Annotated in this window: 89 protein-coding genes and 2 pseudogenes; 24 read left to right on the top strand and 67 right to left on the bottom strand. The window is 58.3% G+C overall.

Going from position 1 to position 95,774, the window contains the following annotated elements; all coding sequences use genetic code 11:
- The coding region (locus OA90_RS22910) for an integrase core domain-containing protein (protein WP_199823811.1) at positions 1 to 396 on the top strand (396 nt) is incomplete at its 5' end.
- A 298-nt stretch (positions 397 to 694) separates the two neighbouring features.
- On the opposite strand, the gene OA90_RS22905 is transcribed toward OA90_RS22910, so the two are convergent.
- The 6 genes from OA90_RS22905 to tpiA all read right to left on the bottom strand — a co-directional run bounded on the left by OA90_RS22905 (position 695) and on the right by tpiA (position 9,068).
- Positions 695 to 3,844 carry a multidrug efflux RND transporter permease subunit gene (locus OA90_RS22905; RefSeq protein ID WP_068418114.1) on the bottom strand — a complete coding sequence of 1,050 codons (3,150 nt, stop codon included), beginning with the start codon at positions 3,842 to 3,844 and terminating at the stop codon, positions 695 to 697.
- Positions 3,845 to 5,008, bottom strand: a complete 1,164-nt coding sequence (locus OA90_RS22900; protein ID WP_068418111.1) for an efflux RND transporter periplasmic adaptor subunit — start codon at positions 5,006 to 5,008, stop codon at positions 3,845 to 3,847.
- Positions 5,009 to 5,201: 193 nt separating this feature from the next.
- The gene (locus tag OA90_RS22895) at positions 5,202 to 6,026 is read right to left on the bottom strand and encodes a VOC family protein (RefSeq protein WP_068418108.1); all 825 of its coding nucleotides are present in this window, start codon (positions 6,024 to 6,026) and stop codon (positions 5,202 to 5,204) included.
- Between the two features lie 32 nt (positions 6,027 to 6,058).
- Positions 6,059 to 7,687: a CTP synthase gene (locus tag OA90_RS22890; RefSeq protein ID WP_068418105.1), complete on the bottom strand. Its 1,629-nt coding sequence runs from the start codon at positions 7,685 to 7,687 to the stop codon at positions 6,059 to 6,061.
- 132 nt (positions 7,688 to 7,819) lie between these two features.
- Positions 7,820 to 8,200 (bottom strand): preprotein translocase subunit SecG, encoded by a 381-nt coding sequence (gene secG, locus OA90_RS22885; protein ID WP_068418103.1) that lies wholly within the window; start codon positions 8,198 to 8,200, stop codon positions 7,820 to 7,822.
- Between the two features lie 109 nt (positions 8,201 to 8,309).
- A complete protein-coding gene (gene tpiA, locus OA90_RS22880) occupies positions 8,310 to 9,068 on the bottom strand; it encodes a triose-phosphate isomerase (RefSeq protein ID WP_068418101.1) in 759 nt (252 codons plus the stop codon).
- 245 nt (positions 9,069 to 9,313) lie between these two features.
- On the opposite strand from tpiA, the gene OA90_RS22875 reads away from it, so the two are divergent.
- The 5 genes from OA90_RS22875 to glp are packed head-to-tail and all read left to right on the top strand — an operon-like array spanning position 9,314 to position 14,785.
- Positions 9,314 to 11,206, top strand: coding sequence for a peptidylprolyl isomerase (locus tag OA90_RS22875; RefSeq protein WP_068418098.1), 1,893 nt, complete (start codon positions 9,314 to 9,316; stop codon positions 11,204 to 11,206).
- 24 nt (positions 11,207 to 11,230) lie between these two features.
- Positions 11,231 to 12,244: an anthranilate phosphoribosyltransferase gene (trpD, locus tag OA90_RS22870; RefSeq protein WP_068418095.1), complete on the top strand. Its 1,014-nt coding sequence runs from the start codon at positions 11,231 to 11,233 to the stop codon at positions 12,242 to 12,244.
- Positions 12,245 to 12,248: 4 nt separating this feature from the next.
- Positions 12,249 to 13,061, top strand: coding sequence for an indole-3-glycerol phosphate synthase TrpC (gene trpC / locus OA90_RS22865; RefSeq protein ID WP_068418091.1), 813 nt, complete (start codon positions 12,249 to 12,251; stop codon positions 13,059 to 13,061).
- A 6-nt stretch (positions 13,062 to 13,067) separates the two neighbouring features.
- Positions 13,068 to 13,580, top strand: a complete 513-nt coding sequence (gene moaC, locus OA90_RS22860) for a cyclic pyranopterin monophosphate synthase MoaC (RefSeq protein WP_068418089.1) — start codon at positions 13,068 to 13,070, stop codon at positions 13,578 to 13,580.
- Positions 13,580 to 14,785, top strand: coding sequence for a gephyrin-like molybdotransferase Glp (glp, locus tag OA90_RS22855; RefSeq protein WP_068418085.1), 1,206 nt, complete (start codon positions 13,580 to 13,582; stop codon positions 14,783 to 14,785). Before moaC ends, glp begins: the two co-directional genes overlap by 1 nt.
- 70 nt (positions 14,786 to 14,855) lie before the next feature.
- Here the strand turns inward: glp and OA90_RS22850 are convergent, their stop codons facing one another.
- From OA90_RS22850 to OA90_RS22800, 11 genes are all read right to left on the bottom strand, one after another.
- Positions 14,856 to 15,656, bottom strand: coding sequence for a xanthine dehydrogenase family protein subunit M (locus OA90_RS22850; protein ID WP_068418079.1), 801 nt, complete (start codon positions 15,654 to 15,656; stop codon positions 14,856 to 14,858).
- 148 nt (positions 15,657 to 15,804) lie between these two features.
- Complete coding sequence (locus OA90_RS22845) at positions 15,805 to 18,165, bottom strand: xanthine dehydrogenase family protein molybdopterin-binding subunit (protein ID WP_068418076.1); 2,361 nt, start codon at positions 18,163 to 18,165, stop codon at positions 15,805 to 15,807.
- Between the two features lie 215 nt (positions 18,166 to 18,380).
- Positions 18,381 to 18,872: a (2Fe-2S)-binding protein gene (locus tag OA90_RS22840; RefSeq protein WP_068418074.1), complete on the bottom strand. Its 492-nt coding sequence runs from the start codon at positions 18,870 to 18,872 to the stop codon at positions 18,381 to 18,383.
- A 130-nt stretch (positions 18,873 to 19,002) separates the two neighbouring features.
- Positions 19,003 to 19,680 (bottom strand): carbon monoxide dehydrogenase subunit G, encoded by a 678-nt coding sequence (locus OA90_RS22835; protein ID WP_068418071.1) that lies wholly within the window; start codon positions 19,678 to 19,680, stop codon positions 19,003 to 19,005.
- Between the two features lie 228 nt (positions 19,681 to 19,908).
- Entirely contained in the window at positions 19,909 to 22,119 is a 2,211-nt protein-coding gene (locus tag OA90_RS22830) for an EAL domain-containing protein (RefSeq protein ID WP_208986260.1), read from the bottom strand.
- A 37-nt stretch (positions 22,120 to 22,156) separates the two neighbouring features.
- Complete coding sequence (locus tag OA90_RS22825; RefSeq protein ID WP_208986259.1) at positions 22,157 to 23,767, bottom strand: HAMP domain-containing sensor histidine kinase; 1,611 nt, start codon at positions 23,765 to 23,767, stop codon at positions 22,157 to 22,159.
- Between the two features lie 407 nt (positions 23,768 to 24,174).
- The gene (locus OA90_RS22820) at positions 24,175 to 24,978 is read right to left on the bottom strand and encodes a response regulator transcription factor (protein WP_068418065.1); all 804 of its coding nucleotides are present in this window, start codon (positions 24,976 to 24,978) and stop codon (positions 24,175 to 24,177) included.
- 299 nt (positions 24,979 to 25,277) lie between these two features.
- A complete protein-coding gene (locus OA90_RS22815) occupies positions 25,278 to 26,624 on the bottom strand; it encodes a FliI/YscN family ATPase (protein WP_068418063.1) in 1,347 nt (448 codons plus the stop codon).
- Positions 26,593 to 27,393, bottom strand: a complete 801-nt coding sequence (locus OA90_RS22810; protein WP_068418060.1) for a hypothetical protein — start codon at positions 27,391 to 27,393, stop codon at positions 26,593 to 26,595. The genes OA90_RS22815 and OA90_RS22810 overlap by 32 nt, the downstream gene beginning before the upstream one ends.
- Positions 27,390 to 28,121: a flagellar basal-body rod protein FlgF gene (gene flgF, locus OA90_RS22805; protein ID WP_068418058.1), complete on the bottom strand. Its 732-nt coding sequence runs from the start codon at positions 28,119 to 28,121 to the stop codon at positions 27,390 to 27,392. The genes OA90_RS22810 and flgF overlap by 4 nt, the downstream gene beginning before the upstream one ends.
- Positions 28,122 to 28,124: 3 nt before the next feature.
- Positions 28,125 to 28,913: a DUF1217 domain-containing protein gene (locus OA90_RS22800; RefSeq protein ID WP_068418056.1), complete on the bottom strand. Its 789-nt coding sequence runs from the start codon at positions 28,911 to 28,913 to the stop codon at positions 28,125 to 28,127.
- A gap of 185 nt (positions 28,914 to 29,098) precedes the next feature.
- Here OA90_RS22800 and motA point away from each other — a divergent pair, with 185 nt between their 5' ends.
- The 7 genes from motA (at position 29,099) to OA90_RS22765 (ending at position 34,822) form a co-directional block, all read left to right on the top strand.
- Positions 29,099 to 29,992 carry a flagellar motor stator protein MotA gene (motA, locus tag OA90_RS22795; RefSeq protein WP_068418053.1) on the top strand — a complete coding sequence of 298 codons (894 nt, stop codon included), beginning with the start codon at positions 29,099 to 29,101 and terminating at the stop codon, positions 29,990 to 29,992.
- A gap of 3 nt (positions 29,993 to 29,995) precedes the next feature.
- Positions 29,996 to 30,955, top strand: a complete 960-nt coding sequence (locus OA90_RS22790; protein WP_068418050.1) for a FliM/FliN family flagellar motor switch protein — start codon at positions 29,996 to 29,998, stop codon at positions 30,953 to 30,955.
- Entirely contained in the window at positions 30,936 to 31,511 is a 576-nt protein-coding gene (locus OA90_RS22785) for a hypothetical protein (protein ID WP_068418043.1), read from the top strand. Before OA90_RS22790 ends, OA90_RS22785 begins: the two co-directional genes overlap by 20 nt.
- A complete protein-coding gene (gene fliN, locus OA90_RS22780) occupies positions 31,511 to 31,903 on the top strand; it encodes a flagellar motor switch protein FliN (RefSeq protein ID WP_068418041.1) in 393 nt (130 codons plus the stop codon). Before OA90_RS22785 ends, fliN begins: the two co-directional genes overlap by 1 nt.
- Before the next feature lie 51 nt (positions 31,904 to 31,954).
- Entirely contained in the window at positions 31,955 to 33,022 is a 1,068-nt protein-coding gene (locus OA90_RS22775; protein ID WP_068418037.1) for a flagellar motor switch protein FliG, read from the top strand.
- A gap of 51 nt (positions 33,023 to 33,073) precedes the next feature.
- Positions 33,074 to 34,150 carry a flagellar biosynthesis protein FlhB gene (flhB, locus tag OA90_RS22770; RefSeq protein WP_068418034.1) on the top strand — a complete coding sequence of 359 codons (1,077 nt, stop codon included), beginning with the start codon at positions 33,074 to 33,076 and terminating at the stop codon, positions 34,148 to 34,150.
- Positions 34,151 to 34,375: 225 nt separating this feature from the next.
- Positions 34,376 to 34,822: a hypothetical protein gene (locus OA90_RS22765; RefSeq protein WP_068418029.1), complete on the top strand. Its 447-nt coding sequence runs from the start codon at positions 34,376 to 34,378 to the stop codon at positions 34,820 to 34,822.
- A gap of 289 nt (positions 34,823 to 35,111) precedes the next feature.
- Here the strand turns inward: OA90_RS22765 and OA90_RS22760 are convergent, their stop codons facing one another.
- Positions 35,112 to 36,272 (bottom strand): serine hydrolase domain-containing protein, encoded by a 1,161-nt coding sequence (locus OA90_RS22760; RefSeq protein ID WP_082837220.1) that lies wholly within the window; start codon positions 36,270 to 36,272, stop codon positions 35,112 to 35,114.
- A 443-nt stretch (positions 36,273 to 36,715) separates the two neighbouring features.
- Here OA90_RS22760 and OA90_RS22755 point away from each other — a divergent pair, with 443 nt between their 5' ends.
- Positions 36,716 to 36,973, top strand: a complete 258-nt coding sequence (locus OA90_RS22755) for a hypothetical protein (protein WP_068418022.1) — start codon at positions 36,716 to 36,718, stop codon at positions 36,971 to 36,973.
- 124 nt (positions 36,974 to 37,097) lie between these two features.
- Here OA90_RS22755 and OA90_RS22750 read toward each other — a convergent pair whose 3' ends face one another.
- From OA90_RS22750 to OA90_RS29345, 31 genes are all read right to left on the bottom strand, one after another.
- Positions 37,098 to 37,556, bottom strand: a complete 459-nt coding sequence (locus OA90_RS22750; RefSeq protein WP_082837219.1) for a hypothetical protein — start codon at positions 37,554 to 37,556, stop codon at positions 37,098 to 37,100.
- Positions 37,553 to 37,951: a hypothetical protein gene (locus OA90_RS22745; protein WP_068418019.1), complete on the bottom strand. Its 399-nt coding sequence runs from the start codon at positions 37,949 to 37,951 to the stop codon at positions 37,553 to 37,555. The genes OA90_RS22750 and OA90_RS22745 overlap by 4 nt, the downstream gene beginning before the upstream one ends.
- On the bottom strand, positions 37,951 to 38,376 hold the full coding sequence (locus OA90_RS22740) for a rod-binding protein (protein ID WP_068418016.1): 426 nt from the start codon (positions 38,374 to 38,376) through the stop codon (positions 37,951 to 37,953). The genes OA90_RS22745 and OA90_RS22740 overlap by 1 nt, the downstream gene beginning before the upstream one ends.
- A 150-nt stretch (positions 38,377 to 38,526) precedes the next feature.
- Positions 38,527 to 38,907: a flagellar biosynthesis protein R gene (locus OA90_RS22735; protein ID WP_068418012.1), complete on the bottom strand. Its 381-nt coding sequence runs from the start codon at positions 38,905 to 38,907 to the stop codon at positions 38,527 to 38,529.
- A 4-nt stretch (positions 38,908 to 38,911) separates the two neighbouring features.
- On the bottom strand, positions 38,912 to 39,688 hold the full coding sequence (gene fliR / locus OA90_RS22730; protein WP_082837218.1) for a flagellar biosynthesis protein FliR: 777 nt from the start codon (positions 39,686 to 39,688) through the stop codon (positions 38,912 to 38,914).
- Positions 39,685 to 41,775 (bottom strand): flagellar biosynthesis protein FlhA, encoded by a 2,091-nt coding sequence (gene flhA / locus OA90_RS22725; RefSeq protein WP_068418009.1) that lies wholly within the window; start codon positions 41,773 to 41,775, stop codon positions 39,685 to 39,687. Before flhA ends, fliR begins: the two co-directional genes overlap by 4 nt.
- Before the next feature lie 216 nt (positions 41,776 to 41,991).
- Entirely contained in the window at positions 41,992 to 42,258 is a 267-nt protein-coding gene (gene fliQ, locus OA90_RS22720; protein WP_068418006.1) for a flagellar biosynthesis protein FliQ, read from the bottom strand.
- Positions 42,259 to 42,274: 16 nt separating this feature from the next.
- On the bottom strand, positions 42,275 to 42,676 hold the full coding sequence (gene flgD, locus OA90_RS22715) for a flagellar hook assembly protein FlgD (protein WP_068418001.1): 402 nt from the start codon (positions 42,674 to 42,676) through the stop codon (positions 42,275 to 42,277).
- A gap of 12 nt (positions 42,677 to 42,688) precedes the next feature.
- The gene (flbT, locus tag OA90_RS22710) at positions 42,689 to 43,159 is read right to left on the bottom strand and encodes a flagellar biosynthesis repressor FlbT (protein WP_068417998.1); all 471 of its coding nucleotides are present in this window, start codon (positions 43,157 to 43,159) and stop codon (positions 42,689 to 42,691) included.
- A gap of 4 nt (positions 43,160 to 43,163) precedes the next feature.
- Entirely contained in the window at positions 43,164 to 43,514 is a 351-nt protein-coding gene (gene flaF, locus OA90_RS22705) for a flagellar biosynthesis regulator FlaF (RefSeq protein ID WP_068417997.1), read from the bottom strand.
- A 51-nt stretch (positions 43,515 to 43,565) separates the two neighbouring features.
- Positions 43,566 to 44,612, bottom strand: coding sequence for a flagellar hook-associated family protein (locus tag OA90_RS22700; protein WP_068417992.1), 1,047 nt, complete (start codon positions 44,610 to 44,612; stop codon positions 43,566 to 43,568).
- 4 nt (positions 44,613 to 44,616) lie between these two features.
- On the bottom strand, positions 44,617 to 46,104 hold the full coding sequence (gene flgK, locus OA90_RS22695) for a flagellar hook-associated protein FlgK (RefSeq protein ID WP_068417989.1): 1,488 nt from the start codon (positions 46,102 to 46,104) through the stop codon (positions 44,617 to 44,619).
- 43 nt (positions 46,105 to 46,147) lie between these two features.
- Positions 46,148 to 47,437 (bottom strand): flagellar hook protein FlgE, encoded by a 1,290-nt coding sequence (locus OA90_RS22690; protein ID WP_068417987.1) that lies wholly within the window; start codon positions 47,435 to 47,437, stop codon positions 46,148 to 46,150.
- 169 nt (positions 47,438 to 47,606) lie between these two features.
- Positions 47,607 to 48,077: a transglycosylase SLT domain-containing protein gene (locus tag OA90_RS22685; RefSeq protein ID WP_082837223.1), complete on the bottom strand. Its 471-nt coding sequence runs from the start codon at positions 48,075 to 48,077 to the stop codon at positions 47,607 to 47,609.
- Between the two features lie 61 nt (positions 48,078 to 48,138).
- Complete coding sequence (locus tag OA90_RS22680; RefSeq protein ID WP_068417983.1) at positions 48,139 to 49,473, bottom strand: flagellar hook-length control protein FliK; 1,335 nt, start codon at positions 49,471 to 49,473, stop codon at positions 48,139 to 48,141.
- Positions 49,470 to 50,693 (bottom strand): chemotaxis protein, encoded by a 1,224-nt coding sequence (locus OA90_RS22675; protein WP_199823810.1) that lies wholly within the window; start codon positions 50,691 to 50,693, stop codon positions 49,470 to 49,472. Before OA90_RS22675 ends, OA90_RS22680 begins: the two co-directional genes overlap by 4 nt.
- Positions 50,690 to 52,192 (bottom strand): MotB family protein, encoded by a 1,503-nt coding sequence (locus tag OA90_RS22670; protein ID WP_068417980.1) that lies wholly within the window; start codon positions 52,190 to 52,192, stop codon positions 50,690 to 50,692. Before OA90_RS22670 ends, OA90_RS22675 begins: the two co-directional genes overlap by 4 nt.
- A complete protein-coding gene (locus tag OA90_RS22665) occupies positions 52,192 to 52,830 on the bottom strand; it encodes a hypothetical protein (protein ID WP_068417978.1) in 639 nt (212 codons plus the stop codon). Before OA90_RS22665 ends, OA90_RS22670 begins: the two co-directional genes overlap by 1 nt.
- Entirely contained in the window at positions 52,830 to 54,476 is a 1,647-nt protein-coding gene (gene fliF / locus OA90_RS22660; protein ID WP_068417974.1) for a flagellar basal-body MS-ring/collar protein FliF, read from the bottom strand. The genes OA90_RS22665 and fliF overlap by 1 nt, the downstream gene beginning before the upstream one ends.
- Positions 54,477 to 54,618: 142 nt before the next feature.
- Positions 54,619 to 55,539, bottom strand: coding sequence for a flagellin (locus OA90_RS22655; RefSeq protein ID WP_068417971.1), 921 nt, complete (start codon positions 55,537 to 55,539; stop codon positions 54,619 to 54,621).
- Between the two features lie 313 nt (positions 55,540 to 55,852).
- Positions 55,853 to 56,593, bottom strand: coding sequence for a flagellar type III secretion system pore protein FliP (gene fliP / locus OA90_RS22650; RefSeq protein WP_068418132.1), 741 nt, complete (start codon positions 56,591 to 56,593; stop codon positions 55,853 to 55,855).
- The gene (locus tag OA90_RS22645; protein WP_082837217.1) at positions 56,593 to 57,093 is read right to left on the bottom strand and encodes a flagellar basal body-associated FliL family protein; all 501 of its coding nucleotides are present in this window, start codon (positions 57,091 to 57,093) and stop codon (positions 56,593 to 56,595) included. Before OA90_RS22645 ends, fliP begins: the two co-directional genes overlap by 1 nt.
- A gap of 31 nt (positions 57,094 to 57,124) precedes the next feature.
- Complete coding sequence (flgH, locus tag OA90_RS22640; RefSeq protein ID WP_068417968.1) at positions 57,125 to 57,829, bottom strand: flagellar basal body L-ring protein FlgH; 705 nt, start codon at positions 57,827 to 57,829, stop codon at positions 57,125 to 57,127.
- The gene (locus OA90_RS22635; protein ID WP_068417963.1) at positions 57,829 to 58,365 is read right to left on the bottom strand and encodes a MotE family protein; all 537 of its coding nucleotides are present in this window, start codon (positions 58,363 to 58,365) and stop codon (positions 57,829 to 57,831) included. Before OA90_RS22635 ends, flgH begins: the two co-directional genes overlap by 1 nt.
- 138 nt (positions 58,366 to 58,503) lie before the next feature.
- The gene (gene flgI / locus OA90_RS22630) at positions 58,504 to 59,601 is read right to left on the bottom strand and encodes a flagellar basal body P-ring protein FlgI (protein WP_068417960.1); all 1,098 of its coding nucleotides are present in this window, start codon (positions 59,599 to 59,601) and stop codon (positions 58,504 to 58,506) included.
- Between the two features lie 3 nt (positions 59,602 to 59,604).
- A complete protein-coding gene (gene flgA, locus OA90_RS22625; RefSeq protein WP_082837222.1) occupies positions 59,605 to 60,057 on the bottom strand; it encodes a flagellar basal body P-ring formation chaperone FlgA in 453 nt (150 codons plus the stop codon).
- Between the two features lie 123 nt (positions 60,058 to 60,180).
- Complete coding sequence (gene flgG / locus OA90_RS22620) at positions 60,181 to 60,969, bottom strand: flagellar basal-body rod protein FlgG (RefSeq protein ID WP_068417949.1); 789 nt, start codon at positions 60,967 to 60,969, stop codon at positions 60,181 to 60,183.
- A gap of 53 nt (positions 60,970 to 61,022) precedes the next feature.
- A complete protein-coding gene (locus OA90_RS22615; RefSeq protein WP_068417941.1) occupies positions 61,023 to 61,361 on the bottom strand; it encodes a flagellar hook-basal body complex protein FliE in 339 nt (112 codons plus the stop codon).
- A gap of 2 nt (positions 61,362 to 61,363) precedes the next feature.
- Positions 61,364 to 61,780, bottom strand: a complete 417-nt coding sequence (gene flgC / locus OA90_RS22610; RefSeq protein WP_068417937.1) for a flagellar basal body rod protein FlgC — start codon at positions 61,778 to 61,780, stop codon at positions 61,364 to 61,366.
- An 11-nt stretch (positions 61,781 to 61,791) separates the two neighbouring features.
- Positions 61,792 to 62,172 (bottom strand): flagellar basal body rod protein FlgB, encoded by a 381-nt coding sequence (flgB, locus tag OA90_RS22605; protein ID WP_068417934.1) that lies wholly within the window; start codon positions 62,170 to 62,172, stop codon positions 61,792 to 61,794.
- 562 nt (positions 62,173 to 62,734) lie between these two features.
- Positions 62,735 to 62,965 carry a hypothetical protein gene (locus tag OA90_RS29345; RefSeq protein ID WP_208986257.1) on the bottom strand — a complete coding sequence of 77 codons (231 nt, stop codon included), beginning with the start codon at positions 62,963 to 62,965 and terminating at the stop codon, positions 62,735 to 62,737.
- 72 nt (positions 62,966 to 63,037) lie between these two features.
- Between OA90_RS29345 and OA90_RS29340 the strand changes: the two genes are divergently transcribed.
- From OA90_RS29340 to OA90_RS22590, 3 genes are all read left to right on the top strand, one after another.
- Positions 63,038 to 63,262 carry a hypothetical protein gene (locus OA90_RS29340; RefSeq protein WP_208986256.1) on the top strand — a complete coding sequence of 75 codons (225 nt, stop codon included), beginning with the start codon at positions 63,038 to 63,040 and terminating at the stop codon, positions 63,260 to 63,262.
- Between the two features lie 225 nt (positions 63,263 to 63,487).
- On the top strand, positions 63,488 to 64,201 hold the full coding sequence (locus OA90_RS22595; protein ID WP_068418129.1) for a DNA helicase: 714 nt from the start codon (positions 63,488 to 63,490) through the stop codon (positions 64,199 to 64,201).
- A 284-nt stretch (positions 64,202 to 64,485) separates the two neighbouring features.
- Entirely contained in the window at positions 64,486 to 65,634 is a 1,149-nt protein-coding gene (locus tag OA90_RS22590) for a fumarylacetoacetate hydrolase family protein (protein WP_156510603.1), read from the top strand.
- A gap of 62 nt (positions 65,635 to 65,696) precedes the next feature.
- Here the strand turns inward: OA90_RS22590 and fumC are convergent, their stop codons facing one another.
- Positions 65,697 to 67,082 (bottom strand): class II fumarate hydratase, encoded by a 1,386-nt coding sequence (gene fumC / locus OA90_RS22585; protein WP_068417928.1) that lies wholly within the window; start codon positions 67,080 to 67,082, stop codon positions 65,697 to 65,699.
- A gap of 22 nt (positions 67,083 to 67,104) precedes the next feature.
- Entirely contained in the window at positions 67,105 to 67,914 is an 810-nt protein-coding gene (locus tag OA90_RS22580) for an alpha/beta hydrolase (RefSeq protein ID WP_082837216.1), read from the bottom strand.
- 425 nt (positions 67,915 to 68,339) lie between these two features.
- Between OA90_RS22580 and lexA the strand changes: the two genes are divergently transcribed.
- The gene (gene lexA, locus OA90_RS22575; RefSeq protein WP_068417925.1) at positions 68,340 to 69,050 is read left to right on the top strand and encodes a transcriptional repressor LexA; all 711 of its coding nucleotides are present in this window, start codon (positions 68,340 to 68,342) and stop codon (positions 69,048 to 69,050) included.
- A gap of 47 nt (positions 69,051 to 69,097) precedes the next feature.
- On the opposite strand, the gene OA90_RS22570 is transcribed toward lexA, so the two are convergent.
- The gene (locus OA90_RS22570) at positions 69,098 to 71,509 is read right to left on the bottom strand and encodes a ComEC/Rec2 family competence protein (protein ID WP_068417923.1); all 2,412 of its coding nucleotides are present in this window, start codon (positions 71,507 to 71,509) and stop codon (positions 69,098 to 69,100) included.
- A gap of 151 nt (positions 71,510 to 71,660) precedes the next feature.
- Here OA90_RS22570 and gltX point away from each other — a divergent pair, with 151 nt between their 5' ends.
- The gene (gltX, locus tag OA90_RS22565) at positions 71,661 to 73,085 is read left to right on the top strand and encodes a glutamate--tRNA ligase (protein ID WP_068417921.1); all 1,425 of its coding nucleotides are present in this window, start codon (positions 71,661 to 71,663) and stop codon (positions 73,083 to 73,085) included.
- Between the two features lie 239 nt (positions 73,086 to 73,324).
- Positions 73,325 to 74,617 (top strand): citrate synthase, encoded by a 1,293-nt coding sequence (gene gltA / locus OA90_RS22560; protein WP_068417918.1) that lies wholly within the window; start codon positions 73,325 to 73,327, stop codon positions 74,615 to 74,617.
- 254 nt (positions 74,618 to 74,871) lie between these two features.
- Here gltA and lpxB read toward each other — a convergent pair whose 3' ends face one another.
- From lpxB to OA90_RS28685, 15 genes are all read right to left on the bottom strand, one after another.
- Positions 74,872 to 76,059: a lipid-A-disaccharide synthase gene (lpxB, locus tag OA90_RS22555; RefSeq protein ID WP_068417917.1), complete on the bottom strand. Its 1,188-nt coding sequence runs from the start codon at positions 76,057 to 76,059 to the stop codon at positions 74,872 to 74,874.
- The gene (lpxI, locus tag OA90_RS22550; RefSeq protein WP_068418116.1) at positions 76,056 to 76,940 is read right to left on the bottom strand and encodes a UDP-2,3-diacylglucosamine diphosphatase LpxI; all 885 of its coding nucleotides are present in this window, start codon (positions 76,938 to 76,940) and stop codon (positions 76,056 to 76,058) included. The genes lpxB and lpxI overlap by 4 nt, the downstream gene beginning before the upstream one ends.
- Positions 76,941 to 76,944: 4 nt before the next feature.
- The gene (gene lpxA / locus OA90_RS22545; RefSeq protein WP_068417915.1) at positions 76,945 to 77,742 is read right to left on the bottom strand and encodes an acyl-ACP--UDP-N-acetylglucosamine O-acyltransferase; all 798 of its coding nucleotides are present in this window, start codon (positions 77,740 to 77,742) and stop codon (positions 76,945 to 76,947) included.
- Between the two features lie 6 nt (positions 77,743 to 77,748).
- Positions 77,749 to 78,213, bottom strand: coding sequence for a 3-hydroxyacyl-ACP dehydratase FabZ (gene fabZ / locus OA90_RS22540; protein ID WP_068417912.1), 465 nt, complete (start codon positions 78,211 to 78,213; stop codon positions 77,749 to 77,751).
- 51 nt (positions 78,214 to 78,264) lie between these two features.
- Positions 78,265 to 79,302 carry a UDP-3-O-(3-hydroxymyristoyl)glucosamine N-acyltransferase gene (gene lpxD, locus OA90_RS22535; protein ID WP_068417909.1) on the bottom strand — a complete coding sequence of 346 codons (1,038 nt, stop codon included), beginning with the start codon at positions 79,300 to 79,302 and terminating at the stop codon, positions 78,265 to 78,267.
- Between the two features lie 79 nt (positions 79,303 to 79,381).
- Positions 79,382 to 81,763, bottom strand: a complete 2,382-nt coding sequence (gene bamA / locus OA90_RS22530) for an outer membrane protein assembly factor BamA (protein ID WP_068417905.1) — start codon at positions 81,761 to 81,763, stop codon at positions 79,382 to 79,384.
- 200 nt (positions 81,764 to 81,963) lie between these two features.
- Positions 81,964 to 83,106 carry an RIP metalloprotease RseP gene (gene rseP / locus OA90_RS22525; protein ID WP_068417902.1) on the bottom strand — a complete coding sequence of 381 codons (1,143 nt, stop codon included), beginning with the start codon at positions 83,104 to 83,106 and terminating at the stop codon, positions 81,964 to 81,966.
- Positions 83,107 to 83,218: 112 nt separating this feature from the next.
- A complete protein-coding gene (locus OA90_RS22520) occupies positions 83,219 to 84,418 on the bottom strand; it encodes a 1-deoxy-D-xylulose-5-phosphate reductoisomerase (protein WP_068417899.1) in 1,200 nt (399 codons plus the stop codon).
- Positions 84,419 to 84,434: 16 nt separating this feature from the next.
- Positions 84,435 to 85,325: a phosphatidate cytidylyltransferase gene (locus OA90_RS22515; RefSeq protein WP_068417895.1), complete on the bottom strand. Its 891-nt coding sequence runs from the start codon at positions 85,323 to 85,325 to the stop codon at positions 84,435 to 84,437.
- 15 nt (positions 85,326 to 85,340) lie between these two features.
- Positions 85,341 to 86,108: an isoprenyl transferase gene (locus OA90_RS22510; protein WP_068417892.1), complete on the bottom strand. Its 768-nt coding sequence runs from the start codon at positions 86,106 to 86,108 to the stop codon at positions 85,341 to 85,343.
- 31 nt (positions 86,109 to 86,139) lie between these two features.
- A complete protein-coding gene (gene frr, locus OA90_RS22505) occupies positions 86,140 to 86,703 on the bottom strand; it encodes a ribosome recycling factor (protein ID WP_068417889.1) in 564 nt (187 codons plus the stop codon).
- Positions 86,704 to 86,979: 276 nt separating this feature from the next.
- Entirely contained in the window at positions 86,980 to 87,699 is a 720-nt protein-coding gene (gene pyrH / locus OA90_RS22500) for a UMP kinase (protein ID WP_068417886.1), read from the bottom strand.
- A 175-nt stretch (positions 87,700 to 87,874) separates the two neighbouring features.
- Positions 87,875 to 88,792, bottom strand: coding sequence for a translation elongation factor Ts (gene tsf / locus OA90_RS22495; protein ID WP_068417882.1), 918 nt, complete (start codon positions 88,790 to 88,792; stop codon positions 87,875 to 87,877).
- 145 nt (positions 88,793 to 88,937) lie between these two features.
- A complete protein-coding gene (rpsB, locus tag OA90_RS22490) occupies positions 88,938 to 89,813 on the bottom strand; it encodes a 30S ribosomal protein S2 (protein WP_068417878.1) in 876 nt (291 codons plus the stop codon).
- Positions 89,814 to 90,032: 219 nt separating this feature from the next.
- Complete coding sequence (locus OA90_RS28685; protein WP_156510602.1) at positions 90,033 to 90,179, bottom strand: hypothetical protein; 147 nt, start codon at positions 90,177 to 90,179, stop codon at positions 90,033 to 90,035.
- On the opposite strand from OA90_RS28685, the gene OA90_RS22480 reads away from it, so the two are divergent.
- The 4 genes and pseudogenes from OA90_RS22480 to OA90_RS28680 all read left to right on the top strand — a co-directional run.
- Complete coding sequence (locus tag OA90_RS22480) at positions 90,178 to 90,654, top strand: GNAT family N-acetyltransferase (protein WP_068417872.1); 477 nt, start codon at positions 90,178 to 90,180, stop codon at positions 90,652 to 90,654. The two genes, OA90_RS28685 and OA90_RS22480, sit on opposite strands and share 2 nt — an antisense overlap.
- Positions 90,655 to 90,784: 130 nt before the next feature.
- A pseudogene (locus OA90_RS22475) lies at positions 90,785 to 91,661 on the top strand (IS5 family transposase).
- A gap of 148 nt (positions 91,662 to 91,809) precedes the next feature.
- Positions 91,810 to 95,250, top strand: a complete 3,441-nt coding sequence (locus OA90_RS22470) for a hypothetical protein (RefSeq protein ID WP_068417868.1) — start codon at positions 91,810 to 91,812, stop codon at positions 95,248 to 95,250.
- A gap of 313 nt (positions 95,251 to 95,563) precedes the next feature.
- Positions 95,564 to 95,774: pseudogene (locus OA90_RS28680) on the top strand (IS630 family transposase); the annotation flags it as partial.

Below are 95,774 nucleotides of genomic sequence, written 5' to 3'. Positions count from 1 at the left end.
CTGGCGCTGGTCGCTGATACCTCTTTATCCGGCCTGCGGGTCACCCGTGAACTCGATGCGCTCATTCGTCTGCGCGGCAAACCGGTCACCGTGGTTTCTGACAACGGGACCGAGCCGACCAGTATGGCCGTTCTCAAATGGTGTCAGGAGACCAGCGTCGACTGGCATTACATCCAGCCAGGAAAGCCGGTGCAGAACGGATTTGTCGAGAGCCTCAACGGCAGCTTCAGGGACGAGTGCCTCAACGAGACGCTGTTTTCGTCACTCGCCGAGGCCAGACGCCAAATCACCGCATGGAAAGAAGACGACAACATCAACAGACCCCATTCATCCCTGGGCAATCTCACACCCAGTGAATTCGCAAAGAAAATGACATTGCAAAAGCAGGCCGCATGAGGTCAAAAACCAACCATCGGACTCCGCGCTAACGCGGAAGAGACTTGGGTCTCAGGTCACACGTCATAATCTTGAATTCCCAACCGGCGCGACGCATGTCGCTGAACACTTACGCAGTGGGAAGCCGCCTGCCTGATTGAGCCCCGTCAGAATTTCCCCTGGTTCAGACCTCTCCAAAACGGGCAGCAGCGCTGCCTCCACGCAGGCAGAATGCCCTGCCCGCGCGGCGCCTCGATTGGGTAATCACGAAGGTTCACGTCGCCGTATAACCGGCCCGAACCAGGATAGCACCGGCCAATCAGGCGGCCGGAGCCTCCTGTTTCTTCACCGGTTGCCCGCCCAACCAGCCTTTGACCGTTTCACGGATGGTTTGCAGGCATACATACAGGATCGGGATCAGAAGAACCCCGATCGATGAGGCGAACAGCATTCCGCCGAAGACCGCGAAGCCGATGGCTTTCTGGCTGGCTGCGCCGGCGCTTGAGGCCGTCATGAGTGGCACGACCCCGAGCAGGAACGACAGCGCCGTCATCATGACGGCCCGGAAACGCAGATGCGCCGCTTCCACACCGGCCTCCAGGATCGACTTGCCACTGTCCCTTTGCTCCATCGCGAACTCGACAATCAGGATCGCGTTTTTCGCGCCCATTCCGACCAGCATGATCATCCCGATCTGCGTATAGAGATTGACGTCGCCTCCCGTCACGAACACGGCCACGAGCGCCCCAAGTATTGCAAAGGATACAGACATCAGGATCGCCACCGGCATTGTCCAGCTCTCATACTGCGCCACCAGAAACAGATAGGTGAACAGGATGGAGAGCATCAGAATGAAGATCACGATCTGCCCGGACCCGAGTTGCTGAGCGGCCGTGCCCGTCCATTCATAGGAATATCCGGACGGAAGTGCCTGACTTGCCGCAGCCTCGACTTCGTTGATCACGACACCGGTGGATGCCCCCGGTCCGGGATCGGCCATCACCGCCGCGGAACGGAACATGTTGTAGCGGGTCAGGATCTGCGGTCCCAGAATGGTCTCTGTGGTCACGATACTTCGCATCGGAACCATGGTGCCATCAGTTGTACGAACATACAGACGATCGATGTCCTCAACCCTGTCGCGGTATTCACCCTCCGCCTGGATCATCACCCGGTAGACGCGCCCGAAAATATTGAAATCGTTGATATAATAAGATCCAAGATAGGACTGCAACGTTATGAAGACATCCGCGATATCGATGCTGAGCGTCTTTGCCTTCTGCCGGTCCAGATCGATGAAAATCTGTGGCACATTGGCCCGGAATGTTGAGTAGGCCCGCGCGATCTCAGGGCTCTGGTTCGCCGAATAGACCATCGACCCGACAGCCGAGGCGAGGTCCTGAGGCGTCCCGCCTCCAGTCTGCTGCAGCATCATCTGAACGCCGCCTGTTGTTCCAAGTCCCGGAATGGGCGGTGGATTGAAGGCAATAATACTCGCCCCCGGAATGGTCGAGAACTCTGCCCAGAACTTGCCGAGAATGGCGTCGATGCGCAGGTCCGGCGCCTGCCGCTGATCCCAACCGGTCATCGTGGCGATCACCAGCGCCACATTCGAGGACGAAGCCCCGTTGAGGATCGAGTAACCGTTGACGACGACCACATTAGCGACGCCGGCCGTGTTCTCGACCAGATCGACAATACGATCCGTGACCTGTTCGGTCCGCCCCAGAGCCGCGCCGTCCGGCAACTGGACATCGACCATGAGATACCCCTGGTCCTCCGACGGCAGGAAGCCTTGTGGCAGCGAGCCGCCAAGTGTGAGGATCAGCGCCACGACCCCGGCCACGACCACGAGACCGATGAAGGCTATCTTCACAAGCCGCCGGATAACGGCGGTGTAGCCGTTTCTGACCGAGGTAATGCCCTTGTCGAAAACGCCCATGATACCGCGCGGGGGTCCGGAGCGGGCCCTCAGGATCAGGCCGCACAGCGCCGGAGAGAGCGTCAGCGCATTGATGGAGGAAATCACCACGGAGACCGAAATGGTCACTGCGAACTGCGAGTACAGCCGCCCTGTAATGCCCGGCATGAAGATCGTCGGGACAAAAACGGCGAGAAGCACCAGGGTCGTCGCGATCACCGGACTGGTAATCTGCCCCATGGCCTTGGCCGTCGCTTCCTTTGGCGGAAGCCCTTCTTCGGCAATGATGCGTTCCACATTTTCGACGACAATGATCGCATCGTCGACCACGATCCCGATCGCCAGCACCAGCGCGAACAGCGATATGGTGTTCAGCGACATACCCAACGCCAGGAGAACGGCGAACGTCCCTATCAGGGAAACGGGAATTGCAATCGACGGAATGATGGTCGCACGCCAGTTGCCGAGAAAGACGAACACCACTGTGACGACCAGCATGAAGGTCAGGAACAGGGTGGTAATCACATCGTCAAGCGATTGCTGAACGAAGTCCGTCGTGTTGAACGGTACGCCATATTCCATATCCGACGGAAAGTTCTTCGACAGGCTTTCCATTTGCGCCAGAACGGCTGTTGAAACCTGAATGGCGTTCGCACCCGGCGCCTGATAAACGGCGAGAACTGTCGCCGGCTTGCCGTTGAATTCACCCGAGGTGCTGTAATCCTGCGCACCGAGTTCCACACGGGCAATATCGCCAATGGTAACGACAGCGCCGTCTTCGCCGGTCCTCAGGATAATCTGTTCGAATTCCTCGACCGTCGACAGCCGCCCCTCGGCGGTGACCGTATACTGGAACTGCTGACCGTCAGGCACCGGTGGCGCACCGATCTGACCGGCCGCGACTTGAATGTTCTGGTCCTGAACCGCCGCGATAAAATCACTCGGCGTCATGCCGAGACTGGTCAGCTTGTCGGGATCAAGCCAGATGCGCATGCCATAGGCTAAGTCCGTCATCACATCCGCGCGGCCAACGCCGGGAACCCGGGCAAGTGTGTCCTTCAGATTGATGGATGCATAATTCGACAGAAAAACCGGATCGAAAGTCCCGTTGGGCGAATAGAGCGTCACCACCAGCAGCATGTTGGTGCTGGACTTCTGAACCGTCACCCCCTGCGCCGTCACATCGCTTGGCAACTGGCTGGTAGCCTGGCTGACCCGGTTCTGCACGTTGACTGTTGCGATATCGGGATCGGTACCGACCGCGAAAGTGACGTTGAGCGAATAGGTGCCGCTGGCGGAGCTCGTCGACTGCATGTAGATCATGTCGTCGACGCCGTTCACCTGTCCCTCGATCGGCGCGGCAACGGTGTCTTCCAGGACTTCGGCGCTCGCACCGGTATAGGTCGCGGTTACATTTACGACCGGCGGTGTAATGTTAGGAAACTGTTCTACCGGAAGCGACAGATATCCCAGCACACCGGCAATTGTGATCACAATGGAAATGACCAGCGCGAACTTCGGCCGGTAGATAAAAAAGCTTGAAAACATCTAGCTTTTCTCCGCCGGTTTGGACGCAAGAACAGGGTCGACAACGACGCCCGGCCGCACTTTCTGAAGGCCTTCGACGATCACTTCATCGCCTTCTTTCAAACCCTTCGTCACGACGAAATTTGTCTCGATTTGCTGAGCCAGGTCGACATACCTCTGTTCGACTTTCTTGTCGGACGTAATTGCCAGCGCGAATGCACCCTGCTGGTCGCGCTGAATGGCGGACTGAGGCACGACCAGAGCGGTCTCCGTTTCGGGCGCTTCAAGGATGACGGTGACATAGGTTCCCGCAAGCAGGCGCCTGTCCTTGTTTTCGAACTGACCGCGGAATGAAATCGTGCCGGTTGTCGCATCCACCTCGTTGTTGATGAAGACGATCTTGCCTTTTTCTCCGTAGGTCGCGCCGTTCGGCAGGACCAGGCTGATCGCCGGGGATGTTTCCGGAGAAATATCCGCCGGATTGATCCCGTGGGTTTTGACGGCATTGAGATATTCGGCCTCACTGACCGAAAAATTCACGTAGACCGGTGCAAGACTGACCAGCGTGGCGAGCGACTCCGTGCTTGGCCCGACCACTTCTCCGACGCTGTAGGTGGTTTTTCCGAGCTGGCCTGCGAAGGGGGCGGAAATATCGGTGTAGCCGAGGTCCAACTCGGCCTGCTGCAGCCCGGACTGGGCAGCTTCGACCGTCGCATCGGACTGCTGCATCTGCGCCAGGGTCGCTTCATAGGCAGCTTCGGAAATATGTCCTTTTTCCAAAAGGTCCTTGTCGCGCTTTTCGTTGGCGGATTTGAGGGCCGCATCGGCCTTGGCACTTGCCAGATCCGCCTTTGACTTCATCACTGCGGCTTCATACTGCGCCTTTTCGATGGTGAAGATCAGCTCGTCCTTCTTCACCATGGATCCGTCTGCAACCGCTTTTTCTTCCAGAAAGCCGCTGACCCGGGCGACCAGGTTCACCTGATCCACCGCCGCGATCTGTCCGACAAATTTGGCACTCTGCCTTATTTGTTGTTTGGCGACCTTCGCCACCGTGACTGCCGGAGGCGGAGCGGCCGGCCCTGCCGCCTGTTTGGAGTCATCGGAACATCCTGCAAGCAATGCGGAAGCAAGCGCCGCCAATGCAAAGGAACGCGTGGGAATAGGAAAGTTCAAAAACGGCATTCGTTAAACTCCGCAGACCGAACCCTGTGGCTCAGGCAATCGCATCGGTATGTACGACCGGAAATCACTATAAGAGGGCAGATTGATTCAACAAGACAATTTTAGCGGCCAGGCACTCCCGTACCCGATAAATTCCGTTGCGTTTTCAATCCGCTTTTCCGGTAGAAATAAAATCGGACGTGTTCGGCCGTTCTCATTCAGGCGGGGAAAGAATCAGCGACAGGCCGAAGAGCTTGCTCGCCGGAATTATCTTTGATTCTTCAAGACCGGCGCAAGAGACTTCAAGCGCTGCGATTTGAGGCAGACCGCCTTGCACAGCGCCTGCCACCTCCTCGCCCCAAAGATCGCGATAGGCTCGGGGTGTCAGAACCGATATCTTTCCGCGTGGCGTGATCAGCTCAAGCCCCAGGCTGGTGGCGCGCATTTCCCGCTGTCCGGTCATACCGCCAAGAAACTCATGATGATCGGAAGGGTCTTCCGCCAGGAGGTAAACCGCCTTGACGCTTTGCGCGCCGTTTCCGTGGTTCTGGAACGCCGGTTTCCAGAAATTTTCCGGAAATCTGTTGCGGCAGGTAAAATAGCCGATCCCGGGCGCAAGGGGATCGCGCAGGAAAGTCAGATCGAATCCAACCTGGGTGGTGGACCCGTCAGCAAGATTAGCTGTCCGCTCAAAGGAAAACGGCTCAAAAACCTGCAGCCCGGCATTGACGAAATCATCACGATCCCGGCCCGGATCCCGGCTTTCCAGAACCAGCATGCTGGCCCCTTCCCGCTCAAGGAGAAAATCCCGGTTGAAGGCACCGAAGGAAAACGCCTCGCCTTCCGCTTCCCGGATCAACCCCGGATCGGCAACGCTGAGAACCTCGATGAAAAACCCGTCCAGCTGAATCAGACGGTTGGCTGTTCCCCAGGCATGCCGGTTCACAGGTGTCATGGTGAAGCCGAGCGCCGTATAGGCCTGAAAGGCGGCGTCGAGATCCCTCACCGCGACGACCAGATGATCAAGCCCGCGCATCATACGCTCTCCCATGCCCTGTTGACGAAATCCCGTCAGACCAGACGGCTTTGATGAACCGCGGCACCGATGAACGACGCAAACAGGGGATGCGGTTCAAACGGCCGGGATTTCAGTTCAGGATGGTACTGAACCCCGATGAACCATGGATGGTCCTCGATTTCGACCGTTTCCGGCAATACGCCGTCCGGAGATGTGCCGGCAAAGATAAGCCCGCAGTTCTCCAGTGTTTCCCGGTAGCCAATATTGACTTCGTAGCGGTGGCGGTGACGTTCCGAGATGCTGGTACCGCCGTATATTTCAGCGATTTTCGAACCGGCCGTCAGGCTCGCTGGGTAGGCGCCGAGACGCATCGTGCCGCCGAGATCGCCTTCCGAATCCCGGACCTCCTTGTAATTGCCCTTTGTCCACTCGGTCATCAGGCCGACCACCGGTTCCTTTGCAGGCCCGAATTCCGTGGAATTGGCATCCTTGATGCCGGCGAGGCTGCGCGCAGCTTCCAGAACCGCCATCTGCATGCCGAAGCAAATGCCGAAATAGGGAATATCGCGGGTGCGTGCGTAATGCGCCGCGGCGATCTTGCCTTCCGCGCCGCGCTCGCCGAAACCACCGGGAACAAGAATTCCGTGAACACCTTCAAGATAGGGTCCCGGATCCTGCTTCTCGAACGTCTCCGATTCGATCCACTCGATATCCACCTTGACCCTGTTCGCGATACCGCCATGCACCAGGGCTTCGATCAGGGACTTGTAGGCATCCTTGAGAACCGTGTATTTGCCGACGATAGCGATCTTGACCTCGCCTTCCGGATTGGCAACCGCCTCGGAAATGCCTTCCCAACGATCCAGAACAGGCGCTGGAGCGCCTTTCAGGCCGAACGCGGCCAGCACTTCGTCGTCGAGGCCTTCCTTGTGATAGGCGATCGGCACGTCGTAAATGGATTTGACGTCGTACGCCGGAATCACGGCGCCTTCACGCACGTTGCAGAACAGCGACAGCTTACGCTTTTCAGTTTCCGGAATCGGTCGGTCGCAGCGGATCATGAGAATATCGGGCTGGATTCCGATCGATCGCAACTCCTTGACCGAGTGCTGGGTCGGCTTGGTCTTCATTTCCCCGGCACTTGGAATGTAGGGCATCAGCGTCAGATGAACGTAGACCACATCGCCGCGCGGCAGATCGTTGCCGAGCTGCCGGATCGCCTCGAAGAACGGCAGTCCCTCAATGTCGCCCACCGTTCCACCAATTTCAACAAGGACGAAGTCATAGTCCTCATTGCCGGTCAGGACAAAATTCTTGATCGCATCGGTAACATGAGGAATGACCTGAACGGTCCCGCCGAGATAGTCCCCACGGCGTTCCTTGGCGATGATGTCCTGATAAATCCGGCCGGTGGTGATGTTGTCCTGCTGGTTCGCGGGACGGCCCGTGAAGCGTTCGTAGTGGCCGAGGTCAAGGTCGGTTTCCGCCCCGTCGTCGGTCACGAAACATTCGCCGTGCTGATACGGGCTCATGGTGCCCGGATCGATGTTGAGATAAGGGTCGAGCTTACGCAGCCGGACCTTGTATCCGCGAGCCTGAAGCAATGCGCCGAGTGCTGCGGAAGCAAGACCTTTTCCAAGCGAGGAAACCACGCCGCCAGTGATGAAAATATATCGCGCCATGGACCAATACCATATTCGTGCCGAGGGCACTTTGGCCACTCGGGAGTTACGTTCTTAACACATAAAAATGCCCTGCGTGTTCAACCGCAGGGCATATGTCAGGCGAAGTGCCGAAGAGCCGCGGCGGCAAGACTACTGGGCTGCCGGGACCTGTGGACCGGAAGGCTGGCTCTGCTGCTTCAGAGAATCGAGGATACCGCCTGCACCGTCTGTACCGCTACCACCGTCGGTGGTTACCGGTGCTCCGGTTGTCGCGGCCGGAGTCGCATCCAGAATGGACGCAGGGCTGTCCTGATTCTTGGCTATCAGGCTGAGGGCCATGGACGTCACGAAGAACACGGCAGCCAGAACCGCCGTGGCCCGGGTGAGAATGTTCGCCGTGCCGCGGCTCGATACAAGGCCGCCGCCGCCCCCGCCGATGCCAAGAGCACCGCCTTCGGAACGCTGCAGGAGGACAACAAGCACCAGGGCCAACACGACCATAAGGTGGATAACGATGACTACGGTTTCCATCGAACGCCATTCTGTATTGAATTCAAGATTTGCGGCCTTCTACACCAGACAACCACAGCTTTCCACCCTTCAAATGCGCCTTCGTCGCAGAAGCTTCAAGAACCATGCTTCAGGAATAGGCTGAAAGGATTCCCAGAAAGGCCTCAGCGGTGAGGCTGGCGCCCCCCACAAGAGCACCGTTGACATTGGCAACCGCCATGAGTTCCCCGGCATTGCCGGGCTTCACCGAACCGCCATACAGAAGTCGCATCGCCTCGCCGGCACCTGAGAATCTGGTCACGAGATTGTTCCGCATGGCCTTGTGCATATCCTCCACATCGCCTGCGGTCGGCGTCAGGCCGGTTCCGATGGCCCAGACAGGCTCATAGGCCACAACGGTATTCTCAGCGGTCGCACCGTCGGGAACAGAGCCGTTCAACTGACGCTCGACGACGCCAACGGCCTGCCCTGCCTTTCGCTCCGCCTCGGTTTCCCCCACGCAAATGATTGCTGTCAGCCCCGCCCGCCAAGCCGCCTGAGCCTTGGCGCAGACATCGGCATCCTTTTCGCCGTGATCCGCACGTCGCTCCGAATGGCCGACGATGACAGCCGTTGCCCCTGCGTCTTTCAACATCTCGGCGGAAATATCGCCGGTGTGCGCTCCGGATTGCCCGGCGTGGCAATCCTGGCCGCCAAGTCCAATCGTTCCGCCCGACGAACTTTCCGCAAGAACGGCGATCAGCGTCGCCGGCGGGCAGATCATCGTGTCAACGGATTCGGCCAGATCGTCCGTCAGTCCGGCTCTCATCTTGTAGAATTCCGCCAGGTTCGATTTCAGGCCGTTCATCTTCCAGTTTCCAGCCACCAGCGGTTTGATCTTCGCACTCATATTCCACATCCTTCGACGGCCTGTTGCTTGGTTGCCGACTTTAGAGCAGAAGCGCCGAAGCGATGCAATCTGCCTGTCGCGGCGAATTCACCTTGAGGCCCTTGCGATAGCGCTCAAAGTTTGTGTCCGGGCCGCCTTGCGGCTAGGCCGTCACGTCATTATGATCCGCCCGCTCCGGCCTCGGCCGAAGCAAAACCCAGACCGGAAGTCCGGCTGATGGAAAAACAAGATTTACGGGAGACGTCATGCTTGACGCGCTGCGCAAGGGCGCTGGCACCTGGTTTGCCAAACTTTTTATCGCTCTGCTAATTTTCAGCTTCGCCGTCTGGGGAATCAGCGGTTTTCTGGGGAACGTGAACCAGGACACCGTGGCCAAGGTCGGCAATGCGGATATCTCCCTTTTCGATTTCGACCGGACCTACCGCCAGGACCTCAACAGGCTCGGCCAGCAATTCGGCCGGCCGCTGACACCTGTCGAAGGCGCTTCGCTGGGGGTGCCGCAACAGTCTCTCGGCAAGTTGATCGCCGAAGCCGCCATGAACGACGCTGCCCGGAACCTGAAACTCGGCGTTTCCGACGAGCGGCTTGCAACTATCATTCAGTCCGATCCGGCCTTCCAGGGACCTGGTGGCCGCTACGACCGCAGCCGCCTGCAGCAGGTGCTTCAGGCCAACGGCTTCCGTGAGGACGAATATGTGCTCCAACGCCGGGCCATCGCCGAAAGAAGCCAGCTTGCCGAGGGCCTGGCTGGTGGCATGAAGGCTCCCGTCATCTATCTGGAAGTTCTCGATGCCTATCAGCGCGAGACCCGCGACGCCGAATATCTCCTCGTCACCGCGGATTTCATTGGCGAGATCGCGGATCCGGCCGATGGCGTTCTGAGCACCTATTTCGAGGAGAACAAGGATACGTTCCGCGCGCCGGAGTTTCGCGAGATCAAGTTCGTCGCCTTGACGCCGGAGACGGTTGCCCGTCCGGCGGATGTTCGCGACGAGGATGCACGCACCGAATACGAATTGCGGAGTGAGGACTTCTCTCAGCCGGAACGCCGCAAAGTGCGCCAGATGACGTTCTCCTCGCAGGAAGCTGCCGAAGAAGCCGCCGCGGAGCTGGAAGCCGGCAAGACCTTCGACGAGTTGATGAGCGATCGCAACCTCAGCGGCAACGATGTTTCTCTCGGGGTGATGTCAAAGACCGACTTCCTTGACGAGACCCTCGGGGAAGCCGCGTTTTCACTTGCCGAAGGCGCGACGAGCGCGCCGGTGGAAGGCCGTTTTTCGACCGTTATCCTGAATGTGGAGGAAGTCCTGCCGGAAAGCACTCAGCCATTCGAGGAGGTTAAATCGGGGATCGTTCAGGATCTTGCCAGGGAACAGGCGGAACGGGAAATTCTCGATCTCCTCGACGAGGTGGAGGATGCCCGTGCCGGTGGCGCGCTTCTGGACGAAATCGGCGACCGTTTTTCGCTGAACGTCGAGGCTCCCGAAGCTTTCGACGCCTCCGGCAAGTCCATGAATGGCGGGGATGTTGAATTGCCCGACGCCGAAGGCCTGATTGCCGGTGCCTTCGACAGCGATGTCGGAATTGAAAACGATATTGTCCCGCTCGGCGACAGAGGGTTTCTCTGGTACGAGGTTTCCAAGGTGATCCCGTCCCGCGACCGGACCCTCGAAGAAGTCAGGGAAGACGTGATTGCCGCATGGAAAGAGGATGAGCTCGCCAAGCGGCTCTCCGATACCGCATCCGATCTGCTTGCAAAAGCGGAAAGCGGAACACCGCTTCAGGCTCTCGCCGAAGAAACCGGGCTGGAGCTGAAAACGGCGACAAGCCTGACGCGCAACGCCCCCTCCGGAGACTTGGGCCAGGCAGCGATTTCCGCTGTCTTCGGCGGCCCTGTCGGGACGAGCGCGGCAACAGCGTCGGCAGATGATGTGGGACAGCTTGTGCTGAAGGTTACCGGTAAAACGGCCGCCGAATTCAATGCCTCGTCACCTGAAGTCACGGCGCTTGGCCAGCAGATGTCCCAGCAGATACAGGATTCAGTGCTTGGCCAGTTCATAACCGATCGGGAAAACAAGGCAGGTGTCGAGATCAACAATGCGGCGATTTCCCAGGTTATCGGGTTGAACCAGAACTGATTTCACGACAAGCGGATTGATGACATGACCACGTTCAAAGACTTCCTTGCCAAGGTCGCCGATGGCCATGCATTGAACCCGCAGGACGCCCGGGAAGCCTTTGAAATCATCCTGTCGGGCGCCGCCACGCCTTCTCAGTTGGGCGGCTTCCTGATGGCCTTGCGGGTCCGCGGTGAAAGCATCGCCGAGGTTACCGGTGCGGTCGCCACCATGCGCGCCAAGATGCTCCCGGTGCAGGCGCCTGCCGACGCCATTGATATTGTCGGGACCGGTGGCGACAATTCCGGCACCTACAACATCTCGACCTGCACGGCGATCGTCGTCGCCGCATGCGGCGTACCGGTCGCCAAACACGGCAACCGCTCGCTGTCCTCAAAGTCCGGTGCTGCGGAAGCCCTGGCCGAACTGGGGGTCAATATCGACATCCCGCCGGACACGATCTCCCAGTGCATTCACAAGACTGGCATCGGCTTCATGTTTGCGCCGCTTCATCACGCGGCAATGAAGCATGTCGGGCCGACACGTGTGGAACTTGGCACCCGGACCATCTTCAACTTGCTCGGACCGCTTTCCAATCCGGCCAGTGTCAAACGCCAGATGGTCGGTGTTTTCGACCGTAAGTGGGTGGAACCGATTGCCCGGTCGCTTCTTGATCTCGGGTCCGAAAAAGCATGGGTCGTTCACGGGTCCGACGGAATGGATGAAATCACCACCACAGGCCCGACGTTCGTGAGCGCGCTGGAAGACGGAGCTGTGAGATCCTTCGAGATTTCCCCGGAACAGGCCGGTCTGCCACTTGCAAGGCTGGAAGATCTGAAAGGCGGACTTCCGGCGGAAAACGCGACCGCCTTGAGGGGCGTTCTGGCAGGGGCTGAAAGCGCCTACCGGGACATTGTGCTCTTCAATGCCGCCGCCTCGCTGATGGTTGCCGACAAGGCGGACAACCTGAAGGACGGTGTCGACATGGCAGCCTCAGCAATAGACAATGGCTCGGCGGCCGACACACTGGAAAAACTGGTCGCAGTCTCGAACGGATAGGCAAATGTCTGATATCCTGCAGAAAATTGAAGCCTATAAGCGCGAGGAAATCGCCGCAGCCAAGTCCCGGGTCTCCCTGGAAGACCTCAAGGCGCGTATTTCCGGCCTTCCTTCGACGCGCGGCTTTGCAAAGGCGATTGAGGCAAAGCATGCCGAAGGCGGTTTTGCCCTGATCGCCGAAATCAAAAAGGCCAGCCCTTCAAAAGGGTTGATCCGGGAAGACTTTGACCCGCCATCGCTCGCCAAGGCTTACGAGGCAGGCGGCGCCGCCTGCCTGTCGGTCCTGACGGACACGCCCTCATTCCAGGGGAAACCCGAATTCCTGGCGGCTGCCCGCGACGCGGTCTCCCTTCCGGCACTGCGCAAGGATTTTCTCTACGACATCTATCAGGTCTACGAGGCCCGTGCCTGGGGTGCAGACTGCATTCTGATCATTCTCGCAGCTGTTGACGATGCGACTGCCAGCGCCCTGGAAGAGACCGCGTTCGACCTTGGAATGGACGTTCTTCTGGAGGTTCACGACGCTTCGGAACTGGAGCGTGCATCAAGGCTCTCCTCCCGGCTCATGGGCATCAACAACCGCAATCTGAAGACCTTCGAAACCAGGTTGGAAACAAGTGAGGAACTTGCGCCCCTGGTTTCCGCCGACAGGATAGTGATCGGCGAATCCGGCCTCTTCACGCCGGCAGACCTTGAGCGCATGAACAAGGTCGGTATTTCCACGTTCCTGATCGGCGAAAGCCTGATGCGGCAGGAAGATGTAGCTGCTGCGACGACAGCCTTGCTGGCGCGCCCCATGCTCTCCAGAACGGGCTAGGCGCAAATGGCCGGTGAGGATCCGACACTCACGCATCTGGACGAAACCGGTGCAGCCAACATGGTGGATGTCTCTGAAAAGAACGTCACGCACCGCATGGCAGTTGCCCGTGGTTCGGTCACCATGCGCCGGGAGACCCTGGACCTGGTCCGTAGCGGCAATGCCAGGAAGGGCGACGTGATCGGAACCGCCCGTATCGCCGGCATACTGGCCGCCAAGAAGACCCACGACCTGATCCCGCTCTGTCATCCTCTCATGCTGTCGAAGGTCACGGTCGATTTTGAAATCGACGAGGCCCTGCCCGGGCTGATCGTGACAGCCACCACGAAGGTTAGCGGCCAGACGGGTGTGGAGATGGAAGCCCTCACGGCCTGCTCCCTCGCCTGTCTCACCATCTACGACATGGCAAAGGCCGTAGATCGCGGCATGGTGATCGGTGACATCCGGCTGGTGGAAAAGGCCGGTGGCAAAAGCGGGCACTGGACCCTCGACAAAGACGGCAGTGAAGGCGGAACCTGATGAGCCTGATGCCGGTCGCCGAGGCGCTTGAGAGACTTCTGGCCGGTGTGTCTCCACTGGGGAGGGAAACCGTGCCTCTGGAGCTGGCAAACAACCGGTTTCTTGCCGAATCTCTCAGATCGACGCGCACCCAGCCCCCCTTTTCCGCCTCGGCAATGGACGGTTATGCAATCCGCCATCAGGACCTTGCCGGTGAACGGCCGCAATTGCGGGTCATAGGCGAAGCCCCTGCGGGTCATGGGTTTGCTGGCAGTGTCGAGCCGGGTCAGGCGGTACGCCTCTTCACCGGCGCGCCGGTTCCAACCGGTGCGGACACGATTCTCATTCAGGAAAATGCAGAGCGCTCCGGCGATAGGATCACCGTTCTGGAGCCTCCTTCGATGGGCGCCTTTGTCCGCCCTGCCGGGCTGGATTTTTCAAGCGGTGACGTCCTGCTCGCACCGCCTCTCAAATTGGCTTACAGGCATCTGGCCCTTGCCGCGGCCATGAACCATGCAGAGCTCCCGGTTATCCGCAAGCCAAAGGTCGCCATTCTTGCGACCGGAGACGAACTGGTTCCACCGGGCACGGAACCCGGTCCCGATCAGATCATCGCCTCGAACCATATCGGGATTGCCGCGCTTGTGGCCGATTGCGGCGGACAACCTCTGTATCTTGGCATATCGCCCGACGATCCGGTCAAGCTTGCCACGCACATCCGCACAGCCATCACCGAGGAAGCCGATATTCTCGTAACGCTCGGCGGTGCGTCCGTCGGCGATCACGACATCGTTCAGGAGGTGCTGGAGAAGGAAGGCATGGACCTTTCCTTCTGGCGTATCGCCATGCGCCCCGGCAAACCATTGATGGCGGGCCACCTCGGTAAAACCAGGATTCTCGGGCTTCCCGGCAATCCGGTTTCCAGCCTGGTCTGCGGTCTTCTGTTCCTGAAGCCGCTCGTGATGGCAATGCTTGGGCACACGCCGCAAGATACGACTCCAACACAGGCTGTACTGGGTGGGGATCTGCCGGAAAACGACCGGCGGCAGGATTATGTGCGCGCCGGACTATCGCAAGACGCGGACGGTCATCTGACCGCTACACCGTTTTCCCGGCAGGACAGCTCCATGCTCGGCCTTCTGGCAAAATCCGGCGCACTCATCATCCGCCCACCGCATGCACCTGCTCAGAAAGCCGGAACACCGGTGTCGGTTCTGATGCTCTGATCAGCAAGGCATGCAAAAAAACCCGGCCGCAAAGCAGCCGGGTTCAATTCTCGAAACACTATCCGGTCCTTCAGCCCGCGGCTGCAACAGCCCGTTTTGCCATGACGGTCACCAGATTTGCCCGGTAGTGAGCAGATCCGTGAACATCATGCAGCATCCCGCCGGAATCAACGCTGATCCCCGCTACGGCGTCAGGAGACCAGTTGGCAGCCAGCGCGGCTTCCATGTCTTCAGCCCGGAAGACCCCGGATTGTCCTGCCCCCGTGACCGCAACACGCACGGAACCGTCGCCATGCCGGGCAACAAACACGCCAGCCATCGCATAGCGGGACGCAGGATTGGGGTACTTGGCATAAGCCGTCTTCTCGGCAACCGGGAAGGATACAGAGACCACGACTTCATCGTCATCGAGTGCCGTGTCGAACATTCCAGTGAAGAAGTCTTCCGCGGAAAGCGTCCGTTTACTGGTTGTCACGCTCGCGCCCAACCCGACAAGAGCAGCCGGATAGTCGGCGGCCGGGTCGTTATTGGCAATCGAGCCACCGATTGTTCCCATGTGGCGGACAGCCGGATCCCCGATGCCTCCGGCAAGGGTGGCAAGTCCCGGAAGCCTGGATTTGATCACAGCTGAAGCCGCGACTTCCGCATGTGCGGTCGCCGCACCAATGACGATCTGGCCCCCCTCTTCCCGAATGCCTTTCATGTCGGCAATTTTCGTGACATCTACCAGATCTGACGGAGCGGCCAGGCGCTGTTTCATGGTCGGCAGCAATGTCTGCCCTCCGCCCAGAAATTTTCCGTCCTCTGACTCGGCAATCATTCGGGCTGCGTCGGCAGCCGATCCGGCACGGTGATAGGTCGTTTCATACATAATATGTCTCCCATATGGATGGGTTCAGGTTTGATAAAAGTGCTCCGGAAACCACCGGCGGCCGATGGCCTTCCCCTGACAGGGAAGTCAAGATCCGCACTTCGGGCGGATCCTCCATGGCCTTGTGATCCTCCATGGCCTGCCTCATTTATTCGGCCGCCTGCTTCATTGAAGACTGGTACAACGCCCAGACTTTTTCGGGCTTTGCCGGCATTGTCAGGTCATTGTTGCCGATTGCATCCGTGATCGCGTTGATGATGGCCGGTGGCGAGCCGATGGCACCGGCTTCGCCGCAGCCCTTGATACCGAGCGGATTGCCCGGACACAGGGTTTCATGGGTGGACAGGTTGAAACTGGGTACATCATCGGCACGCGGCATGGCGTAGTCCATGTAGGTCGCGGTCAGAAGCTGACCGTTCTCTCCATAGGTGACGCTTTCCAAGAGCGCCTGTCCGATCCCCTGGGTTAATCCGCCGTGTACCTGGCCTTCCACGATCATCGGATTGATGATCTTGCCGAAATCGTCCGCGGCGACGAAGTTGACGATTTCAGTCTTGCCGGTTTCCGGGTCGATCTCGACTTCACAGACGTAGGTCCCTGCCGGGAATGTGAAATTTGTCGGGTCGTAGAAAGCCCCTTCCTTCAGACCCGGCTCCATGCCTTCCGGCAAATTATGTGCCGTATAGGCGGCGAGCGCCACTTCGGTGAAGGAGAGCTTTTTGTCCGTTCCGGCGACTTTCAGCTCACCGCCTTCGATTTGAATATCGCCTTCCGCGGCTTCCATGAGATGCGCGGCGATCTTTTTCGCTTTCGCCTCGACCTTGTCGAGCGCCTTGACAATCGCGGACATTCCAACCGCTCCGGAGCGGGAACCATAAGTGCCCATTCCGAATTGCACCTTGTCCGTATCGCCATGAACGATGGAAACGGAGTCGGAATCGAGGCCGAACCGTTCACAGATCAATTGCGAGAACGTGGTTTCATGACCCTGGCCGTGGCTGTGGGACCCGGTGAGGATCTCGATCGTTCCGACCGGGTTCACACGCACCTCGGCGGATTCCCAAAGTCCGACCCCAGCCCCCAAAGAACCGACAGCTGCGGACGGCGCTATGCCACAAGCCTCGATGTAGCAGGAGATGCCGATGCCCCGAAGTTTTCCGCGCGATGCTGCTTCCGCCTTGCGGGCGGCAAATCCGTCATAATCGGCGGCGCTCATCGCGGCATCCAGCGTCGCGTCATAGTCTCCGGCATCATAGCACATGATAACCGGCGTCTGATGCGGGAAGGATCTGACGAAATTCCGGCGGCGGAATTCAGCCGGTGAAAGACCGACTTCACGCGCGGCCGTTTCCATCATCCGTTCAATGAGGAAGGTCGCTTCCGGCCGCCCCGCTCCGCGATAGGCATCCACCGGCGTCGTATTGGTATAGACCGCCTTCACATTGGCGTGGATCGCTGGAATGTTGTACTGGCCGGAGAGGAGTGTCGCGTAGAGATATGTCGGCACAGAAGACGAGAACAACGACATATAGGCGCCGAGATTGGCGACGGTCTTCACTCGCAAACCGATGATCTTGTTATCGGAATCGAGCGCCAGTTCCGCTTCTGACTGATGATCCCGGCCATGGGCGTCCGTCAGGAAGGCTTCGGTTCGGTCACAAGCCCATTTGACCGGCCGGTTGACGCGCTTGGATGCCCAGAGGCAGACCATTTCTTCCGGATAGATATAAATCTTGGCGCCAAACCCGCCCCCGACATCGGGTGCAATCACACGCAGCTTGTGCTCCGGCGCGATATTGTAGAACGCCGACAGCACCAGCCGGGCGACATGCGGGTTCTGCGAAGTGGTATAGAGCGTGAAGTGCTCCTCGGCGGAATTATAGTCCGCCAGGGCAGCGCGCGGTTCCATCGGATTGGGAACCACGCGGTTGTTCTCGATATTCATCCGCGTGACGTGAGCCGCATTCTCGAATGCGGCATTGACCGCTGCCTCATCGCCGATTTCCCAGTCGAAAATCAGGTTGCCTTCGGCTTCGGGATGAATTTGCGGGGCATCCGGCCCCAATGCGGCAACCGCATTGGTGACCGATGGCAGTTCTTCATAATCGACAACCACCGCATCGGCTGCATCGCGAGCCTGCGCAAGCGTGTCGGCAACAACAACCGCAACAGCCTGGCCGACATGGCGGACGACTTCCGGCTCAAGCGCGCGCCAGCCGCCCATTTTCATCGGCGAACCATCCTTGGAATGGATCATCCAGCCGCAGATGATATTGCCGATTCCGTCGCCAACCAGCTGGTCGCCGGTCAGCACCGCATCCACACCCGGCATCACTGAAGCGGCGCCTGTGTCGATGCTCTTGATCCTTGCATGAGCGTGCGGCGAGCGCACGAAGGCCGCATACCCCATTCCCGGAGCGACTATGTCGTCCGTGTAGCGGCCCTTTCCGGTGATAAAGCGCTTGTCCTCTTTGCGCAGGGCGCGTGCCCCGATCCCCTCAACTGCCATCGATCTCTCTCCCAAAAAATGCTCCGGTACCGCCCCTTCCGGAAGGTCTCCTCAAACCGGTCTTGCCGGCAATCGCCGCAACCGGTTTCCGTCTGTCTCAAGACCCGGCGGACAGCCCTCAATTGCCAAATTCCTCCCGGCAACGGATCAGGCTGAACGGTCTTGTTGTCTCGGCGCAGAAAGGTCCGCGCGTCGAAGTCAGGAGTGCAGACTGACTATTCAGCAGCCTGGGCCATGCCGGCCATCTGGTCGGAAGCGGCTTTGATCGCCTTGACGATGTTGTGGTAGCCGGTGCAGCGGCAGATATTGCCTTCCAGCTCGTGACGAATGGTCTTCTCGTCCAGGTTTCCCGGGCCGTGGCGGTTGATCATGTCCAGAGCGCTCAGGATCATCCCGGACGTGCAGAAACCGCATTGAAGTCCATGATGCTCTCGAAAGGCGGCCTGGATCGGATGCAAAGTGCCGTTGTTGGCCAGTCCCTCGATGGTCAGGACTTCGGAGCCATCCGCCTGCGCGGCCAGAAGTGTACAGGACTTGACGGCCTTGCCGTCCACATGAACCACACAGGCACCGCATTGCGAGGTGTCGCAACCGACATGCGTGCCGGTCAGCTCACGAACTTCGCGGATGAACGAAACAAGCAGCGTCCGGTCTTCGACATCCGCCGAAACCGCCTTGCCGTTCAATACCATCGATACTTTCGACATGAATATCTCTCCCTCATGAAACTCTTCGAGCCTTGGCTCAACAGTACCCGGCTTGCCACCGTGTTCTTTTTCAGTGAACTCTGGCGATACGGAAACCGCCAGACCTCAATTCAGGATTGAACAGCTTTGCTCAAGTGGCAAGAGCCAGGATCACGATGACAGCCGCCAGAAGCGCCAACCCCCAGACAACCGGTCCTCCGAGAACATTCCTGCCTGCAGCCGCTTCCAGATTCTCCTCTGCCTGATGCAGCTTCTCTTCAACGGCGTGCTCGGCGTCCTCGAGCGCGTGGACGACACCACCCGTTGTTTCTTCAAGCGCGATCCTTTTGGCCTCTTCGGCCACGCCCGGATCAAGCTGATCGTCTGTTGTCCCGCCAACCCTCGCGGAAAATTTGCCGAAAAACTCTTCCGCCATCTTCTTCGCGGTGGAATCGATCAACCGGCTACCGAGTTGGGCAAGTTTGCCGCCGACCTGCGCCTTGGCCTTATACGTCAGAAGGGTCCCGTCGCCGTCCTCGGTCAGCTTGACGTCCGCAGAACCCTTGGCAAATCCGGCTACGCCTCCCTTGCCTTCTCCGACGATCGTATAGCCTTCGGGAGCATTGATGTTCTCGAAAGTCACCGCCCCCTTGAACTTGGCCTTGACCGGACCGATCTTCGTGGTCACCGCAGCGGTCATTTCTGTTTCGGAAGTTTTTTCAAGGCTCTCACACCCGGGTATGCAGGCCTTCAGGATCTCCGGATCGTTCAGAGCTTCCCAGACGGTTTCCCTTTTGGCCGGTATCCGGTGGGATCCGTTCATATCCATGTATACTCTCCCCATCTCGCACTTTGGCGAATATTGGCAATGACTCGGCTGAAGCTCAACGCAAAAAGACGTTCAGCGCCGTTGCCTTGATCCCATGAGAGCGTGTTTTGTATAAAATTTCAATCGGTTATCTGCCCGGAATTTATGCATCGCCCGCACACGCACGCACAAGCTGCCTTCAGGGCATCATTTGTCGGCAGCAAGCTTGGTGAAACCGGCGACCGGTTGCTATCTGACAACCAGCCCGGACACGGCGTCTTTCTGGAGAAAGGCAACGAGATCGTTGCTGCTCAAGGGCTTTGAATAGAAAAAACCCTGAAGATAATCACACTTCAGTTCCTGGATGAGCTTGCGTTGACCATCCGTTTCAACGCCTTCAGCCGTGACGCTCAAATCCAGAGCCTGGGCAACCGCAACGATGGATTTTACCACCGCCAGCGCATCTGGATCCTGGTCCATGTTCATGATGAAACTGCGATCGATCTTGATACCATCGACAGGAAGTTTGCGCAGATAGCTCAGGGACGAGTACCCGGTACCGAAATCGTCGATGACGACCTTCGCACCCTTGTTGCGCAACCATGTCAGCAGGGAAAGCGTGACCTGATCGTTGTTCAGGAACAAACCTTCCGTCACCTCGAAGACAAGACGCGTGAAGGGCAAGCCGGCGGCCGAGGCAGAATCTTCGATGTCCTTGTAGATCCTGTTCGCCTGGACCTGCTGGGGAGACAGGTTCACATTCAACCGGGTTTGATCCGAAACGGTTGGAATTTCGCTGAATTCGGCAAAGGCGGATTTGAACATCCAGGAGCCGATTTCGGACATCAGCCCACTGGTTTCAGCAGCTTCGATCATGCGGCCGGTGTTGAGGAAGGTGCCTGAGGGGGTGCGGAACCGCATCAGCGCCTCGAATGAAGCGATAGTGTTATCGCGTGCCTGCATGATCGGCTGGTAATGCACGGTGAATTCGGTCTTGTCCCGTCCCCCGGTCAGCAGCGAAGCAAGGCGAAGACGTTCGAACGCAGCTTCCTGCATCAGGGGATGAAAGACCGCATGATTGGTAAGGCCTTTTTGCCGGACATCGTTCAACGCGATCGAGGCGTGGCTCACAAGTTGCTCGGCCTCCTGATCCTCACCGTCGCCCACAGCGGCGAATCCGAGCCGCATCCTCAGGGTAATCTGGGTATCGTCCAGCGCAATCGGCTCATGGAAGGCATCTTCCACCCGCTCGACAACATCCTGTATCCGGTTGTCCTTGCCATCCTTCAGAAGGATCAGAAATTCGTCTTTTTCCTTGCGCGCGATCGACAGCGCATCGGGAAACGTCTGCGCCAGCCTGTGACCGGTTTTTTTCAGGACGGCTCCGGCTTTTTCATCGCCGATACCGTCAACGATCACCCGGAACCTTTGAATGTCCAGATGCACGACAAGAAGAGACGCATGTTTGGCGGCGTGGCGCTGAAAGGTTTCGATGAACCCGGAGAATGTCGACAGGCCCGTTGTCCGGTCAACATAGGCCAGGTTCCGGATATGCTCCAGTAGGCCGGTCTTCTCGTAACCGAGCGCCACGTTGGCGACAAAAAGCTGAACAACTTCCGAGCCGACAAGGTTTTCCAGTTCCGCCTCCGGCATGGCCAGAAAAAGCGCTCCGGTCATGCCGTTGCGCGTCACCAGCGGAAGGGCAACCCCGCGGTGCGATGAACTGGATGACATGATTTCGATACACTCATGCACCGAAGTCCTGATGGCGGCATCACCCAGCATGTCGATAGGAAGATCGGTCTTGTCGGCAAAATCGCCCATCGCAGCGAGGATCCTGACATTGGACTTGTCGATGATCCCATAATCGGGAAGAGCGTCCAGCCCGCACAGGAAACAACCGATGGGTTCACCGATCAATTGCGTGATTTCTGTCAGAACCGCCGCAGCAAAATCGCTCAGGGCGTTCTTTTCCACGATAGCGGCAAAATGCGCATTCAACTGCTTGAGCTTTTGCCGGTTGGTTTCAAGCGACATGACCAGCTTGTACCCGCGCAAAGCCGTAACGATCGCGGTGATCAGCTTGGTACGCGAGAGTTCCGCCTTTTCGGCATAGCCGTCGATATCGAATTTCATGATCACGTCGGTCTGCGGCGCGTAGCCCGGCTGGCCTGTCCGCAGGATCAGACGCGTGAACTCGTTCTGAAGTTCGGAGCGGATCCAGCTGACCAGACCGAGGCCGGCAGTGTCGCTTTCCATGACCACGTCAACAAGCGCAACTGCGATATCCTCCTCTTCGGAGAAAATCCTGCGGGCGTCCTCGGCGGAAAGAGCATGAAGAAGTTCGAACGGCCGGTCTTCGAAGACGCAACCGGACACCGCGATCCTTGTCACCTCGTGAACATCGGGATCATCATCGACAATCAGAATTTTCCATGGAGACTTTCTGTTCTTTTCCACCCTGGGGTCCGCGGGCGCAAGAAAATCCATCACCATTTTATTGAACCCTTTTTCTTATTGGTGTCCGAGCTTTCTGCGGGGCTCTGGCGGGAAATTCAATTGTAAATTCTGTACCCGATCCCACTTCCGAGTTAACCGAAATGGTTCCGTTCAGACCTTCCGTCACAAGTTGGTAGCAGATCGCCATTCCCAGGCCCGACCCGCCCTTGCCGAACTTCGTCGTGAAAAACGGTTCGAATACCTTCTTCAGGTTTTTCTCCGGAATTCCGACACCGTAATCCTTGCATTTGAAGATTACGTTTTTTTCAGGTTCTCCGACCTCAACGTTCTGCGTTGAGGAAATGATTTGCGAGGACAACCTTATCCGGCCCCGGTCGAGGCCTTCATATCCGTGTTTGATGGCGTTTTCGACGAAATTGGAAACGAGTTGGCTGACCGCGCCCGGATAGCTGTCGATGACTTCGTCCGCATCCAGATCGAGTTCGATCTCGAAAGAGGTTTTTCTGATGGTCGGTTGAAGGGTCGCCAGCGTTTCGCGAATGATATGGTCGAAGTTGAACGGTCTTTTTTTCTCGCTCTGGCGGTCAACGGCAACCTGTCTGAAATTCCCGACAAGCTCCCGCGCCCTGCCAAGCGTCTTTTCAATGATGTTGGCTGTGTCGCTGATCCGCCCGACCTCGGTTTCCAGCGCTTCCTTGCTCAGGCTCTGCCGGTCAAGTTCCATGCGCAGATATCCGGTCGAATCCTTGATCGTCGTCGCCGCCATAAGGGCATTGCCGAGAGGCGTGTTCAATTCGTGTGAAACACCGGCGACCAGCGCACCGAGAGCCGCCAGGTTATCGGCCTGGATCAGCTCCTCCTGAACCAGCTTGAGCTGCTCCGTCCTGTGAGCGACCAGCTCTTCAAGGTTGGTCTGGTACTCCTGGATCTTCTTCAGATCCAGATGACGGCGCTGAACCATCGACTGCAGGCTTTCCGCAAGAATGCCGATTTCGTCGGCGCGCTCGGGCATCAGTTGGGCTCTCGGAGGATCCTCGATCAAGCGGGGTGTCGACAGGTAGTCGACGATTGCCGACAGAGGCCGGCCGATCAACCGTCGAAACACCGTCCGGATGACAACCGCCAGAAGTGAAAGATAGACAATGATGGCTGATACGATGAAGCCGACCGTTGAAACGATTTCATTGGAGATCGTATTCCGGTCGATCAGAATGAAGACCTGACCTATGGCATCCTTCTGCAGGATCGTACTGGGAGAATTCAGGGTGTAGCTCAGGGCCTCGGCTTGCCGGGAGGCAGACGCCGGCACGCCGAAGTTACCTGTATCGGGGGTCTCGACCCACACTCTCTCGACCACTTCGAGGCTTTCAAGACCCCGAATAAGCTGCAGGGTTGCATCCGCGTTCACCGTCCATATCGCCCGCTCGAATGGCCGCTTGGTCGCCTGAAAGAAAGCCTCAGTGACACGGATCGCACGCTCATGCGCGGCATCCCAGGTGATTTTGGTGAGGATGCCGACGAAAATGATGCCGAGAATTGCGAAAAGGCCAAGGGTATAAAGAATAAACGTGCGGGACAGGCTCGCCCGACCCTTTTCCTTGGGAGTATATGGCAACGCCGCACTGCCGCTCAAACTCAAGATGACCACCTTGATGTTGTCCTTCCGATAAGGGAAGACACAATACAAAACAATTCCGCTTTGATGCGCTTACCTCGCGAAGGAGGATAAGATCAGGGCAAGAGGTCCGGCAGGAAGCACCGATACGCGAATCAAGATCGCGGTACCATCACCCTTGAGTCCTTTCAGCATATCACGTTCGGTTCAGCAGAATTGAACACGGCTCCAGTCTCTCGACATATTTTCTGGTAGGTTTTCTAAATTTTCCACGAAAATCAATTGTAATTTAAACCACCCTTGCCGCAGAAATCGGGGGAATTCAGCTTCGCAACAAGCCGATACGATCACGGTCGGTTCTCCCTCATGAAAAAGTATCCGGCACTATTTCATGCCGGTCCCCCAATCATGTCGAACGACTTCGGCTGGCCAGGATCCTCCTACGCACCGACCACTGAAAGATAAGGTGTCTTGACGAGTTTGTTGTCCGCCGGCTTTTCACTCGCACATGCAGGGACTTGCGATGCCTGAACGGGCCTGCGGGTGTCGCCGACCTTCGGCTTGTTTGCCGAACCGTCTTTCAGCATGTAGCCGATGTAACGGGTGGATTCGATAGCGTCATATCCGAGTTTCTTCCGGAGTTTTTTCCGCAATTTCGATATATGGCTCTCGACCACGCACTCATCCACGCCATCGTTCATGACGCCGTAAACCGCGTTGAAAATCTGTGTTTTCGTTACGCGGCGCCCCTTGTTCTTCACAAGATATTCCAGAATGCGGCGTTCGCGGCGCGGTAGTTCCATCATCTCTCCGCCAACCAGAGGATCCCGGCCGTCGAAGAACACTTCGATCGCCCCTGTCCCAGCAGAGCTGTTGCGGGCGGTAATCCGGCGCCGGAATGCACCGACCCTGGCGATGATCTCCCGCACATGCACGGGTTTTCTGAGAACATCATCCATTCCCGCCGAAAACAGCTCCAGAGTATTCTCGAGGCTTGCCGCATCCTGCAGAGCAACGATCTGCGCTTCAGGACAGCGGCTTCGGATTGCTGTCACAAAACCGGTGCGCTCCTCGCTTTCGCCGAGCAATATCGCATCAACGGAAGACAAGTCCTGAGCGCTGGTGATTTCCATCCAGTCCAGAATTTCCGATGGGTGAAGTTCCAGCGAAGCGTATCCTTCGCGCTCAAAGGCTGAAGCATAGCCTGCGGTCACGATCTCTCGCGCGTCTACGATGATAAACATATTAGCCCCTTGGATTTACCAGTATCCAATGGGTAAATTTACTGACCCAGAAGGTCAACGCCTCTTCCCTTTTTCGGAAAGTATTTCAAGAAGTATAGTGGATTATTGTTATATATCCACAGATCAATATAAATCAAAGGTCAATAGTATTGTGAATAAAGTAATATATAATTTATTTAAAATCGTAACCACCGATAACATTCGGCGATTTCTATGAAGTTATTTGATTTTGTATATAGGAAACCGGCTACGCGTCAAAGCGCATTTTTTTATTCAGCGTCAATAAGCAAACAAAGAGTTTACGCGTCTGCAGAAAGTGCCTGAGCAAGTTCGGCAAACGGATCAGACGGCAGAACCTGATCGGCCCGCTGGCGCATCGCTTCGTAGATCTTGGGAACGAGACGGCAGGCTTTTTCAAGCTGCTCGTCACCCGCGCTCTGGAAGCCGCCCATCATGCGCAGATCCTTCGTGTCCTCGTACTGCGAGATCAGTCCCTTGATCCTGTGGATCAGTTCCTGCTGCTCCGGGGTCCAGGCCCGCGTCGCCAGCCTGGAGGTGGATTTCAGGACATTCACAGGCGGATAACGCCCTGCCTCCGCGATTTGCCGATCCAGGACGATATGACCATCGAGCAGACCACGGATGGTATCGGAGACAGGATCATTGTGATCGTCTCCATCCACCAGCACCGAAAAGATACCGGTGATGGACCCCTCGCCGCAGCTTCCGGGCCCCGCCCGTTCAATGAGGCGCGCCAGATCCGCGAACACGCTGGGTGGATAGCCACGGGCGACCGGCGGTTCACCTGCAGCAAGCGCGACATCGCGGGCCGCGTGTGCGAAACGGGTCGCCGAATCCAGAATGAGCAGAACCTTGTGGCCGTGACTGCGATAGAATTCCGCGACACTCATCGCGGTCTTGGGAGCAAGCCGGCGCTGCATCGCGCTTTCGTCGCCTGTCGAGGCGACAACAACAGAAGTGGCCAGCGTCTCGCCGAGACTGTCTTCAATGAATTCCCGCACTTCGCGGCCGCGTTCACCCACGAGGCAAACGACCACGGTGTCGAACTCGCCGAAGCCGGCCAGCATGCCGAGCAACGTGGATTTGCCTACACCGGACCCGGCGAAAACCCCGAGACGCTGCCCGACGCAAAGCGGCGTGAACAGATCGATAACCCTTACGCCCGTCTTGACGCCGTCGGAAATCTTGGCGCGGTTCATGGCCGGTGGGGGAGCACGGTCCAGCAGAAAAGCCTCAACGCCGTGGGTCAACGGGCCCGCCCCGTCGATGGGATCTCCCAATGCGTTGATAATGCGTCCGCGCCAGCTCATGTCCGGATGAATCGCAAGGCCCCCGGTTACGGAGGCAACACTGCCGATGCCGATATCCGTGACCCGCTCGAGTGGTTTGACCACGACGTCCTTCTGGTCCAGCCGGATGATTTCGCCCTGCCGAAGACCCGAACGCCCCTCGAACTGGACAAGGTCACCCAGGCAGACGATGCGCGACAGGCCCGATACCCGGATGGCTTCGGAGGACACCTGCGTCACGCGTCCGCTGAGTTTCACCGGACCGATTTCGGTCTCCAGTGATGTCAGCGACGCGTAAACCTGGTCAAGAGCGTTCAGATGCGGTGCGTTGGGCATGGCGTTCCTGCAGGGCCTTTAATACATCCAGAGGAAGATGGTTGGCTTTATGCGTCGCAAGACGTCCAAGCCCCTGTTCGTCCGGAAGGTCGGGTTTCCGCCGGTCCGCGGCAGGCGCGCCATCCACATAGGCGACCGAGGACGCTCCTGTCCCGGCCGTGGTATTCCCCTCGCCTGTGCCACCAGAAGGATTTTCCTTCTGCAACACGCTGGCCAGAACGAGTGGTGGGTTGATTGTCTCCGCAGTGGAGGCGACTTTCTGGCCGAGGACATTGTCATTCCCGGCCCCTTGCGGACTGTCGGCGCCACCTGGCGCCGTGTCCGGCGTCAGGTCCGGCTTGCGTGCCGGCACCGGGATGTTACCCGCGTCGGAAGTTTTCGTGACACCGGGCATCTGAGGGGGCCCGGACACCTGAGTGTCAGCCGGCTTGTTTTCTTCACCGGAACCGCTCACCCGATCTCCGGCGGCGCTATAGGCGAGCATCGCACCCAGTCCGATGGGACCGCCAAGAGCAAATCCGTAAAACGCGTTTCCAGCCTTGCGTGCGTCGTCGGAAATCCGGTCATTGGTCACCGAGCGGTAGAGTTCCGCAATCCCCGGAATGTGCTGCAACGGGTTGATGACATCAAGGAAGTCCCCGAAATTGAAGCTGCCGACCGCCTGATTGGCGGTCGTCACAGGCCGGCGAGCTGTCATGTGTGCTTCCGGTCGTCCTGTTTGCATCTCCGGCGCTTTGGCGATTGCCGCGGTCACGTCAACCGCGCTCATGAGCTCGCTCCCAGTTCGCGGATCGCCTTCTGCTGGCTTTCATTACTCATGTCGATCATCTTCGTCGCGCCTTCGAAAGCCCGGGAAATCATGATCATCTTGGTCATCTCGCGAACCGGATTGATATTCGCGCCTTCAACAAATCCCTGGCGAATGCCGTGCTGGTCAAAAAACAGGACCGGTGTGGCCGGGATATCCGGGATCACCGCCGAATTGTCCTTTCGCGTCAGCTTCGCGTCCTCCGGAATGAGGAAAAGGCCGACCTGCCCTACGATGCCGATATCACCTTGCGAGATTTCTCCCGATTGCGTTATCAGCGGCGGACCGGCTTCCGGGTCCACTGCGATTGGCTGCCCTCCGGTTCCCAGTATCGCCTGGCCGGTCAGCGTTTGAAGCGTTCCGTCCTGCGTGATTTTCAATCGACCGTCCCTGGTATAGGAAACCGTGCCGTTCGCGTCCCTGATCGCGAACCAGCCCTCCCCCTCGATCGCCATGTCGAGCGGATTGTCCGTCTTGTTCAGGCTGCCGATCTGACGCGAGATGTATTTCTCGCCGCCGGTCGAAAAACTCACCTTGTTCTGCCCGGCCTCGGAGACCAACTCCGCGAATTTGACCTCATCCGCCCGGTAACCCGCCGTGTTCATATTGGCGACATTCCGGGCGACGGTATCCAGACGATTGGACAGGGCGACCTGCGCCGAAAGCGCGACATAGAGAGCGGATTGCATGGATCAAAAGCCTCCAAGGCGAAATTTCTGAATACTGGCGAGAAGGTCTTCACCCATCTGAACGATACCGTTGCTGCTCCCCAGGATTGTCAGAGCCGGAGACTGGCTGGTCTGGGAACCGTTCGAAAGATCATAGAGTGCGGAAAACCGCGTCAGAAAATCAGACAGATAGGCGGGATCGCCGAACTGGTCGAACTCCAGCCGTTCCTCCAGAAAAGCTGCCTGTTTGTCGATGTCACCCATCGCAAATTCCTGCGGCAAGCCAAGCGCGGTATAGACCGTTTCAGCCAGAGCCGGATCGGCAAGAACATCGTATGCGTTGGTGATTTCCGGAGCCTTGCGCTCAAAATACAGGGCAAGACGAACTCCCTGGTTCTGTTCGCCTTCGCGAACTTCCAGCGTCTGGCGGTAGTATTTGTCGACGATCCCGTCCTGGGTTCTGGAAAAGGACGTGGTCGTCGATCCGTAACGCTCGAAGTTGAAGGTTTCGGCGAATTCCTTGTATCTCGTATCCACGAGCTTGTTGGCGAAGGAATCGGTATCGGAGACCCCCTCCTCCAGTACCTTTCGCATGAAGGCCTTTGCATAGGTCATGTCTTCAAGACCCATCGCCTTCATCGCATAGTTATAGATACGGTCATCCGCCAGGAAATCGTCAATGGACTTAATGTTCCGGATGTTTTCCCGATAGTACTCGGTCTGGCGTTCAACCGTCGGATCCGCTTCGACGCTCTTCAGTGAACGTTCCATGTTCGATCTGACGAGTTGCACCTGGGTCAGCGTGTTGATCATGTCCTCATCCCTCCTGGCGGGCAAAAGAATTTGAGGAACTTTCACGCAGCGAGCTTACGCCAGGCTGACCGCTGCCCGGACATACGGATATCGGCCAAAACACCGACGCGTCAGCTTCGGGCAAGTCTCGCCTCCTAGCGTTCTCCCAACACATTCGATTTCCTCACCAGTTCGGGAGCTATTAGGTGACTATTCTTATTGGCCTGTTCATTGCGGGTGCGTCCCTTATCGGTGGATTTGCCGCACTCGGCGGTAAAGTCTCCGTCCTTTGGCAACCCTGGGAGCTCCTCATCATTCTGGGTGTTGCCGTTGGTGCATTCGTCGTCGCCAACCCGATGAAAACCATTCGGGGCACGGTGTTCGCGGTGTCCGACGCGCTGCGAAACGCCGTCCCCAACAAGCGCGAGTATCTGGACGTGCTGGCATTGCTCTACGGGCTGATGCGCGAGCTGCGCGCCAAGGGACGCAATCAGGTCGAACCGCACATCGAAGACCCGAACACATCACAGATCTTTCAGAAATATCCGACAGTTCTGCGCAACGCCAACCTGACGACCTTCATCTGCGACTATTTCCGGCTGATCATCGTCGGCAATGCCCGCGCCCATGAGATCGAGGCACTTATGGACGAGGAGCTGCAGACAATCCACCGCGACCAGATGAAGCCGTTCCACGCCATGAGCAGCGTCGCCGACGCCTTGCCGGCAATCGGGATCATCGCGGCCGTACTTGGCGTTATCAAGGCAATGGGCGCGATCGACCAGTCGCCTCAATTGCTCGGCAGCCTGATCGGCGCCGCGCTGGTGGGGACATTCGTCGGGATCTTCTTTTCCTATTCTCTCTTCGGCCCGCTGGCTGTGAAAATCAAGAGCGTGCGGGAATCGCGGCTGCGGACCTACATCGTCGTCAAGCAGACACTGCTCGCCTTCATGAACGGCGCCGATCCCCAGATCGCCCTGGAACATGGCCGCAAGACCATCTCCGACCACGACCGCCCAACCATCGACGAAGTTGAAAACGAGACCATGAGCGCGGGGTCCGGTGGCGACAACGTCCAGGACCTGCAGGGAGCGGCATAAGCCATGATTGAGGCAGCTACAGCAAATTCCGGCGGTTCCAGCTCCGAACGCGCCATGATCGCAGACCGCCTGCTCGATGCGGCAGGGATCTCCGTCGACCGCCTGCCAATGCTTCCGGTGGTGTTCGACCGAATGGCCCGCTTGATGGCGGACGCCATGCGGCAGAAGTCCCCCTCACCTTCCTATATCTCGGTGAGCTACGTCGAAAACAACCGCATTGGCGACATTCTGGACGAATTCGAGTCCAACGCGCTGGTGGCCGTGCTTTATTCCCCCGAATGGGACGCCCGCGTTCTTGTCGGTTTCGACCGTGATTTCATTTTTACGCTGGTGGATGTGCTCTTCGGCGCTGACGGCACCGAACCGCCAATAGATGACGAGCGTCCTTTCTCAAACATCGAAACGCGCATCGCGCGCACCATGTTCGAGGTGGCCTCGAAAGCCCTGGCTGAATCCTTCGCGCCGATAGCCGAAACAACGCTCAGAATCGAGCGGGTGGAAAGCCGCATGGACTTCGCGGTCGTGGGCCGCCGCAACAATCCGGCCGTGGTCGCGCGACTTCTGCAGCAGGCAATCGGACGTGGCGGCGAAGTGTTTGTGGTCATGCCGCATTCCACCCTCAATCCGTTGCGCCAGCGCCTCTCCCAGGTCCTTTCAGGTGAAATGTCGGGGCGTGACAAGCAGTGGACGCAGCACTTTCACAATGAAATCCAGCGCACCGAAGTCAGGCTGGAGGCCATTCTGGAAGAACGCGAAATGTCGCTCGGTGAACTGTCGGCACTGCAGGTTGGCCAGACCATCGAGCTTCAGGCAACGGCACGGAGCCCGGTTACACTTTCCTGCAACGACCAGCCGATCTTCACCTGTCAGCTCGGACAGTTGGATGGGTCCTACACGCTGCAGGTCGATGAACTCATTCATGAGGAAGAAAAGGATCTTTTCGATGATCTCCGCAATCGTTGATGGCGTCCTCCTGATCGCGCTGGTCGCGACGACGGTCCGGATGCTGGCAATGCAGCGCGAGCTGCGGCGCCTGGGAACTTATCACGCGGATTACAAGCGCATTTTCGACCAGACCGTCCTGGCTCTGGACGGGATCGAGGTCTCCATCCAGGAGATCAACGTCAAGAGCGCGCAGATCCTCAATGCACTCGGCAACCGCATGGACGATGCGCGCGAGCTCATCGCCGAAATAGATGGACTGACCCGGGAAGCCAAACGCCAGCAAACGGTTTTGCGGGCGGAACTGAAAGAACTTTCCAAGGCAACCGCCCTGTTCGAGACGTCCAACCGGCTGTCTCCATCCAAGGGCGACCTGGAGATCTTCGCGGATTCGGACGGACCGGCTGCCGCTCTGCAGCACGCGGGTGTGTTGACCGGCGGCAGAGCCCAGAAGGAACCGGCATCGATTCACCGTGGCGAAGCACCGAAGCAGGTCCCGGCACGCATTCACCGGATCGACAACCCGACCGGAAGCCCGTTCCGCACCGTTTCCATGAACCAGAAGGATAAAATGTAATGTCCGACACTGTTATTGATCATGTTTCCGCGGATGCGGACATAAAGACGAAGCCGGCCGACGCGGCAAGTTTCGCCAAGGTCGAAGCGCCGTCCAAGGACAGCAATCCAGGAACCATAGGGGACGACAAGAATCTGGACACGATCCTGGGTATTCCGGTGAACATTCAGGTCGTTCTGGGTTCTGCGACGATGCTGGTCTCAAACCTTCTGAAACTTGGCCGCGGTGCGGTCATCCCGCTCAATCACCGTGTTGGCGAGCCGATCGATATCGTCGTCAACGGCCGCGTGATTGCCCGCGGCGAGGTGGTCGTCGTCGAAGACGACAATTCCCGTTTCGGCGTCTCGTTGACGGAAATCATCAGCGCGCAGAACGGCGGTCTGGACATCTGATCCAGAAACCAACCGGTCCGTAGCCCCAGGTCTCCTCAGGAACATGTGACAATGTCGAGCACTGCCAATGCCGCCGCCGCGGCTCAATCCGCGAGTTTCTCCCAGCCTCCTGCTCCGCCCGTACGCCGTCTGAACGGCGTGCAGCGGGTGGCTGCGCTTCTCCTGTCGCTAGGTAAAACCAGTTCCCAGAAGCTGCTGCAGCATTTCGACCAGGAAGAAATCCGCATGATCACCGTTTCCGCGGCGCAGCTGGGAACGGTGGCCTCGGAAGAACTCGATCTGCTGGCCGAGGAGTTCATCGAACAGTTTTCCCACGGCACAACGCTCTACGGCTCCGCCAATGAAGTTGAAAAGATGCTCGAGGGCATCCTTCCGGACGATCAGCTCTCGGACATCATGTCGGATGTTCTCGGCAATTCGAACCGCTCCATCTGGGACCGGCTGACCACGGTTTCCGAAACCGTGTTTGCAAATTATCTCCTCAAGGAACATCCGCAGACCGCAGCGCTGATCCTGACAAAGATAAAACCCGCTGCGGCGGCCAAGGTTCTGGGCCAGGTCAACGGCGAGACGCGCAACCAGCTTGTCCGCAGAATGCTGTCCATCAAGGCGGTTGTTCCGGAAATCATGCGCGACGTGGAAAAGACCATGCACGAGGATTTCATGCTCAACCTGTCCGGAACCCTGGAGGCAGATTCCCATGCCCGCATGGCGGACATCCTGAACAAGATGGACCGCGAGCACATGGAAGACGCGCTGGACAATCTCAATGTCGTCAAACCGAAGACAGCGGAACTTCTCAAGGGCCTGCTCTTCACCTTCGACGACATCACCAACCTCAATGCCCGAACCCGGATGGCGATATTCGATCAGATCCCAACCGACCGGATCGTTCTCGCGCTGAAGGGAACCAACGCGCAGTTCCGCGAAGTCATCCTTTCGTCGCTGACATCCCGCGCACGGCGTATCGCGGAGCACGAACTCGCCGCCGGGGAACCCGCAGCGCAGCGCGACGTTCTCGATGCCCGCAGCGCGATCACAAACCTTGCGCTGGAAATGGCCGGCAGGGGCGAAATAGAGCTGAACCCGAAACAGGACGACGGCGCATTTTTCGCCTGACCGCTCCCGGACCGGAAACGCGGAACAGCGGGCCAGGAGACGATTGGCTGAATGTCGGAAGAGACAGACAAGGATTCAAAAACAGAAGAACCGACCGAGAAGAAGGTTCGGGATGCAATCGAAAAAGGCAACACTCCGGTTTCAAGAGAAGCGCCGGTCCTTGCGACTTTCATTGCCGCCCTGCTGATCGGAGGTTTCGTAGTGACATCGGGAGCCCGTCAGCTTGTCGTAAAGCTGACCCATCTCCTGGATATTTCGGGAGGTGTGAGACTTGGAAACAGCGCGGACGCATTGCTGCTCTCTCATGCGGTTTCAATCGAAACCGCCGTGTTTCTCGCTCCGGTCATTGCGCTGTTGTCTGTCGCAGGTCTCGCATCGGCATTTCTTCAGAACAGCCCGAGCATCGTCTTTCACCGGATCAAGCCGGATTTGTCGAAACTTTCGCCTTCGAAAGGCTGGAATCGGATTTTCGGTGCACAGGGCCTTGTTGAATTTCTCAAGGCGGTTTTCAAGTTCACCACGGTCAGTGCCATCGTGTTTCGCCAGTTCCGGGCAAATGAAGTGGAACTGATCAACGCCATGTTTACCGACCCCAGCGCGTTGCCGGAAACGATCCTGCAGATTTCCATGCGGCTGATCGCCGGCGTATGCGTCGTGACAATCCTGCTGGTGACCGTCGATGTCCTTTGGTCGCGCTCGCACTGGCGCAAGAACCTGCGCATGAGCAAGCAGGAAATCAAGGATGAGCACAAGCAGGCGGAAGGCGACCCGATCGTCAAGGCCCGCCAGCGTTCGCTGGCGCGAGACAGGGCCCGCAACCGCATGATGTCCGCCGTCCCGCAGGCAACCATGGTTATTGCCAACCCGACCCATTATGCCGTTGCGCTGCGCTATGACGGTGACCAGAACCCGGCACCGATTGTGATTGCCAAGGGTCAGGACCTGATTGCTCTGAAGATCCGCGAAATCGCGGAAAGCAACAACATACCCGTGATCGAAGACGTACAACTTGCGCGATCTCTATATGCGGCGACAGAAATCGAACAAATGATACCTCCAGAATTCTATAGAGCGGTTGCAGAAATTATCTGTTATGTGTACTCACGCCAAACAAGAACTGCAGTATAGAACAAGTCGTAGTCAGGGTTAGCCCATCTGAGCGGAAAAACCTCATTATGGCTGGAGCAAGAAGGCGCTTTATTTTGCGTTTATCTGTGAAGCAAGCCGGGTCGAAAGACCCTGTCTTGAACGTATCGGCGCGCGACGCGCACCAGAAACTCCAAATGCGCAAGGACCTTGAACACGCGACCCGGACTGTGCCTGGTTCGTCCAATCGTATTGAAGGCGCCGATCATGCAAGACCTGCCTGAAGGCAACGGGAACATGTCAACCGGCCTTGCCAGCGACCGGCTACGCCAGGAAGCGATCGCTTCGGCCCTGACCGATTTCATCGAAGACCTGAAGCTCGTCGATGTGATCGATTTCGTCGCCTATATCCGCACCGACCAGCACGGCAACATTGAGGAACTGATCAAGTCCGCGGCCGAGCTGTATTTCAAGGAAGGCTCCTTGCGTTATTCCATGGCCGCCCAGGTGGACGTCGAATGGGAAACAACGCCGAAGATCTCGCTTGACCTGGAATTCTTCAACAAAGGCGCGTGGATCTATTTCACCTTGGTCCTGGCCTGGCCGGACAATGCCGTCAACGTTTCCTACGTCGAGGTCCCCGACGCCGCGGGCGACAAGGTCAAGGAAACGGAGTTGCTACTCGAAGCCTTGAAGGATGCAAGGCTGAAGTAGGGCCTTTACGGAATCAGCGTCAGTCGGCTCCGGCGTTGAGAATTTTATGGCATTTGCCGCTCTTCCGATCGCCAAAGACATTCTGATCGCAGTCATTTTGCATCGCGTTACGAAGCATTGTGTAAATTATCACGATCTATTGCCGCGCCGGCGCCCCTGCCGATCCGTCAGCCCCCGGATGAGGCCCTTGGCCCTACCCTGTTCTTCGCTCGCACCATGAAAAAGGCCCGCAGCGAAGCACTGCCGGCCGAAAGCGTGCCGGCGTCTGGTCAAGGGTACGGGCCAAAGCCTATTGGGCGGCCTTTTCCTCCACAGCCTTCTTGTAGATGCCGATCAGCATTGGCGTCATCATTTCTTCCCCGCCCGGCGGCTGGCTGTTGGTGGCCCCCGTCACCATCACGTCAAGTTCCGGCGAATAGATGAAGGCCGCCCGATAGCCCAGCGTCATGCCGAGGTAGAAATACACCGGCTCCATCCCGGGCCCCGTTACCCGCATCAAGCCCAGCGTGAAGGCGCGCGGATCCTCCTGCGTCACGTCGTCGATGATCTTCCCGGTCTTCAGAGATATAGGCGTCACCAGTTCCGTCAGTTGCTTCTCAGGCAGCACCTTGCCGGCAAAGACCGCCCTGATCCACTTGGCCAGGTCCTCCGGGGTGCCGACGATCCCGCCGGCAGGTCCCGCCCAGCTAACAGAATCCGCTTTTGTATCGCGGCCGATAATCGGTACGAGTTGGCCGACCTCGCAGTCGGGATCGTAGAGCGTGCAGTCGGGGTTGTTGAAATACCCCGAGATCATCCGCGACAGCACGTCCTCGCCATAGGAATAGGGTTCATAATAGGTATCGGTCAGGCCCGCCGGCTTGAAGAGTTTCTCCTCCAGCGCCTCCTTGTAGGACATGCCCGAGGCCTTTTCGGCGATCATTCCCGCCAGGATGTAATTGGTGTTCGAATAGAAGAACCCGTCCTCGGCCGGCAAGTTCACCGTTTCGCTTGGATAGGCCATGGCAATCAGCTCGGGCAATGTAAAATCGCGCTCCGGCGTGTTCACGAAAGCCTCGTTCATTTCCGTCGTCTCGGAGTAGGTCGGCAGCCCGCTGTTCATATGCAGCAACTGCTGGATCGTAACATCGGCCCATGCCGGGTACTCGGGCAACCAGTCGCCTACGGTGTCGTGGATGTCGACCTTGCCCTCGGCCTCCAGCGCCAGGATCAGCGCGCTGGTGAATCCCTTGGTGTTGCTGCCGATCTGGAACAATGTCGCGGCATCCACCAGCGCGGCGCTGTCCTTGCCCATGGTGCCCGCATAGGCGCGGTACTCCGGCCCGTCCGCGCCCAAGCTGACATAAGCCGAATGCCGGTCACGCTTTCGGGCCCGCTGCGCTCTGCGAGGAAGGTATCGAGCCCGCTTTGCAAATCCGCCTGCAGATCGGCCATCGCGGCCGTTGCCCATAGTGCACAGGCCACGGACGCCAATGCACCGACGCTGGTCCGTGAAATGAAAAGCTGTCTCATAAATCGCACTCAATTACCCTCTTCTAGAAATTTCTTTGATCCGACATTCCCAAAGCTGGCTGCCACCTGATGTCAACATTGCCTGATAGGGCAACCAGATAAAGTGCTTCGCTCTCCAAGGGTCGTCAGCGGTCACCGGGCCGCCCGAATCTGGCCTGACCGGTCTGAATGCATCGCTCAGTCCCGCAGCCTGCCGCAAACCAAGTTAGCATACGCCGGCACATCGGCATAACCAGATGCCGATATGGTAAATTGATCCAGGCAGGAAGGATTCCTGAGACGGAACCCCTCCGAAAGGGTACTCGATTTGTCGTCTTCGGAATCCTGTCGAACACAACCACGTCCGGGACGTCATTGTCCCCAACCACGGAGCCGGCACGTATGAAAAAGATCCAGATACCCGAGGAACCGACACACATGGTGACGGCGATTGTCGTCTATGCCGGGATCGCCAAGCGGCTGCATCTGGAGCTCTCAAACCATGCAGGCGGCACTGGCGCGGATCTTGAGGCCATCAAGGCCGACCTGATCAACGAGGCCAAGAGGGCGGTGCCGCACGGTGATTTCGCCCGAGACGAAATGGGTGTCTACAACACGATTTTCCAGGCAATAGAAACGATCTTCACCCCTGAAGCATGACCCCGGCGCTTGATGCTCAGAGATGCGCCGGCGTCTCCATATCTCTTTCAGGAAAAGCGCATACCCGAATCTGGACGCCGTTTGCCCGTCAGGAAAGACGTACAGGCAAAGACTGTTGGTCCCGTCAGTTGCTGACGATGTCTTCCTGGTCGAAATAGTTCAGTTCTTCCACCAGAACGTCGCGGATCACCGAGCTGCCCAGCCGGGCATTGGTTTTCTGTTTCAGATCTTCGGTAAACGCGTCCAGATCGTAGCGTTCCAGATTTCTGAAATCGAGCCGGCTGTCCGAATAAAGGACGCGGAAAGCCTCGTCGACAAGGAATGGATGGGGTGGCACCGGAAGGCGGCGCAGGACTTCGGCATCGGCGGTAAAGACCAGCTTGGCGACAACATAGCCCTGCAAGGCACCTTCGAACAGAATCGGGACGTTGACAGGCTTGACCGTTTCATAGTCGAGACCCACGAAGGTCGCTTCGCCGTTCACATCGACCCTCTTCTGGGAGGCGATATATTGCGCGGTCGCATATCCCGACACCAGCAAGCTGGCCGCCATCCAGATGCCGGCAATCAGGATTTTCATCATCGCGCGGGCTCCGGAAACGGAGCCTGATAGGTGCCGTCGGAGTCAAAATCGATCATCGTCCGGGACATCATCTGCACCACTTCGGATACGGCATTCATATGCAGCCTCAAGAGACCGACATTCTCGTGCAGCACATCCTGGAACTCGCACAGATCGGCTTTCAACTCCCCGGAGAAGGTTTCCGGCGAGACCGCGGAACGGGCCCGCAGGAGTTCCAGAAGCGCCTGGCTCTTGGAATATTCGAAGCGCTTGAGATCGGCGGTCGGATCGTCACGCAGCGCCCGGGTTTCATCACGCACGGCATTGATCGCGCGCTTGACGGCGATGATCAGCGGCGCCGAATGCGCCGGATTGGCAACCTGTTCCTGAAGAGCAATTTCCTGGCCGGCGTCCATTATGCTTTTACTCCGTGGTCAAGCGTGGTTGAGATCATGTCCGCGATGCCCACTCCGCCGCTGGCGGCGAGCTGATTGGCGACCTGTTCGGCAAGCATCGATTTCCAGATGTCTCCGGTCGCGCCCTCACCGAAGACGGCATCTGAGTCTTCAGGCAGCATCGTTTCCACAAACTGGCTGAGGATCATTGCCTCGAATTTCTCGGCCGGCGACTTGTTCGCGCCGGAAGTGTTTGTCGCCTCGGGGCTGTAGCGGTTGAACGCCGTCGTCGTACTGGCTGAAGCATCGGCATAGGCCAGTTGGAAATCGGCTCCCGATCCCGAGACCGCTATGGATTTCAAGCGGCTGGTGGCGGCTTGAAGACTGACCGGATCCGCGGCCTTGGCGACATCCATGATCAGGTCGGACGGGGGGGAAATCGCCATGGGACAGCTCCTTGGTCAAAACTGGTTGCAAACAAGGCCCACAAGGTGGCGGACCAGGCAAGCAGGGAAGCTTGTTTCGGGCCTTGTTTGCAGTTTCCTTTCTAGCTGTCGCAGCTTGCGGGAGGCTTGCGTCCCGAACTTCCGGAACTTTCAGCCAAACCGGCGCTCCAGAAGATCCATCAGATCGCGCTCTTCCTCTGCCCGCAGCTCTTCACCACGCATTTTCGCCAGCCGCTCGGCCATCAGCTTCAGCATCATCCGTTGGCGGTCGAACTCGGAATTCACCCTTGAACGGGCTTCGCTGAGCCGTGCCATTTCCTCGATAATCCGCCGCAGGCGCTCCGCCGCATTGGCGATGAAGCGGTCATGCTGGGCCAGATCGCCATTGGAGAGCGCCAGCAGAATGCGCCTTTCCTTCTCGGAGAGCTGGTAGACCTGGGCGTCGAGTTTCTGCAGGAGCCATGAGGAAAACAGAAAGATCTGCTTCTGCATCCGGAACAGGCGTTCGATTTCGTGGCTGTTTCGCGCCATCGTCCTATCCTATCTGAAGCCATGTGAAATACCCGTCCAGGAAGATCATGATCGCTTCCGCAATGACGAGGTAGAGGAAGTAGAGCCCGCCTGCGATGACAAACGGCATGGAGATGAAGTAGACCGGGATCTGCGGGGTGAGCTTGTTGACCAGACCCACCGCCAGGTTGACCACCACCGCATAGACCACGAATGGGCTGCAGATGCGCAAAGCCAGCACGAAGGTCCGCGCAAGCTGATCGGCGAACTGTTCCAGACTCGAGACAGCCGTCAGGGGCACCCCCGCTGGAATGGCCTCGTAGGATGCAACAAGACCGCGCAGGATTTCCCAGTGCTGATTGGTGATGAAAACCATCGCCGTTGCGGTCACCGTGAAAAGGTTCGCGACCGGTGGCAGGGCATCGACACCCTCGATCGGCAGTCCTGGCATGTTGGACAGGCCGATTGCCATGGATACCAGCGTCGTCAGGGTTTCCAGCGCCGCAATGAATGCCCGGCCGAGAAAACCGATAAAAGCCCCGGTGAGAAGTTCCGCGCCGATGAACCTGGCAACGGTCGCCAGTTTCTCATCCGGCAAGGCCGCCTGAACCGCAGGGACCAGCAGAGGTGACAGCGCAAGCGAAATCGCCAGCGCGACAAACAACCGTACCCGGACCGGTATGCGGTTGCTGCCGAAACCGGGAATGATCATCAGGCAGGCGCCGATCCGGCAGAACAGCAGGAAGACGGCCAGCAGACCCGAGGCGTTGAATGTGCCGAACAACAGCCCGCCGGCAATCACGAGACACTTCCAAGGGCTGAGACGTCCACACCGCGGGCAATCTCAAGGTGGGACAGAACCGGCAGCGTCGGGAACATCCGTTCCACGATCATGCGCACATAGGGACGTGCATCGGGAGCCGCCACGATGGCGAAGCGATTGCCGCCCTTCATGTGTTTCTTGACCGCTTCGGACATCTGGTTTCCAAAATCCTCAACCAGTTGCGGTTCGATGTCGAACTCGGTCACATCGCCTTTCGCATCACGTCTCAAGGCGTTGTGGAATGCCAGGTCCCAGCGGTTGCCGAGACGCAGAACATTCAGCGGCCCGCCTTCGGCCAGATCGCCGCAGATCTGCTGGGCAATGCGCATGCGAACATGCTCCACGACCTGCTCCGAACGACGCACATGCGGAACGATTTCGGCGACCGCTTCCAGAATGAGGTTCAGGTTGCGGATCGAGACCCGCTCCGCCAGCAGCAGCTTGAGGACCGCCTGCAGGCCCGAGAAGGACGTATGCGCCGGACAGATGTCGTCCAGTAGCTTCTGGTATTCGGGATCGAGCCGGTTGAACAGAACCCGCATGTCCTTGTAGGACAGCAGCTGCGGCAGGTTGTTGCGGATCACCTCACTCAGGTGAGTGAGAATGACGGTCATGTTTTCCGCCGGCGTCAGGCCACGGCGTTTGAGCTCGTCCTTGTAGGCCGGCGGCACCCAGAAGGCTGGCATTCCGAAGGCGGGTTCCCTGGTGGCATCCGCCGGAACCGGCAGTGTCTCGTCCGTATTCGGAATGACCAGCAATTCGCCCACCTTGAGATGCTGCGAGGCGACGATCGTGCCGTGGATCTTGATCTGATAGCTTTTCGGATCCAGCGTCAGACTGTCGGTAACGCGAATATCGGGCACCACGAAACCGTATTGTTCCGCGAATTTGCGCCGCATTTTGGCGACCCGGCGCGAAAGCTCGCCGTGCTTGGTCAGGAGTTCGGCCGAAAGCTGCTTTCCCAGGACCAGCTCGACTTCGGAGGATTTAAGGGTCTCCTTGACGGAGTCCTTTTCCTCAAGTCTTGCCTCTTCGTCGGCGGCGGTCTTGGTGTCCGCCTCGACCTTCTTCTTCGCCGCCAGACGCTTGGGGATAGTGTATCCGACGAAACCCATCAGGGCCGCCAGCAGCATGAACGGCAGCATGGGAAGCCCGGGCATGATCGCAAAGACCGCCATCAGGATCGCCGCAACGAACAGGGCACGCGGATAGCCGCCAAGCTGGCCGAGAACCGCCTTGTCCGTCGAGCCTCTGGTTCCCCCTTTGGAAACCAGCAGGCCTGCTGCCAGAGACACGATCAGAGCCGGTATCTGGGAGACCAGACCGTCCCCGACGGAGAGTTTGGTAAAGACGTCAGCCGCGTTCGAGACATTCATGTCATAGCGGGTCACCCCGATGACGATGCCGCCAAGCACGTTGACCGCCGTAATGATCAGCCCGGCAATGGCGTCGCCGCGCACGAATTTCGAGGCACCGTCCATCGCACCGAAAAAGGAGCTTTCCTCTTCAAGCTCCTTGCGCCGGTGCTGGGCCTCCTTGTCATCGATCAGCCCGGCCGAAAGATCCGCGTCAATCGCCATCTGCTTGCCGGGAATCGCGTCCAGGGTAAAGCGCGCGCCGACTTCAGCGATACGCGTCGCGCCCTTGGTGATCACCATGAAGTTTACGATCACCAGGATCGAGAACACGATCAGCCCGATAACGAAATCTCCGCTCATCACGAATTGCGAAAACCCGTGGATCACATAACCGGCCGCATCCAGTCCCTCATGCCCCTTGGCGAGAATGACCCGGGTCGTGGCGATATTCAGCGACAGCCTCAGCAAGGTGGCGATCAGCAGGATTGTCGGGAAGGATGAAAAATCCAGCGGTCGCTGAATCCACAGCGCCACCATCAGGATGAGCACGGAAAGCGCAATCGACATGGCAAGACCGAAATCGATCAGGAATGTCGGGATCGGCAGAAAAAGAACCACGAGAATGACGATGATGCCAAGCGCGAAACCCACGTCTCGGCGGCTTTCAGGCGGTGCATCGGCAATCGGGGAAACGGAGGTGTCTGTCATTCCTGCCCTCGCAGACGTGTTGAAGACCCGCAAGGTCGCCGCTCAAGCTTGCGCGAAGCTTTTAAAGCGTCCGGCATTTCGATATTCGCGGGTGAATGCAGGTTGCGCCGGACTGAAAAACAACAACGGTTGGCAACGCTCAGGAGCGCGACTGCGCCGCCCTGCCCACAGTGAAGCAGAGACGGCGCAGTCGCGCGGAGCATCCGGCAGGACGTTTTAAAAGCCGGTCTCGATCCGATCGTAGATCAGTGTGGTCAACGTATAGATCTGACCGCCGATGAACGGTCCGGCAATGACGATCATCACCAGGATCGCAACGATTTTGGGAATGAACGTCAGGGTGATTTCCTGCACCTGGGTAAGCGCCTGCATCAGGGCGATCCCGATACCCACGACCATCGCCGGCACAATCGCCGGCGCCGAGCCGATCAGGATCGTCCAGATGGCCGTCCTGACGATGTCCAGTGCATCAACTTCATTCATGATTGGTCTTGCCCGCTCAAGATACCGTGACGCCCGGGCCAAGCAGAACGCCCTTGCCGTTATCGAGTGCCAGAAGCGTCCCGTCCGAATAGATCTCCACCCGTTCCACGACACCCGTCGTGCCGCTCGGATCGGTGACCGTTCTGCCGATCAGGTCATCCACCTGTCCGAAGGACATGTTCATCAGCATGGTCTCAAGTTTGGCGTTGGTCTGGATTGCCTGTTCGACCTGGCTGAAGCTTGCGAGCTGCGATAGCTGTTCGGAAGCATCCATCGGGTTCGTCGGATCCTGGTTCTGCATCTGTGCCATCATCAGCTGCAGGAATGTATCGTAGTCGACGGTCAGCTGTTGCTGGGCGCTTGAAGCAGCTCCCGCAGCCTGGTTTTGTGCCGCGCCGACACCTTCTACACTGGTCATGCTGTTTCTCCTTTAAACGACGGCCAGTAGCGGGCCTTGGCGATATTTGTTTCCGGCAGAAGCCGAAGGCACCGACCTTGCGGACTGCACTTCGTTGCGTTTTTCGGCGACCATCAGGCTCGCCTCGACGGGATAAAGGCCCCGAACAATCTTCATCGCCTCGAACCAGCGTTCGGACCCGGCGAGGGTCTCCACCTCATTCAACTGGTCCAGAACCTCTTTCGACGAAAAGGCTCCCCTCACCGACGTGAGCACCAGATGAAACATGTCTTGCACGGCGGGTGCCGAGGCCGGATCCATGATCACGGTCTGCAGAATGAAATAGAGTTGCCGCAAAGGCGTTGTTGCCTCTTCGGGCTGCAGGATGTGCGCTTCCAGCAGAAACACCGCGTCGTTCAGCAGTTCGATGCTTGTCTTGCGTTCGGCCCGGATCACCGCACCGTTGAGGAACAGGCGTTCGCCCGCTTTCAATCCGATTTTCATGAGGTTAACCGTCCAGACTGTCGCGGATGATGGAGTTGATTTGAATGATGTCGGCGAAGTCCTCCTGCTGCCACTGGCGCAGGGCCTCCGCTTCCTTCAGGACCCAGATTCCGATGGAAATGAGATTCGCCCGCGTTTCGACAGGCAGCTCGTTGCCGTCGTCGGCGAGTTGTTCCATGAAATAGCTCCACAGGCGCCGGGTATAGAACAGCGCCTCCACGGCTTCCGGCGAGCGGATTCCCAGTTCGCTGGCGTTGTTCAGCTTTTCGATGACGATCGTCATCGCCTCATGTTCGTTCAACCGTTGATCGCCGCAGAGATCATCCATGACCTCAGCATAGGACAAGTTGTACATGGGCCCTCTCCAGGTTCGTATTTACTATCGATGTCAGACACTTGGACATGATCAGATGTAGTTGAGTATGCTGAGGCCCTGCATGCGGGCGGTGACAGCATAGGTCGTCTCCAACTGGGTCAGCGCAGTGTTCAGGCGAACCGACGTTTCCTCCGGATTCACATTTTCCAGATCATTGATGCGGCTGTTCAGGATATCTGTCTGGACTTGCAGCCGGTCGCTCGCCAGATTGACCTGCTCCTGCACGTTGCCGAGTTTCCCCATCGCGCTGGTCACACCGGCGATACCGTTACCGAGCTTTTCAATTGCCTTGTTCAACACCTGCTTGTAGGTGCCCTGATCCAGATTCTCGTTGCCGAGATCCGCCATCAGCGTGTAGGCCTGCGCCAGATCCCGGAAGGCCTGTTCGTTGGCGCTCACGGAGCTGTTGACTGTCTCGCTGGCCGAGATCCGGCTGACAGTGACGCTGTCTGAAGCACCCGACCAGTCCGTCCCCCAGGCAGGATCCTGGAACAAAGCGTCAAAGGCCCCGTTCAGATAGGCGTCCATTGCCGCTGGAGTGATGGCTGAAACAGCAGGGTCAGACTGCGTGATCCCGAATTCGGCGAAAAAGGCTGCGTCAGCGGCCAGTTTGTTCGGCGATGCGGGGTCGAGATAGTCAGCGACAGGCTCCTGATCGGAATTGATCCCGGCAAACACGAAGTTGCCGTTCAACTGTGTGTTCAACCGCGACACCAGCAGTTCCATGCTGCCCTGGGCGTCTGACTGGACGATCTCAGCACTGCCGCCATCTTCGCGCAGTGCTATGAGCGTGCTCAGAAAACCTTGAGCATCGCCGAGCATGTCGCTCATCGCCGCCTGGCTGACATCCAGCCGCGACGCCGTCAGCGCATTGGTATCGACGATGCCGTTCAGAAAATGGAATTCCGCCCGCAGGGAGACGCTTTCGCCGGTCCGCGACCCGAGATCCAGACCGACGTCGAACTTGCGCCCGGACGACATTTCAATACTGAGCTTGTTGACCAGATTCGCCTGACTCATGAGTTGCTGGCGTGAGGAGTTTGCGAATGAAATCGTGGAGATATGGGTGGTTTTCATGACGTTACCTCGCTGCGGCCAAGAGATCTTCGAACATTGCGTCGACGGCTGAAATGAGCCGCGTCGCTGCCGAATAGGAGCGTTCGATGTCAAGCAACAGCGTCATTTCCTCGTCGATGTTGACGCCGGTCTTGTTGTCCAGATTTTCCGCCGTGCGGCCGAGAATCACTGCCTGCACTTCAACATTGCTGGTCATGGTCTTGCGGCCGCTTTCAAGCCAGCTGACGGACGATGCCGCAAATCCGCTCAAGCTGTCTGACGGGTCGAGCTCGACGCCGCCGTCAAAGACCCTGTCCTGGTCGAATGCGGAAACCAGTTCCTGAAGGCGATCGGAAAATCCGGCCGCGCCTGAAGGGTTGTAATTGTAGTCGGGATCTGCCGGATTGGAGATACCGCCGTCCCGGATTCTGTCGAGGCTGCCGCCGAGATCGGGATCCGCATTGGCGTTGACCTCGATCTGTGCCGCCAACCCGGTAACCAGTGTACTTGTCGCCGGCACGGCAGGTGCGCCCGCCCAGGTGAACAGGCCGGCCTGATCCGGCCCGCCGCCGCTCTGATCGCTTTCGGCGAAGGCTTCGATCAGGCCGCGGGCAACTTCGTCGAGCTGGTTCTGGTAGGTCACGGCGACATCGTCGCGAAGTTCCGCCAACCCGTGCAAACGCCCGGAACTGATCGGCATCATCGCACCCGGGCCAGCCACCGGAACACCATCGATGAACACTGCATTGCCGACAGTCGTCGCATCGTAAACCAGTGTTGGCTCGAACCTCACCTCACGCGCGCTGGTCTCAAACAGGGTCACACCGCTGTCTGTGTAAACGACGACATCGCCATCGGCGCGATCGAGTGTCGTGATGCCGATTTCCTCCGACAGCGCCAGAAGGATCTGATCGCGGCTGTCAAGGGCATCGGTCACATCGGCACCGGACTGGGTGCCCTTCACGATGACCGTGTTCAGATCCTCCAACTGACCGAGGAGATTGTTGATCTGCCGGACCGAGCCCGCCATATCGGTGTCCGCATTCGCGCGCACCTCCTGTACGAGAGCGGAACCGGACTGCAGGGTGGAGGCCATATCCTTGGCGGATTGCAGAACGTCCTGGGCCAGAATGGTGTTGTTCGGATCAGACGCGAAATTCTGCAGGGAAAGCTGCAGATCCCCCAGCATCGCAGCCGGAGACATCTCAAGCTGAGTGTCGTTTATCGTCTCGGACATTCTGGTCAGGCCGTTCAGGATGGCGTCCTGGGAACTGCCGACGGACGTCGACGAAAGAAGAGACGAATACAGAGCACTGTCCGTCACCCGGACGATACCGTCTACACGCACACCGCCGGACTGGCCGTTCGAGCTGTAGATCTGGCTCAGTACCACGGATTTACGGGAGAACCCTGGATCTTGTGCGCCCGCGATATTTCGGGAGATGACCGCGGATTCTGACTGGCGGGCTGCCAGTGCGGACTGGGCAACCTGCAATGCGACGGACAGGCTCATGACAACAACTTTCCGGTTAACAGGCCAATAGACCTACTGGGGTTTATCGGGCCAGATTCACGAGTTCCTGCAGCAGATCGGAACCTGCCTTGAACACCTGGGAATTGGCTGTGTACGTGCGCTGGGATTCGATCATCGAAGTCAGCTCGCTCGCCAGATCCACGTTCGAGCTTTCCAGCGCGCCCACTTCAAGATCGCCCATCCCGGCCTCTCCCGGGAAACCGACACGCACTTCACCGGACTCGAAGGACGGCCGGTAGATGTTGCCGCTCAAGGGATCGAGTTTGTCCGGGCTCGGGACATCCGCCAACGGGATCTTGTAGAGCGCCCGGCGGTCGCCGTTCTCGTAAACCGCGAAAAGCGTACCGTCGTCCGAGAATTCGACACCCTCGACGGAGCTCGGTGCATTGCCGTCCGTATCGACGGTCGTGACCTCGAAATCGGAATTCAGATAGGTTGAGTCGGCCAGATCGATATCGAAAGTGCCGCCGTTTGGCACCGCGACGTTGATCGTGGTGGCACTGGCCCCCGCAAGATCGCCCGTTGTGGTGTCGAAGTTCAGGGTCTCTGTGTTCAGCGGCGGGTTGGCATAGGGAAATCCACCGTCTGTGGAATCCGCCGAGTCGAATACCGAAACTTCCCAGTCAGACGTCGGAGGACCGTCGCTTGTCTTGGAATAATAGAGATCCAGCTTCACCTCGTTGCCGAGGTTGTCGTAGACGATTAGCGACGTCTTATGGGAATAATCGACCGTCGCCGCCGACGCAAAGTCGACGGAGGGAAGGTTGGCACCGGCCACGATCGTCGCATCCTCGGATACGTTCGTGTAGAGCGTCGCCCTGCTCGTCGGCGTCGATTCAAGTTTGTTCTGCGAGATATTGATCGGCTCCAGGCCGCCGAGACCGTTGGCCACCAGCGCCGGGTCCGAACCGTCGGCAATCGGATACCCCTGCAGATAGTAACCCGCCGTGTTGACGAGATACCCTTCCCCGTCCGGCACGAAGGATCCGGCGCGGGTCAGCGCCTGCTGCGAGGCCCCGTCTGTTCCGGTGGAGACAATGAAAAATCCGTTGCCGCTGACGGCAAGGTCGAGACTGGATGTCGTATAGGACCGCGCGCCCTGATCCGTTATGGCGTATTTGGTATGCGCCTGAACGCCCCCGGAGTTATAGGTCCCGGACCCTTGCGAAAGCACCAGGGAGGAAAACTCCGTCATCGCCCGCTTGTAGCCGGTGGTGCTGGAATTGGCGATATTGTCGGCAACCGTGCCGAGTTTGCTAGATTGCGCATTCATGCCTGAAACGCCTGTGCGCATTACTCCGAAAAGGCCCATGACAGGTCTCCTGTTTCCAGATCAACTGGACACAGTGAAGCCCACATAACTTGCGCGAAGCTGTTGTTCGAAAATATTTATTCTTTATATTCAGATACTTAATTATATAAAATTTTATCTTTTGAAATAAAAAAACGCATTGGCACCCGAAGATGCCAATGGTGACCGTTCAAGCGTTGCAGAACTGCCTGGAGTTTTTGGTCCAGTGACCGAATCCGGAAGCAACCATGTTTCTGATCACCGTACAGACATAGCGCTTTTGTGCCGGATCATTGTTCGGGCCGGCATGATATCTGGCAACAGCCATCGTCCAGGACCCCTGCCTGCTTCTCAGGTCTTTCAGGAAACGGGCGGCATATTGCACATTGGCGCGCGGTTCGAGCATGTGATCGACCGACCGGAACTTCTTTCCGTGATAATGATGATTGATCTGCATGCAGCCGATATCGATCAGCTTCTTGCCATGCTTGCGCGCCTTGAGAAAGTCCTGCCTGGCGGCCCGCCGGCTGGGCGGGAAGACAGATTTCCCCTCTATGTTCAGGGCGAAGGGATAGAGAGAGTTGCGTCGCCCGGTTTCGGTCAAGCCCACGGCATAGAGCACGCCGAGCGGCACCCGGTATTTTTGCGCCGCGGCAATCATTTCCCGTTCGCAGACGTTTTGTACCTCGCCGGCTGCCGGAAGGCTGGCCGTCAGCACGCCGCTAAAGATAGATGCCGTCAGAAAGGCTGATGTCAGAAGCGTTTTCACGACCTGCCCCCTCAGTTGTTTCGATCACATTGGCCTCGTTGGCCTGATATGAACCCTCGGGATCGTTTCGACCCGACCGGTTGTTCTGCTGTTCGGATCCGCCGCCATTGAAAGACTCGGCCTGACCGTCACCGGAACCGTTTTGTCCTGTTGCCGACTGGCTGTTCGCGGAAGCTCCGGTGTGCATCGCCGGACGGTCGTCGGCGGCCTGAACGGTAATCGCATCCGCCTTGACGCCGGTCACTCGCAGCATCTGATCGAGCAACTGCCTGTCCTGCTTCAGCAGCTCGGCGGTTTGCGCCTTGCTGGCAACCATAGTCACCTCGACCGAGTCGCCGACCATCCGGAGAGAGACCTTCACGCTGCCCAGTTCATGCGGCGTAAGCTGGATATCCAGGGTTTTGAGGACCGGCCCTTCCGCCCTCGCGGACAGACCCGCCTGCTGCGCCCCGGGTCCTGAAGGCAAATCCTTCATTGCGGAAACAATCTGGTTTCCAACCTGCTGTACGGGCGACAGCCGCATATTGGGCGCGAAATGGGTTTCCTGACGCAATATCTTGACAGTGCCCGCCGCTTCTTCCGGCAACATCGACCGTCCAGCGGACCTTCCGGACGCCGCGTCCGAAACACGTTCAGGTTCGACACCGAACTGCGAAAACAGCGAGGTCGACCCGGTCTTTGCACCGCCCTCGGCCTCAAGTCCCGATCCGGGTTTTCCATGTGCTCCCGCGAAAGGCTGGCGCAGCCGCCCACCCTGATCCTGAGCCCCGGGAACGGCGGTCTGCCGATTTTGATCTGCCGGGATGGCGATTACTGTAGTGATCGGCAAGGCAGTCGATGCTTGCGATGCAGGCTGGCCTGAACCTTCCGGATCTGACGGCACCAGATCACCGCCGGTCTGCGATCCTGTGCCGTCACCACCATTTGCGGGAGTTGACAGGATCTTCTGGGAAACCTGCCGCAGGGCGTCGGCAAGATTGCTTGTCGTGAAGGAGATGAAACCGGGTTTTCTGGCCGTTTCACCGTCCGGCTTTGCGTCACTTTCCGCCCGCGGCTCAGCGGATTCTTCCGGCGCGCCCCCCTTGCCGTCCTCCGCCTGGCCGCCTGGCTTTCCTGATTGCCTGCCACCGCCGGCACCAACCGCATCGCCCTTTTTCATGCCCTGCATGAGCGAGTGAAATTCTGTCGCCGTTTCCTGCGCGGATTGACCGCCATCGGCGGCACGGCCGTCCGCCGACTTTCCGGACTGTGGTGCGGACGGTGCATAGGCTTGCGTATTCAGGCTCATTTTTCTTCTCCCATGGCTGCGAGAGACTTCTCGGTGCGGCGCAAGAGCCGCTCCGCCAGATTCATATCCGGCGTGACCCAGGACCGGTCCTCGGGATCGGCGATATTGCTCGCCACGTTGAATTCTCCGATCACATTTTCCGGCGGTTCAGGGAAATGGCGCACGGAATTGAGCACCGTGTAGACCCCATCGAGGAGTGCAAGGTCTTCATAGGAAAGCGCACTCTTGTCGACCGACCACAGCAGATCCCTGTTTTCCGAGATCATCTCCGGCTCGAGCCGTGTCGCCGCCGAATAGATCTTGAGGATCTCTCTCTCCCTTGTGCCTTCGACGGCCAGTATCAGGGCTTCTTCTGTCGATTTGCGCGCTACATTCAAATGCCCGGCAAGCAGCGCCGAACGGGCAAGCCGCATGTAAAGGCCGCGCCTGGAGTCGGCGTCAAACTCGTGCAGAATGGGCACGATCAGCGCGAACTTGTCCTCACTCTTGACAAAGCCGAGCGTGTCGATCGCCAGTGCAAAGCGCCTGCGGAAATCGCCGGCATAGATCGAGTTGCTGAACCGGCGCAGATAGCGGGTGCTCAGGACCCGGAAATGGTCGACATCGCCCATGATGCCGGCAACGAAGACTTCCCGCCGAAGCGCCGCCTCCTCCACCAGGGTGCCGGGCATCAGCAGACTGGCGACCTGCAGCAGTTCCATCGCCCGTGCCGGATCGCTTCGGATGTAAGACGCGGCCTTGACCAGCGCCACATGCCCGCCGAGACCGGAGGGAAGATCGAGCGGATCGATGTCGGCAAGAAGATCCTGCATCTCCTCCTCGCGCCCCTCGATATAGGCCAGGGAAGCTTCCATCAGCTTCCTGTCGATCAAAGGGGCCGGCTCAAGCGCCAGAAGATATCGCATGACATCAGGGTGCCCGCCGCTGAGGAGGTGGATGACCGCCGCCCGCGCATTGCGGGGGTCCTGCCAAACTGCCGGCGGCATCTGGACGAACGTCACGTCCATCCTGGCAAGAAGCGACCTTTGAGCAACCGTTGCGTGGCTGTTGCCCTGGGCGACCTGCTCCTGAAGGGATTGCAGCGACCTGACGAGCTCATAGGGAAGAGGCCCGCCACCGGCGTTCTGCGAACGCGCCATGACAGTCGATCCGGCAACGAGCAGGATGGTCATGAAAACTCGGAAAAGCGCTGTTGTCTGCTGCTGCGTGAGGCCCATCATTCAACTCCCTCCAGAAGATAGATCTCAACCCGGCGGTTTGCCGCCGCGAAGGGATCTTCCGGATCTTTCAGATGACGGTCGGCATAGCCTTCAACCCGGTCGAAGCGATCCTTGGACACACCGCCGCGCGTAAGCATGTAAAGCGCCATGTGAGCCCTCGAGGATGACAACCGCCAATTGTCGTAGGACTTGCTGCGGAAAGGTCTGGCATCTGTGTGGCCTTTGATGACGATCTGCCCGGGCATCTCCGAAATAACCTTGCCGATCCGTTCCAGCAGTTTTACCAGCTCCGGGCGGGGTTCAGCGGAGCCTATGGCGAACATGCCGAAGTTCTGATCGTCCGTCAGACTGATCAAAGCCCCCTCGCCTTCGCGTACAATGGTGATCTGACCGGCGGTCTCCTCAAGGACGGTACCTTTCGTCTCTTCAAGGATCCGTGTCAGACGTGCGACAAGGATTTCTGCTCTCGACAGGCCATCGACAATCACATCGGAGGCTTCCAGATCAATGACCTCGATCCCGGTATCCACATCCTGCGTACCGGTACTGACCTGAGCCACCGCCCGTGAAGCATTGTGGAGCGACAGCCCCGTCACATGGGCGACAACCGGGTCCATTTTCTTGAAAGGATCTGCGTGAGGCCCCTCACCCAGTTCGGCGAAGACATCCGGTCCGCTTCCAGAGGTGTGCTGCAGATCGCCGCTCCGGGCAGCGGCATCCGCCAATGGTCCGCTCAACGGCTCTCCCGGCAAATCCTCGTCGGACGTTGCCCCCAGTTGAACTTCAGCCGGTCCCGCTCCTTTGGCGTCGCTCTGGCCCTTTTCTTCCTTACGGGCATGCGCGCGCAACAAAGGATCGGTGCCGTCAATGCCCCGTCCGGGGCGGAATTGCCAATAGAGCGGATCGAATGGATCGCGGTATGCCTGTCCACCCTGCACTCCCTCATGCTTTTCCAGGCCGGAGCCTATGCCCAGAGGGTTCGCTTCGAGCGTATCCAAAACGCGGATCTTTTCGGACAGCGTATCCAGAACAGCATAAGGATCGGAAAACAGGATCGATTCCGAATGGATCTGGGTGAACTGGCCGCTGGCGGTGTTCCCCCCCTGCTCCGGCAGCTCTTCCATTTCCAAGATCTTGTGACCGGATTTTTCCCCGTCGCCGAAATTCGCGTCCTGATCGACAGGTTCTTCCGAGCCGCCAAGCTTGCCGCTGAAGGGTTTAGTTCCGTCGTTGCTGGTGTCACCATCGACCTGCGGATCGTTCAAACCCTTGCGGTTCGGCGCGGTCGACGCGAGTTTGACCGGATTGAAATACTGCGCGACACCCTTGCGCACGCTGTCATCCGTGACATTGATCAGCCACATCACCAGGAAGAACGCCATCAAGGCGGTCATGAAATCCGCATAGGCAATCTTCCAGACGCCATGAATATGGGTCTCTTCGTCCCAGTTGTTCTTGCGTCGGACAATGACAATTTCGCTCGGGAGACCATCCAGCATCAGTCCGACTCCTTCCGCAATTGCTCAAGTTGTCCAAGCCATTGCTCCAAACGGGTTTCAATCGTGGTCTCGTCGAACAACGCAACGAGTTCCACCTGGTCGGCGATCTGGATTTCGATCCGCTCGCGAAGATCCGGCAAGAGCTCCATGACCTGTTCGGTCAACCTGCCTGGACCACGAAGAAGGATCAGCTTGCCGTCGGTTTCCAGTGTCAATTGCCGCAAATGGGCCGCGAAGGCCGTCACAAGCTGCTCGGTGATGCTTTCGTTCAAAAACGGCTGAAGCAGTTTGGTGAGAGAGTAGGCAATCCGTTGCTCCATCACGTCGAGAAAGCCTTCGATCGCCGCGCTGACATTGGCGGACTCCCGCATGTCGAACCGCACTTGCTCGTCTTCCAGCGCCTTTGTGTAGCCCTCACGCTCAGTCTCCAGAAGCGTTTCGAAATGTGTCCGCATCCGCGCTTCACCCTCGGCCAGGCCGCGCTGATATTCGGCTTCGCGGCGCTCCTCCTCGCTGAGCTCGGGAAAGCTCTCGTCCTCGGGCTCGAGCACGTCAACCAATGCCGGATCATATGCGCCGAAGGACTTGAATTTCGGCACGGTGATAACCGGAATGTGGGTAGCTGCGGATATCGACATTAAATTCGCTCCGATTCATAGAGCCACTGGCGCAGGATCGCGGCGGATTGTTCCTCGTTGAACTCAAGCAGCGATTCCAGTTTCCTGAGAGCGGACTGATTGCGTTTGCTGTTCAGATCCTGGATCAGGTCGGAATGATCCGGAGGCACGAGAAACGCCTGTTCGCCTTCCGCGTCCTCGAACTGTCCATCGACGCCTTCCTGGGCCATGCCCAGTTCAGCCATTTCAACCTGCGGACCGGAAATCTGCGGTACGAGGGCGGAGACGGCCGGGCGCAGTCCGAACCAGATCACAAGCATGGACACGGTCAAGATGGCCAGGGCGTTGATGATGTTGCCGGATTGGCGCAACAGGTATTCCGTGATGCTGATCGGCGGTATCGGCTCCAAGGCCTGCCCGCCATCCACGAAATCCACCACGGCGACTTTCACATTGTCTCCGCGGGTCGCTTCAATTCCTGCGGAGGAAGCCACGAGGCCCTCGATTTCAAGCAACTGTTCGGCGATCTGGGATTCTGTCGGCTCGCCACCGAGCGACTGTACAATCCGGGACCTGTCGACAAGGACGGCAATCGATAAACGATCAACGCGATAGCCGTCCTGGGAGGTCTCAATCCGCTTGGAGGAAATCTCGTAGTTGACCGTTTCCTCCCGGCGTTCGTTTTCTTCGGTTGATTTCTCACCGTTTTCAGCCGCGACATTTTCCTCCGGCAGGTTCTGCTCGACGGTCGTCGGCGAACTGACACTGGAGTTCTGTGCGTTCTCGTTTTCCCGGACGGTTCTGATCGATCGTTCGGTGCGCGAGTCAGGATCGAAGATGGTCTCGGCGATCAACTTGCGATCGGTGTTCAACTCGGCGGCGACACTGACCTGAAAATTGTCCAGGCCGAGATACGGCGCCAGCGTCTTGCGGATGTTCTCCTGTATCCGGTTGCTGACCGCAGTCTCGAGACTTGCCATCTGCCCGGCGGAGGCCTTGGCAGGATCGCTGCCCGCCGCCAGAATGCCTCCGGTCGTATCCAGCACGGTGACCTTGTTCGCCTCCATGCCCGGAACACCGGCGGCAACCAGATGACGGATAGCATCGGCTGTGCGGACATCGTCAGGAACATCGGAACGGATCACGACAGATGCGGATGGTGGCTGATGGTCACGGCGAAAGGAGCCTTTTGCCGGCAGAACGATATGAACGCGCGCCGCCCGGATCCCCGTCATGAGTTGAATGGTCCGTGCGAGCTCCCCTTCCAGGGCGCGCACCCTCGTGACTTCCTGCATGAAGGACGTCAAGCCGAGGGACCCCAGCTCATCGAACAGTTCATAGCCGGAATTTGCGCCTCGAGGGAGACCTTTTTCCGCAAGCAGCATGCGGGCCTTGGCGGTCTGCGCGTGAGAGACCATGACCGAGTCACCGTCCGACGTAATATCGAAGGCTATGCCGGCGTCCCTTAGTGCCGAGCCGATACGGGTGACATCCTCACCCTCGAGCCCGGTATAAAGCACTGTCTGTTCCGGCCGGCTCAGGTAATAGGCGCCAGCCCCGACGGTTGCGATTGTAGCGAGTCCGATAAGGGCGAGCGCGACCAGTCTGCGCAGCCCCAGTTCCATCAGATTTGCCCAGAGTTTTTCAGCTTGTTCGCGGCCCGGCATGCAGAACCCCTTGATGCACGTTCTTGTCTGTTCGCACCACTATGAGAAATGGAGCTTGTGCGAGCCTGTCATGAGCGGCGGCGCACAAAAAAAGACCGCGCCCCGAAGGGCGCGGTCCTCTTTTCCATCAAATCCGTTTGGATTAACGGAACAGGGACAGGATGTTCTGGCTGCCCTGGTTCGCAATCGACAGAGCCTGGATACCGAGCTGCTGCTGTGTCTGCAGAGCCTGGAGGCGTGTCGATTCCTTGTTCATGTCAGCATCGACAAGCTGGCCGACACCACGGTCGATGGCATCACGCAGAGCAGACACGAAGTCCTTCTGCAGATCCACACGGCTCTTGATGGAACCGAGCAGCGTTGCGGAGTCGGTGATTTCACCCAGCGCCGCGTCAATGCCGTCCACCAGAGCATCGATACTTGCCGTATCGGCGTCAGTCACTGCGGACAGATCGAAGTCAGCGATACCACCAGAACCGGTGACGTTGGTCAGACCACCGAAACCACGGTCCTGATCGAGGATACCAGACGTGCCGGCAGCCGTATCATAGAGCTGAGTGGCAGTGATATCGACGGTCGTAACCTGGATCTCGATCGCGCCACCTGCACGTGTGAAGGAGCTGACGATGTCCTTCGAAGTAACGGTGGTTACGTCGCTTGCGAGCCAGTTTTCACCGTTGAACACGGCAGAGTCAGCGGTCGAACGCAGCTGGTTCTGAAGTTCGGTGATGTCCGACTGGATCTTGGTGCGGTCAACACCCGGCGTACGGGCGGCAACGACCTTGGCCTTGATCTCGTTCATGACATCGACGGTGCTGTCCATTGCCGTGTACATGACGTCGACTGTGGCGGCACCGAGACCAAGAGAGTCTTCAACGGCGCCAAGTGCCATGTTGTCGGAACGCATGGTGGTTGCAATGGACCAGTAGGCCGCGTTGTCTTCCGCACCGGCCACACGGTAACCGGTAGAAATGCGGTTCTGCGTTTCAGCCAGGTTGGAGCTGGTGTGCCGCAGGGTCTGCAGCGCGGTCATTGCGGAAGCGTTGGTCAACAAGCTAGACATGATATGTCCCTTTCAATGTTTCAGTAGATACTGGAATTGGTGGGGGACATGCCGGACTGATACCGGCACAGCAGGAGCAGCGTCATGCTTTTGAACCTCAATCGGGTGCGGTTCAACCTGCTGTAATATGGACACTAGCGACCCAACCTTGCGTGAAGCTTACGCCTATCCGGTCAATTTGATCTATTTCGCGTTTTCGCGAAATCAGGACAGATAAATCCCAAGATATAATCGTGAAGCTTAAAATCGCGCACGATAAAAAAACGGAGCCGAACGGCTCCGTTTTGGTTTCATTGTCTAAAGGATGAATTCTTCAGAAAAATGATCGCACCAGGCTGCCCACCAGAAGGTTCCAGCCATCGATCAGAACAAAAAACAGGGCCTTGAAGGGCAAGGATATAACCGTCGGCGGCAGCATCATCATGCCCATGGACATGGTAATCGTCGCCACGATCATATCGATCACGAGGAAAGGCAGTGCGATAAGAAAGCCTATTTCGAAACCCCGGCGCAGTTCCGATATCATGAAGGCCGGAATGAGCACCCGCAATTCGACCTCTTCGGCCGTTTCAGCTTCATTTTCGGTCACTCTGCCTGCGGCCAGGTCGTCGAAAAGAACCAGGTCCTCTTCCCGCACCTGTTCGAGCATGAATTCCCGGAAGGGTGTGGTAACGCGCACATAGGCGACTTCCTCGGAAATCTCATTGTTCATCAACGGCTGAATGCCGTCTTCCCAGGCCTGGTCGAACGTCGGCGCCATGACGTAGAAGGTCATGAAAAGCGCAAGGGAAATCAGGATGAGGTTGCCGGGCGTCGTCTGCAGGCCGATCCCCGAGCGCAGGAATGAAAAGGCAATCACGAATCGCGTGAAACTGGTGACCATGATCAGGATGCCGGGCGCAAGCGAAAGCACGGTCAGGAGCGCGATGGCCTGAATGATCCTGCCGCTCGCGCTACCCTCGCCAGCCGGCAGCAACGCCGACAGGTCGGGCACCTGGGCAGCCGCCGTTCCGGTCAGAAAGAACAGCGCGGCGACAGAAAATAATACTCGCATCATTGAATCACCACCGACTCCAGAATGACTTCATGGATTTTCCCCTTGGAGCGGGTCTTAGCCCGTTCCGTGAGGTCTTCCTTGAGGTGCTGGAGACCGACGCCGCCTTCCAGATGGCTCAATGTCAGTGTCCGCAAATAGCCGAGGAAATCGTCCTCCACCTTTTTGCGCAAAAGCCCGACTTCCCCTTCTGTTTCCTCTTCCAGCAGGACGGAGGCGTGAACCCTTATCCATGCGTCTTTCGGAGAAGCGAGATTGGTAACCAGCGGATCAAGTTTCTGCAGCCGGGTCGAGAGTGTGAAAGGCAGCGTTTCGGAGTAGGTCTGCTGCTTCCGCAGCCGCCCCTGCACTTCCTGCTCGGTATAGTCCACGAGATATTTCGCGAATATGGCGCCGGCGCCGGCGCCGACCAGAGTCAGCAGAAACAGCGCGGCCATAAAGCCGGACTTTCCGGACTGGCCGTCGGCACCGCCGACAGGAGCTTCAATCAATCTTGGCATGAAGGGTGTCCCGTTGTTGCCTATACGCGGATCAGAATGGCGTCACAATGTCGTAAAGCTGTTGCCCCCATCCGGGTTGCTGCACTTCGGTGATCCGGCCACGCCCGCCATAGGAAACGCGGGCTTCCGCGATCTTGTCGTAGGGAATGGTGTTGTTGCTCTGGATGTCCCGCGGCCGGACGATCCCGGCGATCTGCAGAATGCGCATTTCGTAGTTCACACGGACTTCCTGGGACCCGGCAATGAGCAGGTTGCCGTTCGGCAGCCGATCGGTCACGACGGCAGCTACTGAAAGCTTGATTTCCTCGGAGCGGTCGATTGAACCGGAGCCAGACGAACCGGACCCGGAATCCAGATCGAGATCGGCCGAACCATCGGTGTCGGTACCGTCGAAGCTCGTTCCGAACGATCCGCCTATGCCGATGTCGGACGTCCTGCGCCGGTCGGAACTGTTGTCGAGATTGGCTTTGTCGTTGATATGAATGGTGACCCTCAGAACGTCACCGATCTTTTTTGCCCTGGGGTCGGCGAAGAAATTGTCCCGGCCGCTCATCCAAAGTGAATTGTAATCCTTGACGCCGCCTGGCGCGAATGTGCTGAGCGGATAGACAGCCGCTTCCTGCGCGGCCAGACCGTATCCGACAGGCGACATCGCGGGCGCTCTGCCGATGTCGTCCAATTGCCCAGCGCAACCGGTCAACATCATTGCCGCAAAGGGGTAAACAAGGGTTCGCATCAAAAACTCCGTTGTATGTCCGGGTTGGCGATACCCATCATGGACTGGGTCAGTTGCGCCGCGCGGGCGGGATCCATTTCATCGAGAATGCTGCTGGCAACGCGGGCCTTGAGTTTCAGAAGAACCCCGACAGCGGCCTCTTCGTCAGTCGTCGCCAACTGCGCAGCGGCGGCTTCCGGACGCATCCGGCCGATGATCGACACCACCTGGTCCTCAACCTCACTGAGCAGCTCTTCGCGGCGCGCGACCCATGTTTCGAATTCCCGCTCCTTGCGTTGCAGCTCGGCAATCCGATCCCGCAGGCTGGCTTCAAGACTGATCATCTTCCACGTCTGCCACTTGACGCGCGCATCCGAAGCCGCCTCTGCAATGTTCTTGCAATAGAGTTCGGCATCCGTGGGTGGGACGAGGATGTCGATGATCTCGGGTTTGTCCCTGGGGGCCTGCGCCAGCGCAGAACTTCCCGGGAATGCGATTGAAACCACCGCGATTGCCAAAAGGCCCTGCTTCAGGCCGTTGTCCAAAGTGAAGGGCATAAGACGTGCCGTCCTTTGTGCTGAACCGGTTTGATTGCACACTCACAGATCGAGCTTGCGCGGGGCTGGCGGCACCGACAAAAAACGCCGCTCTGATGGCGGCGTTTCTGCAGGTCGCTGCGGTTGGTCCGACAAGCGTCACTGGATGACCAGCTCCGCTTGAAGCGCTCCCGCGGTCTTGATGGCCTGAAGGATGGCGATGATACCCGTCGGACGAAGCCCTATACGGTTGAGCCCCCTTACCAGCGTGGGCAGGTCCGTGCCCCCGACCACCGCCAACTGGCCTCCGGTTTCCTGTGCGTCGACGTAAGTCCGTGGCACCACAACGGTCTGCCCGTTCGAGAACGGTGTGGGTTGAGACACTTCAGGCGCTTCGGATATCCTCACGGTCAGGTTGCCGTGGGTGATCGCGACGGTAGAGATCTGAACTTCCTTGCCGATAACCACCGTACCTGTCCGCTCGTCGATCACCACCTTGGCCGTCTGATCGGGCCGGACACGGATGGACTCTATCTCCGAAATGAAGCGGGTGATGCTCATGTTCTTCGGTGGGGTCAGATCCACTGTCCGGTAATCGCGCTCCTTTGCCACCCGGATGCCATAACGCTCCTTGCTGTAGAGATTTATCGCATCGGTGATCCGTACCGCTGTCTTGAAATCCGGATTCGTCAATTCGAGCGTGAGGTTGGGAATTTGCGAGAACTTCGCCGGCAGGTCGCGTTCAATGAGCCCACCATTGGAGATACGGCCTACCGTGGGAAAGCCCTGCGTCAGGCTTTCCGCCTGCCCAAGCTCCGCGAAGCCGGAAACCGTGACTGCACCTTGCGCGACCGCATAGATCTGCCCGTCCGCGCCGAGCAGAGGCGTTGCGACCAGCGTACCGCCACCAAGAGACGTCGCATCTCCCAGAGAGGAGACATTCACATCTATGGAAGACCCCTTGCCGATGAAAGACGGCATTTCCGCTGTGACCACCACGGCGGCGACATTCCGGGTCCGCAAGCGCGCTTCGCGCACATTGACGCCGAGACTGTCCAGCATCGACTGGAGCGACTGTTCGGTGAACGGCGAATTGCGCAGACTGTCACCGGACCCCTTCAAGCCGATGACCAGGCCATAGCCGACAAGCTGGTTGTCACGCACACCCTGCAGATTGGCGATATCCTTGATCCGAACCATCGCGGATGCCGGACAGGCCGTCAGAACCATAAGAAATATGATGAAAAGCCGGGTCATGAATCAGTTCTCCACCCGGATCGTGCCGTCGTTCTGCACGCGGCCGGATACGACCTGACCGCTATCCACATTGCGCACACGCACGAAGCTGCCCGCACCGCCGTTCTGCAGGGCTTCCACCTGCATGACGATAACCAGTCCCTGCTCCTGAAAGACCAGGCGCGCCGGCTCACCGCGCCGCACCAACATCGGCTTTTCAACCGACTTGACCGGAATGGGCTGACCCGGAAGAAGCGTCCTGCGGGCAACCATGCCCACCAGTTGGCCCCTATGGGTTGAAACGGCGAATTGCTGTGCGGTGCGGCCTGGAAACTTTCGTTCGATCAGATCCTGATGCGAAATTTCCGAACCGGGATGAATTGTCTGCCGGGGCACTGGGAGTTCGACGCTGGCGGCAAATGCCGCCTGGCCGAAAAACACCGCCAGCAGAAGCGTCGACAGGGTTCTGATCAGCATGGTCATATTCCGGGACCTTTCCAGATCAGCCTGTCTGCCTGCAAACTCACACAAAGCCGAAAACGCTGATCGATATTAAGGTGTTCGAGCATCTGGATTGCGTTCACCTGAACGCGGGACGCTCTAGCGGATGCCGTTGGTTACTGTTCCGGCCATCTCATCGGCGGCCTTCATAACCTTCGAGTTCATTTCGTATCCGCGCTGGGCGTTGATGAGCGCCGTGATTTCCTTCACCGGATCGACGTTCGAGCTTTCAAGGTAGCCCTGACGGACCACGCCGAAACCTGGGTCGCCCGGCACACCGGCCACAGGCGTGCCGGAGGCTTCTGTTTCGCGGAACAGATTGCCGCCGACCGGCTCTAGGCCGACATCATTGGCGAAGTTCGCCAGGGTCAGCTGCCCCAGTTCGCGCGGCGCCAGTTCACCGTCGACCTTCGCGTAGACCTCACCGGATTCATTGACGACCACCTCGATGGTCTCCTCCGGCACGAGGATCGCGGGTTCGACCGCATATCCGTCGATGGTCACCAGGCGGCCCTCAGCGTTCTTGTTGAAGGACCCGGCGCGGGTATAGAGGGTTTCCTCGTCCGGCCCGGTGATCTCAAACCAGCCCCGTCCGTCCAGGGCGACATCGAACTGATTGCCCGTGTTCGTCAGCGATCCCTGGACATGCAGCTTGCGGATACCGGCGGTTCTGACGCCCAGACCGAGTTGAGCGCCTTCGGGAACCGGATCCTCACCACCGCGGTTCGGCACGCCCTGCAGGCGCTCTGCCTGATACAGCAGGTCTGAAAACTCCGCCTGGGACCTCTTGTACGAGGTGGTGTTCATATTGGCGATATTGTTCGCAACAACTTCGACATTAAGCTGCTGGGCACTCATGCCGGTCGCGGCAATTGCAAGGGCTTTCATGGTTCATCTCCGTGATGGGTTCCGCTCAGTTCAGATGATCTTCCCGCTCAGGGTCAGATCGACATGCGGCTGATTTCCTGATAGGCGCTCACAACCTTGTCGCGGATGGCGATCGCGGTCTGCAGGGTGGATTCAGCGGCAAGCACGGCCTCCACGACCTGCTGCGCCGAGGCCTGTCCGTCGACACCGGCAATCGCCGCCGCTTCCCCATGCTTGATCTTCTCAATGGCATCGTTAGAAACCTGCGATACAGCCTCCGAAAAACTCGGAGCGGATACCTCGGCGGTTCCTCCCATGTCCGGAGCGCTTGCCGAATAGCGGGTGGTGGACGTCGTCTTGAGGAGACCGTCCGTGCTCGAGGCGGAAGACAGTGCGGAAATTTCATTGATCATGGTCAGTTCCTCAGAAGATCGATGTTGCGCATAACCATCTCGCGGGCCTGCGTCATGACTTTCAGATTGGCTTCATAGGAGCGGTTGGTCTCGCGCATATCCGCGAGTTCCAGAAGCGTATTGACGTTGGGCATCTTCACGTAGCCGTTCTCGTCTGCCGCCGGATGACCCGGCTCGTATTCAACGGTGAACGGCGCCTTGTCGGACCCGATCCCCTTGACGGACACGAGTTGTGCCTGATGAGCGCGGCTGAACTCGCTTTCAAAAGTGATGGTCTTGCGGCGATAAGGATCGTCGCCGGCGGTTTTACCGGTCGAGCGCGCATTCGCGAGGTTTTCGGAAACGACACGCAACCGCTCGGACTGAGCGCGCAGTCCTGAACCGGAAATCTGAAGAGAAGCGGACAATGGGTCGGACATGGTCGAATTCCTTATGATTTCACCGAGGAGAGATACATTCGGTGAAACGACTTCGCGATACTGGCGTTCAAGGCATGATCGCGCGCGACTTCACCTGCTTTCATCAGTTCCTGCTCGATGCTGACCGAGTTGCCGGAGTGGGTGACCATCCAGCTGTCCTCCTTTTCCACATCAGAGGGGCGCGGAACCTCCATCGCCTGACCGAGGTGGCTGTCATGGGTCGCCGTCATGGCAAGGCGGGTTTCGCTTATCACGGACGTGAAAGGCTCCAGGTCCCTGGCGTTGAACCCAGGTGTGTTGGCGTTTGCCATGTTCTCGGCGATGGTCGCCTGACGCATGGAAAGCCAGTCATTGTTTTGCGAAACGAGTTTGTTCAGGAACACAGGCTCCATCGAAACCTCCTATCAGCTCAGGTTGCGTCAAGGTGTAATCGGCCAACCTTGCCCGAGGCTGGTCCGCAAAGCGTTTCACAGGGCGGATGGCGCAAGCTTCGCGCAATCTTCAAGGTGCAAGCAGGAGCGATATCGGGCTCCAGCCAACGAGCCGGAAAACCGGTACCAATGGAGGCGTCATGATGTCGATCCCCGGACCCAGCCTGTTAATTCGATCCGGTGGGAAACGCCCGGGCAAGAAAGTCTCATGGCCCGCCTTCCCGGCTGCACCACAGCGGCAATCGGTTCTCGCGGGAGTTCTGCTCTCTTTTTGCGCCTTGTCCGCTGCAAATGCACAAACAGTGAATTGCGATGCCTACGCCAGATCCTATGCCAATGCTCACACGAGCAATGATCCCACGAATGTCCCCATCGTGGACGGTGGTATGCAGGGAGCAGTCGCGGGTGGTGCGTGGAAAGGCCCCGGCGGCGCGCGCCGAGGCGCCCTTGCCGGCGGCGCTCTCACCGTCCTGGACACACTGGGAAATTATCCCGGTGGCTGGCAAGGCCTGTATGACCTTGCCTACAACACCTGCAGCAACCAACAGTCTCCGGTGAACCACAGGCCAACCACGCTGGGTGATCCGTCATACAGCCCCGCCCCAACGCCGAGAAGAAGACCCGTTCCTCCCTTGCCCGCACCACCGGGCATCCCGTTCAAGCAGGGCCAGTAAACTCCGCCATGTTCGCTTTCCTGAATTCCGGCAAGAACTCCCTCGTTCAGGCCATACAGAGACGTCTTGATCGGCGACAAGTTACACGCCTTCGCCCCGCCAAGCTCGCAAGCCTCGACAATGCTTTCATTTGCGACTGCATGATCCGGGACATGTCGAAAGGCGGTCTAAGACTGGTACTGAACAGACAGACGGATCTTCCGGAAGAGTTTTATGTCTATGATGTCGGCGCCAAAACACTTGCGCAGGTTCAGCTTCGCTGGCGCAACGGCCTTGCTGCCGGTGTCGCCTACCTGGTTCCTCCCGCACATATCCGCCACTTCAGCAGCAGCGGTCTGAGAAAACTGGCTCAGCGGCTTTATGAGCTGGACGGCTGACGACGCGGCACGGGCTCCGTCTCGCAGACTGACTTGCCAGATCCGTTTGCCAGACCGGCTTGCCAGAATCGCCTTCCCCAAATAACTTGCACGCAGGCTTGGCCCGAGCCTCCCCCCTCCGCCGGGGAAGTATCCGACATACGGGGTAGCACACCATCGGACCATCCGTTCGAGCGCTCGCATTAGGAGGGATTGCGTATCCGGCTCGTAATGGAGGTTTGCGAAATGACACTTTCCGCACCGGTTTTCCAGCTCAAGCGCCGAGCCAAGTTGATGGCCCGCGAACAAAAAATCCCTCTGGCCACGGCACTGGACCGGGTTGCCCAAGAAGAAGGGTTTACACACTGGAGCCTGCTTGCGGCCCGTTCATCCGGGCTCTCATCCACTGAAGCCACACTCTCCAGACTTGAAAACGGTGACTTTGCGCTGCTGGGCGCCCGTCCCCGACAGGGCAAGACCCTCATGGGCCTGAAGCTCCTGCTTCAAGCGGCCCGAGAAGGACGCAGAGCCGTATTGTTCTCGCTAGAATTTACCGAACAAACAGCTCGGGAATGTCTGGCCGATCTCGGTGCCGAGCCCGGAGAAACAACCGACCGCCTGTCGGTCGTGACATCCGAGGAAATCAGCTCGGATTTCATCATCGAGTACCTTGAGGACGCTCCGAGCGGAACCATCGCGCTGATCGACTATCTGCAGATCCTCGACCAGCGGAGAAGCAAGCCGGATCTGGCTGTGCAGGTAAGGGAACTTCGGGAGTTTGCCCGAAACCGGGGAATTATTCTGGCGTTCCTCTCCCAGATAGACCGCTCCTACGATCCGGACGTGAAACCTCTTCCCGATATGAGCGATGTCCGCCTTCCCAACAGGCTTGATCTGAGTCTTTTCAGCAAGGCCTGGTTCATTCATGGCGGCAAGGTCGGATTCCAGTCAACCGCGTGAATTAATCTGCACGGCGGCCGGTGCGCTTCGGATCGGAGTAGCATCGGCTGCCAGTCGTTGGTATACCATTAGAAAAAACACAGCCTGAAAGTCAGACCTCAGATCGCAACCGGATCGGAACTCATTGTCGTGCGATAACATTTTTCTACGGAATTTCGGCGCCCAACGGAGCGCTGACGAGATGATCTGACGCTTCAGCCAAGGTCGACATGTCCGCTTTCATATTTCCGTATGAAAGCGGAGTGATCCAATAAAGATAAATCAAGTAAAACTAGGGATGGAAAATGAGCTTTCTGGATACTTCGGAGTTGAGTGGGACATTTCTTGGCCGTGTGTGGCGGCCCGAGGTGAGCGGTCCGGCTGTGGTCACTTTGCGCGACGGACAGGTGATCGACATAACCTCGAAATCCGCACCGACGGTTCGTGACATCTGTGAGATGAACGATCCGGCAACCTATGTCTCGGCCGCTGCGGGCACGTCTCTCGGCACTCTGGAGGATATTGCTTCCGCAACACCCGGCGATCTTGAAGCGATCCATTTTTTGGCCCCCTGCGACCTTCAATCCGTGAAAGCCTGCGGCGTGACCTTCGCAAGCTCCATGGTCGAGCGCGTGATTGAGGAGCAGGCCGCAGGCGATCCGCAAAAGGCGGAGGAAATCCGCAACCGCGTCGGCAGCGCAATCGGGGAAAGCCTGCGCAACATCAAGGCGGGTTCGGAAGAAGCCGCAAGGGTGAAGCAGGCCCTGATCGCCGAAGGTCTTTGGAGCCAGTACCTGGAAGTCGGCATCGGTCCGGATGCGGAAGTGTTCTCCAAGGCGCAGGTCCTGTCCTCAATGGGCCCTGGCGCGGATGTCGGCCTTCACCCGATCTCAAAGTGGAACAACCCGGAGCCCGAGGTGGTTCTGGCTGTCTCCTCGAACGGCAGGATCGTCGGCGGCGCCCTTGGCAACGACGTGAACCTGCGCGACGTCGAAGGCCGCTCCGCCCTGCTTCTGTCCAAGGCGAAGGACAACAACGCTTCCTGTTCCATCGGTCCGATGTTCCGCCTGTTCGACGCAACGTTTTCGCTCGACGATGTCCGCAAGGCAGAACTGGACATGAAGGTCGAGGGACCTGACGGCTTTGTGCTGAATGGCCATTCCTCCATGCGCGAAATCAGCCGCGATCCGGAAGACCTTGTCCGTCAGACGGTAGGACGCCATCACCAGTATCCCGACGGCATCGTGCTTTTCCTGGGCACTCTCTTTGCCCCGACGAAAGACCGTGATGTTCCCGGCGAAGGCTTCACGCACAAGCTCGGCGACGTCGTGACGATTTCCGCGCCCGGTTTCGGCAAATTGACGAACACGGTCCGGCTCTCGACCGAATGCCCGGAATGGACATTCGGGATCAGTAACCTGATGCGCAACCTCGCCCAGCGCGAATTGATATGAACAAAAAGGGGGCGGCCCGGTGCCGCCTCTTTCGAATTGGGTAACGCAAGACTTTCATCCGCTTACAAGGCAGGATGGATCATCTTCGAGGGATCGACGACCTTGTCGAATTCCGCTGCATCGACATACCCGAGATCAAGGCATGCCTGCTTCAGCGTCATGTCGTGTTCGAACGCATGATGCGCGGCGTGGCTGGCCTTGTCGTAGCCGATGACCGGGCTGAGTGCAGTGACCAGCATCAGCGACTGATCCAGATATTCCCGGATCCGCTTCTCATTCGGCTCCATGCCATCGACCAGGTAGCGGGCGAAGTTCGTACAGCCGTCCCCCATGATCCGAATCGACTGCAGGATGGCATTGATCATCAGAGGTTTATAAACATTCATCTCCAGATAACCGCTCGCCCCGCCGATGCCGACGGTGACGTCGTTCCCCATCGCCTGGGCGGCGATCATCGCCAGCGCCTCGCACTGGGTGGGGTTGACCTTGCCAGGCATGATCGATGACCCCGGTTCATTCGCCGGAATCTTCAGCTCATAAAATCCGCAGCGCGGCCCGCAGGACAAAAGGCGGATATCGTTGGCGATCTTGAAAAGCGAGACAGCCAGCGTCCGCAGAGCTCCGCTGAACATCACCAACGCATCGTGGCTGCCCTGCACCGCGAACTTGTTGGGCGCGCTGACAAATGGAAGCCCGGTGAGCTCCGCTATCCTGGAGGCGGAGCGTTCCGCGAATTCCGGATGGGTATTGATCCCGGTTCCTACAGCCGTCCCCCCCAGGGCAAGCGCATACACATCCGTCAGCGCATGCTCGATCCGCGCGATGTCCTGATGCAGCATTTCGGCGTATCCGGAAAACTCCTGTCCGAGCGTCAGCGGCGTGGCATCCTGCATATGGGTGCGCCCGACCTTGATGATCGCGTCCCAGGCCTCGGACTTGACCTTCAGGCTTTCATACAACGTGCGGACACCGGGCAGCAGCCTGTGCGTCGCCTGAATGGCGGCCGCCATATGCATGGCTGCAGGAAAGGTGTCGTTGGACGACTGGGACATGTTGACATGGTCATTGGGATGAACGGGGTCCTTGGTCCCCAGCACCCCGCCCGCATGGGCGATCGCCCGATTGGAGATGACTTCATTGACGTTCATGTTGGATTGCGTACCGCTGCCCGTCATCCACACATGCAGCGGAAAATGCTCGTCCAGTTGACCGTCCGCGACTTCTTCCGCCGCCCCGACGATCAGATCCGCCAATTGCCTGTCCAGCAGGCCGAGATCCAGATTGGTCAGCGCCGCAGCCTTCTTCAGGATACCGTAGGCATGGATGAGTTCCATCGGCATCAGGTCGCTGCCGATGGAAAAATATGTCAACGACCGCTGTGTCTGCGCGCCCCAGTATTTGTCTTCGGGAACGCTGATCTCGCCCAGACTGTCACTTTCCATGCGCATTCGGGATCTCCTGAAGAGTGGCTTATGAAGCCAGCAGGGTTGAAGTCAGATTGCTGTCGGGAACCTGCAGACCATCGATGACATCGAAATGATGCCGACCCGGTTCTTCGTGAAAGATGGCGTTCGGCCATGCCTCGGAGAGCAGGCGGGATTGGCGAATGAATTCCGGTCTTTCGTCCCCGCCCACCCAGGCAACGACCGGACAGGTGCCTGACGGCGCCTTGAGGGCGGGACTTTCGGCAACCGCATCCTCCTCCGTCATCCGGAACGCATCGTTCATGGAAGTGTTCCGCAACGGGCGCAGGTCGTGCACTCCGCTGATCGAAACGACTTTCTCGATACGTGCAAGAACCTTTGGAGAAAGGGGCGTGTCCTCGCACACCAGACGCGTGACGAGATGGCCACCGGCCGAATGCCCTGTCAGCCGTACCGGACCAACGATCCGCTCACAGGCCTTGCCAACCGCGAGGCCGATCTGCCGGGTTATGTCGGATATGGCGACGTCCGGCACCAGATCATATCCCGGCAGGCACACGGACCACCCGCGAGCAAGACAGCCTTTGGCGAAATGGGACCACGATGACCTGTCGAATTTGAGCCAGTAGCCACCATGAACATAGACGACGAGCCCTTTCGCCTTGCCTTCCGGATGAAAGATATCGAGGCGCTGACGATCCGTCTCGCCATAGACAATCCCCAGGTCCTTTTCGATCCAGGTCTTCCGGAACGTCCCGGCTTCTTCCGTCCACCGCTGCGGATAGTCCGCGGCTCCCGGGATATGCGCCGCGTTGGCGTAGGCATCATCCCAGTCGGTAACTTGAGCAGCCATCATTCACCCCTCCTTGCCGAATCCGAAATATATCGCGGCGCATATCCTTGCAGATTTGTCTGCCAAGCGGAATGGACAGTGTTGAGGCATATTGCGTCTCGGCTCGGCCTGAATCCTCCCCCGATCGCAAGTTCAGAGAGGGTCTTGATTGTCCCACCGGACACCGCCAAGTTCCGGTGCTCCTCCCGGGCAGACCGGAGCCGTCGCCGTTGCCTTGTTGGCAATTCACAAACCCGGCACCTGTGTGTTGCGTTTGCAGGTTTCCCCGGTGGAAGATCCCTGCGCTTCGGAAAACGGCGACAAACCTCGAATGCAGGCGCACAGCGCACCGGAACAGTAAGAGAACATTTACCCTTGCGGAACACAATGGGAACAGGTAGTATGTTCTCGATTTGTACCAATCCGTTCTCGCGATCAGGGGAAGCACCATGTTGACGCGCAAGCAGTATGAACTGCTCATGTTCATTCACGAAAGACTGAAGGAAACAGGTGTCCCGCCGTCTTTCGATGAGATGAAAGATGCGCTTGACCTGCGCTCAAAATCCGGAATTCACCGGCTGATCACGGCTCTTGAAGAACGTGGCTTCATTCGCCGGCTGCCCAACCGGGCCCGCGCGATGGAAGTGGTCCGTTTGCCGGACTCGATCGCCCCGGGCCTCGGCACACCACGGCCGCGCGGAAGCTTTTCCCCGGAAGTCATCGAAGGCTCCCTCGGCAAGCCGGAGGCTTCCATACCGGTTGCCACGGATGCCGGGGTCAGTATGGAAATTCCGGTGATGGGCCGCATTGCTGCGGGTGTTCCCATCGAAGCCATCCAGACTCACAGCCATTCCATCACCGTTCCGCAGGAGCTTCTCGGCAAGGGCGAGCATTATGCCTTGGAAGTGCGCGGCGATTCCATGATCGAGGCCGGCATTCTGGACGGCGATACGGTTCTGATTCGGCGAACGGAAAGCGCTGACAGCGGTGATATCGTCGTTGCTCTGGTCGATGATGAGGAAGCGACCCTGAAGCGGCTTCGCAAGAAAGGCGCCTCGATTGCCCTCGAAGCTGCAAATCCGGCCTATGAAACCCGTATTTTCGGACCGGGCCGGGTCCGTGTTCAGGGCCGTCTGGTCGCCTTGTTCCGCCAATATTAGAACCGGTTCAAGCAGCAACGGCTACACGGTGTCGGCTCGCCGTTGCCTTACGGACCGTTTCTCGGTGACGAGCGTCGCAGGCTTTCCCGGGTGACGCTCCCCGGCCGATGCCATGGCCGGGGTGAAACGGGCATAGCGTATTTTATTGTGCTGATTTCGGTAGACGCGGAACCTCCTCCCGCTGGCGAATCTCCGCCGGCCGGGTCGGGATGAGATAACCATACCGAGATCGCTCCCCGTCGCCGCCGTACGTCACGATCGAATACAACTAGGGCCTCACATCCGGGTGAGGCGATCATATCGCTCACGACAATATCGGCATAGCGGCAGTCCAGCGAAAGAGCCTGCGGGCTCTTCGGCAGGGCAATGCTCAGCGGAACCGCTCCACGTTCCGAAACACCTTTTTCCCCGATATCCTTTTTGTCTTGCTGGGTATGAGCACGGGCAAGGACAACGCACCCTTCGTCATCGCAACGTCTTTGCGGCGATTTCATCGTGCGCGATTCAATCTCCCTGTCAGGAACGCCTTCCCGTTGAAACCACAGCTCAGCCTGAAAGCTCTTTCGTCCTTTTGACACCCGCAGTAAACCGGCCTCATCCCGCGTGGCAACGACTTGCCCCGATGCGGCAATCTGAATATCCGGAGGCCGTGACAGGAAAATCAGCGCCAGGGCCGCAGTCAGCTGAGCCAGCGACCAAACCCGCCGCCTGCCGGAAATCAGGAGAGCAATGAACAGCGCGGTCAAAAGCAGCAACGCAGACATTCCGCCCAACGTCCCGACAGCGCCCGCATCCGCACTGAGGTTCGCCGTAAAGGCGGCTGTCTCTTGCAGGATGGACAGACCGAAAGCCATTACATGAAGGGGAAGCGCCGCCAGCCCCAGAGGCATCAACACCAGCGCGAGAACGCCCATCGGCATAACAAGCAGCGAAAATACCGGCATGCCCAGAAGGTTGCCCAACACCCCGTAAGGCGCAATGCGGCCGAAGTGATGTGCGCCGATGATGCCGGTGGCCAGCCCGGCAACCAGTGCGGTGACGAACAGACCCATGGCCCATTTGCCGACGAAACGCAGCACCTGCCGGAAATGCCCCGAAGCCCTACCCTCGTCCTTTTGCTGCTGCAGGTCTGCGGAACGCTTGCGCCACAGCTCGTATACGGCGACAAGGCAGATCACCGCGGCGAATGACATCTGAAAGCCGGGAAAGAACAATCGCTCCGGCGCGACGATCAGCAGGAACAGACCTGCGAGCGCGACGCTTCTCAGCGTCAGGCCGCGCCGGCCTGTGAAAATCCCCAGAAAGACAAGAGCGATCATCAGGAAGGACCGCTGTGTGGCAACCGCTGCCCCGGATATGAGCAAATAGGCTACAGCCGCAGCCAGAGCGGCTACGGCCGCCCATTTGTGGGTCGGCCAGCGTAGCGCAAGGGATGGAAACAGGGCGAGCAGCAGCAGGACAGAGCCGTAGGCGCCGCCAGCGAAAAGTGCCATATGGAGCCCGGATATCGCAAGGATATGAGCAAGACCCGCCGCCCGCAGATCGTCCTCCTGCTCCTGGCTGATACCACTGCGATCCCCGACCAGAAGAGCAATCACCAACGCCCTTTCAGGCGTATCCGGCAGAGCCGACCTGATCCGGTTCGCCAATCCGTCCCGCACATGCTGAATGTATGCCGCCATGCGCAGCAACAGCGAAGGGTCGCCTGTTTCGGCAGGCACAGCAGGGCCGTAACTGAAGCCAGTCGCGCCAATTCCTGAAAAGAAGGCACGATAGGAAAAGTCATATCCGCCTGGGCTGACCGGTCCCGCGGGAGGAAACAGCCGCGCCCTGAGACTGACACCTTCGCCGACCCGGTTATGATCGCCCGCGGGAACCCGCAGGCGGACTTTTTCCGGAAACGTCACCGCGCTTCGCGGATGCCCGTCTATTGTTTCCAATCTAAGCAGGACACGGGTTCCCCTCGAACCGGTCCCGCTTTCAAGAACATGCCCTGTCAGGGTGACAGTCATCGTCTCGCCGAGCCGTGGAGCATCCACGATGGCGGTCCTCATTGCGGCGACGGTGAGGCCGCAAGCCAGCGCAAGGGTGAGGATGGCGGTCTCGCCCAGAGTGCCGCGACGTCCGGTCCATACGGCCAGTGCCAGCGTCAATGCAGCCAGAACGGCCAGCACCGGCCAGTGAGGTTCTTCGGGAAGGAGGTTGTAGACCGCGATGCCCGCGGCAAAGGCAAAGCTCCACCACAACAATCGACGGCTGTCCCCGTCGCGCTCCTCTGCAACCTTGATCGCACCGGACGGCCCGGAAAGGAATGCCCATATGGACCGGCGCGCTCCAGCAGGTTTTCTGCTTCCGGTTCCCGAGCGGTTTTTTCCGGTTATCACGGCAGGAGCATCACGAACCGTTGCCGCAAAAGAGCGGCTGTCATCCTGCGGAAGCGGGTTTTGTCCCTTTGCCAACGATCCTTTCACCTCACCATCGGAAGAACGGGTAATTCCATCCGTAATTGGCGGCCCCCTATTTTGACTTGCCAAAGCCTGTGCTAAGACCGCGCCACCATGAAGGCGCGGACCGCGCCGCTATTCTTACAGAGACTTTCAAATAAGCACCATGCCACAAGAAATCGTCACGCGCTTCGCCCCCTCTCCCACGGGCTTCCTTCATATCGGCGGCGCTCGCACAGCGCTCTTCAACTGGCTGTTCGCCAAACATCATGGCGGCCGGATGCTGCTGCGCATCGAGGACACCGACCGTGCACGTTCGACACAGGAAGCGGTAGACGCCATCCTGGACGGACTTTCATGGCTGGGACTTGACTGGGACGGCGATCCGATTTCCCAGGCTTCGCGCGTCGAGCGCCACAAGGAAGTCGTCGAACAAATGCTCGCCAACGGAACAGCCTATTATTGTTACTGCTCTCCGGAAGAAATCAATGCCATGCGCGAGAAGGCCCGCGCTGACGGCAAGCCGCCCCGGTATGACGGAACCTGGCGTGACCGGGATGCTTCCGAGGCACCGGAAGATGTCGCGCCGGTCGTTCGCATCAAGGCTCCGCTGGACGGCGAGACGGTGGTTGATGACCTGGTGCAGGGCCGGGTCGTGATTCCGAACAAGGACCTTGATGATTTTATCCTGCTGCGCTCGGACGGAACACCGACCTATATGCATGCGGTCGTGGTCGACGATCACGATATGGCCGTCACGCATATCATCCGCGGTGTCGACCATCTGACGAATGCCGCCAGGCAGACGCTTATCTTCAAGGCGCTTGGCTGGGACGTTCCGGCAATGGCGCATATTCCGCTCATTCACGGCCCGGACGGCGCCAAGCTTTCCAAGCGTCACGGCGCCACGGGTGCTGAAGCCTACCGGGCAATGGGGTACCTGCCGCAGGCCATGCGCAATTACCTTGCCCGCCTTGGCTGGAGCCACGGAGACGAGGAAATCATGTCGCTCGACGACATGATCAAATGGTTCGGACTGGACGCCGTCGGCCAGTCCGCCGCCCGTTTCGACTTCAAGAAACTCGAGAATCTCAACGGGCATTACATGCGCGCCACAGGCGACGCGGAACTGCTCGACCACTGGAAGGTCTATCTGGCGCATGCAGAAGGCGGCCAGGCAGTTCTGGACTGGCTGGCTGTGGGTGAAAACGCCAGCACTGCCCTGACCGCCCTTCCCGGCCTGAAGGAACGTGCAAAGACGCTGGTGGAATTGACCGAAAGCGCTTCTTATCTGTGGCGTCAGCGCCCGCTCGACATCGACGAGAAGGCCGGCAAGATCCTGAACGACGATGCAAAGGCAATCCTCGCCGACCTCCACATGGTTCTGTCGTCCGCGGCCGAATGGGCCGCAGAGCCCCTGGAAGCCGCCGTGAAGACCTATGCGGAAGAGAAAGACCTGAAGCTCGGCAAAGTGGCCCAGCCGCTTCGTGCAGCCCTCACAGGGCGCGGAACGTCGCCGGGAATCTATGATGTGCTGATTGCACTCGGCAGGCAGGAGTCCCTTTCCAGGATCCAGGATCAGGCTGCCTGATATCGCCTGCGATTCGCCCGTACCCGGGCAACGCATCAAATAAATCGACCGGCCGACCTCGGCCGATCGATCGCTCTTGGACCAAAGCTTTATACCGGCCAGCTTGCGGCACTGCGGTAAATGGGCTACGCAAGACGCGAAAATTTCTCAATTGCCGCCTGACAACCGAATTCGGGGCTCTTCCAACGAAGAGCCAGTCATCAGGGCGGTACTCAGGTTAACGTGAAGGGGTTTTCTGAATGGCCGACAACAACGCCAAGCTCAGCGTCGATGGTAAAGCCCACGATTTCGACGTTCTTGACGGATCCATCGGACCGTCGGTGGTGAACATCTCGTCCTTGTACAAGGACACAGGCATGTTCACTTACGACCCGGGGTTTACCTCAACCGCGTCTTGCGAATCCAAGATCACCTATATCGACGGTGACGAAGGAACGCTTCTTTATCGCGGTTATCCGATCGATCAACTCGCAGACCATGGCGACTTCCTCGAGTCCTGCTATCTGCTTCTCTATGGCGAACTGCCGACAAAGGTGCAGAAGGACGACTTCGTCCAGCGCGTCACCTATCACACAATGATCCATGAGCAGATGAACCGGTTCTTCTCCGGTTTCCGCCGGGATGCCCACCCCATGGCCGTGATGGTCGGTACAGTCGGCGCATTGGCCGCCTTCTACCATGATTCAACCGACATCACCGATCCGCATCAGCGCATGGTTGCGTCCCTGCGCATGATCGCCAAGATGCCGACGATCGCCGCCATGGCCTACAAGTACCATATCGGCCAGCCTTTCGTTTATCCGCGCAACGATCTGGGATATGCGGCCAACTTCCTGCATATGTGCTTTGCCGTTCCCTGCGAGGAATACAAGGTGAACCCTGTCCTGGCCCGCGCCATGGACCGGATTTTCATCCTGCATGCCGATCACGAGCAGAACGCGTCCACGTCGACGGTTCGTCTCGCGGGCTCGTCCGGCGCCAACCCGTTCGCCTGCATCGCAGCCGGTATTGCCTGCCTGTGGGGTCCTGCTCACGGCGGCGCCAACGAAGCCGCGCTCAACATGCTGTCGGAAATCGGTTCGGTGGACCGCATTCCCGAATATGTCGCCCGCGCCAAGGACAAGAACGATCCGTTCCGCCTGATGGGCTTCGGACACCGGGTCTACAAGAACTACGACCCGCGCGCGCGTATCATGCAGAAAACCACGCATGAAGTGCTCAACGAGCTCGGCATCAAGGACGACCCCCTCCTGGACGTCGCCATGGAGCTGGAAAAAATCGCTCTCAATGACGAGTATTTCGTCGAGAAGAAGCTGTACCCGAACATCGATTTCTACTCCGGAATCACCCTGCGTGCGCTCGGCTTCCCGACGACGATGTTCACCGTCCTCTTCGCTCTTGCCCGCACAGTCGGCTGGATCGCGCAGTGGAAGGAGATGGTCGAAGATCCGTCCCAGCGCATCGGCCGTCCGCGCCAGCTTTATACAGGCTCGCAAAAGCGCGATTATACGCCAATCGAACAACGCCGCTAAAACGGCCTGCGTCAAGAAGCCCCCGGAAATCCGGGGGCTTTTTTTGTTGCCAACCAGTCTGTGGGTTTCTCTCGGGCCGCAAGCCAAGCTGAAACTACGGCCGGAGGCTTCCTGACAGGGCGCAAGCGCACCTGGACAATTCCAGAGCGTGTCGCGTTCAAGCGGATTCATGGTTTCAGGAAGGTGCCCGAGACAGCGTTTGCGTTGTAAATGCGTTCGGAAGATTTCCTGAATTCAAATTAACGCGGGATGCTCTAACGTCTGTCCGCTGTCATGGCTGCCACAACGACATCCGCCGCCGCTCCGCGCTGGCTGTAGCCATCAGGCAGGCGCATCACCTCATCCAGCCGCGCCAGTTTGGCAATCTGTTCGCGTCGTTCCGCGCTGTCGCTGAGCAAAACCTTCAGATGCCGCGCCAAAACGTCCGGCTGCACTTCGTCATCGAGAAATTCAGGAATTGCCCTGGCCCCGAGGATTATATTCGGCAGAACGAAGGACTCCACGCTGGAGAACTTGAAAATCCTGTTGAGTTCCTTGATCCGGCGAAAAAACCAGTCGACCTTGTAGGCAACGACCATGGGAACGCCCGACAGCGCCAGTTCCAGCGAGACAGTGCCGGAAGCCGCGAGGGCAGCATGCGCGCGGCGGAAGGCCGCTTTCTTGGCGTTCTCTCCGCATACGATCTGCGGCTTCACAGGCCAGTTCGAAACACCGGCCCGTATCCTGTCCTCAAGATGGGAAACCGCCGGCAGGACAACTTCCAGGTCCGCCTGATCCTGGGCAACTTGCGCAACGGTTTCACCGAAGACACTCAGCAGCCGGTCGATCTCGCTGCCCCGGCTTCCCGGAAGCACCAGAAGCACCTTACCGCTCTCGCCAAAGGGCCGGCGTTCACCTTCATCTGGCCGCAGATAGGCCGAGTTTTCACTTAACGGATGACCGACGTAGTGGGTGCGGGGTCCGCCGAGACGTTTATGCACTTCCGGTTCGAACGGCAGAAGCGCCAGCAGCTCGTCGACATAGACGCTCATCTTCCGGGCCCTGCCCGGCCGCCAGGCCCAGACTGATGGGGACACGTATCCGACGATCGGAATATGCGGTGCGCTCTTGCGCACTCGCTTGGCGACATTGTGAGTGAAATCGGGGCTGTCGACGATTACCAACACATCCGGATCGGCGGCGATCACCGCATCGACTGTCTGATAGACCCGCCTGACGATGCGCGGCAGCCGCGCCAGCACCGCAGTCAGTCCCATGACAGAAACGTCTGACATATCGAAGAAACTCTTGAGGCCGAGTGTTGTCATCCGCTCACCGCCGACGCCGCAATATCGAACCCCTTCACCAAGTCTCTCGTTCAGCGCCTTGATGAGTTCCGAACCGAGCAGGTCTCCGGATTCCTCGCCTGCGACAACGCAAACGCTTGGCCCGGTGCCCGTCATTTACCGGAAACTCCGGCGTCCTGCGAACGGTCCAGACCGATCAGGAAAAGGCCTGCCGCGTCCGCTTTTCGCAGGGTTTCGTCCTTTTCGGCAATAAGAGCCCCTTGCGCTTCCACGGCGATTCCCGCAAGGCCCGCGGCAAGTGCGAGCTCGATTGTCCTGGGTCCGACAGCCGGAAGATCCACCCGCAAGTCCTGGTTGGGCTTGGCCGTCTTGACCAGAACGCCGGTTCGTCCCTTGTCCCGCACTCTTCCAATCCGTTTCAAGTCCGCGCAACGCTCAAGCATGGCATCCGTGCCCTCGGCGCCCTCCAGGGCAATCACGCGCCCGCCGACAGCAACAGCAGCCTGGCCGATATCCAGTTCTCCAAGCTTCTCGGTCGCTTTCAATGCCAGCTCGACATCCTGCCAGTCATCTTTACCAGGTCGCACGCGGCCCAACACACCACTGGAGGCCAACAACTGCGGCGCGACATCCTTTATCCCCACGACGCGATACCCCTCGTCTTCAATTAGCCGGATCACTTTCGTCAGCAGGCTGTCATCTCCGCCCGCCAGCGCCCGGATAATGGTTGGCAAACGCTTGAGTGTGCCGAGGTCTCCCAGAACCGATGCAAAATCGGGCCGCCTGGATACCCCACCGATAAGCAGGATATCCCGACAGCCCGTCGTTTTCAGGAAAGTATAAAGACGACCTATTTCGCCCCAGCCCAGCTCCGTATCGGCCCGACCGCGGGTGCCCGCATCGGCCTCTCCCTTGATGGCGACGATCCGGAAATCACGCCCTGCCGCACCAAGCGCATCCGCAATCTGCACCGGCAGGCTGCCGTTGCCGGCAATCAGGGCAATCCGTCTGGTCTCGGCCTGATCCGGGACGGACATTTTTTCAGTCTTCGCTGCGCGGCGTACAAAAGCGCCGATCATCCTTGTCCAGGATAAAGTCAGTCACTGTCTTCACCAAGGGCTGATCGGCGCTCTCTGCGGCCAAAGCTTCCGCCCGGCTGCGCAGCGTGCCATCCTGGCTTTCAAACAGGGCCCGATAAGCTGCCCTCAGAGCATGAATCTGCTCTCTGGGAAGGCCCTTACGTTTCAAACCGACCAGATTCAAGCCTGCGAGACGCGCCCTGTCGCCAATCGCGGATCCATAGGGGATGACGTCGAATTCGACACCGGTCATGCCGCCGATGATCGCGCCGGTTCCGATCCGGGACCATTGCCGTACGGCACTGAGTCCGCCCAGAATAACAAAATCGTCCAGTTCCACATGACCGGCCAAAGTCGCATTGTTTGCCAGAATCGCGTGGTTGCCCACCTGACAATCGTGACCGACATGCGCGCCCATCATGAACAGGCAATTGTCGCCGACCCTTGTCACACCGCCGCCGCCCACCGTACCGGGGCTCATGGTCACGTGTTCGCGGATCTGGTTGTTCGTGCCGACCGTCAGATAGGTCACCTCGCCGGCGTATTTCAGATCCTGCGGCTTGTGACCAATGCTGGCAAAGGGAAAGATATGAGTGCCCGCACCAATGCTCGTATGCCCGGCAACGACGACATGAGCCTCCAGCGTCACACCCTCGGCAAGTTCGACGTTCGGCCCGATTGTCGAATATGGTCCAATGTGGACCCCTTCGCCGATCACGGCCCCGTCTTCGACAATGGCCGTTGGATGTATGTCAGTCATGTTTCCTCACGCATCTATCAGCATGGCGCTGACTTCTGCTTCTGCGACTTTCGCTCCGGCGACCGTCGCCACAGCATCGAATTTCCAGATATTGGAGCGTTGCTTGATCTTCTTGACGTGAAAATGAACCTGATCCCCAGGCTCCACGGGCTTGCGGAACTTGGCCCGGTCGATGGTCATGAAATACACAAGCTGCGGCGGAGCATCCGCGCCCCTTGCGTGCACACAGAGCGCACCGGCGGTCTGAGCCATCGCTTCGATCAGGAGCACGCCCGGAAAGACCGGACGGCCCGGAAAATGACCGGTGAAATGAGGTTCGTTGATGGTGACGTTCTTGATGCCGATGCAGCTGTTGTCGCCGTCCATCTCGATGATCTTGTCGATCAGCAAAAAAGGATAGCGGTGCGGCAGAAGCTTCATGATTTCCATGATGTCTGCGCTTGCAAGTGTCTTGTTTTCTGCGTCTTCCATGAAATGCCCCTTGGCGGATCAGCTCCGCAAAGTTCTTGTCTGTTTATCCGTTTACGATCCGCTGCCGCGCTCTGCAAGTTTTCTCACGGCGGCGACTTCCCGGAACCATTGTTTCACCGGTTTGGCAGGCGTGCCTCCGTAACGTCCCCCCGCCGGAAGACTGTCACTGACGACACTTACCGCGGCAACCTGGGCACCCATACCGATGGTCACGTGTCCGCGAACACCGGTCTGGCCGCCGATGGCAACGAAATCTTCCAGTGTGCAGCTTCCCGACAACCCAACCTGCGATACGAGAACACAATGCCGGCCGATGACGACATTGTGGCCGATCTGCACCTGATTATCGATCTTGGTTCCTTCACCGATAATCGTGTCGCGGTTCGCGCCTCTGTCGATGGTGGTGTTGGCGCCGACCTCGACATCGTCCTGAATGATCACCCGGCCTACCTGAGGGACTTTCAGATGCCCCTGGGGGCCCATGGCATAGCCAAATCCGTCCTGGCCGCAACACACCCCGGGATGAAAATAAACATGGTTGCCGAGCACTGTATGCTGCACGGTGCAATTTGGTCCGATCACGCAATCGCGGCCGATTCTCACACCCTGGCCGATCACCGTATTCGCCCGAATGACAGTCCCTGCCCCGATTTCGGCACCAGCGCCGATCACGACACCCGCCTCCACTGTCACATTCTCTTCCAGACACGCGTCCGGATCTATCGCCGCCCTGTCGGAAACGGTTGCCGGTCCGGGCTCCTTCGGGACCATCGCATCAGGATAGAGCCGCGCCAGAACCTTGGCCCAGGACCGGTAGGCGTCCGCGCAGACAAGCACCGCGACCCCTTCTGGAACCTTGTCCTTGTGTTTCTTGGTGACCATGCACGCTGCTGCGGTCGTCGCCCGAAGCTGATCGAGATAGATCGGATTATCGAAGAAGACCAGCAATCCGGATCCGGCCTCTTCCAGTGGCGCGACGCCCGTAATTTCCAGGGTCTCGTCGCCACGATGGATCTCGGCTTCCGCCCAGTCGGCGATGTCCCGCAGTGAAACTGGGGCCGGGGTCGCAAAAAAATTTGGCTCGGACATGATTGTATCCTTGTTGCCAGCCAATAAAAACGGCCGCCGATCAGATCGGCGGCCGATTTCTAACCTGTTTGACCGCTTTTTAGAAGCGCGTGCCACCACTCAAGCGGAATACCTGGGTCTTGTCGGTATCTTCCTTGACGATGGGATAGGCGAAGTCGGCTCGCAGCGGTCCAAAAGGCGAATTCCAGCGGATACCGGCACCCACGGATGCACGCAGTGCAAAGTCGTTGGAGTCAATCCGTCCGCCGTTGTCGTCCACAAGGCTCACGAGGTTGCTGTCAGCATCCCACAGAGAACCTGCATCGGCAAACACCGCACCGCTAAGGCCCAATTCCTTCGGAATGATCGGGAACGGGAATTGGGTTTCGGCAGTCGCCGCCACATAGAACCGGCCGCCGATCGCGTCTTCGGTCTCCGCATCCCGAGGACCGATGCCCTGGTTTTCGAAACCGCGAATGAGATTGCCGCCAAGCATGAACTGCTCCGACACCCGCAGCCGCTCGTCACCAAGAGCCATGATGTTACCGCCACGGACGGACAGGCTTCCGACGAGACCGTAGTCTGCGAGTATTTCCTTGTACGCCCGAGCTTCGGCTTCGGTCTTGATGAAGAAGCTGTCACCGCCAAGGCCCGCGAACTGCTGACCGAAAGAGGCGTAGAAGCCGTCTGTCGGATCAAGGTTGCGGTCCAGAGTGTTGTAACGGAACTCGTATCCGACCAGCGAGGTCAGATAAGTGCCGAGAGAGTCACACACCGCAAGGGACAGGTTGGCCGTGTCGCAGTTGTTGATGTTGGTCGATTCGTTGTCCGGATCGGAGTTCTTCTCCTGGAAGATATTGTAGAAGAGCCGAACCGTCAGTTCTTCTTCCCGGAGCGGCAACGTGAAGCCGAAACCGCCACCCGTCTTTTCCTGATCGAAGGACCGGTAATCGTTGGCATCGTCGACCTTGCGATAAAGATCGAGATCAAGCGCGACGCGGCGGCCCATGAAGAACGGCTCGATAAACCGGAACTCGTAAGACTGCGTGTCGGCACCACCACCAACTGCGAGCTTCACGAACTGGCCACGGCCGAGGAAGTTCCTCTCGGTCAGTGAAATGTCACCGATGACGCCATCGACCGTCGAATAGCCCACACCGAAGGAAATCTCACCGGTCGCTTTTTCCTCGACGCGAACATTGACGACCACACGGTCGGGCGCACTGCCCTGCTGCGTGGTGATCGAAACGCGCTCGAAGAAACCGAGATTGCGCAGGCGACGCTCGGCCTTGTCGACCAGAGCCCGATTGAACGCATCCCCTTCGGCGATATCGAATTCCCGGCGGATGACGTATTCGCGAGTCCTGTCGTTACCGATGATGTTGATCCGCTCGATGTAGGCCCGCGGACCTTCCTCGATATAGTAGATCAGCGAGATCTTGTTGTTTTCGTAATCGCGAGCCGCACGCGGACGAACCCGTGCGAAGGCATAGCCCTCTTCGGAGACGCGCAGCGTGATGTCTTCGACGGTCTGCTCGACCCGCAGGGAGTTGAAGGTCTGGCCGCTGCGGGTACGGATCAGGCGACGCAGCTCTTCCGGATCGACATCGGCAATCGTGGACACGATCTCGACATCGCCGACTTCATACTTCTCGCCCTCATCGACGTTGAAAGTGACGTAGAAGATGTTCTGCTCACGATCGAGATCCGCACTCACGGACACGATACGGAAGTCGGCATAACCCTTCTTGTTGTAATACTGGCGCAGCAGTTCCTCGTCGGCGGCAAGCCGGTCCGGATCGTAGGTATCGGTGCTGCGAAGCCAGCTCAGCAGGCCACTTTCACGCGTACGAATGACGTCGCGCAGGCGGCCGTCACTGAAGGCTGAATTGCCGATGAAGCTGATGCGCTCGACACCGGTCTTTGCACCTTCGTTGATTTCGAACACCAGATCGACGCGATTCTGTCCGCGATCGATGATCTGCGGCTCGACGGACGCGCCGTAGCGGCCGGAGCGGCGATAGGATTCCAGAATGTTCTGAACGTCGGCCTGCACCTTGGCGCGCGACAACATCGAACGCGGCTGCGACCGGACGGCTGTTTCCAGCGCCCCATCCTTGATCTTCTTGTTTCCTTCGAAGGAAACACGGTTGATTATCGGGTTTTCCGTGACCGTTACGATAACGGTGCTGCCACTCGGGGTGATATCGACAGTGGCGAACAGACCCGTTGCATAAAGCGCCTTCAGCGACTCATCGACATCGAAGGCGCTGTAGGAACGCCCCGGAACGATGGTCAAGTAGCTGACGACTGTTTCATCCTCGACCCGCGTGTTGCCGCGCACCTGAATGCTTCTGGCAACGGCCGCTTGCGCCTCCGTCACAAAGGACGGAATACCGATGGTCTGAGGCAGAGCCGCCCCGATTGAAAATACGGCCGCAACTAACAATACGGCTCGTGTAAACTTCTGCAATCGCTGCATTATTGCGCTATGCCTTTGTTTTTAAATACCCCTCCCGGAACCCGCACTCACCCTGGCAGATTCTCGGAACCGATGATCGTTTTATAGGATTTTACCGATAACGCAACTGCACTTGGCGGGTGAAAGCGATTTAGTCAGAAGACGTTGCGTCAATGTCACGGCTTGTGGACCGGCATCGCTTCACCCTGCGGCGCATTGCCCTAGGAACTGGGGCCTACCAGCCTCATTATGTCCTTCCATGTGACGAAGACCATCAACATCAGCACAAGCCCCAACCCGATACGGAATCCCACGTCCTGAACCCTCTCGCTCAAGGGTTTGCCGCGCAGCGCCTCGGCCGCGAAATAGAGCAGATGCCCGCCATCGAGCATCGGCACAGGAGCCAGGTTGATCAGGCCGATGCTCACCGAAAGGACCGCGGTAAGGGAAATCAGCGGCAGAAAGCCGAGATCGGCGACCTGACCGGAGATCTGCGCAACACGAATCGGACCGCCGAGCTGATCTGCGGACTGGCGCTGGGTGATCACGCCCCAGACGTAATTGACCGTCCCCTCCATGATCCGCCATGTTTCCAGGGCACCTTCGTTGACCGCGCCGAGCGGCCCGTATTTGATGCGCACCAGATACTGGGGATCGCTGGAACCACGCAGGCCGATATCTCCGGCCATCTGACGCTCGCCGAGAAAAACTTCCTTTTCACGGGAATCGGGTGTCACGGTCAGGTCGACAAGCTTTCCGTCACGCTCGACTTCGAAGACTAGCGGCGTATTGGCATTCATCAGGACCACCTGACGCAATTCACCGAAGGTGTGAATTTCGCGTCCGTCGATTTCCCTGACGATATCGCCGGCCTGAATACCGCCGCGTTCGGCGGCCCGGCCCGCAAAGACCTCTTCGACGACCGGCTCAAGACCCTGCTTGCCCATCAGCATGAAGAGCGTCGCGAAAATCACGATTGCCAGAATGAAATTGGCCAGCGGCCCCGCGGCGACGACGGCCGCCCTCTGCCATACAGGCTTGGCGATGAAGGCGGTCTTGCGGTCTTCTTCGCTCATTTGCGCGATCAGTTCACGGCTCGGCACGCTGGCGGCGTTCTCGTCCCCGGCAAACTTCACGTAGCCGCCAAGCGGAATCATGCAGAGTTTCCAGCGTGTGCCCTGCCTGTCGGTCCTGCCGATGATCTCGCGGCCGAATCCGACCGCGAAGGCATCTACCTTGACGTTGCACCACCGGGCGACGGCGAAATGTCCGAGTTCATGGAAAAACACCACGATCGTCAGCACGAACAGAAAGGGAATGATGGTTCCGACGATCAGGGAATACGCGGAAATAAAAAGGTCCATAAATGGCGTCCGATCCTGCACAGCTTGGATGATTTCGAGCCACTGTACTAAAAGGAAAATTACGGCGTGTTAATGGTCCGGCATGAAAAATTAAAAGACGCGGGACCGTTCTCTATCTGGAAGCAATCCATTCGCGGGTTTTTTGCCGGGCTTCCGTATCGAGCGCCAGAACGTCCTCAATCCGGGCACACGCTGCCAGGCGCCCCTCCCCCGTCATCCGTTCAAGAACGGCTTCAATGGCGGCGGGTATATCCGGGAAGCGGATCTTGCCATTCAAAAAGGCCTCCACAGCGATTTCATCAGCAGCGTTCAGCGCAGCGGGAGCCGCCCCACCTGCCTTCATCGCGCCGATGGCAAGCCCCAGCGCGGGAAACCGCTCCGGATCGGCCGCTTCGAAGGTCAGTGTTCCGAGCTCCGCCAGATCAAGCCTTCTGACAGGTACGGCCATCCGGCGGGGATAAGCCAGGCAATGGGCGATGGGCGTGCGCATGTCCGGGCTGCCGAGCTGCGCGAGCAGCGAGCCGTCGCTGTACTGGACAAGGCCGTGAACGGCGGACTGCGGATGCACCAGTACATCCAGTTGATCGTGGCGCACCGGAAACAGATGCGAGGCCTCGATAACCTCCAGCCCCTTGTTCATCATCGTCGCGCTGTCGATGGTGATCCGTGCACCCATGTCCCAGTTCGGGTGTTTCAACGCCTGCTCCGGCGTCACCCCTGCTATCTCGGCACTGGAGAACGTCCGGAACGGCCCGCCCGACGCGGTCAGGATGACTTTTTCAACCTGATCTGCTCTCTCGGATTCGAAGACTTGGAAAATGGCGTTGTGCTCACTGTCCACCGGCAGCAATTCGGCGCCGCTCCGGCGGATCTTTTCCATGAAAAGGTCGCCCGCACACACCAGGCACTCCTTGTTGGCAAGGGCGATCCTGCGGCCCGGCTTTATCGCCGCCATGGTGGGGGCAAGACCTGCCGCGCCAACAATTGCACCGACCACAATGTCTGCCTCACGCTCGACCGCCTCAAGAACCGCCGCATCTCCAGCGGACACAGCAATGCCGGTCCCTTCAAGGCGGCCGGCGAGATCCTCATAACAGGATGCGTCCGCCAGAACGGCCGACGAGGCCCTCAGCGTTTTCGCCATCGCCGCCAGGGATCTTGCGTCGCGGTTCGCCACAAGAGAAACCACGTCGAACCGTTCAGGCGAGCGCTCGATCAGATCCGCCAGGCTCTGGCCGATAGAGCCGGTCGCGCCAAGCACGGTGATCCGTATCGGCGCAGTTTCGTCGATGAAAGCGGTTCCCGCCGCCATGGTCGCAACTCCAGACTTAATGCAGACCCAGACCCGCGATCGGATCGCCAAGCGTGCCTCCGGCGATCACGCCGATCAGAACGGCGAAAATAGCCGCGGCGACAAGACCGTCGATACGGTCCATGATTCCCCCGTGGCCGGGAATGAGACGGCTGGAATCCTTGACGTCGAACCTGCGCTTGACCGCCGATTCCAAAAGATCGCCCGCTTGAGAAACGATTGAAAGCGCTGCCGCCAGCAAGGCCCAGATCCACAGATTCCGGTTCGCGTCCCCCAGCCCGGCTTCTGGCTTGGCCTCAGGACCGGCCCAGGCCCCTGCGACAACAACCACGCCGACACCGAATGCCGCCGCCAGCATCAGCCCGCCGACAGCGCCCGACCAGGTTTTCTTCGGCGAAACCCGGGCCCAGAGTTTCGGGCCACCAAGCGCCCGGCCGGTGAAATAGGCAAAGATGTCGGTCGCCCAGACCACGAACAGCAGGAAGAAGGTGAACAGCAGTCCGCCGGTTCCCTCCCTGATCGCCAGAAGGGCAAAGAGCGCGCATCCGCTGTAAAGGATGCCCTCGGCGCTCCATCTCCCGGCCCGGGAAAATCTGCCGAGACCGAAGGCGGCAAACGCCGCCACCAGTATCGCCGCGAGGCCGATCTCCGCATGGCCCGTGACATGACAAAGCGCAAGGACGACGAGCGCCCCCTGACCGACAAGTGCCAAGGGCGAAATCTGGCGCGTTCCGGTGATCGAGAACCATTCCCACAGGAAAAGCACCGCGGCTGTCAGCACCAGCGCGGCGTAGGGCAATCCGCCAAGCCAGGCGATGAGCAGAACCAAGGGCCCGAGAATGACCGCCGAGGCAAACCTCAGGCCGAGATCCGAGAGTTTTTTCGAAGGGGGGTGGGGATCTGCCATCACGCGGGAAAAACGCTACAACGCTTTGGCATCAAGACCGCCATACCGGCGCTGCCGGTTGCCGAAACAGATCAGGGCCTCATCAAACGCCGCCTCGTCGAAATCCGGCCAGTGTTTGTCGCAGAAATAGAATTCCGAATAGGCCGCCTGCCACAGAAGAAAATTGGAAAGCCGCATCTCGCCGCTGGTGCGGATGATGAGGTCCGGATCGGGCAACCCGCCGGTGTCGAGAGCTTCGGAAAAAGCGGCCTCGGAAATGTCTTCCGGCTGCAGTTCACCGGAAGCAACCTTTTGAGCCAGCGTTTTCGCCGCGCGGACGATTTCCGTGCGTGCCCCGTAATTGAAGGCCACCACGAGGTTCAGTCCGGTGTTGTTCCGGGTCAGGTCCTCGGCCTCCTGCAGCAGCGCGGCGATGCCAGGCTCCAGTTCGCAGCGGCTGCCGATGATCCGGATGCGCACATTTGCCTCGTGCAGCTCGCTCAGATCGCGTTGCACGAAACGCCGCAGCAGGCCCATGAGAAAGGAAACCTCGGTTTCCGGCCGGCTCCAGTTCTCGGAGGAAAAACTGTAGATGGTGATCACCTCGATGCCGCGCTTTCCGGCATGCCGGATCACCCGGCGCAGGGTTTCCAGCCCATGGCGGTGCCCCTCCGTCCGCGGCAGGCCGCGCGCGGTCGCCCATCGCCCGTTGCCATCCATGATGAAGGCAACGTGGTGTGGCGGTTTCGCGCTGCCACCTTCCGCGGCAGATACATGCGGGCTCCGGTCCGGGCTGACGCTCATGAGGCTCCCCTGTTCACAGGTCCGGGTCCGATCAGACCTGGGAAATTTCCTGCTCTTTTTTCTCCAGCATGCTGTCCACCTCACCGATCATCTGATCGGTCAGCTTCTGCACTTCATCGGATGCGACACGGCTGTCGTCCTGGGAGATGTCACCGTCTTTTTCGGCTTTTTTCGCTGTATCCATGCCATCGCGGCGGACATGACGGATCGCGACCCGCGCCTGTTCGGCGTATTTGTGGGCAACCTTGATCAGCTCCTGGCGGCGTTCCTGATTGAGCTCGGGAATCGGCAGGCGCAGCAACTGGCCGTCGACAACCGGGTTGAGACCGAGATTCGATTCCCGGATCGCCCTCTCGACGGCGGCAACCATGGTCTTGTCCCAGACCTGGATCGCGACCATGCGCGGCTCCGGCACGGACACGGTGCCGACCTGGCTGATCGGCATGGATTGGCCATAGGCCTGAACGGAGACGGGATCCAGCATGGATGCGGACGCACGCCCTGTCCGAAGGCCTGAAAAATCGGTCTTCAGCGAAGCGAGAGCCCCTTGCATCCGGCGCTTCAAGTCGTCCAGATCGACACCTACTACCGACATTTTATCCTCACTCTTGTTTTTGACCGGGCTAGATAGAGTCCCGGCGCGGGCCAACATGGCATAAACGTGCCGAAACACAAGTGCTTGTGCCCGGTCTGTTGACAATTTGGCACCTGATACGCAGAGGAGCCAACCCCTGCGGCGCAAGGACCGGTGCGGTGACGTCTCAGGCTGGAAATCACGAGCACCGCCCGTGACTTCACGCCCGGCAGAACATCACACCAATACTCGAATTTGCGACTACAGGGCCCTCACTGGAGCCGGAAACTGCCGGAACTAGCCGCCGACGACCGTATAGGTGCCGGTCTCCTGCAGAACGCTGACGAGCGCGCCCGGAGTATGGATGGAAAAGACGATAACCGGAATGGAGTTGTCGCGCGCCAGCGCGATGGCGGTGGTGTCCATCACCTTGAGATTGCGGCTGATGATCTCTTCATAGTCGAGACTGTCGTAGCGCTCCGCGTCCGGATTGACCTTCGGATCGTCGGAATAAACGCCGTCCACCTGGGTGCCTTTCAGGAAGGCATCGCACTTCATCTCGGCGGCACGCAGCGCGGCGCCGCTGTCGGTGGTGAAGAATGGATTGCCCGTGCCTCCGGCGAAGACGATCACATCGCCGTCTTCCATGTAGCGGTCCGCGACACGCTGGGAAAAGGTCTCGCAAATGGACGGGACAGCAACCGCGGACAGAACGCGGGCATTGACTTTCAGACGGCGCAAGGCATCGGCGAGCGTGAGGCTGTTCATGATGGTGGCCAGCATGCCCATATGGTCGCCGGTGACCCGGTTGCCACCCTTGGCGGCCACGGCCACGCCGCGGAAGATGTTGCCGCCGCCCACAACGACGCCGACCTGGGCGCCAAGCGCCACCGCGTCGGCAATCTCCTTGGCGATCCTCTGAACGATGGCAGGGTCGATCCCGAAAGCCTGCGATCCCATCAGGGCCTCGCCGGAAAGTTTCAGGAGGATACGTTTCCATCGCAAGGAATTCGTCACGGCTGCGCCCTTCGTGAAAGTCTTTGTCCAGATCGGCTTTCAGACCTCCAACCGCAACCGGTTGAAGGTCTGAAAGCGGATCGCCTCAAATTTGTCGCGGCATTCCCTCTGCGTTCGTGCGCATGCGGAATGCCTCAAAAAAAAGCGCCGGACTGACCGGCGCTTTTTCTGGAACTTACTGCCCGGAGGCTGCCGCCACTTCGGCGGCGAAGTCTTGCTCTCCCTTCTCGATCCCCTCGCCGAGTGCGAAGCGGACAAAACCGGTAAGCTTGACCTCGGTCCCGAGATCCTTTGCCAAAGCCTCGACGGCCTGCTCGACCGTCTGGTCCGGATTGATGACGAACGCCTGTTTCACGAGGGTAACTTCCTCGTAGAATTTGCGCAAACGCCCTTCCACCATTTTTTCAATGATGTTTTCCGGCTTGCCTGACTCACGAGCCTGCTCCGAGAAGACCGACTTTTCACGCTCGACCACAGTCGGGTCCAGCGCTTCGGTGTTCAACGCCAGCGGGCTGGTCGCGGCCACGTGCATGGCGATCTGGCGGCCGAGCGCGTTGAGCTTTTCCTTGTCGCCGGAAGATTCCAGCGCGACAAGCACGCCGATCTTGCCCAGGCCATCGGCTACGGCGCCGTGGACATAGGTGGCAACAACACCCTCGCCGGCCGAAAGGGCGGCGGTTCGGCGCAGGCTCATGTTCTCGCCGATAGTGGCGATCGCTTCGGTGATCGTGTCGGAAACCGACTTGCCACCGATTTCGGCGGCGGACACGGCTTCAACGGACCCATCGGTCGTCACAGCAACCTGGGCGACCTTGGAAACCAGTTCCTGGAAGCCTTCGTTGCGGGAGACAAAGTCGGTTTCGGAGTTCAGCTCGATCACGGCAGCCTTGCTGCCGTCCGTGGCGACGCCGACAAGACCTTCAGCGGCCAGACGGCCTGCCTTCTTTGCTGCCTTGGCCAGCCCCTTGGTGCGCAGCCAGTCGATAGCCGCTTCCATGTCACCGTCGGTTTCTTTAAGGGCGGTCTTGCAGTCCATCATGCCAGCGCCGGATTTCTCGCGGAGCTCTTTTACCATCGCGGCGGTAATGCTCATCGATTGCCTCGTGCATGGGGGTTTCGGGTGAGACACGGTTTAGCCGATGGCTCTCCGCGTCTTTATGACGGGGCTGCAACAAAGTGCAGCCCGCCTTGCGAATTCAACATGTTTCTGCCGCAGCAGGACTGCGGCAGAGCTGTTATCAGGCGGCCGGTGCGGCCTTGTCTGCTTCCGGTTCTGCTTCTGCAGCAGCCGGTGGAGCCGCTTCAGCGGCAGGCTCGGCCGGGGCTTCTTCGGCAGCAGGTGCTGCTTCAGCGACCGGCTCGGCCAGAGCTTCCTCGACCGGCGCTTCTTCCGACGCACCGACATCCATGCCGGATGCACCCTGGGCGCGGGAAATCCCGTCAATGGCGGCGCGGGCAATCAGATCGCAGTAAAGCGAAAGCGCGCGGCCGGCATCGTCGTTGCCCGGCACCGGATAGGTGATGCCATCCGGGTTGCAGTTCGAATCGAGGATCGCGGCGACCGGAATGCCCAGACGGCGAGCTTCCTGAATGGCGATGGCTTCACGGTTGGTGTCGATCACGAAGATCAGGTCCGGGATACCGCCCATGTCCTTGATGCCGCCCAGGTTCCGCTCGAGCTTTTCGCGCTCGCGGTCCATGAACAGGCGCTCTTTCTTGGTCAGAGCGTTTGCGGCGTCGGAGGACAAGGTCTCTTCCAGCTTGCGCAGGCGCTGAATGGACTGGGAAATGGTTTTCCAGTTGGTCAGCATGCCGCCGAGCCAGCGGGCGTTGACGAAATACTGCGCGGAGTTGCGTGCAGAAGTCGCCACAGCTTCCTGTGCCTGACGCTTGGTGCCGACAATCAGAACGCGGCCACCACCGGCAACTGTATCTGAAACGGCCTTCAGTGCCTGATGCAACAGCGGAACGGTCTGGGACAGGTCCATGATGTGAACATCGTTGCGTACACCAAAGATGTACGAACCCATGCGCGGGTTCCAACGGTGTTTCTGGTGACCAAAGTGCACGCCAGCTTCCAGAAGCTGACGCATGGTAAAATCGGGCAATGCCATTGGGCTTGCTCTCCTGGTTTTCCGGTTTGACCTCCGCAAGAGGATTGTGGGCCGAAGGATCTCTCCCATCGGCCACCGGATGGACCCCGATAAAGCTCAGGCTCCGCCCCTTGCGTGTGGAATGCGCGCCTTATAGTTGGCGGCGGATTTTATTTCAAGCGCAAAAGAGGGGGTTTGTCCGGGGATGGAGGGAATAGCGGGGTGGAGGCGGACATCTGGTCAAATAAGGCCGGTTTTTTCCGAACAATCAACGTGGAAGTGGTGGTGGAGCGCATTTTCAGGAAGAGTGGGAAGCGCGAATTCGCTGCTTTGAAAAGCAGTGGACGAGCTGGAAACAATGATGGTCGTCAGGTAATCTTGTGACATGGACATTCCTGACCTTCCGCCAGATCTGACATTTCCCAAGCTCAGAACCATCCCGGACGATATAGATTTTGCTTTCGAGGCCAAACGCGCGGCGATGGGACCGCACATCGTTCAGCGCTGGGGATGGGACGAAGAGTTTCAGCGTGACTTGCACCTTCAACGGTACCAGGAGAAACCCTTCTTTGAGATCAGGAAAGCGGAACATCGGCTTGGGACAGTGTCTTTCCAGGTTTTTCCCGATCATGTCCGGCTTGGTGAGTTCTATCTGTTCCCTGATTTCCAGAAAAAAGGAATAGGCTCGAGAGTGCTCGAACACTGTCTCCTGCTTGCGGACAAGCTGGTTCTTCCGGTGAGGCTGGAATACTTGCACTGGAATCCTGTGGGATCGCTTTACCGGCACCACGGTTTCGTGGAGATCGGTCAATCGGATATTCACTGCTTCATGGAGCGATCCTTGCGCGAACGAACGCCGTAAGAAGGCTTAGGTGTAGAATCCAAAAAGGTTATTCGCTTGCATTGAAGATCTTAGAGCCTGATTTAGAAGTAGTTGAGTGATATCAACGGGTTGTGATTCAACCGTCTTTGTCGAGAAGATGGAGGATCGAATGCCCTGGAATGATATCACTCGCCGGCAAAATAACCGGGACCATCTGCGTTATCCAACTGATTTGACTGACCGGGATTGGGCGATTTTGGCGCCGCTGATCCCTCCCACCAAATCCGGCGGTCGGCCGCACAGGACCGACATGCGAGAGGTGGTGAACGCGATCCTTTATATCGCGAGCAGCGGCTGTCAGTGGCGGGCACTGCCGAAAGACTTTCCCCCGGCCTCCACTGTGCGGGGCAATTTCTATTCCTGGTGCGATACCGGCCTTTGGCAGACGATCAACTACATCCTTGTCGTAGCCACGCGGGAATTGGAAAGACGTGAGGCCTCTCCCTCTGCCGGTGTCATCGACAGTCAATCGGTCAAAACCACGGAAAGCGGTGGGACCTCTGGCCATGACGCCCCCTCTCAGCGATGCTTCGCATCGCCTGCCGGGCAACGGGCAAGAAGATCAAGGGACGCAAGCGCCATATCATCACTGACACGCTCGGCCTGACGCTGTTCGTGCTGGTTCATGCCGCCGACATCCAGGACCGGGACGGTGCGCCCGCTCTCCTCAAGACCATCCGGCACCGCTTTCCCTGGCTACGCCATGTCTTCGCCGACTGCGGCTACCCAGGCGACAAGCTCCGTTCCGCATTGATCGGCTGCGGTACGTGGACCATCGAGATCATCAAGCGTTCAGATGCTGCCAAAGGCCTCCATGTCCTACCCCGTCGATGGGGGGGGCGAACGCACGTTCGGATGGTTCCTACGATGCCGCAGGCTGGCACAAAGACTGGGGGAAATTCGTCGAAAGCTCCACCGCATGGGTCACCATTGCCAACATCAGGGTCATGACACGCACGCTCGCAACCTATTGTGTCATCTCATGAACTTTTGAATCGGACTCTTAAATTTGACCATCATTTTAAACAAAATCCGGATTCATACTTTAGAAAACGAATAATTTACATTATAATAAATTAGTTATTGATTTCTTACATCATTGTTAACATAAAAATTTTTCTGAAAGGCTCTAAAATGTCTGCAGAAAACACATTAATATTCAAGTCGGTTGCATATTCCGGAGGTGTCATACTCGGGGGATGGGGCCTCATAGAAATATTTTTGCGCGTTGATCCATTCTACGCGTTGTTTCTGCGGGACCTCGACTCTCTCGGATGGATTGTTGCGGGTGTAGCTTCCACCCTTTTTGCCTTGCATCTGTTCCCCGGACCATTGAAGCTGGAGGGCGACCCGACGCGACGGCGACGACTGGGTTTTGCGGTCGTCGGCGGGCTCGTATGTCTTCTGGCCTCTTGGGGAGCGGGCACGATTTGGTCTGGCATCTGGATGGTGGCGCACGCCAACCTGGGCGGTGCAGTTCTTTTCCAGGGCACATATTTTCTGACCGGCATTCTTCTGGCTCTCGCAATTGCATGCTGGGCATGTCCTGCGGTTCCGGAACCCACAGAGACTGAGCCAGCGAATATTTGGCCGCATTGGCTGGGTATACCGGTCATCTTCGCAACGGCAGTCGTCGCAATCATGCTTCTGCTAGTTTCCAATGGCCGTGTGAGTTCGCTGATGGAAGGAGATATAGCGCAAGAGGAATTACGGCGGGGTGGACTGGAATTCTCAATGACTTCGCTGCAAGAGGCGCTCTACCTTATCTCGCCTCGATCGGTGGAACTTTTTCGCAAAGCAAACGTAAATGACGGGGATATTCTAGGCGCATTGAGCGCACCAACCAGTTTCACTGGAGAGGAGCCTCTAATTACCTCGATTCTCTCGCGAATAGATGGCGGTAACGATCTCATTTGCAACAAGGAAACGCTTGGGAGCAGCGATGCGGCGAAATGCAATCGCATCGATGCGTTTATTCGCCTGTTTCGCACTGCGCCGGAACCCAGATGGTTCAGGCAAATCTTCCGGGACAAAAACGACGTTGCGTCCTTGTGTTTTTCTAAGACTGAAGAGAGCCGTGCCCGCGCACGGGCTACCGCCAATGAAGTAGTGTCAGGTTTAGACAGCGCAACCGAACGATCGCTCTGCGAGCGTATTAGCGATGAAATTTCTGTCAAACCTTCCGATGGAGCACCACCGCGACCGATTGTGAGCTACGCAGTTTCTGGCGGCCACACAAACGTGGCGCAATGTATCTTGTCACTTTGCAACCACCCGGGCACAGACATTGAAATCCGCCCAGCGAGCAACGATCCCCAAATCGACACCACATTTGGACCATCGCAAAGTCATATCCGCTTTGCGATTGACCCCTATTGGGCTGTGGATCACATTCGCTCCTCGCCCAATTCTCCCTGGACGAGTGAGGAGGCAGATCAGTTTAAAAGGTTTCTTCGGGAAATCGTCAAAATTGAGAAGAGCCGTAATTTACTGCAAGAGACTTCAGAGAAACTTCTTCAGGAGACCTTAAATAATAAGAATATAAACAATTTGCCAAAAGAGATCGCAGCTGAAAAGTTGAGCCCTATTGAGGCTCAGACAAGACCATCGCAAAACGTATTTGTCGAACATGATGGGGATCGATGCAATACCCGCCGCTTCGAACTTCTGGAGATCAATGAAGGTAAACTCCATGACAATACGACTTTTTCCAACGTTTATCTGCGTTTTGATTCAGACGGCGAGGTGATCCGAGGAAACTTGTTTAGGCACCGTGCGTCTCAAACGCGGCTGGTTTATGAGCGACAAGTTTCAGGTCAGGGAAATCGGCTCGCGGTTCTCGACAAGGTTGCCAACCAAAACACCTCTTCCCTACTAGTTGGTTTAGACACATCTATTTTGCTTGGAACAAGAACGGCGAATAACCCCAACGCAAACGGCGTGTTTATTCTCAAGAATGAGTCGGTGCAGGATTTTTCGGTTGGCGAGGCGCCTGTTCAAACGAACCGGAGGTTAAAACTTGAATTAACGGGACAGATCGTCCTGACCGGACACCCGGAAAACGACCTCTGCATTGAGCTACTGAATGAAGCAGAAAACAGAATCGCTAGCTTCTTCATTCCGAGGGCGCCCAATTTTTCAGTAGAAACGCCGATATTGAAAGCTGGTACTTATGACCTTCGCGTAACGGCATTGAAAAAAGATACTTCTACGCGGGCGACGGATATCAAAGTTAGTGTTCGCTCGTCGCTTTTCTGTAGCAAGACGCAGCCGAACATGGTCTCGCTATTTCAAAGCCTCCCGGATACCCAGGTCGAATTGGCGCCCTTTCGAGCTGAGGAAATTGAGGGGGACCGGTTGTATTGTCCCTTTCGCACGACAAGCTACTCTCAGTTGACAATAGAAGCGGCCACACAAGTGGATGCCGCAATTCGTTTGGTCGAAAGCCAAACGGGAACCCAACAAGTCAACAATGTAGACATCGTCGATTGGGTAGACAATTCGTCAGCTCTTGATGAAGACGACTTTTCACGAGAATTCGCCACAGCCATTCTCTTTCCCGAAAGAAACTATGTTCTCGAAGTAAAACCTTACAAAGACGGCGAGTTGGAATCTACCAGAGTGGCAATCAGCTTCACCCAAGGACCGCAAGTGTCACAGGCACAGATGCGTGCCGCCGTCGAAGGTGCGCAGAAAATAAATTCGAACACCAGCTCCGTCTTGACACTTGTTGATCCTGCGGTCGGTGCCGTGAGAAGCGACGATGCTGGCTTGTTCGAGGTCAATAGCGAGGGAGACGTGAAGATCTACAAACTTGATGTCTCAAGTGGCTCATCATTTGCGGACGGTTCCGCGCTACAGACGTTCGAAACTGAAACAATGGCGAGTCTCAATCCCGATGTAGTTCTCATCGGATTGGCGACGTCGCAAACCGGTGGTAGTGTGGCGGTGGACCCACTCGCCTCACGCCCGTTTCCCTTAGAAGAAACGGTTGATTTTCCACTTTTGCAGGGCGTCAGCTCGGATATGCATCTTGTTGAACCCTCCTCGGATGGCCGGCTTGAAGTAACGCTAGCGCCGACAGATGCCGATTTGGACCTGACCCTTCGATCGGAGACAGGAACAATAATTGATGCAAGTGAAAACACCGGAACGCAGGTGGATACAGTCTATATCGACGCCGAAAAAGGGAAGGCTTTCGTAGTCGAAGTAAGCTCCTTGGGCGACGATTCCGCTTACCAACTTCATGCAGCGGGATGGGAGTGGCACCTACGGGATGCCATGCCGCTCAATGAGACAACCAATTATAGGCATGAACCGCTAGGCAATGGCGAGTCGAAGCGCTTCCGCTATACGGCGAGCCAGACCGGTAGTCTTAAGGTTTCGTTGCGGCCGACAACCGGCGACCTTGATCTGGTAGTTCTTACCGAAGACTGGGCAGATCAACTCAGTAGCGAAAACGAGGGTACCGAAACTGATGAAGTCAGTCTTCAAGTTGCTACTGATGATGAGTTACTCATCCAAGTGGATGCATTAGCGGAATCCGCCTTTATGTTGAGTGCAACATATCAATAAACAAGTACAAGCCATATAGCTGTCTTGTAGAGCAGGTATCTAGTTTCCCCATCACTTGACTGCGCCGTCATGGTACAAACCCGTGAGATTGATACATAGCGTTTAAAACATCCGTTGCAACTGGTGGGGCCGCATTTGCCTGCATTTCGGTCATCGGATGCGCCCCTTAAGCCAGAAACGGCGGACTGGAACAAGCATAGTCAGCTCAAAGTTCCTTTAGCAGGGGTTATACCAAGCGACGAATTTGACGACTCTTTTGGATTCCCAAAGTTTCGCGAATATGATTCCTGATGGGGAACATGAGGAGTTTGCCATGTCCGCCCCTATCCGTCTTCGAGATGACTTTGATGCTCCAACCCTTCGTCATCTAGCCCGTGGCTCGGTGAATGCCGATCAAACACGGCGCCTTTTGGCGCTTGCAGTGATCTATGACGGCGGCTTGCGCAGCGATGCGGGTGCGGTCGGCGGCGTGACGGTCCAGGTGATCCGCGACTGGGTCTTGCGTTTCAATGCAAAAGGCCCCG

It is taken from the genome of Labrenzia sp. OB1 (genome assembly GCF_001624695.1).
Lineage (GTDB): Bacteria > Pseudomonadota > Alphaproteobacteria > Rhizobiales > Stappiaceae > Roseibium.
This window is presented reverse-complemented; position numbering and strand designations above follow the sequence as displayed.

Bases quoted from the DNA above. Each gene is read 5' to 3' on its own strand.
- trpD (WP_068418095.1), top strand. From the start codon at position 11,231: ATGACCACGTTCAAAGACTTCCTTGCCAAGGTCGCCGATGGCCATGCA.
- moaC (WP_068418089.1), top strand. From the start codon at position 13,068: ATGGCCGGTGAGGATCCGACACTCACGCATCTGGACGAAACCGGTGCA.
- fliF (WP_068417974.1), bottom strand. From the start codon at position 54,476: ATGCCGGGCCGCGAACAAGCTGAAAAACTCTGGGCAAATCTGATGGAA.
- OA90_RS22615 (WP_068417941.1), bottom strand. From the start codon at position 61,361: ATGATCAATGAAATTTCCGCACTGTCTTCCGCCTCGAGCACGGACGGT.
- flgD (WP_068418001.1), bottom strand. From the start codon at position 42,676: ATGACCAGTGTAGAAGGTGTCGGCGCGGCACAAAACCAGGCTGCGGGA.
- flaF (WP_068417997.1), bottom strand. From the start codon at position 43,514: ATGTACAACTTGTCCTATGCTGAGGTCATGGATGATCTCTGCGGCGAT.
- tpiA (WP_068418101.1), bottom strand. From the start codon at position 9,068: ATGAGTGCGAAGATCAAACCGCTGGTGGCTGGAAACTGGAAGATGAAC.
- OA90_RS22590 (WP_156510603.1), top strand. From the start codon at position 64,486: ATGAGCTTTCTGGATACTTCGGAGTTGAGTGGGACATTTCTTGGCCGT.
- lpxB (WP_068417917.1), bottom strand. From the start codon at position 76,059: ATGACGGGCACCGGGCCAAGCGTTTGCGTTGTCGCAGGCGAGGAATCC.
- flgI (WP_068417960.1), bottom strand. From the start codon at position 59,601: ATGACCCGGCTTTTCATCATATTTCTTATGGTTCTGACGGCCTGTCCG.
- OA90_RS22735 (WP_068418012.1), bottom strand. From the start codon at position 38,907: ATGGCGCGAAACAGCCACGAAATCGAACGCCTGTTCCGGATGCAGAAG.
- rseP (WP_068417902.1), bottom strand. From the start codon at position 83,106: ATGGACCTTTTTATTTCCGCGTATTCCCTGATCGTCGGAACCATCATT.
- OA90_RS22790 (WP_068418050.1), top strand. From the start codon at position 29,996: ATGATTGAGGCAGCTACAGCAAATTCCGGCGGTTCCAGCTCCGAACGC.
- fumC (WP_068417928.1), bottom strand. From the start codon at position 67,082: ATGCGCATGGAAAGTGACAGTCTGGGCGAGATCAGCGTTCCCGAAGAC.
- OA90_RS22655 (WP_068417971.1), bottom strand. From the start codon at position 55,539: ATGTCTAGCTTGTTGACCAACGCTTCCGCAATGACCGCGCTGCAGACC.
- OA90_RS22745 (WP_068418019.1), bottom strand. From the start codon at position 37,951: ATGGACGCCGGCCAGGAAATTGCTCTTCAGGAACAGGTTGCCAATCCG.
- OA90_RS22845 (WP_068418076.1), bottom strand. From the start codon at position 18,165: ATGGCAGTTGAGGGGATCGGGGCACGCGCCCTGCGCAAAGAGGACAAG.
- flgG (WP_068417949.1), bottom strand. From the start codon at position 60,969: ATGAAAGCCCTTGCAATTGCCGCGACCGGCATGAGTGCCCAGCAGCTT.
- fliP (WP_068418132.1), bottom strand. From the start codon at position 56,593: ATGCGAGTATTATTTTCTGTCGCCGCGCTGTTCTTTCTGACCGGAACG.
- flbT (WP_068417998.1), bottom strand. From the start codon at position 43,159: ATGAAAATCGGATTGAAAGCGGGCGAACGCCTGTTCCTCAACGGTGCG.
- OA90_RS22815 (WP_068418063.1), bottom strand. From the start codon at position 26,624: ATGCCCAACGCACCGCATCTGAACGCTCTTGACCAGGTTTACGCGTCG.
- lpxI (WP_068418116.1), bottom strand. From the start codon at position 76,940: ATGTCCGTCCCGGATCAGGCCGAGACCAGACGGATTGCCCTGATTGCC.
- OA90_RS22810 (WP_068418060.1), bottom strand. From the start codon at position 27,393: ATGAGCGCGGTTGACGTGACCGCGGCAATCGCCAAAGCGCCGGAGATG.
- OA90_RS22835 (WP_068418071.1), bottom strand. From the start codon at position 19,680: ATGGATATGAACGGATCCCACCGGATACCGGCCAAAAGGGAAACCGTC.
- OA90_RS22895 (WP_068418108.1), bottom strand. From the start codon at position 6,026: ATGATGCGCGGGCTTGATCATCTGGTCGTCGCGGTGAGGGATCTCGAC.
- OA90_RS22470 (WP_068417868.1), top strand. From the start codon at position 91,810: ATGTCTGCAGAAAACACATTAATATTCAAGTCGGTTGCATATTCCGGA.
- OA90_RS22645 (WP_082837217.1), bottom strand. From the start codon at position 57,093: ATGCCAAGATTGATTGAAGCTCCTGTCGGCGGTGCCGACGGCCAGTCC.
- OA90_RS22800 (WP_068418056.1), bottom strand. From the start codon at position 28,913: ATGATCAACACGCTGACCCAGGTGCAACTCGTCAGATCGAACATGGAA.
- flgC (WP_068417937.1), bottom strand. From the start codon at position 61,780: ATGTCCGACCCATTGTCCGCTTCTCTTCAGATTTCCGGTTCAGGACTG.
- flgK (WP_068417989.1), bottom strand. From the start codon at position 46,104: ATGAGCCTGTCCGTCGCATTGCAGGTTGCCCAGTCCGCACTGGCAGCC.
- secG (WP_068418103.1), bottom strand. From the start codon at position 8,200: ATGGAAACCGTAGTCATCGTTATCCACCTTATGGTCGTGTTGGCCCTG.
- tsf (WP_068417882.1), bottom strand. From the start codon at position 88,792: ATGAGCATTACCGCCGCGATGGTAAAAGAGCTCCGCGAGAAATCCGGC.
- flgB (WP_068417934.1), bottom strand. From the start codon at position 62,172: ATGGAGCCTGTGTTCCTGAACAAACTCGTTTCGCAAAACAATGACTGG.
- OA90_RS22875 (WP_068418098.1), top strand. From the start codon at position 9,314: ATGCTTGACGCGCTGCGCAAGGGCGCTGGCACCTGGTTTGCCAAACTT.
- OA90_RS22635 (WP_068417963.1), bottom strand. From the start codon at position 58,365: ATGCCCTTCACTTTGGACAACGGCCTGAAGCAGGGCCTTTTGGCAATC.
- OA90_RS29340 (WP_208986256.1), top strand. From the start codon at position 63,038: ATGTCGAAAGGCGGTCTAAGACTGGTACTGAACAGACAGACGGATCTT.
- flhB (WP_068418034.1), top strand. From the start codon at position 33,074: ATGTCGGAAGAGACAGACAAGGATTCAAAAACAGAAGAACCGACCGAG.
- OA90_RS22765 (WP_068418029.1), top strand. From the start codon at position 34,376: ATGCAAGACCTGCCTGAAGGCAACGGGAACATGTCAACCGGCCTTGCC.
- gltA (WP_068417918.1), top strand. From the start codon at position 73,325: ATGGCCGACAACAACGCCAAGCTCAGCGTCGATGGTAAAGCCCACGAT.
- OA90_RS22480 (WP_068417872.1), top strand. From the start codon at position 90,178: ATGGACATTCCTGACCTTCCGCCAGATCTGACATTTCCCAAGCTCAGA.
- fabZ (WP_068417912.1), bottom strand. From the start codon at position 78,213: ATGGAAGACGCAGAAAACAAGACACTTGCAAGCGCAGACATCATGGAA.
- OA90_RS22820 (WP_068418065.1), bottom strand. From the start codon at position 24,978: ATGTTTATCATCGTAGACGCGCGAGAGATCGTGACCGCAGGCTATGCT.
- OA90_RS22755 (WP_068418022.1), top strand. From the start codon at position 36,716: ATGAAAAAGATCCAGATACCCGAGGAACCGACACACATGGTGACGGCG.
- lpxA (WP_068417915.1), bottom strand. From the start codon at position 77,742: ATGACTGACATACATCCAACGGCCATTGTCGAAGACGGGGCCGTGATC.
- lexA (WP_068417925.1), top strand. From the start codon at position 68,340: ATGTTGACGCGCAAGCAGTATGAACTGCTCATGTTCATTCACGAAAGA.
- OA90_RS28685 (WP_156510602.1), bottom strand. From the start codon at position 90,179: ATGTCACAAGATTACCTGACGACCATCATTGTTTCCAGCTCGTCCACT.
- OA90_RS22580 (WP_082837216.1), bottom strand. From the start codon at position 67,914: ATGATGGCTGCTCAAGTTACCGACTGGGATGATGCCTACGCCAACGCG.
- OA90_RS22840 (WP_068418074.1), bottom strand. From the start codon at position 18,872: ATGTCGAAAGTATCGATGGTATTGAACGGCAAGGCGGTTTCGGCGGAT.
- OA90_RS22690 (WP_068417987.1), bottom strand. From the start codon at position 47,437: ATGGGCCTTTTCGGAGTAATGCGCACAGGCGTTTCAGGCATGAATGCG.
- OA90_RS22740 (WP_068418016.1), bottom strand. From the start codon at position 38,376: ATGGCGATTTCCCCCCCGTCCGACCTGATCATGGATGTCGCCAAGGCC.
- OA90_RS22675 (WP_199823810.1), bottom strand. From the start codon at position 50,693: ATGATGGGCCTCACGCAGCAGCAGACAACAGCGCTTTTCCGAGTTTTC.
- fliQ (WP_068418006.1), bottom strand. From the start codon at position 42,258: ATGAATGAAGTTGATGCACTGGACATCGTCAGGACGGCCATCTGGACG.
- OA90_RS22670 (WP_068417980.1), bottom strand. From the start codon at position 52,192: ATGCTGGATGGTCTCCCGAGCGAAATTGTCATTGTCCGACGCAAGAAC.
- OA90_RS22685 (WP_082837223.1), bottom strand. From the start codon at position 48,077: ATGATTGCCGCGGCGCAAAAATACCGGGTGCCGCTCGGCGTGCTCTAT.
- OA90_RS22905 (WP_068418114.1), bottom strand. From the start codon at position 3,844: ATGTTTTCAAGCTTTTTTATCTACCGGCCGAAGTTCGCGCTGGTCATT.
- OA90_RS22665 (WP_068417978.1), bottom strand. From the start codon at position 52,830: ATGTCGATATCCGCAGCTACCCACATTCCGGTTATCACCGTGCCGAAA.
- OA90_RS22775 (WP_068418037.1), top strand. From the start codon at position 31,955: ATGTCGAGCACTGCCAATGCCGCCGCCGCGGCTCAATCCGCGAGTTTC.
- glp (WP_068418085.1), top strand. From the start codon at position 13,580: ATGAGCCTGATGCCGGTCGCCGAGGCGCTTGAGAGACTTCTGGCCGGT.
- OA90_RS22520 (WP_068417899.1), bottom strand. From the start codon at position 84,418: ATGGCGGCGGGAACCGCTTTCATCGACGAAACTGCGCCGATACGGATC.
- flgH (WP_068417968.1), bottom strand. From the start codon at position 57,829: ATGCGAACCCTTGTTTACCCCTTTGCGGCAATGATGTTGACCGGTTGC.
- fliN (WP_068418041.1), top strand. From the start codon at position 31,511: ATGTCCGACACTGTTATTGATCATGTTTCCGCGGATGCGGACATAAAG.
- flhA (WP_068418009.1), bottom strand. From the start codon at position 41,775: ATGACAGACACCTCCGTTTCCCCGATTGCCGATGCACCGCCTGAAAGC.
- OA90_RS22510 (WP_068417892.1), bottom strand. From the start codon at position 86,108: ATGAGCGTCAGCCCGGACCGGAGCCCGCATGTATCTGCCGCGGAAGGT.
- flgF (WP_068418058.1), bottom strand. From the start codon at position 28,121: ATGCAATCCGCTCTCTATGTCGCGCTTTCGGCGCAGGTCGCCCTGTCC.
- OA90_RS22900 (WP_068418111.1), bottom strand. From the start codon at position 5,008: ATGCCGTTTTTGAACTTTCCTATTCCCACGCGTTCCTTTGCATTGGCG.
- OA90_RS22760 (WP_082837220.1), bottom strand. From the start codon at position 36,272: ATGGGCAACGGCCGCGATGGCCGATCTGCAGGCGGATTTGCAAAGCGG.
- bamA (WP_068417905.1), bottom strand. From the start codon at position 81,763: ATGCAGCGATTGCAGAAGTTTACACGAGCCGTATTGTTAGTTGCGGCC.
- OA90_RS22850 (WP_068418079.1), bottom strand. From the start codon at position 15,656: ATGTATGAAACGACCTATCACCGTGCCGGATCGGCTGCCGACGCAGCC.
- flgA (WP_082837222.1), bottom strand. From the start codon at position 60,057: ATGCTGATCAGAACCCTGTCGACGCTTCTGCTGGCGGTGTTTTTCGGC.
- OA90_RS22515 (WP_068417895.1), bottom strand. From the start codon at position 85,325: ATGGCAGATCCCCACCCCCCTTCGAAAAAACTCTCGGATCTCGGCCTG.
- rpsB (WP_068417878.1), bottom strand. From the start codon at position 89,813: ATGGCATTGCCCGATTTTACCATGCGTCAGCTTCTGGAAGCTGGCGTG.
- OA90_RS22680 (WP_068417983.1), bottom strand. From the start codon at position 49,473: ATGAGCCTGAATACGCAAGCCTATGCACCGTCCGCACCACAGTCCGGA.
- OA90_RS22595 (WP_068418129.1), top strand. From the start codon at position 63,488: ATGACACTTTCCGCACCGGTTTTCCAGCTCAAGCGCCGAGCCAAGTTG.
- gltX (WP_068417921.1), top strand. From the start codon at position 71,661: ATGCCACAAGAAATCGTCACGCGCTTCGCCCCCTCTCCCACGGGCTTC.
- trpC (WP_068418091.1), top strand. From the start codon at position 12,249: ATGTCTGATATCCTGCAGAAAATTGAAGCCTATAAGCGCGAGGAAATC.
- OA90_RS22785 (WP_068418043.1), top strand. From the start codon at position 30,936: ATGATCTCCGCAATCGTTGATGGCGTCCTCCTGATCGCGCTGGTCGCG.
- frr (WP_068417889.1), bottom strand. From the start codon at position 86,703: ATGTCGGTAGTAGGTGTCGATCTGGACGACTTGAAGCGCCGGATGCAA.
- OA90_RS22890 (WP_068418105.1), bottom strand. From the start codon at position 7,687: ATGGCGCGATATATTTTCATCACTGGCGGCGTGGTTTCCTCGCTTGGA.
- OA90_RS22750 (WP_082837219.1), bottom strand. From the start codon at position 37,556: ATGATGAAAATCCTGATTGCCGGCATCTGGATGGCGGCCAGCTTGCTG.
- lpxD (WP_068417909.1), bottom strand. From the start codon at position 79,302: ATGTCCGAGCCAAATTTTTTTGCGACCCCGGCCCCAGTTTCACTGCGG.
- OA90_RS22700 (WP_068417992.1), bottom strand. From the start codon at position 44,612: ATGAAAACCACCCATATCTCCACGATTTCATTCGCAAACTCCTCACGC.